This window comes from Frigoribacterium sp. CFBP 13707, from assembly GCF_014842245.1.
In the GTDB taxonomy this organism is placed as follows: domain Bacteria; phylum Actinomycetota; class Actinomycetes; order Actinomycetales; family Microbacteriaceae; genus Frigoribacterium; species Frigoribacterium endophyticum.
Window position 1 is genome coordinate 1 of record NZ_JACYVL010000002.1, and the last position, 111500, is coordinate 111500.

The following is a 111500-nucleotide window of genomic DNA, read 5'->3' on the forward strand; positions in this document are numbered from 1 at the left end:
CCGCGCTAGTACGCTCGTCGTCTCCGCCGCAGCCGGACCGGGCCGCGGCAGGTCGCCGAAGGAGAACCGTCGAAGTGCGTCACGTCGTGGGAGGCCTGCGCCTCCTGGCCGCCGCCGTGGGCCTCGTCGCGCTCGTGGGCAACTTCGTCTACGTGCTCGGCTTCTCGACCTTCACGTCGTTCAACTACTTCAGCTACTTCACGCAGCAGAGCAACATGTCGAACGTCGTGGTGCTCGTGGGCTCGGGGGTGGCCGCCCTCCGCGGCCGGTCGGAGTCGTCGCTCTTCGTCTCCGTCCACGCGTTGGTCACGACCTACGTCATCGTGTCGGGCATCGTCTACGGCATCATCGTCGCCGAGTCGCTGGCCAACGGCTACGCGATCGGCGTGCCCTGGTCGAGCCAGGTGCTGCACTTCTGGATCCCCAGCTACGTGCTCGTCGACTGGGTGCTGGCCCCGGGGCGCAGCCGGATCAGCTGGAAGGTGCTCGGCGTCGTCCTCGTCTACCCGGTCGTCTGGGGCGTGGCCACGATCGTCCGCGGCGCCGACGTCGGCTGGTACCCCTACTTCTTCCTCGACCCGGCGCAGGTCTCGTGGCCCGGCGAGTTCCTGATGTACAACGCCATCGCGCTCGGCACGATCGTCGGGGTGCTGACCGGGCTGATCGCGCTCAGCCACCTGCGGCCCCGCGGCCCGCTGGCGGGCACCGCGCCTCCGCCCGGGCACGCCGACCAGCCCGGGGGCGGGGCGGGCTCCGGGGCGGCAGGGGCGGCCGGGGCGGCTGGCGCGGCCGGGGCTCAGGAGGCGGGGGTCGAGTCGGGGGTCGTGGTCTCGCCCGGCTCGGTGCCGGCTCCGTCGTCGCCCTCGGCGTCGTCGTCGGCCGGGTCGTCGAGCAGGTCGAGGTAGGGCTGCAGGCTCGCCATCGCCTGGGCGACGGCGTCGTCGTCGTCGAGCTCGAGGGTCGCCAGGGCCGCGTCGCCGCCCGTGAGGGCGACGAGCACCGGTGCGCCCGTGACCGGCTCGAGGTTGAGGAAGACGCGCCAGCGGGCCGTGTCGTCGACGACGACCCAGACGGTGGCCGTCGTCGACCAGAACGCCCGCTCGAAGCGCAGCCAGAGCACCTCCTGGTGGCCGACGCCCAGGGCGTCGATCGCGTCGAGGTGCTGCTGCGGGAGCTCCGGCGAGAACTCGACCGACGCCTCCTTCAGCACCCCCAGCGGGACGGTGACGACGGCGCGGTCGGCGGAGAGCGACTCGCCGGTGGCCGTCCGCAGGCCGACGCCCTCGTCGCCGTGGCGGATGCGCACGACGTTGCTGTCGCGGAGCACGTCGAGGCCCCGCAGCTGGGCCGTGACGAACGACGAGAAGCCGCCCGTGACGAGGGCGGCGTCCGCGGGCAGGACGAGGTCGGAGACGCCGGAGGCGCTGCCGGCGTCGAGCTCGCGGGCGGCGAGGGCCGAGGCGCCCGCGCCGAAGCGGACCGGCAGCACCTCGTCGACCACGACGGCGAGCCGGTCGGCGTCGGAGACTCCCGAGGCGTCGGGCTCGGCCGACACCTGGTCGGCCCCGGAGCCGGCCAGCGCCTCCGCGAGGGTGGGGGAGCCGGCGCGGCCGACCGCCCACTCGGCGGCCCGGGCGAGGGCGGAGGCGGTCGTCGCGTCGAGCACGGGGCCGTCGGTGACGAGGGCGGCCCCGTCGGCGGCCCGGGCCTCGACGGTGGGCTCGAGCCGGGTCAGGGCCACCCCGCCGAGGGCCAGGGCCGCGCGGAGGGCGACGGCCGCGTCGCCGAGGGGGACGCCGGCGCCGAGCTCGACCGGGAAGGGCCAGTCGTCGCCGTCGACGCTGTGGACGCGGCCCCCGACGCGGTCCCTGGCCTCGATCACGACGACCTCGAAGCCGCGGTCGGCCAGGCTGCGCGCGGCGGTGGCCCCGGCGATGCCGGCGCCGACCACGGCGATGCGCTCGCCCGGCTGTGCGACGTCGGCCACGGCGTCGGCCACCTCGAACCCGCTCGCCCGCGCCCCGGAGACCGTGCCGGGTGAGACCGAGGCCGTGGCCTCGCCGGCGAGGAACACGCGGTCGCCGAGGGGCTCGCGGAGCGCCCGGCGGCTGTCGGGGCCGGCGTCGGGGGTGAGGTGGCTCGTGGCTCCGAGGGCGTAGGGGTCGCGGGCCCAGTCGCTGCGCCGGAAGGCCACCGGGGCGACGCCCTCGGGCAGCGGGGTCGGCGTGGGCGTCGGGGTCGCCGTGGGGGTGGGGGTCGCCGTCGGCGGAGGGGCGTCGGTCGTGCAGGCGGCCAGCAGGAGCACGGCCCCGGAGACCGAGCCCGTCAGGAACGCGCGACGACTGATGCCCATGGTGCGTCCATCATCGCAGCGACGGGCGGCCGTGTCGCGCTCCACGGGCGCGTCGCATCCGTCGAGCGCGTCGAGCGTTCAGGAGCGGCCGGCGCGAACGGCCCGTCGCGGGGCGCCCCGCGCGGCTGCCTCCTGAACCGTCGACGCCGGGGCGGCGCGCTGACGCGACGGGGCGCTCAGGCGTCGACGGCCTCGAGGAAGGTCCGCAGCAGGTCGGTCACCTGGTCGACCGGCTGCAGCGACGACGCGTGGTCCTGGCCGACGAGCTCGTAGAACGCGGCCTCGGGCATGCGGCGTGCGGCGTCCTGCGACTCGCGGTGCCGCTCGACGTCGCGGGTGCCCGCGAGCAGCAGCGTCGGCACCGTGACCGAGTCGAGCTGCTCGGCCGTGAGGCCGCCGCCCGTCTCGGCGGCGGTGAAGAACGCCGCGAGCGCCTGCGGGTCGTCCTGGCGGAAGGCGAGCCGCGTGCCGGGGTCGAGCGGGCGGCCCATCGCGAGCTCCCACCCGGCGATGAACGAGTCCATGCCCCCGGTCGTGAGCCGCTCGTGCCAGTCGGGCGTGAAGGTCGCGCCGATGTTGCCGTTCATGGGCGCCCAGCTGCCCCCGATCGTCGTCAGGGTGCGGAGCAGCTCGGGCTCGTGGGCCGCGATCGACAGGCCGACCCGGGCGCCGAACGAGTACCCGACGTAGTGCACCGGCGCGAGCCCGGTGGCGTCGAGCACGGCGGCGACGTCGGCGCGGTGGTGGGCCATCGAGTACGCGGCGGGGTCGTGGGGCCCGCCGCTCCGGCCGTGGCCCCGCAGGTCGAGGGCGACGACGGTGAAGTCGCGCTCGAGGTCGCGGAGGTAGCCGAGCCCGCGCCAGCTGCCCTTCGACAGGCCCGAGCCGTGCACGAGCAGCAGCGGGGCGCCGTCACCGGCCACCTCGTAGGCGATCGCGGTGCCGTCGACGGGGTTGTGGGCCTCAGAACGCATCCGGCCAGTCTGGCAGGGAGGCGCCTCCGCGTGCCCGGACCGGTCCGTTCGTGCCCGGATCGCCCCGGTCACGGTCTGCTTCCCTCGGAGCGAGCGCGGGGGGCGCGGGTCGGCCACGATGGACCCCATGGTCCACGGATGGTCGGCAGAGCAGGTCAGGGCGGCCGAGGCGCCGCACCTCGCGGCGGGCGAGCCGCTGATGCAGCGCGCGAGCGACGGCCTGGCGGAGGCGGTGCGCGGTCTGCTGCGCGCCTCCGGCCGGTGGCCCGCCCCCGTGGTGCTGCTCGTCGGCAGCGGGTCGAACGGGGGCGACGCGCTCTTCGCCGGGGCGGCGCTCGCGGCCGACGGCTGCCCGGTGACCGTGGTGCCGACCGGCTCCCGGGTGCACGAGGCCGGCCTCGCGGCGGCCACCGGGGCCGGGGCCGTCACGGACGACCCGGCCGCGTGGGCCACGCCCGAGGGCGCCGGTCGGCGACTGCAGGAGACGGGCGCCGCGGTGCTGCTCGACGGCCTCGTCGGCACGGGCACGAGCGCCGACCCCGCGCTGCGCGGCCGCGCGCGGGACGTCGTCGAGGCCTTGCTGCCCTCGCTGCGCGGGCCGGGCGCGCCCGCCGTGGTCGCGGTCGACGTGCCCAGCGGCATCGGCCCCGACGACGGCAGCGTGCCCGACCCCGCCGTGCTCCCGGCGACCCTGACGGTCATCTTCGGCGGCCACAAGGCCGGGCTGCTGCTCGAGCCCGCGGCCGGCCTCGCGGGGGAGGTCGTGCTGGTCGACATCGGCCTGCTGCCCGACCTCGCCCGGATGACGCCGCTCGTCACGCGCTGACGAGCGGCGCCGGCCTCACGACCCGGCCCGGCCTCTCAACCGGGGCTTGACCACCGACAGCGGGCTGGTGATCGCCTCGAGCGACTTCCGTTCGGCGGCCACGCCGAAGACGAACGCGATGACGCCGCCGACCAGCATGATGCCCGCGCCGAGGAAGTAGCCGAAGGTCAGCGGCCCCCGGTCGGTGCCGTCGCCGATCAGGGCGCCGTAGAGCGTCGGGGCGACCGCGCCCGCGATCTGGCCGAGCGCGAAGAAGTAGCCGATGACCTGGCCGCGCAGCTCGAGCGGGAAGATCTCGCTCACCGTGAGGTACGCCGAGGAGGCGCCCGCCGACGCGAAGAAGAACGACACGCACCAGAAGACCGTCTGGGTCGTCGCGCTCAGCACGTCCATGTGGAAGAGCACGGCCGACACGGCCAGCACCACGGCCGAGACGCCGTAGGTGAGGAAGATCATCTGCCGGCGGCCCCAGGTGTCGAAGAGGTGGCCGAGCAGCAACGGGCCGAGCAGGTTTCCGATCGCGAACGGGAAGAAGAAGTACTGCGTCGACGCCGGGTCGGTGCCGTAGAAGTTCTGCAGCACCAGGGCGTAGGTGAAGAAGATCGCGTTGTAGAGGAACGACTGCGTGATCATCATCGTCGCGGCGACGAGGGTGCGCTTCGGGTAGTCCTTCACCAGGGTGCGGACGATGACGCTGAACGAGATCCGGCCGTCGCCGGCGATCTCGAGCGCCTGGTCGTCGCTGACGGGCTCCAGGTGCCGGCCCTCCGCCTCCACCCTCTTCTCGATGTCGGTGACGGTGGCCTCGGCCTCCTCCTCGCGGCCGTGGGTCATCAGCCAGCGCGGGCTCTCGGGGATGTGCCGGCGCAGGTAGATGATGATCAGCCCGAGCACCGGGCCGATGAAGAAGCCGATGCGCCAGCCGACGTCCTCCGCGAAGTAGTCGGTGTTCAGCAGGAAGAGGTTGGCGGCCGAGCCGAGGGCCGCACCGCCCCAGTACGTGCCGTTGATCGCGATGTCGACGCGCCCGCGGTAGCGCGACGGGATGATCTCGTCGATGGCCGAGTTGATCGCGGCGTACTCGCCGCCGATGCCCATGCCGGCGATGAAGCGGAACACGGCCAGGAAGGCGAAGTTCGGCGAGAGCCCGGCGAGTCCGCTGGCGACGAGGTAGATCGCCAGCGTGAGGATGAAGAGCTTCTTGCGGCCGAGCGTGTCGCTCATGCGCCCGAAGATCAGGGCACCGGCGACCTGGCCGAGCAGGTAGATCGTGCCGAGGTAGCCGACCTGCGCAGCCGTGAGGCCGAGGTCGGCCTGGAAGCCGGCGGAGGCGACGATCTGGATCTCGAGGCCGTCGAGCACCCACGAGAAGCCGAGGCCGACGACGATCGTCCAGTGGAAGCGGGTCCACGGCAGCCGGTCCATCCGGGCCGGGACGAGGCTGCGCCGGGGAGCCCCGGTCGCCCCCTCGGCGGTGGTGGGCGTGTTCGACATGGGTGCCTCCCCGGGTGCTGCGCTCGACGTGCGGAGCGGCCGCGGCGCAGGTGCCGTCGGCCGGTCGGGGAGTGCAGGCGCTGCAGGAGTGCAGCCTCTGCACGGGCCGCGACCGGTCGAAGCTACTCCCCGCCCGGGGCCGGTGACCGGTGCCCCGGAGGGGCTCTCGGCGGAGGCGTCGAGCGTTCAGGGGCGACCGGCTCGGCGGGGCGCCGACGGCCCCCGGACGCCGATGACGCCTGAACGCTCGACACGGGGTCGGCGCGCAGGCGTCAGGGGGCGGAGCCGGGGAGGCGGCGCCGGCCGGGGGAGGCAGCGGGCCGGGCGTGGCCGCGGGCCGGGGAGGTGCGGTGTCCGCCCCGAGGAGGGTCGGCTAGTGCGCGACCACCTTCTCGGCACCCTCGACCACCGGCGGCCGGCGGACGAAGAACGAGCCGACCACGGCGAACACCGAGATGACCGCGCCGACGAGGAAGGCCGCCCGCACGCCGCTGCTGGCGGCGGCGACGTCGCCCGCGCCGCCGGAGGCGGCCGTGGTCGCGGCGAGGGTCATCACGGTGACGAACACGGCCGTGCCGGCGGCACCGGCGACCTGCTGCACCGTGCCGACGACCGCGCTGCCGTGCGAGTACAGACGCCCCGGCAGCGAGCCGAGGCCCGACGTGAAGAGCGGCGTGAACATGAGGGCGAGGCCGATGCTCAGCGCGACGTGCGCCCCGAGCACCATCGGGATCGGCGTCGACTCGGAGACCGTCGACAGGAACCACAGCACGGCGCTGACCAGGGCGGTGCCGGGCACGAGCAGGACGGTCGGGCCGTACTTGTCGAAGAGGCGGCCGACGATCGGCGACAGGAGGCCCTGGACGAGCCCGCCCGGCAGGAGCAGCAGGCCGGTCGCGAGGGGGTCGAGGCCGTGCACGTTCTGGAGGTAGATCGGCAGGACGATCAGCGTGCCGAACAGGGCGATCATGCCGATGCCGAGCACGAGGGTCGACATCGTGAAGGTGCGGGAGGCGAAGGTGCGGAGGTCGAGGAGCGCCGTGTCGGTGCGCTGCAGCGCGCGCTGGCGCAGCACGAACGCGACGAGGGCCACGACGCCGACCGCGAGCGGCACCCACGCCGGCACGGCGGCCTCGGCGCCCTCGCCGAAGGTGCTGAGCCCGTAGACGACGCCGCCGAAGGCGAACGCGGAGAGGATGACCGACAGCACGTCGAGGGGCACCTTGGTGGGCGTCGTCACGTTCTTGACGCGGACGGCCCCGAGGGCGAGCGCCGCGAGGGCGATCGGCAGCACCAGGATGAACATGAAGCGCCACTCGAGGACGCTGAGGATGAGGCCGGAGATGGTCGGGCCGATGGCCGGGGCCACCGAGATGACGATCGAGATGTTGCCCATCGTGCGGCCGCGGGTCGCCGGCGGCACGAGGGTCAGGACGGTCGTCATGAGCAGCGGCATCATGATCGCGGTGCCCGACGCCTGCACCACGCGGCCGATCAGCAGCACGCTGAAGCCGGGCGCGATCGCCGAGATGGCGGTGCCGAGGCTGAACAGGCTCATCGCGGTGATGAACACGGGGCGCGTGTCGAAGCGCTGGAGCAGGAAGCCCGTGATCGGGATGACGACGGCCATCGTCAGCATGAAGCCGGTGGTCAGCCACTGGCCGGCCGTGACCGTGATGTCGAGGTCGCGCGTGAGGCTGGGCAGCGCGACGCCCATGATCGTCTCGTTGAGGATGACGACGAAGGCCGAGACGAGCAGCAGGCCGATGACCAGCTTGTTGCGGGCGGCGGTCGCCGCGTCGGGGCCGTCGTCGGCGCCGGCCGCGCCGGCGGGGGCGGCGGTCGTGGGGCGGGCGGTGTCGCTCGTCATGGCGGTGCTCCTGGGGAACGAGGGCGGATGGCGGGAGGCGACCTCACCGTCGAGACGCTCCAGGGAGAAGGCCCCGCCCGCCTGGATCATTCCCGCGGATCGCCCCTGGATGTGCCGGGAGCCCGCGAGCCGCCCCGAGGGGCGGCCGGCGGGCTCCGAGGCCGAGCGGTGACGGCGGCGGCGTCAGACGTCGCGGCGCTTCACCGCGGCGACCGCGACGACGAACAGGGCGACGACCCAGCCGGCGAGCACGCCGAGGGCCTGCCACGGCGTCAGCACCACGGCGTCGTCGACCGTCGGCGGGGTCAGCATCGACGACCCCTCGACCTGGTACTCGAAGACCCGGGTCGCGGCCTGGGGCGGGGTGAACTCGTACAGCGTGTAGATCCACGGCTCGGAGATCACGGCCATGCCGATCGTGAAGATGATCGGCAGCACGAAGACCAGGCCGATCGACGCCGCGATGCCGCCGGCCCCGTTGCGGATGACCGCGCCCAGCCCGAACGAGATCATCGCGATCATCGCGACGCTGGCGGCGGCGCCGACCAGCGACCACCACAGGCCGGTGTCGCCGAGGTCGAGCTCGATGCCCGTCGACGACGAGAGCAGGGGCGTGCAGACGAGCGCGGCGACGACCAGGGCGAGGCCGGAGACGACGAAGGTGCTGACGCCGACGATCAGCACCTTGGCCACGAGCGCGGGCGTGCGCCGGGGCACGGCGGTGAAGGTCGAGCGGATCATGCCCGTGCCGTACTCGCCGGTGATGACGAGGGCGCCGAGCACCGCGGCGACGAGCTGGGCGAAGGCGACGCCGATCGTGATGACCTGCACGCCGAGCGCCTGCTGCTGCTCGGCCGTCGCCTCCATGCCCTCGAAGCCGCTGGCGACGGAGGCGAACAGCGCGCCGAACCCGACGACGATCACGACGATGACGGCGAAGCACCACGCGGTCGAGCGCAGGCTGCGGAGCTTGATCCACTCGGAGGCGACGACGTGGGCGAAGGTCACGCCGGGCCCGACCGAGTGGCCGTGGGCGGAGCGTCGGGTGGGGGCGGCGGCGGTCATCGCGATGCTCCGGGGGTCGTGGCGGTCTTCTCGGCCGCGGCGGGGGAGGCGGGGGTCGCGGCGGCGGCGCCGCCCGCGTGGTACTCGACGGAGTCCTGGGTGAGCGACATGTAGGCCTCCTCCAGCGAGCGCACCACCGGGGTCAGCTCGTGCAGGACGATGCCGCGCGAGGCGGCGAGCTCGCCGACCCGGGCCGCGGTGACGCCGGGCAGCTCGAGCGAGCCGTCGTCGGCCGTGACCGGCTCGACGCCGTGCTCGGCGCGGACGAGCTCGACGAGCTGGGGCAGGTGCGGGCTGCGCACGCGCACCCCGTCGCCCGAGGCCTGGGCGATCACCTCGCTGACGGGGGCGTCGGCGAGCACGCGGCCGCGGCCGAGCACGATCAGGTGGTCGGCGGTCTGGGCCATCTCGCTCATCAGGTGCGACGAGAGGAAGACCGTGCGCCCCTCGGCGGCGAGGTGGCGGGCCAGGGTGCGGACCCAGACGACGCCCTCGGGGTCGAGGCCGTTGACCGGCTCGTCGAAGATCAGGGTGGCCGGGTCGCCGAGCAGCGCCGCAGCGATGCCGAGACGCTGGCCCATGCCGAGCGAGAACCCGCCGACGCGCTTCTTCGCGACGGGCTCGAGCCCCGTGAGGGCGATGACCTCCGCGACGCGCGAGCGGCCGATGCCGTGGGTCGCCGCCATGGCGTGGAGGTGCTCGGAGGCGCTGCGCCCGCGGTGCACGGCCTTCGCGTCGAGCAGCACGCCCACCTCGCGGAGGGGAGCCCGGTGCTCGGCGTAGGGGCGGCCGTTCACCGTCACCGAGCCGGAGCTGGGGCGGTCGAGGCCGACCACCATGCGCATCGTCGTCGACTTGCCCGCGCCGTTCGGCCCGAGGAAGCCGGTCACGATGCCCGGCCTCACGGTGAACGACACGTCGTCGAGGGCGACCTTCTGGCCGTACCTCTTGGTCAGGTGCCGAGCTTCGATCATGTGGTGGGTTCCTCCCCGGGGCCGTCCGGCGCCGCAGCGCCGCCCCCGCGCGGTCGCACGGCGGTCCTCGACCGACGATAGGGCCGCGGGCGCCCCGGCGGCATCCGCCGACCGGACGAGGCGGAGCGGGCCCGGCTGCGCTGCGCGGGGGAGGACCGGTCGTGCCCGCCGACCTTGTTACAGTCCTCCGGTGACGACCGACGCGCTCCTCGCCTCCCTGCCCGCCGCCTCCGGGGGGTTCCTCCTCTTCGACCCCGAGGCGCTGCTGCCCGCCCTCGGGCCGTGGGCGCTCGCCGGCATCTCGCTGATGATCTTCATCGAGTCGGGCGTGCTCTTCCCCTTCCTGCCCGGCGACTCCCTCCTGTTCACGGCCGGCCTGCTGCACGAGCCGCTCGGCCTCGAGGTGTGGGTGATCGCGCTCTGCGCGTTCGTCGCGGCCTTCCTGGGCGACCAGGTCGGCTTCTTCCTCGGCCACACCTTCGGGCGCCGGTGGTTCCGCCCCGACGCACGCGTGCTGAAGACCGCGCACCTCGAGAAGGCCGAGGCGTTCTTCGCCAGGTACGGCGGCGTCTCGCTCATCCTCGGCCGGTTCGTGCCGATCGTCCGCACCTACGTGCCCCTGGCCGCCGGCACCGCGGGCTACACCTACCGCAAGTTCGTCGTCTTCAACGTCGTCGGCGCCTTCCTCTGGGCGGTCGGCATGGTCGTGCTCGGCTCGCTGCTCGGCGGGGTGCCGATCATCCGCGACCACGTCGACGTCTGGGCGATCGTCCTCGTGGTCGTGTCGGTGATGCCGATCGTCGTCACCGTGCTGCGCAAGGCCCTGGCCGGCCGACGCGACCGGGCCGCCGCCGCGAAGGGCCTCTGAGGCCGTGACGGCGGGCGCGACGCGGGCGAGCGAGGCCGCGGCCGGCCTCGTCGACCGGCACCGCGCCTCCGGCCGGCGCCGCACCGTCGTCGGGCTGGCGGGCGAGCCCGGCGCGGGCAAGAGCACCCTCGCGGCCCAGCTCGTCGTCGCGCTCGGGGCCGCGGGGCTGAGCGCCGTCGTCGTGCCGATGGACGGCTTCCACCTCGCGAACGTCGAGCTCGACCGCCTCGGGCGTCGCGACCGCAAGGGCGCCCCCGACACGTTCGACGCCGACGGATACGTCGCGCTGCTGCGGCGTCTCGCGGCGCCGGGGCCGCGCCCGGTCTGGGCGCCCGACTTCGATCGCGACCTCGAGGAGGCGGTGGCCGGCTCGATCGCCGTCGCGCCCGAGGTCGAGGTGGTCGTCACCGAGGGCAACTACCTCCTCGTGGACGCCGAGCCGTGGACGGCGGCCCGCGCGGCCCTGCACGAGACGTGGTTCGTCGAGGTCGACCCGGCGGAGCGCCTGCGGCGGCTCGTGGCCCGGCACGTGCGCTTCGGCAAGGACGAGGAGGCAGCGCTCGCGTGGGCGACCGGCCCCGACGAGGGCAACGCCCGGCTGGTGCGCGCCGGGCGGGCCTCGGCCGACCTGGTCGTCGTCGCGGACGCCGGTGCGGGCCCGGGCCCGGTGCCGCGCCCGGAGCCCGCCGTCGGGGGCCTCTCGTAGGCTGGGCGCATCATGCGACTGCTCCTGATCCGACACGGCCAGACCCCCGACAACGTCATTGGCGCCCTCGGCACCACCGCGCCCGGCGCCCGCCTGACCGACCTGGGCCTGCGCCAGGCGGAGGCCCTGCCGGCCGCGCTCGCGGCGGAGACGATCGGCGCGCTGTTCGTCAGCACGCTCGTCCGCACCCAGCTGACCGCGGCGCCCCTGGCCGCGGCGCGCGGCCTCGAGCCCGTCGTGCTCGACGGCCTCCGCGAGGTCGTCGCGGGCGACCTCGAGATGCGCGCCGACCCCGCTGCGGGCGCCGCCTACATGGGCACGGTCGCCCGGTGGGTCGTCGGCGACCGCGACGCGCGGATGCCCGGGGCCGAGAGCGGCCACGAGTTCCTGGCCCGCTACGACGCGGCGATCGAGCGAGCGACGGCCGACGGCCACGACACGGTGGCCGTGGTGAGCCACGGCGCGGCCGTGCGCGGCTGGGTCGGCTGCCGGGTGGCGGGGGCGGGCGGCACGTTCGTCCGTGACCACGACCTCTCGAACACGGGCGTGGTCGTCGTCGAGGGCAGCACGACCGACGGCTTCCGCCTCGTCTCGTGGGAGGGCACGCCCCTCGGCGGCGCCGACCTCGACGACCCGACGGCCGACGACCCGACGGGCGAGGCCCCGGCCGACGTCGTCGACGCCGCTGCCCGGTCGTAGGGCGGGGGTCGCCTAGGCGGCGACCACCTCGTCCTCCTCCGTCACGGGCGCGAGCTCGTCGGCCAGCCGCGTGCGGCGGACGCTGCCGAGGTGCACGAGCCCGGCGACGAGCAGGCCGGCGACCAGCCAGAGGGCGAGCACGAGCACGTCGCGGCCGACGCCCTGGTCGGCGAAGTAGACGACGGTCTGCGTCGCGTGCAGCCACGCGGCGCCGTTCCAGAAGCTGCTGAGCGCGGCGAAGAACGGCGGCACCAGGCCGGCGGCGAACACCCCGCCCGAGCTGGTGAAGTTGAGCATCACGAAGAGCATCGTGAGCACGGGCGTGGTCCAGTGCCGGAGGAGCGGGTGCAGGCCGACGCCGATGACGACGATCGTCGAGACGTAGAGCCAGCTGAGCAGCCACAGCTGGCCGAGGGCGTGGTCGACGATGCCGTAGACCGGCCCGACGACGAGGGTGCCGATCGCGGCCACGACGGCGGCGGTCGCGACCGCGACGCCGAGGCGCGCGGCCAGGCCCGTGCGGGCCGCTGCGACGACCGCCGAGATCGCGGCCGCGCTCGCGTACCCGCCGACGCTGAGGGCGACGAGCAGGAAGAAGAGGCCCTGCCCGGTGGGGTCGCCCTCGCCCGAGGGCACGACGTCCTCGACCTGCAGCGGCAGCTGCTGCTGGTACGCCACGGGCAGGAAGACCTTCTGCACGACGGACGCCGTCGTGTCGCTCGCGGCGCTCGAGACGAAGAGGGTGGCGTCGTCGGCGGTCGCCTCGTAGGCGGCGACGACCTCCCGGTCGGCGACGAGGCCCCGGGCGGCGCCCTCGTCGGCGACCGTGCGGACGTCGAGGGCGTCGGGCGCCCGGTCGTTGAGGGTCTGGGCGAAGACCTCGGCCTCGGCGCTGGTGCCCACGACGGCGACCGGCAGGTGGTGGGGCGCGGGGTGGCCGAACGCGCCGAGGTACGCCAGCGCCATCCCTGCGGCGAGGAAGAGGGGGATGAGGAGGTGCAGGCCGAGCCCTCGCCAGAACCGGGGGTCGAGCCGCGGGCGGCGGCCCGCCGTCGGGGCGGCGGTCGCGGTCGGAGCGGTCGTGGTCGAGGGGGAGTGTTTGTGTTGCACCATGCAACACACTCTAGCCCTCGAGCGCGCGCGGTGCCAGCTCGTCGTGCCCGGGCTCGCCCTCGTAGGCTCGGGGCGTGCAAGCCGACGACCAGACCACCGGCATCGACGCCGTCTACGCCGAGCTCGAGCGGGTCTCCCGCCGGGCGGTGGCGCGAGCCCGTGCCCGCAGCGCCCCCCTCTCGTTCGTCGAGCACTCGCTCGTGACCTTCATCGCCTCGCACCCGGGCTGTCGGGCGATCGACATCGCCGCCGACTTCTCGCTGAACCGGTCGACCGTGTCGCGTCAGCTCGCGGGCCTGGTCGAGCTCGGGCTCGTGACGACGGTGGGCGAGGAGGCGCCGGCCGGGTCGGCGGAGACGCGCCGCGGCCAGGTGCTCGCGCTCACCCCCCGCGGCGACGAGCTGCTCGCGCGGTCCGTCGACGCCAACCGCGCCGCCCTCGCGGAGCGCCTGGGCGACTGGCGGGCGGACGAGGTGGAGCAGCTCGCCGCGTCGCTGCACCGTCTCAACACCGCCTTCGGCGACGGCGCCCCCGGGGGACAAGACGCGGTGCCGGTGTGACTCCTGTGACTCGTGAGGCCCTGTGTGCACCCTCAACTGGGGACAGATCCATCCACAGGCATCGGGCCCGACGGGTTTACCCTCGCCGGTCGCGCACCTAGGGTGGAGGAGTTCCCCGGCCGGGAGGACGCGCCCACGAGGTGCGGAGACCGGCGTCCCTCCTGCAGTTAGGTACCGCCTCCGTGAGCCACGCCGTCTCCGTCCCGTCCGCCCGCAGCGCCCTCGTCGCTGTCACGACGCTCCTGGTGGCCCTCGCCATCGTCGTCGCGGGCGTGGTGGTCGGTGGCTCGCCCGCTCGGGCGGCGTCGTACCCCAGCTGGGACGACGTGACGGCGGCCCGCGCGAACGAGAGCACGAAGCAGGCGCAGATCACCGAGCTCCAGGGCCTGCTGAGCGGGCTCCAGACCGCTGCCGCCGACGCGCAGGCCGAGGCCGACCGCCTCGGCGCCGCCTTCCAGGCCGCGCAGGAGTCCGTCGACGCCGAGGCCGCCAAGCTCGCCGAGCTCGAGGCCCAGGTCGCCGAGAAGAAGGCCGTCGCCGACGAGAGCCAGAAGCGCGCCGGCCAGGTCGCCGCGCAGCTCGCCCGGACGGGCGGCGGAGACGTCTCGACCCAGCTCGCCGCCGACGCCCAGGGCGCCGACGACCTCCTGTACCGCCTCGGCGCCATGAGCAAGATCACCGAGCAGGCCGAGGGCATCCGTGCCCAGGCCGTCGCCGACCGCAACGTCGTCCAGTCGCTGACCGACCAGGCGGGCGTCGCCAAGAAGGCGCTCGACGGCCTGCGCGACGCCGCCGAGACCTCCATGTCGGAGGCCCAGGCCGCGTCCGACGCCGCCGCCGCGGCCGTCACCGCCCAGCAGGAGAACGAGGGTCGCCTCCAGGCCCAGCTCGCCGCGCTCCAGTCGGAGACCGCGGTCACCGAGCAGCAGTACCAGGCCGGGGTGGAGGCCGAGAAGGCCCGCCTGGCCGCCGAGGAGGCCGCACGTCAGGCCGAGGCCGCGCGTCAGGCCGAGGCCCTCCGCCAGCAGCGCGNTCCCGCCCGGGCACGTCCGCTCCCGCCCCCGCTCCGTCCCCGTCGGGCGGCGCCTGGGTCCGCCCGAGCGGCGGCGGCATCTCGAGCGGCTACGGCATGCGCGTCAACCCCGTCACCGGCATCTACACGAACCACGACGGCATCGACCTCGCCCCGGGCTGCGGATCGCCGATCTACGCGGCGTCGTCCGGCACCGTCGACTACGCCGGCTCGTACGGCGGCTACGGCAACTACGTGCGCATCGCCCACGGTGGCGGCCTCAGCACGGCGTACGGCCACATCGTCAACGGCGGCATCCGGGTCTCGAAGGGCCAGTCGGTCGTCGCCGGCCAGCTGATCGCCCTCGTCGGCTCGACCGGCAACTCGACCGGCTGCCACCTGCACTTCGAGACGCGCGTCTCGGGCGCCTCGACGAACCCGGTGCCCTTCATGGCGGCGCGGGGCGTCAGCCTCCGCTAGCGGGCCTCGGCTCCGATCGAGGGCCTCGGCACCGGCCTGGGGTGCAGAGCAGACCGCGGGCGCGGAGCAGACCCCGGGCGGAGTGGCAAGATCGACAGGTGTCGAACGCTGCCGCCCTGCCCCCCGTCCACCTCGAGCACGTCGACTGGCACGACCCCCGCGCCGTCGAGCTCCGCGCCCGGATGGACGCCGAGATGTCGGCGGTCTACAGCGCGGGCCGCGAGCCCGATCCCGACGACGTCGTGGCCGCGCGGGACGCCGCTCTCCTCGTGCACCCCGAGAAGGTCCGCGCCACCCTCCTCGTGGTGGACCCCGACGGCACGGCCCTCGGCCACGCCGCCCTCTACGACCGGGGCGGCGAGTGGGAGGTCAAGCGCGTCATCGTCGACCGTGAGCAGCGCGGCCGGGGCATCGGGCGCCTCCTGATGGCCGGCGTCGAGGCCGACGCCCGCGCGGCGGGCGCCCCGCGGATGATCCTGCAGACCGGCGACCGCCAGCCCGACGCGGTGGCGCTGTACGAGAAGACCGGCTGGACGGGCATCCCCACCTACGAGCCCTACGTCACGACCATCCCGCAGTCGATCTGCTTCGAGAAGGTGCTCGTCGGGGCGGAGCAGCACGCCGGTTAGGGTGGGCACCGTGATCACGCGACGCGACGCCGCCCTCCGCCTCGACATCCCGCTCGAGATGGCCGCCCGGCACGGCATCCCCGCCCGCCTCACGGTCGACGAGCTGCTCGAGCTCGAGAAGTCGCCGCCGGCCTGGCTGGTGCAGTCCCGCGCGAACCGCACGGGCAAGCCCGTCTGGGTCGACCTGTCGTGCGTCGTCTGCGGCTACCACGAGGCCGCGCGGCCGAAGAAGTGGTGGCCCGAGTGGACGCACCTCAGCTGTGACGACCACCACGCCGACGAGCTGCCGGCCCCGGCCGAGGGCGTCGTCCGCACCGAGGTCGACGGCGTCGGCAGCCGTTTCGTGGCGGTCGTCGACGTCGAGCTGAGCCGCTAGGCGCCGTAGCCGACCGACGCCGGCGGAGCGATGCCCGCGACGACGTGCACGGCCGCCTGCCGGGCGTCGTCGGCGAGGAGCAGTCGCTGCAGGTGCTGGTCGTGCCACCGGGCGAGCTCGCGCGGGGTCACGTCGTCGACGTCGTCGGCGACCGTGTAGCGGAAGGCCGCGACCTCGCCGTCGACGGCGACGGTCCGTCGCTCGCCGAGCTCGGTGCCGTCCGCCGCGTCGACGAAGACCTCACGGCCCGGGTCGTCGGAGGCGGGCAGCACGACGTCGACCCGGGGGTGCGCCGCCCCGGCGGCGGGACCCTCGACCCCCGTGCCGAGCCGCGCCTCGACGAGGCGGGCCGAGTCCCCGACGCGGGCCGACTCCGCGCGGCGGGCCGACTCCGCGGCGGCGGGGCGGGTCTCGTCGTGCCCCGCGGCGACGTCGTCGACGACCCGTCGCACGTCGTCGTCGATGCGGTCGCCCTGCTGCTGCAGCGCCGCGGCGGCGGCGCGCAGCCAGGCCTCGACGGCGCGGGTCTCGTCGGCGGACCACCCCGTGGGCTCGGCCGAGCTGACGGAGAAGTCCGCCGCGTCGATCGACCACTCCCAGGCGAGCAGAGCCCGCGTGAAGGCGGAGGGGGAGGGCAGCACGGCGAGGGTGCCCCGCCGGAGGCCGGGCGCCCAGTGCAGCTCGGGGTCGGTGAACAGGTGCTGCACGGCGGCGGCCTCGGGCAGGGCCGCCGTGGCGGGCACCGCGAACCAGGCCCGGATCGCCCGCCACGACGACGACCGCCGGGGGAGGGCGTCGTGGTCGCGCGGCACGAGCACGGTCAGCGGTCGCCCGCCCTCGTCGCGCCCCGCGGGGTCGCGCTCGGCGGGGTCGAGGTCTTCGGGGTCGAGGTCGGGCACGGAGGTCGATGATGCCACGCGGGGCCCGGAGGCGCGGGGCGGGTCAGAAGGTGAGCTGATCGACCGAGGTGAGCGGCACCCAGCCGGGGCGCAGCCCCTCCGGTGGCTGGACGGTCGGCACGGTCTGCAGGGAGTCGGCCTCGGCGAGCTGCGCGATCTCGAGCCCCGTGAGGGCGGCGATGTCGCGGACGGGCACCTGGAAGGTGCGGTACTCGCCCAGGGGCGGCGGGTCGCCGGCCTCGTGGGCCCGGGCGAAGGCGGCCTCGAGGTCGACGCCGTCGAGCTCGGGCCCCTGGTCGAGCAGGTAGCCCGCGGTGCGGAGCGCGGCACCGCCCCGGGTCGCCCAGGCCGCGATCTTGAAGAAGCTGCGGGGGATGCGCACCCCGCGGTAGGGCGCGTCGTCGTCGAGCAGCACCGGCCCGGTGAAGACGGTCAGGCGATGCCGGTGCACCTGGGCGTACTGCAGCACCTGGTCCTCCAGGCCGAGCCAGAGCTCGGCCGACTGGTTGAAGTCGGCGGCCTGGGGCGCGGCGTTCGTGTACGAGAACGTGTCGCGGTTCGCGCGGGAGGCGACGGCGGGCGAGCCCCAGACCGGGTCGCGTCGGCGGACGAGGTGGCCGCGGTCGAGGTCGTTGCGGGCGTAGACCTCGGGGCCGCACTGCTCGTCGGCGGGCACGCGCTCGTCGAGGTGCCAGTCGTCGCCCCGCTCGAGGTCGATCAGCGAGCCCCCGTCGACGTTGACTGCGGTCAGCGCCGCCAGGCGCCGCGCCGGGTCGAGCAGCACGGTGAAGTGCGCGTAGGGCAGCTCGCGGACGACGCGGCCGCCGGTGTCGGGCAGCGGGACGCCCACGGCGAGGAAGTCGGGGTCGTAGCCCGTGGCCGAGGCAGCCTCGGGCCCGTCCGGGTCGAGGCCGGCGAGGTCGGCGGGGCCGGAGTCGACGGGCCCTGCGGCGTCGCCGGTGCCGGTGCCGATGCCGCCTGCCCCGTCCAGCCCCTCACGTGCGTCCTGGTCGCCTCTGGTCGTCATCCGCGCCTCCTGCCGGTGGGGCCCTCGGCCCCTCGCGGGTCATGGTGCACCCGGCTGCCGACATCCGCCCGGGGGTCGCGGCGCCCGGGCGGACGACGGAGGGGGGGCGGCGCAGCGGCTGCTGCACCGCGCCTCCCCGGGGTGGCGCGTGCCCGGCACCGGCCGGGCCGCCGTCGCTAGTCGGCCAGGATGGCGTACAGGGCGCGACGGGTCTCGTCGAGCTTCGCCGTCGCGGCCGCCCGCTGGGCGTCGGTGACGCCGGTGCGGAACTGCTGGACCGCGCCGAAGAGCTTGCCGAGGCTCTCGCGGAACTCGTCCGAGCCCTCGGCGTCGCCGGCCGTGGCGGCCCAGGCGGCCTCGATGGCGTCGGCCTGCTCCGCGACGTACGCACGGCCGGACTCGGTCAGCGAGTACTCGCCCTTGGCGTCGGTGGCGGTCTCGACGCCGTCGACGATGAAGCCCTCGTCGACGAGCTGCTGCAGGGTCGGGTACACCGAGCCGGGGCTCGGCTTCCAGACGCCGTCGGTGCGCTCGGCGATGGCCTTGATCAGGCCGTAGCCGTTCGACGGGGCGTCGGCCAGGAGCGACAGGATCGCGAGGCGGACGTCGCCGCGGCGGGCGCGCCCCCGGCCGCCGCGGTGCGGGCCGCCGGGGCCGGGGAAGCCCGGACCGCCGAGGCCGGGGAACCCGAAGCCGGGGAAGCCCGGCCCGGGGCGGCCGGAGCGGCCGAAGGGGCGGCCGAAGCGCGCTCCGCCCGCGAGCGGGTCGTGCGAGCGGCGGTCGTGGTCGTGGTGCTGGTCGTTCTCGTGGTGCTGTGCCATGGGGCACGTCCTTCCGGTCAGGGGTCTCGACCGGGCGGAGGCCGCGGGCGGTGTCGCCGGGCGGATCGGGGTCGAGTGTCGCGGACCATTCCGCGATGTGTCGAAGATATGTCGCTGACAGTCGTTCGTCAACCCCTGACGACACATCCACAGCCCGGAGGGCGAGGGAGGCGCGCCCCCGGTGCGGGGACGCGCCTCCTCGGGTGCTGCGCCGGGCTCAGCTCGCGGGGGCGACGCCGAAGGCGGTGGCGAGCTTCTCGATCTTCTGCGCCCGGCCGAGGCGGGGCAGGTCGCTGCCGTCGCGGATGACCCGGCCACGGCCCTCGAAGTCGGCGAGGAAGTCCTGGGCCCAGGCGACGTCGGAGGGCGTCGGGCTGATGACCTCGTTGATCACCGGGAGCTGCTCGACGTCGAGGCAGAGCTTGCCGGTGAGGCCGAGCGCGACCGCGACGCCCGCCTGCTCGCGCAGCACCGGGTGGCTGCTGCCGACGGTCGGGCCGTCGATGGGGCCGGGCAGGCCGCCGATGCGGCTCGCGACCACGAGGCGCGAGCGCGGGTACGCCATGGCGAGGTCGTCGGCGCTGGTGCCGGTGTCGCGGCGGTAGTCCCCGCTGCCGAAGGCGAGGCGGAAGGCGCCGCGGGCCTTGGCGATCGACGGGCTCTCCTCGATGCCGAGGGCCGACTCGACCAGTGCGAGCACCCGCACCGCGCCTCCCAGCCGGTCGAAGGTCTCGGTGACGTGCTCGGGCGCCTCCGTCTTGGCGAGCATGACGCCCTGCAGGCCGGGCAGGCCGAGGAGGGCGTCGACGTCGTCCGACCAGAAGTCGGTGGAGCGGTCGTTGATGCGCACCCAGGCCTCGCCGCCGTCGCGGAGCCAGGCGACGACGTCGTCGCGGGCGGCGGGCTTGCGGGCGGGGTCGACGGCGTCCTCGATGTCGAGCACCATCTGGTCGGCCCGCGACGCCGCCGCGGGGGTGAACCGGTCGGGCGCCGTGCCGGGCACGAGCAGCCAGCTGCGGGCGATGTCGGCCGGGGGCTTCGGGCGACGTCGCCCGTCGGGGCGGGAGGACGGCTCGCCGCCGGGGGTCGGTGCTGCGGTCGCGGCGTCTGCGGGCGCGGTGTCTGCGGTCTCGGTCATGGGACGTCCTCGTCTCGGTCGGCGGCCGGTGGTCGCGTCAGGCGGTCGCCCCCACGGTACCGGTCCGCCCCCCGAGGGCGGGGCGTCCCGGCTTCTGGGAGGAGACGGGCGTACCGTTCAGCGAGATCACAGGCGTCCGACGCCCGCACCCCCGCGACGTCGTCGATGCCGGCACCTGAGCACGAGTCCCCGAACACGAGGAGCGCACCATGACCGACGAACGATCCCCCCGGGCCGACGGCACCGACGACCACGCCGAGGGACGCGTCGACGAGGGCCGCCCCGAGGCCGGGGCCCCCGCCGTCGACTTCGGCGGCCCGGCCGAGCCGGCCCGCGACCCCGCCGACGACCAGCACGGCGAGCAGCACGGCGAGCACGCGTCGGCCCCCGCCGTCGACTTCGGCGGCCCCGCCGAGCCCGCCCGCGACCCCGTCGACCACGAGCACGACGGCTCCGACTCCGCGACGCGCGCCCTGCCGGTCACCGGTGACGAGCCCGGCCGCCACGACGACGACGTCGAGCCGCGGGGCGAGCTCTTCCCGCCCGCCGCGTCGCTCGCCGACGACCAGGCGACCCCGACGACCGCCGACGGCTCCGTCGCGGCCGCCGAGGTGCCGGGAGGCGACCAGGGTCGCCGCGTCGACGCCGGCGACGGCCGCGGAACGACCATCGACGGCGACGCGAGCGTCGACCCCGAGCGGATCGAGGCCGAGCGCCGTGACGGTGTCGACCGCGACGGCGAGACGGAGGTCATCGCACCGCTGAGCAGCGACGATCGCGACCACGACGCTCGCCACGACGCCGACGGCGACGCCGACCGCCGCGACGACGCCGACCGCCGCGACGACGCGACCGTCCCCCCGGTCGTGGCCCCCGTCGCCCCCGGCGCGCGCGCCTGGTCGGCCGGGTCGTCCTCCGACGACGACGGCCCGCGTCGTCCGCTCCACGACGACGAGGCTCTCCGTGCCGCCGAGGCCGCCCGCGCCGAGCCCGTCCGCGACTCCTCCGAGCGCGACGGCGACCGCGACGCCGACCGCGACCGCGACTCCCGCGACGGCGCCGTGGCCGTGGGTGCCGGTGCCGCCGCGGCGGGCGCCGGTGCCGCCGCCGCCCACGCCCGCTCCGACGACGGCCGGATCGGCGACGCCCGCACGACCCCCGCCCCCGCGGCGGGCCGCACCCCGACCGGAGCGGTCGAGCGCGACCGCACCGGCGGCTACCCGACCACCGACGACGGCGACATCGACCGCGTCGGCCTCCGCCGCGACCTCCTCGCCGAGCAGAAGGAGGAGTTCGGCGGCATGCGCTTCGGCGCCGGCCTGCTGGGCTGGTTCGCCGCGACCGGCCTCGGCGTGGTGCTGTTCTCGATCCTCGCGTCCATCACGGCGGCCGTCGTCGTCGGCTCGTCGCCCAGCGCCTCGCCGCTGGCGCTGCAGCAGACGCTCGCCGACCAGGGCCCGGTGCTCTCGCTCGTCGTCGGCATCGGCGTGCTCGTCATCGTCTTCGTCGGCTACCTCGTCGGCGGCTACACGGCCTCTCGCGTGGCCCGCTTCTCGGGTCTCAAGCAGGGGCTCGCGACCTGGCTCTGGGGGCTCGTCATCACGATCGTCACCTCGGTCGTCGTCGGCGTCGTCGCCGTCCAGGCGGGCGACCAGAGCTCTCCGAACTCCATGGTGCCGACGGTCGACGACCTGACCTCGATGTCGGTCGAGAGCCTGATCTTCCTCGGCCTGGTGCTCGTCCTCAGCCTCCTGGGTGCGCTCCTCGGCGGCGTCCTCGGGCAGCGCTGGCACCGCCGCGTCGACCGCTTCATCCCCGAGCACCAGGTCTGACCGACCGGTGCCCCGCACGACCCCACCACAGAGACAAGGAACCACCATGCGCCACCTCGACCGCTCCTCCCTCGTCCGGACGACGCTCGGCGTCGTCGCCGCTGGCGCTCTGGCGTTCACGCTCGTCGCGTGCTCGTCGACCTCCGACTCGGAGAGCAACAACACGGCCCCGACCCACCCCGTCAACGAGCCCGACGAGCGCGAGGGCTCGTCGGTCGCCGAGACCCCGGCCGCGAGCGTGCCGAGCCTCGCGGGCGGCGTCGACACGCAGGTCGCCGTCGACGCGTCGTTCGTCGACGCGCTCGGCACGCTGGGCCTCACGCCCGGCGTCGTCGGCACGGCGACCTTCACCGGCGGCACGTTCTCGTTCCCGATCACGGGCGGCAACGTCGACTACTACGGCCCCGACAGCGAGGTGCGCCCGTACGTGCAGGGCTTCATCGAGCACGACGGCTCGGGCCTCAGCCTCACCGCGGCCGACGGCACCGTCGTCGAGCTGACGGACTTCGACATCGACCCCGGCGAGTCGAAGCTCTACGGCGACGTGACGGTAGACGGCACGGTCGCGGCCGAGCACGCGTACCTGTTCAACCTCTGGGGCGGCACGCTCGAGCCGCTCCGCACCGAGGGCTCGAACGCCGTGCTCGAGGGCACGACGGTGCACGTCAGCCCGGCCGCCGCCTCGCTGCTCAACGAGACCTTCGGCACCGAGGCCGTCGAGGACGAGATGCTCGTCGGCGTCGCCACGATCACGGTCGCCACGCAGTAGCCCCGACCCCTCTGCCACGCCGAGACCGCCCGCTCCCTCTTCGGGGGCGGGCGGTCTCGGTGTAGCGGTGGCCTGGTCCGCTCACCGTCGGTGACGGCGGCGACCGATCGTGACGACGGCGGTGACCAGCGCCGAGGCGAGGAGTGCACCCGTGGCTCCCCAGCCGAGGGGACCCCAGTGGAAGATGGTCGTGAGAGCGAGGGACAGTGCGGCCAGCCCTGACTGGATGCTCACGACGAACCTGGCTGGGACGCGGGCCCGCTGCCGCGTCGCCTCGGTCATCCGCGTGCCCACGCGATGCAGAAGCTGACGGTGCCGCTGAAGCCTGCCGCCGCGGCGCCGAGGCACACGGCGCATCCCACCCCGAGGGTGGCGGCACATGCCACCGAACAGGCGAGGCTGATGCCTGTGACGATCCATGCAGGAACGCCTGCGTTGTTCAGGCACTGCACGAAGCGGTCCCACTTGGCCCCCTTCGCCTGCTTGACAGGTGCCGATGAGTCGCTGACCACCTCGTCGACGATCTTGGTGCCGTTCACCCAAGTCTCGACACGACCTGACGTGTCCGACCGCTCCGTCAGCACCACCTCCATGACGACGGGGTCCTCGCCGGGAGCGAACTGTGCCGTCACTGCCGATTCTGGCCTCAGGCCGCCTGCGGGGGAGAAGGGAAGGCGGACGACGACGTTCCCCGCACCGAGATCCCATCCGATGGCTCCCGGCACGTCGGCTCCGACGCCGCTGCGGGCCGCCAGGACGTCCTGGTTCGCCTCGATGAGGGTCTCCACCGTTCCTGCCGGGAGGGCAGGAGCGTCGGCGAGGGCCGCCATCCCCGATGCGACATCGGCGACGGCCGGCGTTGTCTCTCGAGGGGGCGTAGCAGCGGCTGACGTGACGCTGACGGGAAGGATCAGGCTGCCGATGGTCGTGAGCGAGACCACCGCGATCTTCGTTGAACTCCTGATGTTCATGTCATCTCCGTTCTTGTCTGGTCAGACCGTTCTACATTGACATTCTGATGTTCTGCAACCCTCGCGCATCCACGAGGAGACCTGGTCTTGAGGGCTCGATCTTCGGTCTCGGCCCATCGGGTCGGGTGGCCGATGAATGGTCGCGCTCGACTTCTGTTCGCCTCATCGCGGACGGCCATAGTTCGCAGGGGTCGTATCCCGCAACCCCTGTGAACAAAGAAGTTCGGCTACCCGAAACCTGTGTAGGGTCGAGCGCATGCCGACGATCGACGCCCGCCGCCGTGACGACGACGCCCCCGGGGAGGCGCGGGTCGACCAGCCCGCCGCGGTCGCGCTCCCGAGGCCCCGCGGAACCCTGCTCGGCCCCGCGTTCGTCGCGGCCATCGCCTACGTCGACCCCGGCAACGTCGCCGCCAACCTCACCGCCGGCGCGCAGTACCAGTACCTGCTGCTCTGGGTGCTCGTCGCGGCGAACGCGATCGCCGTGCTCGTGCAGTACCTGTCGGCGAAGCTCGGCATCGTCACCGGCCGGTCGCTGCCCGAGGTGCTCGGCGACCGGCTCGGCCGGAAGCGACGGCTCGCCTTCTGGGGCCAGGCCGAGATCGTCGCGGCGGCGACCGACGTCGCCGAGATCATCGGCGGGGCGCTCGCGCTGCAGCTGCTCTTCGGCGTGCCGCTCGTCGTCGGCGGCCTGATCACCGGCGCCGTGTCGCTCGGCCTCCTGATGCTGACGCGCTACCGCCGCGGCCACGTCTTCCAGACGATCGTCATCGCGCTCCTGGCCGTCCTCACGATCGGGTTCTGCGCCGGCCTGCTCTTCTCGCCCCCGTCGGCGGGCGACATGCTCGCCGGCCTCGTGCCGCGGTTCGAGGGCAGCCAGTCGGTGCTGCTCGCCGCGTCGATGCTCGGGGCGACGGTCATGCCGCACGCGGTGTACCTGCACTCCGCGCTCGTGCGCGACCACCACGGCACGGTGACCGAGGGCGCCGACCGCCGTCGCGTGCTCCGGGCCACCCGGTGGGACGTCGTCTTCGCCCTCGTCATCGCCGGCGGCGTGAACATCGCCATGCTCGTGCTGGCCGCGTCGACCCTGCCCGGCCGCACCGGCACCGACACCATCCCCGGCGCCCACGACGCGATCGCCGACGCCCTCGGGCCGGTCGTCGGCGTCCTGTTCGCCGTCGGCCTGCTGGCCTCGGGCCTCGCGTCGACGTCGATCGGCGCGATGGCGGGCGCCGAGATCATGCGCGGCCTGCTGCACGTGCGCCTGCCGCTGTTCGTCCGCCGGGTGGTCACGCTGGTGCCGGCGCTCGTGCTGCTCGCCACGGGCATCAGCCCGACCTGGCTGCTCGTGCTCAGCCAGGTCGTGCTGAGCTTCGGCATCGCGTTCGCGCTGATCCCGCTCGTGATCGCCACGAGCGACGCCCGCCTCATGGGCACGGGCGTCAACGCGAGGGCCACGCGCGTCGCGGCCTGGGCCTGCGCGGTCGTCGTCGTGGCCCTCAACGTCGCGCTCATCTGGCTGACCGTCACGGGCTCGTAGGAGTCGCGCCGCGCCTCCCGCGGGCCGGTCAGCCCCGCTCGGTGCGGCCCTGCCGCGCGTCCCCGTCGTGCTCGGTGCTCCGGGGGTCGGCACCCGGGTCGCCGTCCCCGGCGTGCTCGGCGCCCGAGTCGTGGTCGTGGTCGTGGTCGTGCCGGCGGTCGTGGTCGCGCTCGGCCCGGTCGAAGGCGGCCTGCATCGCCTCGGCGTGGTCGGTCTTCGCCTCGGCGATGCCCGCGTCGTCGCCCCGGGCGATCGCGAGGCCCTCGCGGAGGCTCGCGCCGGCCGCGGCCAGCGACTCGCCGAGGGTGGGCCGGAAGTCACGGCGCTCGTCGCCGTCGCCCGCGTCCACGTACTCGTGCAGCACGCGGCCCTCGTCGCGGTGCACGGGCTTCTCGGCGTGCTCGACGCAGAGGCGGGCTACCTCCTGGGCGTGGGCGTGCATCACGGAGTGCGCGGCCCCCGGCATCTCCCAGAGGCGCGACGAGGGCAGCAGCTCGCCGACGCGCTCCACCCACGCGCGCGGCGCGACGGCGTCGTGCTCGCCGCGGATCACGAGGGTGTCGGCCTGCACGCGGGGCAGGACGTCCTCGATCGGGTAGGTCATCATCTTCGGCAGCACCTGCGAGAACCAGTGCACGCCGCAGGCGAGGTAGGCGCGCAGGGCGAGCACCTTGACCCGGCCGGGCTCGTGCCAGGCGGCCTGGGCGAAGCGCCGGCCCGCCGTCAGCACACGGCGCTCGGCGGGGTTGATCACCGGCCCGATCAGCACGAGGGTCGACAGCTCGGGGCGCCGCGCCGCGAGGTCGGTGACGATCTGCGTGCCCATCGAGTGCCCGACGACGATGGGGTCGGTCAGGCCGAGGTCGTCGATGACGGCGCCGACGAGGTCTGCGAACTGCGAGATCTCGAGGGCCTCGCCCGGGTGGGGCACACCGGCGAACCCGGGCAGGTCGAGGGCGTGCACCGGGCCGAAGCGGTTGAGGTCGGGCGCGAGGCGCTCGAAGTAGTCCGACGAGACGCCGATGCCGGGCACGAGCACGAACGGCCGCTCGCCCGTCGTGCCGATGGTGCTGACGCGGACGTAGAGGTCGCCGCGCTCGACGCGCTGCACGGTGACGTGCGTGCTCGACTCGTCACGGTCGCGCTCCTGGGTGCGGGCCACGCGCCTCCTCGGGGTCGTCACCGCGCCGAGGGCCGACGCGGAGGGACCAGTCTCGCACCGCCCCCGATGACGCCGCTGGGCGTGCTCCGGTCAGTCGACGAGCGTGTAGAGGCTGAGGTGGTTGCCGTCGGGGTCGGGGAAGTCGACCACGTCGAGCACGCCGGGCACGTGGACGACCTCGGGCAGCTCGAGGCCGAGCTCGACCAGCCGGGCCCGCTCGGCGTGGACGTCGTCGACGCCGAGTCGCAGCACCGCCGTCGCGGAGCCGGTCGGGGCCTCCTCGCCGAGCTGCAGCCAGCAGCCGCCGAGGTCGTACTCGACGATGCCCTCGACCGGGTCGAGCTGGGGGCCGTCGACGTCGAGCACCGACTCGTACCAGCACCGGGCCGCGACGAGGTCGCTGACCGAGAGTCCGACGGTGACGCTGCTGATGCGCATGCGGCGAGTCTGGCAGGGGCGGCGGCCGGGGCGCGACACCACGCCAGGCGCGTCCCGTCAGGGGCGTCGCGTCGGAGGCGTTGCGTCGAGGCGTCGCGTCGGGGGCGTCAGGCCGCGAGCACCGGGTCGAGCGCGCGCAGGTTGCGGTGCAGCACCGTGCCGAGCGCCAGCCGCGCGGCCGGCCCGGCCGCGCGCATGAACCAGGCCGCCGGGCGCCAGACGACCCGGATGTCGAGGGTGACGCGCCCGTCGTGGTGCTGGTGCACGAGGTAGCTCTCCCAGCCGCGCTGCGGGTGGCCGACGAGCGCCGCGTGGCCGAAGCCGGCGGTGCGCTCGTCGTCGACGACGGCGAAGACGCGGCACGCCACCCGCGACCGCAGCGGGCCGACCGGGATCGCCCAGACGTTCACGTCGCCGACCCTGGCGCGCTCGGGCACCTGCTCGGGCAGGAAGCCCGAGCCGCGGTGCACCTCGAACCGCAGTACCGCGTCGGCCGCCCGTCGGAAGTCGTCGTCGCCGTGGCCGATCACGCGGCTCGCCGTCGTGAGGCGGAACCCCGGAGGTGCGTGCCGGGTGAGCGTGGGCCGCCCGGTGAACGCGTAGTCGGGTCCGAAGCCGTGCGGGGCGGTCGATGACGTCATGCGACGAGCCTGGCACGCCCGCCTGCACGGTCGGGCAGGATCGTGGCGTGACCGCACCCTCGAGCTACCTCGTCCTGCACGGCTGGCAGAACCGGCGACCGGCCGACCACTGGCAGCACCGGCTCGCCGACGAGCTCGAGGGGCGGGGCCTCGTCGTCCGCTACCCGCAGCTGCCCGACACCGACGAGCCGCGGCTGGCCGAGTGGGAGGCGGTGGTGCGGGCCGAGCTCGCCGCCCTGCCGGAGGGACCGGTGACGGTGGTCTGCCACAGCCTCGCCTGCCTGACCTGGCTGCAGCTGCAGGCCGGCGACGCGCCTCCCCGGGTCGACCGCGTGGCGCTGGTGGCGCCTCCGTCGCCCGAGCTGATCGCGGGGCAGGAGGCCGTCCGGGAGTTCGCCGGGGGAGCCACGTTCGACGGGCGGCGCCTCTCGCTCGGCGCCCGCGGCCGGCCGGGCTCGGCGCCCGCCGACGACGCCGTGGTCGTGGCGGGCGACGACGACCCGTGGCTGCCCCTCGGCCTGGTCGACACGTGGGAGTCGCGGGTCGAGGCCGCCCTCCACGTCGTGCCCCGAGGCGGTCACCTCACCCCCGACTCCGGCTACGGCGACTGGCCCGCCGTGCTCGACTGGGCCCTCGGCGCGGGCGGCGCCGCCTTCGCAGGACGCTCTGCCGTCACGAGCGGCGGCTGAGGGAGCTGCCGATGAGCAGTGCGAGCAGGGCGACCCCGGAGCAGCAGAGGGTGAGGGGGTTCAGGACCACGGCCGTCCCGGTGCCGAGGCCCGACTCGGCCGCGGACAGGAGCGGGACGGCCGACACGGTGATGACAGCGACGGCGCCGAGTGTTCCGAGGCCCCAGATGAGGACTGCCTCGCACGCCGCGATCGCCCAGAGGGTCGTCGGAGTCGCCCCGGCCGCCAGCAGTGTCCGCCCGGTGTCCTGACGGACCGGGGCGGAGAGTCCGAAGAGCAGGGCGCCCGTGATCGCGGCGAGGACCGCGGGGGCCGTGGCGAGACCGATCACGGCAGGCCAGTTGACGGTGGCTCCGGACGGGGTCAGGGACCCGGCGGCGCGCAACGCCTCGTCCCCGGCGAGGAACACGGAGGTGAGTCCTCCAGGCACGGCGACGCCCACCATCGGCACGGAGATGCCCGCACCGTCTCGGCGGAGGGCGACCGCGACCGCGGTCAGCGCCAGGCGTGGAACGGTCCATCGTCCGGCACTCGTCGCGCGAACGACCCCACCGACGACGAGCCGGCCTGCCGACGGGGCGACCCTCGACGCGGCCACCGCCCCGAGGACGAGGACGAGCAGTGACCACGGAACGAGCTCGCCGATCTCGTCGTCCCCGGTCGGACCGGACGGCATCAGGGCGAGGACCAGCGCGACGCCCGACGCCGGGACGGCGGTCGTGACGGCGCGGGTGATGGTCGAACGTCGGGGGCGCGTCGGGAAGCGTCGGGTCGCGTCCATCAACGCGGGACCCGTGGCGAGGGCGACGACGACGGGTGTGCCGATGGTGACGAGCGGGCCCGTCGTGAGGACGAGAGCCCCCCAAGGCGTCGGGAGCGGGCTCCCGATCGCGGCCGCCAGGATCACCGCACCGAGCCCGGCACCGGTGGCCACGGCGGCGACAGCACCAGCCTCAGCCACGATGAGGGCGCGGCCCTGCCACGGGAGGACGCCGAGGCCCACCCAGGCGCGGCGCGTCGGATCGAACTGCGACTGGGTCAGCCGGGACACCGCGGAGAGGCAGGTCGAGCCAGCGACCACCGACATGAGGGCGGCAGGAGTCGTCCACGATCGGACGATGCCGCCGAGCGGAGCGGGCGCGACACCTGCCGACTCGACACCGGTCAAGGACAGCGCCGCGACGACGGCCGTGGCCAGGACGACGGCACCGTAGGCGTACCAGGCCCGCCGACCGGACCCGAGCGCGCGCGAGGAGGCCAGGGCGAGGTGCAGGACGCCGATCACCGGACGCCGTCGATCCGGTGGCTGATCTCGGCGGCCGTCGTCGGGCCCGGACGGGTAGTCACGTGCCCCCTGGTGATCGCCGCGACGGCGTCGAAGCTCGCGGCCAGCTCGAGATCGTGCGTGACCACCACCGTGCCGCAGCCGGCGGCCGAGAGCGCGCGGATGCCGTCGACGACATCGGCTCGGCTGTCGGCGTCGAGACTCGAGGTCGGTTCGTCCAGCACCGCGAACGGCGCTGCCTGGGCCAGCACCCGAGCGAAAGCGACTCTCTGGCGCTCACCGCCGGAGAGCTGATCGGGTCGTCGGTCGGCGAGACGGGCGAGGCCGAGATGGTCGAGGGTCGATCGAGCCGTGGCTCGCGACCTCGGGATGCGGCGGAGATCGAGGGCGACCTGCACGTTGTCGAGGGCGGACAGCGACGGAACGAGGCCGCCGTCCTGCAGGACGATGCCGAAGAGGTCGCGTCGGCGGCGGGCGAGCCGGGAAGGCGACAACGACGTGAGATCGAGGTCGTCGACGAGGACCCGACCCGAGGAGGGGCGCTGGAGGCCCGACAGGCAGCGGAGCAGCGAGCTCTTCCCGCTTCCCGAGGCGCCGACGAGGGCCGTCGTCGACGACCGGGTGACCTCGAGCGAGGGGGCGACCACCACGAGTCGACGTCCGTACCTGATCTCGACGTCCGCCAGCCTCAGCTGATCCACCTGTGTCATGTGCCGTAGGCTACATTCACAGCGAGACATTCTGATATTCCGAGAAAGGGGACGCGGTGGAGATCTTGCCATTCTGCTCACCAAACAGCCCTTTCTATGCAGAGCCGACCGCCTATCGTCCCGATCGCGACCTCGATGTCCCGCTTCCTGTCGATTGGTTAGTCGATGAGGGGACTCACTGGCGGTCTCTTTTTCCAATCGGGTTACCTCCACGGACCCACGGTTGGAAGATCCATCTCAGCTCGACGATCCAGGGTTATCCGAGCGTCCTCGGCGCTGCCGTCCGCATCTGCGTTGACAGCCGGACCCCGTTCAAGTACGTGTCCCGTTGGGATGAAGTACGAGGGGCGCTGTCGAAGAACGCGCAAAGGTCCTCGGCGGGCAAGCTCGTTGTCATCTACCCGCCTGACGACCGCTTGCTCAACCACATCGCCGAAGGGCTCGACGCTGCCCTGAATGGTTTTTCGTCGCCCTACGTCCTAGGTGACGTGCGATTCCGTTCTGGGCCCGTGTACTTCCGGTACGGCGGATTCATGCCGCTCGTCATCCCCGATGCAGACGGGGGAATCTTGGCTCATCCTGACGAATCGAGCACTCTCGTTCCCGACGTCAGGAGCCCTGTCTTCCGTCAGCCTGTCGGTCGCCATCCACCCGTGGTCGAGGAAGCTGTCTCTGCACTGGCAGTCGCAGACGGTCTAGGACCCCTCAACAGGTACGCGTCCATCGAGCCGATCCAGTTCTCAAACGCGGGAGGCGTCTACCTCGCAACCAGTCACGACGGGCTCAAATCCATCCTGAAGGAGGCGAGACCTCATGCGGGACTCGACGCCTCGGGCCTCCTCGCGCCGTCGCGTCTGCGTCAAGAGCACACGAATCTCCTTCGACTACAGAATTCCGGGATCGTACCTGGGGTCCTTGACTTCTTTCAGGTCTCGGGGCACGACTTTCTCGAGATGCAGTACGTCGAGGGTGTGTCTCTCCTCGAGCGGACTTCGCGACTCTGCCCCGGACTAGATCCGACGGGCAGCGCGGACGCTCGGATCTCCTATGCCGTTGAGACTCTCCATCTGCTGCGGCAACTCGTAGATTGCGTGGAGCATCTGCATTCCATGGGTGTCGTCTTCGGAGATCTTCATCCTGGAAATGTCATCGTCACGTCTGGGAACGACGTAGTCCTCATTGATCTCGAGGACGGAAGAGCGCCTGAATCTCGCACGCTGGGGCTGTTCAACGCGATCGGGTACGCCCCACCGGCGGGCTTCACGGCCGCTGAATCGGATTGGTTCTCTCTTTCCCGAGTGGCCATGTCAGCCTTCGAGCCGGCATTCGCGAGAGAGATCTTGTCGCCAGATGTCTGGCCTCAATTGATCGAGCGAGTGGCCGACCTGTACGGGCAAGACGTGGAGGCGTTCATTTCCGAACTCGAAAGCAGGTTTCGCGACCATTCGGCTGTGAGACTGCTTCGTCCTGAGTCACCTCCGAATCTTGCCCAAATCGACGCCACAACAACAGACCGCACGATCGCCCGTGTGATGGCCCGGAGCTTGGCCAGCTTGTCCCGAGAGCACTGCCTCGGCGATCCCCTCGACACGTCGACTCTCCGACGGTTTTCCTACGTCAACGGGACAGCGGGCCTGGCGACAGCTTTGCATCGCTCCCAGGTGGGCGTTCCCGCAGACATGGTCTCTGGTTTGACGACGGCGTACCTTACGTCGGGTGCGGAGCTCGGACTGTTCGACGGACTGGCTGGCATCGCGGCAACTCTGTCCGAGCTCGGACAGCACGAAGCGGCGGACCTGACATGCAAGACCGTCCAGCGCGCCGCGGGACGGGTGCGTTCGGTTGGTCTTGCCCGAGGTCTTGCAGGGATCGCCGTTCAACAAATCGACTACGACCTCGACTTCGCCGTCTACACAGCGCATCGTGCCACGAGACGAAGCCACACAGACCTCGCCCAGGACAGCCTTGGACGAGCTCCGGGCTTGTGGCGCGGTTCGGCCGGACTCGCCTTCGCCCAGGCCCTGGTAGGAAAGGCGGCAGAAGACGCTTACCTCATGGACTCCGCGCTCGAGTCGTTGGCGATGGACCGGCGCCGTCGGCGCGATTCTCGTCCAGGGGTCGCGGGGCTCGGGGAGTGTGATGGTCGGCGCACTTTTCCCTACCTCGAGAACGGCTCCGCGGGATACCTGATCGCCTATTCCGCGCTGCGGCTACACGATCTCATCGACGGTTCATCGGCGTACGAGGACGATGTAGAGGCCTTCATGACGGCTTGCACGTCAGATCTCTACGCTTTCGATGGCCTTCTCCGGGGTAGGGCCGGGATCTTGGCTGGATTACAGAGCGTGAGCCCATGGTTCGACGTGGCCACCTCCATGCGCGAGCAGGCCTCCCACCTGCGTCGAAGCCTCGTGAGCTGGAACGGCGGCACCTTCAGCGTCGGGGATCAGCTCCTCCGTCTTTCGACCGACGTCGGTACGGGCTCAGCTGGGGTTCTGCTGATGTTGCTTTCTCTTGATGAGGGAACCCCCTTGTGGCTTCCCGGCTTGATCAACAGCCGGGTACGACCCCGATATGAGGGGAGGTGAACTAAATGACATCGATCCTCGAATTGCAAGGCCTCGCCGAGCGCACCTCGAACGACACTCTGTCGAGCTCAGCGAGCTTCTTCGGATGTGCCGGGGGGCACCCCAGCAGCAGCATCAGTCTCTGGGCCTGCGCCTAGCGGACGAGCCGGTGGGCCCGGTGGCCCATCGGCTTCACCACGGGGACTGCAGGTCGACCCACGCTCGAGAGGGCGATCAAGCCGTTGAGAACTCTGGGGCACCGACGTGCCGTCCTCGGGGCTAGGCCGCGGCGACCGGGGCGAGGAAGGCCGCCGCGGCGCGGGCGAGGTAGCCCGGGTCGTCGACGCCGCACAGCTCACGGGCGGAGTGCATGCTCAGCAGCGGCACGCCCACGTCGATGGTGCGGACGCCGAGGCGGGTCGCGGTGATCGGCCCGATGGTGGAGCCGCAGGGCACCGCGTTGTTCGAGACGAACTCCTGATAGGGCACGCCGGCCTGCTCGCACGAGCGCGCCCACTCGGCCGCGCCGGGCCCGTCGGTGGCGTAGCGCTGCTTCGCGTTGATCTTCAGCAGGGGGCCGCGGTTGACCACGGGCTGGTTCACGGGGTCGTGGCGCTCGGGGTAGTTCGGGTGCACGGCGTGGCCCGCGTCGGCGGAGAGGCACCACGAGCCGGCGAGGGCGCGGAGCCGGTCGACCTCGGTGCCGCCGAGCCCGGCCGTGACGCGGGTCACGACGTCGGAGAGCATCGGGCCGGCCGCGCCCGAGGGCGTCTCGGAGCCCACCTCCTCGTGGTCGAACGCCGCGAACACGGCGACGTCGGCGAGCTCGACGCCCGACGCCGCGACGTCGAGCAGCGCGACGAGGCCGGCGTGCGTCGAGGTGAGGTTGTCCATGCGGCCCGCGGCGAAGAGGTCGCCCGTGAGGCCGATGACGGCGGGAGGCGCGGTGTCGGCCACCGAGATGTCGTACCCGGCGACGTCGTCGCCGGTCAGCCCGGCGAGCCCCGCGAGGTGACCGAGCACGTCGGCGTCGGCGAGCGGGCCGACCCCGACCACGGGGTCGAGGTGACGCTGCGGGTCGAGCGTGAGGCCGTCGTTGACGCCGCGGTCGAGGTGGACGGCCAGCTGCGGGAAGCGCAGCACCGGCCCGGTGCGGACGAGGTGCACCTCGCCGGTGCGCGTCACGAGCCGGCCCGCGAACTCGAGGTCACGGTCGAGCCACGAGTTGTAGAGCGGTCCGCCGTAGACCTCCACGCCGGCCTGCAGCCAGCCGCGGGTGCCGGTCGTGCTCCTCGGCTTCAGCTTGAAGCCGGGGGAGTCGGTGTGCGCGCCCACGATCCGGTACGGGGTGGTCGCGGTGGCGCCCTCGGGCTGGATCCAGGCGATCACGGCGCCGTCGCGCAGGACGTAGCGGCGGCCCGGCCCCGTCGGCCACTCGGCCCGCTCGTCGAGCCGGTCGAAGCCCGCCGCGTCGAGCCGACGGGCGGCCTCGGCCGCGGCGTGGAAGGAGGAGGGCGAGGCCTGGATGAAGGAGGCGAGGTCGTCGAGGTGCGCGCGCGAGGAGGTCATCCCCACCAGCATGCCACCCGGCCCCGCCCGGCGGGGGTCAGCGCCCGGCGGGGTCAGCGCCCGGCGCTGCCGCCGACCTGGGCGCCGGGCTCGGGGCCGCTCTCGCCGCGGCCGTCCTCGTCGTCGGCGACGAGGCCCGCGGTCGCCTCGCCCGAGTATCCGGCGGGGTCGACGGCGACGTAGTCCTCCTCGCCGGAGGTGGTGCCGCCGAGGGGCGAGACGAGGTCGTCGTCGGCCGTCGTGTCGTCGCCGCTCGCGGGGGAGCCCTGCGGGTCGTCCCGGAACGTCGCGAGGGCCGCCGCCTCGACGGCCTCCTGGTCGTGGTCGCTCTGGTCGCTCATGGGGCGTCCTCTCGTGGTCGTGACCCCCGACCCTAGGCGCGGCCCGCTCCGCCCGCCCGCCTCCCTCGGCGCCCCGCCCCCGTCGACGAGTCAGGAGGGACACGCGCCGCGGGCCGCGACCGACGCCTGCGGCGCGTCCTTCCCCTGAGTCCTCGACGGCGCGAGGCTGCCCGCGCGCCGGCCGACACCTGTCGTCACGAGCTGTTGACACCGGCTCACGCTCGTGTACAGTCACGAACACCTAGTGCAGCTAGGTTTTGACTCGAGGAGGCGTCAATGGCCCTGTCCGGCCCGCGCGGTGAGACCGTGCTCACCCAACCCGTCAGCACGATCCGAGTGGGCAGGGGCTACCTGGCCGCCCTCGGCTTCGCCCAGTTCGGCCTGTTCGTGGCCCTGCTCTCGCCGGTCTTCGTGAGCATGCAGCTCAAGGCCCAGCAGCTCGCGCCCGACAGCCCCGAGACCCTCGTCGGCCAGGTGCTGCCGATCGGCGCCCTCGGCGCCCTGATCGCCAACCCGCTGATCGGTGCCCTGAGCGACCGCACCCGCACCCGCTGGGGCCGTCGTCGCCCCTACCTGGTCGGCGGCGTGGTGCTGCTAACCGTCGCCCTCGGCCTCGTGGCGGCGGCGCCCGACCAGCTCACGCTGACTCTCGCCTGGCTGCTCGCGCAGATCGCCGCCAACGCCGTGCTCGCCACCCTCATCGCGAGCTTTGCCGACAACGTGCCCGAGGTGCAGCGCGGCCGGGCGTCGAGCATCATCGCCCTGGCGCAGAACGTCGCCATCCTCGCCGGCCTCTACCTGGCCGTGTACCTCGTCGGCAACCTCCCGGTGCTGTTCGTCCTGCCGGGCGTGCTGGCCGTCGTCCTGGTGCTCGTCTACGCCGTGGTGGCCCGCGACGAGCTGCCCGCCTACGAGCTCAAGAAGTTCACGGTCGTGAACCTGGTCAGCTCGTTCTGGACCAACCCGATCAAGAACCCCGACTTCGGCCTCGCCTGGTGGTCGCGCTTCCTGATCACGCTCGGCACGTTCATGTTCACGACGTACCGCCTGCTCTACATGGAGCGCCACCTCGGCATCGAGGACGTCGCCGAGGCCACGGCCGCCGTCGCCTTCGGCGTGCTGCTCTACACGATCGCCCTGCTCATCAGCGCGGCGGTCTCGGGCTGGCTGAGCGACCGCACCGGTCGTCGCAAGGTCTTCGTCGCCGGCTCGACCCTCGTCTTCGCGGTCGGCCTCGTGATGCTCGCGCACGCCGAGACGGTCACCGGGTTCTACGTCGCCGAGGTCGTGATGGGCTTCGCCTTCGGCATCTACGCCGCCGTCGACACCGCGCTGATCGTCGACGTGCTGCCCAACGCCGACCGCCCCGGCAAGGACCTCGGCGTCATCAACATCGCCAACGCCCTGCCGCAGTCGCTCGCCCCGGCCCTCGCCCTGGCCCTGCTCGGCATCGGCAGCGCCACGAACGACAACTACGTCGTCATGCTCTGGGGCGCCGGCATCGTGACCGTGATCGGCGCGCTCGTCATCATCCCGATCCGCCGCGTGCGCTGACGCCGCACCCGGGCCCCTGGTCCGCGAGGAGGCGGTGGTCGCCCGGTCAGGCCGGCGCGGCCACCGTCGCGGTGCGGAGGGCCAGCTCCCAGACGAGCCGCACGTGCTCGGCCATGTCGGTGCTCGGGTCGAGCATCCACTGCAGCTGCATGCCGTCGCTGACGGCGACCAGCACCCCGGCGAGCGTCACGGCGTCGACGTCGGGGGCGATCTGCCCGTCGACCTGTCGTCGCTCGATCGCCGTCGTGAAGTCGACGCGCAGCCGGGCGTAGCGCTCGACGAAGTAGTCGCGGGCGGCGTGCCCGGGGTCGCTCGTCGCGGCCGTCGACAGGCTCGCGAAGAGCTGCACGAGCCCGGGGGTCTCGGAGTTGTGCCGGATCACCGCGAGCAGCAGGTCGACGATGTCGTCGAGCTCGGCCCAGCGGGCCGAGTCGGCCTCGTCGCGGGCGCGGAGGATGGCGGTGAAGAGCCCCTCCTTGCTGTCGAAGTAGTGCAGCAGGCCGGCCTGCGTGAGCCCGACCGCGTCGGCCAGCTCCTTCACCGAGGTGGCACGGAACCCGTTGCGGGCCACCACCTCCAGCGCGACCCGCAGGATCTCCTCGCGCTTCGCGATCCCCTTCGCGTACGAACCCCGTTGTGCCATGTGCGCCAGGCTACCCACCCCCCGGCGGCTCGGCCGCCACCGACGCCACGAAAACCCACCGCTGTTCGGTTTTGTCGAGTAGCGTTCCCCCCACGCGGTGCTGCGCCGGCCGCGACCGATCTCCGACCACCACCGGAAGGCCCCTCGTGACCCCCTCCTCCGCCGGCGACGACGCCGTCACCGCCCGCCTCACCGAGCTGCTCGGGCAGCTGTCGCTCGAGCAGGAGGTCCAGCTGCTCACCGGCCGCGACTTCTGGACGAGCTGGCCGATCGAGCAGATCGGCCTCCGTCGCATGCTGTTCTCCGACGGCCCCTCCGGGGTGCGCGGCGAGTTCTGGGACGAGCGCGACCCGTCGCTCAACCTCCCGAGCGGAACGGCGCTCGCCGCCACGTGGGATCTCGAGGTTGCTCGCCGCTACGGCCACGCGTCCGCCGTCGAGGCCCGCCGCAAGGGCGTCGACGTCGTGCTCGGCCCGACCATCAACCTGCACCGCTCCCCGCTCGGCGGCCGCCACTTCGAGGCCTTCAGCGAAGACCCCGTGCTGACCGCCGACCTCGCGGCCGCCTACGTGACGGGCGTGCAGGAGAACGGCGTCGGGGCCACCCCCAAGCACTACGTCGCCAACGACTTCGAGACCGAGCGCTTCACCGCCGACGTCGTCGTCGGCGACCGGGCCCTCCGCGAGCTGTACCTGCTCGCCTTCGAGAAGAGCGTCGTGGAGGCGCGGGCCTGGCTGGTCATGAGCGCCTACAACTCGGTCAACGGCACCACCGCCACCGAGAACGACCTGCTCGAGACGCCGCTCAACAGCGAGTGGGGCTTCGACGGCGTCGTCATCAGCGACTGGACGGCGGTGCGCTCCGTCGACAGCGCCCGCGCCTCCCAGGACCTCGTCATGCCCGGCCCGGTCGGGCCCTGGGGCGACGCGCTGGTCGCCGCCGTGCGTGACGGCTCGGTCGACCGAGCCGACGTCGACCGCAAGGTGCTCCGCCTGCTCCGTCTCGCCGCCCGCGTCGGCGCCCTCGAGGGGTTCGAGGGCACCGACCCCGTGCACGTCGAGGACGGCGTCGCCTTCGCCCGCGAGGCCGAGGCCGCCGGCGCCGTGCTCGTGGCCAACGACGGGCTGCTGCCCGTCGCCCCCGGCAGCGTGCGCCGCATCGCGGTGATCGGCGACAACGCCGACCGGGCCCGCACCCAGGGCGGCGGCAGTGCGACCGTGGTGCCCGAGAGCGTGGTCAGCCCGGTCGAGGGCGTCCGGGCCGCCTTCCCCGACGCGGAGGTGACCTGGTCGGTCGGCGCGGTCGTGCAGGAGGGCGTCGCCGAGCTGCCGCTCGCCGAGCTGACGAACCCGGCGACGGGCGAGCCCGGCGTGCACGTGCGCTTCCTCGACGAGGCCGGCGACGAGATCTTCGCGGAGGAGCGACGGGCCACCGCCCTGGTCTACCTCGGCGGCGACGCACCCGTCGAGTGCCTGCACGAGCTGGAGGTCAGCACCACCTGGACCCCCGCCTCCTCGGGCCGGGTCCGGCTCGGCTTCGCCTCGATCGGCGAGGCCACCTTCGTGGTCGACGGCGAGGAGCTCTTCACCGCCCGCACCGAGGCCGACGGCGACGAGCTGGGCGCGGCGCTGCTCGCCCCGCCGAGCGAGTCGCACCCGCTCGACGTCGAGGCGGGTCGCCCGGTCGAGCTGGTCATCCGCTACCGCCGGGCCGAGACGAGCGGCGAGGCCTTCGCCGGCACCATGATGTTCACCGCCGGGCTCGACGCCGACGACACCGACCCGCAGCAGCTGATCGACGAGGCGGCCGCCGCCGCCGCCGACGCCGACCTGGTCGTGCTCGTGGTGGGCACCAACAGCAAGGTCGAGTCGGAGGGCTTCGACCGCTCGACGCTCGCGCTGCCCGGCCGGCAGGACGACCTCGCCCGCGCCGTGCTCGCCGCGAACCCGCGCACCGTCGCCGTCGTCAACGCCGGTTCGCCGGTCGAGCTGCCCTGGCGCGACGAGGCCGCCGCCGTGCTGCTCACCTGGTTCGGCGGGCAGGAGTACGGCCACGCCCTCGGCGACCTCCTGGTCGGCGACGCGGAGCCCGGCGGCCGCCTGCCCACGACCTGGCCCGCGGCCACGGCCGACGTGCCGGTGCTCGACGTCACGCCGGTCGACGGCACCGTCCGCTACGACGAGGGCATCCACGTCGGCTACCGGGCCTGGCTCCGCGCCGGCGTCGAGCCGGCCTGGCCGTTCGGCCACGGCCTCGGCTACACGAGCTGGCGCCAGTCGCGCCTCGAGGTCTCCGACGCGGTGGCCGAGGGAGGCGCGGTGACCGTCACCGTCCAGGTCGAGAACACGGGCGCCCGCGCGGGCAAGCACGTGGTGCAGGTCTACGCGTCGCGCCCCGACTCGGTCGTGGAGCGCCCCGCGCTCTGGCTGGTGGGCTTCCGGCCCGTCGAGCTCGCGGCGGGCGGGTCGGCCGCGGTGACGGTCGAGGTGCCGGCGCGGGCCTTCGCCGACTGGCGCGACGGCGCGTGGGCGCACGAGCCCGGCGAGTTCACGCTGCACGTCGGCACGTCGGTGGCCGAGCTGCCCCTGACGGCGACGATGGTGCTCACCGCCTGACGCCCGGAGCCCGCCGGGGCGCTGCGGCGCTCCCGGGTGCTGCCGGCCCCGCTCAGGGCGCGGTCGGCAGCACCGCGGCCCAGAGGTGGAACAGGGCGTAGGCGCGGAAGGGCGACCACGGGGCCGAGGCCGCCTCCGCCTCCTTCGTGGTCGCCCCGCCGAGCACCCGCCGCAGCACGAGGTCGCCGGCCGGCCACGCGTCGCGGTCGGCGAGGGCGCGCACGGCGAGGTACTCGACCGTCCACGGCCCGATGCCCGGCACGGCGAGCAGCCGTCGTCGGGCGTCGGCGAGGTCGACGTCGGGCGAGATCACGAGGCCGTCGGCGACGACCGTCGCCAGGGCCGAGAGCGTGCGCGCCCGGGCGTTGGTCACGCCGACCGCGGCGCGCAGCTCGTCGACGTCGACGGCGGCCAGCGCCTCCGCGCGCGGGAAGCGCCGGAGGCCCGTGCCGGGCACGTCGACGCCGTGCGCGGCGACGAGCCGTCCGGTGAAGGTCCGGGCCGCGGCGAGCGAGACCTGCTGCCCGAGCACGGTCATCACCGCCGTCTCGAAGCCATCGGGGCTGCCCGTGACGCGGATGCCCGGCCGGGCCCGCACCAGCGGGCCCAGCACCGGGTCGGCGCCGAGCGCGGCCTGCACCGCGCCGGTGTCGCCGTCGAGGTCGAGCCAGCGCCGGGTCAGCGCCGCGGCTCGGTCGAGGTCGGCCGGGCCCAGGTCGACGCCGTCGGCGGGCACGACGTCGACCTCGACGACGTCGGGGCCGAAGTGCACGTCGAGCCGACCGAGTCGAGCGGCCCGACCGACCCCGGCCCCGTCGACCCCGGCCCCGCCGAGGTCGACGACCCGGGAGTGGGTCGAGGCCGCCACGTCGGTCAGCTCGGCCCCGGGCACGCTGTGCGCGGCGAGCAGGCCGACGGCGTGGGCCGGGTCGTAGTCGCCGTCGACGGCGAGCGACAGGCGACGAGCGCGGGAGTCGCGGGTCGGCTCCGCCGCGGAGCCCCCCGGGGCCGTGCCCCCGGCCCTCACGGCGTCGCCGCCCACACCCCGGACGACCCGCGCCGGTGGCTGTCGACGAGGTGGGTGTCGACGATGCCCGTCGCCTCCATCAGGGCGTGCATGGTGGTCGGGCCCACGAACCGGAAGCCCACGGACTTCAGGGCGCGCGAGAGGGCGACGCTCTCGGGCGAGGTCGTCGGCACCTCGGCCGCCGTGGCCGGGCGGGGCGTCTCGGCGGGCCGGAACGACCAGACGAAGTCCACGAGCCCGCCTGCGTCGCGCAGGGCGACGGTGGCGCGGGCGTTGGCGACGGTCGCGTCGACCTTGAGCCGGTTGCGGACGATGCCCGCGTCGGCCATCAGCCGTGCCCGGTCGTCGTCGTCGAACGCGGCCACGACGTCGGGGTCGAAGTCGCGGAACGCCGCCCGGAAGGCGGGCCGCTTGCGCAGGATGGTCGCCCACGACAGCCCCGACTGGAACGCCTCGAGGCTCAGCCGCTCGAAGAGCCCCCGCTCGTCGCGGACGGGCATGCCCCACTCGGTGTCGTAGTACTCCCGCAGCAGGGGGTCGACGGCCGCCCAGGCGGGGCGGGCGAGCCCGTCGTCGCCGATCACCACGTCGCTCACGGTGTCGCCTCCAGGTCGATCAGCAGGGCCTTGGCCTCGGGGCCGCCACGGTAGCGGCCGGCCGTGCCGTCGCTCCGCACCACGCGGTGGCACGGCACGACGAGCGGCAGCGGGTTGGTCGCGCAGGCCGTGCCGACGGCCCGCACGGCGCGGGGGCTGCCCGCCGCCGCGGCGACGGCGGCGTAGCTCGCCGTCCGACCGTAGGGGATCTCGGGCAGGTGCTCGAGCACGGCGAGCTGGAACGCCCGCGAGAGCCGCCGGTCGAGCGGCAGGTCGAAGGCGCGACGGCGGCCGGCGAAGTACTCGTCGAGCTGGCGAGCGGCCGCGTCGAGCCGGGCCGGGGCCCGCAGCACGCGCGGGCTGACCGTCGTGGCGAGTCGGTCGAGCACGGCGTCGTGCCCCTCGACCTCGAAGGCGACCCGCACGAGGCCGACCTCCGTCGCGGCGAGCAGGAGGCGACCGACGGGGGAGTCGAGGGTGCTCCAGGCCACGTCGAGCACGCCGGCGTCGGCCGCGCCGGCGGCGAGCCGGGCCCGCAGCACGGCGAGGTCGACCTGCTCGGCGGTGGTCGGGTCGGTCACGAGGGTCCTCCGGGTCGACGACGGCGGGGTGCGGGCGGGAGCGCCCGGTGCGGGTCCGAGGGCGGCGCCGGGGGCGGGGGCGGGGGCACCAGCGCCGTCCGCAGCGCGGCGACCCCGTCGCTCGCCGCCCGGCGGGCGGCGTCGTGGCTGACCCCGGTGGCCTCCGCGACCTCGCGGTGGCTGAGCCCGGCGAGGTGGTGGCCGACGACGGCGACGCGCTGGCGGTGCGGCAGCCCGCGGACGGCGTCGAGCAGCTCGTCGTCACGGGCGAGCACCTCGTCGAAGGGCCGGGGCGCGGGCGGCTCGGGCAGCGTCTCGACCGGGAGCGCTCGGCGGGCCTGCCCGCGCAGCACGTCGAGGGCCTTGCGGCGCGCGACGGTCACGAGCCAGGCCTCGACGTTCGTCCCCGGCGGCAGCCCGGGCCAGGCGACGAGCGCGGTGAGGAAGGTCTCCGACCAGGCGTCGTCGGCGTCGGCCGGCGGCAGCAGGGCGCGGCAGACGCGCAGCACGGTGACCCCGTGCTGCTCGACGGCGCGGTCGAACGGGCCCACGTCAGAACAGCCGGCTCTCGCGCCGCTCGGCGGGCTCCTCGAGGGCCAGCAGGAACCTCTTGCGCTCCAGCCCGCCCGCGTAGCCGGTGAGGGCCCCGCCGGCGCCGACCACCCGGTGGCACGGCACGACGATGCTCAGCGGGTTCAGCGCGTTCGCGGCGCCGACGGCCCGGGCCAGCCCGACCCCGCCGAGGTTCGCGGCGAGCTGGCCGTAGGTGCGGGTCTCGCCGTGGGGGATCGTGCGGAGGGCCGCCCAGACCCGCTGGCGGAAGTCGTCGCCGCGCGGCGCGAGCGGCAGGTCGAAGGCCGTCCGCTCGCCGGTTAAGTACTGCCCGAGCTGCCGGGCCACCTCGCCGAAGTCGCTCGCGCCGGTGCCGACGTCGGAGCGCGGGCCCAGGGAGTCGCGGGTCGGCCCGCGCCGGTGGCCCTCGAACCACAGACCCACGAGCCCGTCGACGCCCCCCGCGACGGTCAGCAGGCCCACGGGCGTGCTCGTGGTGGTGTGCACGACCGCCGCGTCGGGGGCCGTGGTCGGGGCTGGGTCGTCCGTGCCCCAGCCCGTGCCCGTGGTGCCCGCTCCGCGCGCGCTGCCGGTCTCCGTCACGGTCGTCTCCTCGCCTCTGCCGATGCTACCCACGCTGCAGACGCGCGAGAGGGGGCGGATGTGAGGTGGCCGTCGCGAGTTCGTCCCCCGACCGGTGGGCGAGCGCACCGACCGACCTGGTAGACAAGCTGGTGCACCCTCGGGTGCAGCCCGGTCCGGGGACTCCACGCTGTCGGGTGCGTGCGAGCTCCCGGGCCGGGTCCCGGCACGCGGGCCCTCGCCGACGGTGCCGCCCGCCGCCCGCCGCTCGCCTACGCTGCCGCTGCCGTTCAGTGCCGCGTCTCGAAGCCGCCCTCGCCGAGCGGCGACAGCTCGCTCACGTCGACCCCGTCGACGCGGGAGCCCTGCGGGCCCTCCGTGAGCCACTCCAGCAGCTGGCCGACCGCCTCCGGCGTGCCCTCGGCCTCCGTCTCGACGGTGCCGTCGGGCAGGTTGCGCACGAACCCGGCGACGCCGAGGCGGTCGGCCTCGCCCTCGGTCGAGAAGCGGAAGCCCACGCCCTGCACCAGGCCGCGGACCACCGCGCGCCGTCTGATCACGTCGTCCATGCTGCGACCGTACCCGCGCCTCCCGCGCTCGGGCCCGCCCTGCCCCGGCCGCCCTGCTCAGGTCGCACTGCCCCGTCACGACGGCGGGCGGGTGCGACCCCGGCGGTCCGTCGTCGACGCCCGCCCGGCTCGCACCCGCCCGCCGTGGGCCGTCCGCGCTAGCGGTCGACCGTCGACATGTCGGCGTACCGGTCGCCCTGGGGCGCCGCGACCGCGTCGAGCTGCTCGACCTGCGCGGCCGTGAGCACGACGTCGTCGGCGGCGACGTTCTCGTCGAGGTACGTGCGGCGCTTCGTGCCGGGGATCGGCACGACGCCCTCGCCCTTGGCGAGCAGCCAGGCCAGCGCGACCTGGCCGGGCGTCGCCCCGACCTCGCGGGCCACGGCGTCGACCTGCTCGACGATGCGGACGTTCGCGGCGAGGTTGTCTCCGCTGAACCGCGGCGCGAAGCGGCGGAAGTCGTCGTCGGCGAGCTCGTCGACTGAGCGCAGGGCACCGGTGAGGAACCCGCGGCCGAGCGGCGAGTACGGCACGAAGCCGATGCCGAGCTCGCGCACGAGCGGTACGATCTCGGCCTCGGGGTCGCGGCTCCAGAGCGACCACTCGGTCTGCAGGGCGGTGATCGGGTGGGTGGCGTGGGCCCGGCGGATCGTCTCGGGAGCCGCCTCGGACAGGCCGAGGTGGCGGACCTTGCCCGCCGTGACGAGCTCGGCCATGGCGCCGACCGTCTCCTCGATCGGCACCTGCGGGTCGACGCGGTGCTGGTAGTAGAGGTCGACGTGGTCGAGCCCGAGCCGCTGCAGCGAGCCGTCGATCGAGCGGCGCACGTACTCGGGCCGACCGTCGACCGCGCGCTCCCCCCGCGCCTCGGGGTCGGTGACGTTGCCGAACTTGGTCGCGACGACGACGCCGTCGCGTCGGCCGCGCAGGGCGCGCCCCAGCAGCTGCTCGTTCGTGTGCGGGCCGTACATGTCGGCGGTGTCGAGCAGGGTCACGCCGTGGTCGAGCGCGGCGTGGATCACCCGCACCGACTCGTCGTCGTCGGTGCCGCTGCCGGTGTAGAACGCGGACATGCCCATCAGGCCGAGGCCGAGGCGGCCCACGTCGAGTCCGCCGTCGACGCTGCCGAGTGTCGTGTGCTTCATGCAGACCACGCAACACCCGCTGTCGGGGTGCCCGCTGGGAGGGGGACACCTCGCGCCGACGGGTCTTGACACGGTCGGCGGCGCCTCGCCATCATGCGGGAGACGACCGGCGGCGACGGGCCGCCGGCGCCCCGCAGAGAGGCGGCGCACCGATGCCCACCATGATCTTCGTCAATCTGGCCGTCGACGACGTCGCCCGGTCGCGCGCCTTCTTCGAGGCCCTGGGGTACTCGATCAACGAGGGGTTCAGCGACGAGAACGCCTTCAGCGTCGTGATCAGCGACACGATCACCGCGATGCTGCTCACGAGGCCGTTCTTCGCGGAGTTCACCCGCAAGAGGATCATCGACGCCACCACCTCGACCGAGGTGCAGCTCGCCCTCAGCGCCGAGAGCAAGGAGGAGGTCGACGCGACGTACGCCGCGGCGCTCGCCGTGGGGGCGACGCCGGCCGGCGAGCAGGACCACGGCTTCATGTACTCGAAGAGCTTCGACGACCTCGACGGCCACCACTGGGACTTCGTCTGGATGGACCCGGCCGCGGCGGCGGGCGGTGCCCCGGAGCTCAGCGTCGACGAGATGCGGGAGGGCACGACGGTCGCCTGACCACCTGGGGGAGGCGCGGTGCCGGCCCCGCCCGCACCGCGCCTCCCGCAGGCCCCGCGTCGCGGCCCGGCTACGAGCCCGTCGTCAGCTCGACCTTGAGCCACCCCGGCTCGCGCCGGTCGAACGCCTCGTACGCCGCGATCGCGTCGGTCACCGGCTCGCGCTCGGTGATCAGCGCGGTCGGGTCGAACAGCCCCGCAGCGACGCGCTCGATGAGCGGCGGCGTGACGGAGTGGTGGTCGCAGTTGCCCATCCGCACCGTGAGGTTCTTGAGCATCGCGGCACCGATCGGGTACGTCTCGACCGTGGGCGCGTAGACGCCGATGATGCCGATGCGGCCGTACTTGGCGACCATCTCGACGGCCCAGCGGGCAGCCTGCGACGGCGCGTTGCCCGGCACCCACTGGTCGCCCTGCGGGGCGGCGTCGGGCGCGACCTGCGCGACCTCCGCCTCGAAGGCGGCGGCCTGCTCGGCGTCGGGGGCGGCCGGGCCGTGCGCGGCGTGCTGCGCGTCGACGCCGACCGCGTCGATGACGGCGTCGACGCCGATGCCGTTCGTGAGCTCCTTGACGACCGCGACCGGGTCCTCCCGGCTGAAGTCGACGACCTCCGCGTTCTGGGCGAGGGCCTGGGCGAGGCGGTCCTCGAGGTGGTCGACCGCGATCACGCGGGCGGCGCCCTGCTGGAACGCCGACGCGATCGCGAACTGGCCGACGACGCCGGCGCCGAGCACGGCCACGGTGTCGCCGCGGCGGACGCCGGCGAGCTCGGCCCCGAACCAGCCGGTGGGGTAGATGTCGCTGAGCAGGATCGCCTGGTCGTCGCTGACCGTGTCGGGCAGCGGGTGCAGGGTGTTGCGCGCCCACGGCACCCGCACGTACTCGGCCTGCAGCCCGTCCACCGGGCCGGTCGAGGCGGGCCCGCCGAAGAAGCTCGTGCCCGCGTCGGGGCCGTTCGGGTTCGCGACGTCGCACTGGGCGGTGTGGCCCTCGCGGCAGTACCGGCAGGCGCCGCACGAGACCGTGCTGTCGATGATCACCCGGTCGCCCGGGCTGAAGCCGCGCACGGCATCGCCGACCTCGGTGACGACGCCGACGGCCTCGTGGCCGAGGATCGTTCCCTCGACCATCGGCGCCATCGTGCCGCGCACGAAGTGCAGGTCGGTGCCGCAGATCGCGCTGCGGGTGACGCGCACGATGGCGTCGTTCGGGTCGGTGATGGTGGGCTGCTCGACGTCGTCGAGACGGATGTCTCCGACGCCGTGCCAGACGACTGCCTTCACGGGGTTCCTCCTGGTGTCTGCGGTTCTGCGGGTCCGCGGGCGGGCTGGCCCGCGGGCGCGCACGGCCGAGCCGCGCGCCCGCCCGACGGTAGGCCGGGCGTCGCCCCGCCACCCGCCGAGTCCGCTCCGTGAACGGGGTACGGCCCGGTCAGCACGGCGGCCCCGTCGCCGGTCAGGTGACCGGCGGCGGGGCCGAGGGCCGCGGGAGGCGCGGTGTCAGTCCTCCGAACCGCTCACGACGGCCTGCTGCCGGCGCCGCAGCACGGCTCGGCCCGTCACGAGGCCGAGGCCCGCGACCAGCAGCGCGGCCCCGAGGCCGAGCGGCCAGGCCGCGTCGGCACCGGTGAAGGCGAGGCCGCCGGGCCGCCCGGCGGGACGGACCGTCGGGGTCGTGCCGGGGGCCACGGGGGCCGCGCTCGCCGTCGGCGCCGGTCCGGCCGGGGGGCCGGGGGAGGGCTCGGGCGTCGGGCCGGGAGTGGGGCCGGGCGTCGGGTCGGGCACGACGACGGTCACGGCGACCGTGCCGAGCCCGGCGTCTGCGAACCCGGTCGTGAAGGGCACCGCTCCGGCGACGTCGCCGTCGACGACGAGGCGGTAGTCGGTGCCGGGGTCGAGGCCGTCGAGCACGAAGCGCCCGTCGGCGTCGGTCGTGGTCTCGGCCACCGGGGCGTCGCCGGTGGCGGGCAGCACCGCGACCGGCGCGTCGGCGACGGGCTCGCCGTCCTGGTCGACGACCGTGCCGTCGACGCTGACCGACTCGGGCGCGGGCACCTCGAGCACGAGCGGCGTCGCGGGGGCGCCGGCGGCCGGGGTCGTGAACGGGACCGCCGCCTCCGCCTGCTCGTCGACGACGATGACGTAGTCGGTCTCGGGCAGCAGCCCGTCGACCTCGAAGCCGCCCGCGGCGTCGGTCTCCACGGTCGCGACCGTCTCGGTGGGCTCGCCGCCGTCGGCCGGCACGAGCACCACGTCGAGCGTGGCGCCCGCGGCGGGCGCTCCGTCGGGGCCGGCGATCGTGCCGCTCACGTCGACGGTGGGCTCGGGGGCCGGCGCGGGCACCGGCCGGAAGAAGTCGACCGGCAGCACGCCGCCGCTGTTGGGCACGAGCGTGCCGAGCGACTCGCCCGTGTCGGCGCGGAAGAGCTCGTACGACGTCGTCGGGGCGAGGTCGGCGACGGTCGCCGTGCCGTCGTCGGCCGTGGTCACCTCGGCCACCGTGGCGCCCGAGGCGCGCTCGACGAGCCTCAGCGGCAGGTCGGGCACGGGCGTTTCCTCGGTGTCGACGATCGTGGCGGTGACCGCGACCGATGTCGGCGCGGGCGCGGGCGCGGTCGGGAAGGCGACGTCGGCGACCCCGTCGGCGGCCGTCAGGTCGACGACGACGTCCTCCGCGGCGGGGGTCCCCGCCGGCGGCTCGACGGTGACGCGCCAGCCCGGCGCGGCGGTGAGGGCCGGCACGACGTACTCGCCGCGGGCGTTCGTGGTGGTCTCCGCGACGACGGTGCCGGAGGCGTCGCGGACGGTGACGGCCGCTGCCGGGAAGGCCGCGCCTCCCTCGGTCACGGTGCCGGTCAGCGACTGGGTGCGCGTCGCGAACCAGGTCTGGAAGACCGGGAAGCCCGAGCGCTGCTGGAAGGTCAGCGTCAGGGAGCCGAGCGGCACGGTCGGGCTGAACCAGGCCGCGGCGCCCTCGGTGTCGAGGGCGTCGGCGTTGCCGAGCAGCACCCCGGTCGAGGAGTCCCAGCGGGGCACGTCGCCGAGGCCGGCCGTGTCGCACGAGGGGCCGCCGGCGACGCGGCAGTAGTTGTAGGCCGAGCCGAAGCCCAGGGCCGAGGCGGGCACGGCCGCTCCCGCCGGGTCGGTCGCGGTCACGGTGACCTGGTCGGCGTCGACGTCGCCGAGGACGAACGACCAGCCGGCCGACGGGGTGGCGGAGCCGAACGTGTAGGTGGTGACCGAGGCGGCGGAGGCGACGGGCCGGTCGAGCTGCGGCCGCAGGTTGAGGTAGGGCAGGCCCCGGCTCGACCCGTAGCGCTCGCCGGGCGCGGTGGAGGCGGCCTGCCAGGTGCTCGAGCCGCTCGGCACCGTGGCCTGGCGCGAGGTCGAGGTGAAGGTCGTCTCGGGGAAGCCGCCGGGCAGCGACATCGTGCCGGACCACTCGCGAGCGCTCCCGCTGAGCGTGAAGCTGCCCCAGGCGCCGGCCTGGGCGGCGGAGGCGGTGGTCGCCCCCGCGAGGGCGAGCCCCAGCGCGACGACGGCGACGGTGCCGGCCGCGGCGCCGCGGCGGAGCGCGGCCCTCACGCGGCGGCCGCGGTGGTCGGAGCGGGCGCCGTGGTCGCCGCGGCCGAGGCTGCCGGGACGGGCCGCGGGCCGGGCCCGGGCTTCGGGGCGGGCGTGGGAGCGGGCGTGGCGTCGGACGTGGTCATGGTGGTCCCCTCGACCGGGCCCCCTGGTGGGCCCGTCCCCCGAGGCTAGCCGCGAGCTGAGCGTCTGTCACCGACGGAGGGGCGACCGGGGACGAGAACGGCACCGCCGCCTCCCGGGGTGACGGGGGCTGACGGTGCCGTGACGCTGCCGCTGCCGCTGACGCGGCGCTCGGAGGGAGCTAGCGCTTCTTGACGTTCGAGACGGCGTCCTCGGAGTGGGAGGCGGTGCCGCGCTTGTCCTTCTTGTCGGCCCGCTTTTCCTTGAGCGACCGCGTCGCGGTCGTCTTGGTGGACTTCTTCGCCGATTTCTCTGCCATGGTGGTGCCTCCGTCGCCCGTCCACGATGGACCGGTGCGCCGGAGCCTACGGTGCGGCGCCCCGAGACTCGCTACCCTCGTCGATGTTCACGGCTGGCGCACGGCAGGGCGTGTCGGGGACGCCCCACCCGACAGCGCCCGAGAGGCACCATGACCGACGACGTCGCCACGCAGGCACCGCCCACGCGCACCGAGCGCCTGGACGAGCTGCCCTTCACCCGCAAGCACGGCCGGCTGCTCGTCGGCAGCGGCGTCGGCTGGGCCCTCGACGCCCTCGACGTCGGCCTCGTCTCGTTCGTGATCGCCCAGCTGGCCGTCGTCTGGAGCTCCGACCGCGGCGCCCTGGCGTTCGTCGCCTCGGCCGGCTTCGCCGGCATGGCGATCGGCGCGGCCCTCGGCGGCACGCTCTCCGACCGCCTCGGGCGCAAGACCGTCTTCGCCCTCACCCTCCTCGTCTACGGCCTGGCGACCGGCGTCTCCGCGCTCAGCTGGTCGGTCGGGGCGCTGCTCGTGCTGCGCTTCGTCGTGGGGCTGGGCCTCGGCTCCGAGCTGCCGGTGGCCTCGACGCTCGTCTCCGAGTTCTCGCCGCGTCGCATCCGCGGCCGCGTCGTCGTGCTGCTCGAGGCGTTCTGGGCGGTCGGCTCGATCGCGGCGGCGCTGGTCGGCTACCTGGTGGTGCCGACCAGCGACGACGGCTGGCGCTGGGCGCTGCTGATCGGGGCCCTCCCGGCGGCCTACGCCGTGTTCGTGCGGCTGCGCATGCCCGAGTCGGTGCGGTACCTCGAGTCCCGGGGGCGGCACGACGAGGCCGAGCGCACCGTCCGGGCCTTCGAGCGGGCCGCCGGGGTGCCCGCCCCCGACCCGGCCGACGTGGCGGCCGCGGCGACCAGGGCGACGGCCCTCGAGGAGGCGCGGGTCGCGTCGGGCGCTCGCCGCGCCTCCCTCTCCGCCCTCCTGCGCGACGGGCTCCGCCGGCGGACGGTCGCCCTGTGGCTCGTCTGGGCGGCGACGAACTTCTCGTACTACGGCGCCTTCGTCTGGCTGCCGACCCTGCTCGTCGAGGCGGGCTTCCCGCTCGTCAAGTCGTTCGAGTACACGCTGCTCATCACGCTGGCCCAGCTGCCCGGCTACGCCGTCTCGGCCTGGCTGATCGAGCGCTGGGGCCGTCGGGCCACCCTGGCGACCTTCCTGCTCGGCTCCGCGGTGGCCGCCGCCGCCTTCGGGGCGGGCGTCGTCAGCGGGAGCGCGACGCACATCGTGGTCTCGGGCGCGGCCCTGTCGTTCGCGAACCTCGGGGCGTGGGGCGCCCTGTACGCGGTCACCCCCGAGCTCTACCCGACGCGGCTGCGCGGCACGGGGTCGGGCTGGGCCGCCGGGGTCGGGCGCATCGCCTCGATCGTCGCGCCCCTGTCGGTGCCGCCGCTGCTCGTGCTCGGCGGGGCGCCCCTGCTCTTCGTCGTCTTCGGTGCGGTGTTCCTCGTCGCGGCCGCCGCGGCCCTCGCCCTGCCCGAGCTGCGCGGCACGAGGCTCGCCGAGTGAGCGGCGGTCGCGCGCGGGGGCGCCGTCGTCGGTCGTCGCTGCTCGGCGTCGTGGTCGTCGTCGTGGCCGCCGTGGTCGTGGTGGCGTTCCCGCAGCTCCTCGACGGCTCGCGCGACGGGTCGGGCCCGGGCGCCGGCTCGGGCCCGGGCGCCGGCTCGGGCCCGGGCGCCGGCTCGTCCCCCTCGGTCGCGGTGCCCGCCGCCGTCCCCGAGGGCGCCGCCCAGGCCACCGTCGAGCGCGTGGTCGACGGCGACACCGTGATCGTCGTGCTCGCCGACGGCGGTGCCCGGGAGCGGGTCCGCCTCATCGGCGTCGACACCCCCGAGACCGTGCAGCCCGACGCCTCGGTCGACTGCTTCGGCCCCGAGGCGAGCGCCTTCACGACCACGAGCCTGCCGGCGGGGTCGGCCGTCTGGCTCGAGGCCGACCCCTCGCAGGGCGACGCCGACCGGTACGACCGCCTGCTGCGCTACGTCTGGACGCCCGCCGGGGTCATGCTCAACCACGACCTCGTCGCCCAGGGGTACGGCCGTGAGGACACCTACGACGACCCGTACCGCTACCGCGACGCCTTCGTCGCCGCCGAGGCCACGGCCGAGGGCTCGGGCGTCGGCCTCTGGTCCGCCTGCGGCTGACCGCGGCGGCGGCTCGGCCACCAGAACGCGTCGCCGGTGAGGAAGACCAGGGCCGGCACCAGCACGGTCCGCACGACGAGGGTGTCGAGCAGCACGCCGATGCAGACGACGACGCCGACCTGCGTGAGGGCGACGACCGGCAGCACGCCGAGCACGGCGAACACGGCCGCGAGCAGCACGCCGGCGCTGGTGATGACGGCGCCCGTCGAGGCCAACGCGCGCACCATGCCCTCGCGGGTGCCGTGCCGCTCCCGTTCCTCCCTCGCCCGGGTGGTGAGGAAGATGTTGTAGTCCACCCCGAGCGCCACGAGGAAGAGGAAGGCGTACAGGGTCACCGCCGTGTCGAGGGCCGGGAACCCGAGCACGTGCTGGAACAGCCAAGTCGACGCGCCCAGGCTCGCCGCGAAGGTGGCGAGCACCGACGCGATGAGCAGCACCGGGGCGACCAGCGACCGGAGCAGCAGCGCGAGGACGGCGAAGACGACGGCGAGGATGATCGGGGCGATCAGGCGGAGGTCGGCCTGCGCGGCGGTGCGCTCGTCGTAGGCCGTCGCGTCGCTGCCGCCGACGAGGGCGTCCGACACCGCGCCTCCGGCCCCGGCGTAGGCGTCGCGGAGCGCCTGGACGACGACGAACGCGTCGTCGCTCTCCGGCTCGGCCGCGAGCTGGACGTCGACGCGGGTCAGCCCGGAGGCCGCCTCGCCGACGGTCGCGGAGTCGACGCCGTCGACGCCCTCCGCCACGGACACGGCGTCGGCGGCCGCCGCGGACGGCACGAGCACCGTCGTCTGGCTGGTGAGTCCGGCCGAGAACGAGTCATCGACGATGCGCTGGGCGGTGACCGAGTCGGGGTCGCCGAGCAGCTGGTCGGTCTGCGAGAGGCCGACCGCGTAGCCGCCGAGGCCCAGGCAGAGCACTCCGAGCCCGGCGACCGCGGCGACGCTCACGACCACCGGTCGGCGCTGCACGCCCCGGCCGAGGCGCTCCCAGGCGCCCTGCTTCCGTGCCGCGTGGTGGTGCGGTTCGTCGGCGCCGGGGGAGCCGGGGGCGGAGGCGCGGGGCACGAAGGGCCAGAACAGCCCGCGACCGCAGACCACGAGGGCGGCCGGCAGCACGACGAGGGCGAAGACGACCGCGACGACGACGCCCAGGGCACAGGCCACGCCGAGGGCGCGGTTGCCCGCGAGGGAGGCGAGCACGAGGGTGGCGAGGCTGAGCGCGACCGTGCCGCCGCTCGCCGCGATCGCGGGCCCGGCGCTCGTCACGGCGGTGCGCATCGCCCGGTGCCGGTCGTCGTCGCGCAGCAGCTCCTCGCGGTAGCGGGCGACCAGCAGGAGCGCGTAGTTCGTGCCCGCGCCGAAGACGAGCACCGAGAGGATCCCCGAGATCGAGGCGTCGACGGTCACCCCGAGCGGCTCGGCCAGGGCCGCCACGACCCGACCCGCGAGGCCGTCGGCGACGCCGACGACGGCGAGCGGCACGATCCACAGCACGGGGCTGCGGTAGGTGACGATCAGCAGCACGGCGACGACGACCACGGTGACGAGCAGGAGGCGGAAGTCCGCCCCCGCGAACGAGTTCGAGACGTCGTCCTGGAAGCCGACGGGCCCGGTCAGGTACGCCGAGAGGTCGTCGGGCAGCCCCTCCGAGGCGGCGGCGCGCAGCTCTCCGGCCACGCCCGACAGGTCGGCGTCGACGTCGTCGGCGGCGAGCAGCACGGCGACGAGCGCCGCGGCGCCGTCGTCGCTGACCTGCGGGCGGACGGCCTGCGGGGTGGTCGACAGGGCCGCGAGGGCCTCGGCGCGGGCGGAGACCGACGCGACGTCCGCGTCGGAGAGGGCGGCGCCTCCTCGGCTCCAGACCACGATGCCGACGGTCGTGTCGGACGACGGGAACTCGTCGAGCAGGGCGGTCACCTCCGCCGCCTGGCTGTCGTCGGGGAGCCCGGAGGGCGGGAACGCGTCGTCGCCGCCGGAGGGCAGGAGGGCGAAGAGCAGGGCGACGGCGACGAGGGTGCCGCCGAGGACGGCCCAGGCCGACCGGTGGCCGCTGACGAGGCGGGCGAGTGCGCGCACGAGTGTCCTTCAGTTGGTGGATGTCTTAGTTGCTGAGAGTATTGCACGGCGGCGACCCGACGTCGGCGAGAATCAGTGCACAGGAGGCGCGATGACCGACCCAGACCCGGCTCACCCCGACGTGCGAGACGCGCCGGGCGCGCCCGCCCGCGCCGGGGCCCGCCGCGACGTCGTCACGGCCATGCAGCGGCTCACCACCGAGTCGCAGCGGGTCGCCCAGGCGTTCGCGGCGCAGCAGGGGCTCGGCCACATCGACCTGGAGGCGCTGCTGCACGTCATGCAGGCGGAGCAGCGGGGCGACCCGGTCACGTCGGGCCGCCTCGGCGACGTCCTCGGCGTGACGTCCGGCGCCGCCACGGGCGTCATCGACCGCCTCGAGCGCGCGGGCCACGTGCACCGCACGCGCGACGAGGTCGACCGGCGCCGGGTCATCGTGCGCTACGACGAGGCGGCCCGCGCCGTCGCCGGCCGTTTCTTCGGGCCCCTCGGCGCGCTGAGCGACCGCGTGATGGCGGGCTACGACGACGCCGAGCTGCAGACCGTCCGGAGGTTCCTCGGCGAGATGGCGGCGGCGATGGGCGAGCACGCCCGCACCGTCGGGCGGCCCGACCCCGATCCGACCTCGACCCCCGCCCCGGAGGCACCATGACCGACCACGTCTCGGCCCTCGACCTGTTCTCGGTCGGCATCGGGCCCTCGAGCTCGCACACCGTCGGGCCGATGCGGGCCGCCCGCCTCTTCCTCGACGGGGTCGACGCCGCGGGCCTGCTCGACGACGTCGCCCGGGTGGAGGTCGTCCTCTACGGCTCGCTCGCCGCGACCGGCCTCGGGCACGGCACCCCCTCGGCGGTGCTCGCGGGCCTCGCGGGCATGGAGCCCGAGACCTGCGACCCGCTGGTGGTCTCGTCGATGCAGCGCTCCGTCGAGCAGGGGGGCGGCCTCCGGCTGCTCGGCCGGCACCAGGTCGCCTTCGCGCCGAACGACCTCCGCATGGCGCCCCTGACCCGCATGCCGCGGCACCCCAACGCGATGAGCCTCGAGGCCCGCGACGCCGACGGCGCGACCCTCGCGCGGGAGGTCTGGTTCTCGACCGGCGGCGGGTTCGTCGTCCGCGACGGCGACGACGAGCACGTCGTGCCCGCCGCCGAGGCCCCGTTCGCCTTCGTCGACGCCGACGACCTGCTCCGGCTCTGCGACGCCGAGGGCGTCGGCATCGCCGAGCTGGCCTGGCGCAACGAGGTCGCGGTGCACGGCGAGGCCGCGGCCGCCGCGGGCCTCGCCGCCCGCTGGGCCGCGATGGAGGCCTGCGTCGACGCCGGCCTCGCCGCCTCCGGGGTGCTGCCGGGCTGGATGAAGGTGCCGCGACGGGCCCGCCAGATCGCCGAGATGCTGCGGGCGCAGGAGGAGCGGGCGACCGCGTTCGCGATCGGGGGCTCCGCGGTCGACCAGGGCCGCGCCTCCTCGTTGCTCACCTCCGACCTGCCGGCGCAGTGGCTGCAGGCCTACGCGATGGCCGTGAACGAGGAGAACGCCGGGGGCGGCCGCGTCGTCACCGCGCCGACCAACGGGGCCGCGGGCATCATCCCCGCCGTCGGGTACTACGCGATGCGGTTCCACGGGGTGACGCGCGACGAGCTCGAGCGCGGCTACCTGCTCACGGCCGCCGCGATCGGGTCGCTCTACAAGCGCAACGCCTCGATCTCCGGTGCCGAGGCCGGCTGCCAGGGCGAGGTCGGCTCGGCCGCCTCGATGGCGGCGGGGGCGCTCACCGCCGTGCTCGGCGGCACGCCCCGTCAGGTCGAGAACGCGGCCGAGATCGCGATGGAGCACCACCTCGGCCTCACCTGCGACCCCGTGGGGGGCTTCGTGCAGGTGCCGTGCATCGAGCGCAACGCCATCGCGGCGGGCACGGCGGTCGCCGCGACGCGGATGGCGCTGCTGGGCGACGGCAGCCACGTCGTCAGCCTCGACACCGTGATCGAGACGATGCGCCAGACCGGGCGCGACATGGCCGACAGCTACAAGGAGACCAGCCGCGCCGGGCTCGCCGTCAACGTCGTCGAGTGCTGAACGGGCGGGCGGGCCGCCGGGCGCGGCCGGGCGGGCACGGAGCCCGTCCGGCCGACCCGGCCGCCCCGCCGGTCAGCGCACGCGCAGCGTGACGCCCGCCGAGGTGCTGCCGAGCACGTCGGGCGTGCCCGAGTAGCGCACCGAGACCACCGGGCTGCCGGCCGTGGCGTACCGCGGCAGCGTCACCGTCGCGGTGCCCTGGCCGGTCGAGGTCAGGGCGACCGTCTGCACGGCGCGCCCGTCCGAGAGCACGGTGACCGAGCCGGCCGGCGAGGCGACGCCGGCGACGCGCACGGTGACGGTGGCCGTCGTGGCGGTGTTCCGTGCGGGGCTCGTCGTGGCGGGCGTGATCGCCACCGTCGAGCTCGCGGGCACGACCGTGACCGTCTGGGGCGCGCTGACCGACTTCACGAGCGACGTCGAGGAGGGCGCGAACGAGGCCGTGAACGACCACCGGCCGGCCGACGTGCTCGCGGGCACGACCCACGACGCGGTGCCCGAGGCCAGCGGCACGACCGCCACCGGCACGCCCGAGCGCGTGAAGGTCACGCTGCCGGCGGGCCAGCTGCCGGCCACCTGCGGCACGGTCGCGGTGAGGGTCGTCGTCGTCGACCCGAAGGTCTGCTGCGGGCCGCTGACCCGGAGCGACGTGGTCGTCGCGCCGGCCGTGACCGCGAGCGTCTGCGGTGCCGAGCCCGACGCCGTGACGGCGGGGTCGGAGGGCGTGAAGGAGGCGCGCAGCGCGTGGCTCCCCGCGGCCAGCGTCGTCGGCACGGCGATCGCCGTGCGACCGCTCGTGCCCACGGGAACGGTCGCCAGCACGGTCGAGCCGTCGACGAGGCTCACGGTGCCCGCGGGCGCCGTGCCGTCGGCGCGGGTCACGACGGCGGTCGCCGTCGCGCCGGCTCCGCCGTAGGTCTGCGAGGCGGTGGAGAGGGTCAGCGCGGTGGAGGTCGACACGGCGCCGCGGGGCCCGCGGAGGGAGACGTCGAGCACGGCTCCGCCCTGGGGCGAGAGGCTCGCCACGGCGACGGTGAAGCCGCCGCCGGCGCTCGTGAACGACTCGCCGGCGTCGAGGTGGGTGTCGCGGCGGGCGGGGTCGGCCGCTGCGTCGGTGCCGACCGCGAGGGCCACCGTCGTGGCGAAGCCGCCGGGCTGGGGGAGGGCGCGCAGCACGCGCACGCTGCCCGTGGCGGCCGAGCTGTCGAGCGCACACTTCGTGAAGCCGGTCGCGACGACCGTGCAGCGGGGCGCACCGCCGGCGAACTCGGCGCTCGACCGGTCGCGGCCCGTGGCCGTGCGGTACTCCAGCACGTAGTGCANGAGGGCAGCACGACGCGCTTCGTGGTCGCCGGGGTGCTGAGCGCGACGGTGCTCGGCAGCCAGCCGAGACGCATCCGCTGCGGGGACGACAGGTGCGGGCGGGCGCCCGACACCGAGTAGCCCATGATGTCGAGGTGGTCGCCGTACTCCTCGGTGGGGCAGGCGGCGTCGGCCGTGCTGCGGAAGTCGCCGGGGGCGCCGTCGAACGAGGTCGTGCTGCGGCAGAGCGCCGAGCCGGCGTGGCCGAGCCCGAGGTTGTGGCCGAACTCGTGCAGCAGCACGGGCACGCCGAGCTGCTGGCCGAGGCCGTACGAGCTGACGATCTCGCCGCCGTCGCCGCCGATGGTGCCGAACGCCTGCGTGCCGCACGCCTCGCGGGGCAGCACGAGCAGGTGCTTCTCGGTGCCGGCCCAGCCGTACGAGGCGAAGGAGCCGCCGAAGGCCGAGGCCTTGACCTTGCTCAGCGTCGTGGACGCGTCGCAGCTCGTGCCGCCGAGGGAGCGCTCCTCGACGCCGCCGAGGCGGACGTCGACACGGCCGCCCGACTCCTCCCACCAGTAGTCGTGCAGCGCGGTGACGGCGGCGTCGATCGACGCGCGGTCGAGCGAGGTGACCGTGTCGTCGGTCGTGGCGGCGGTGGCCGACACGGTGCTCACCCAGAGGGTGTGGACGACCGGGCCGGTCGTGGGCGCGTCGTCGAGGGCGTCGGCCCGGGCGAGCGCCGAGGGCGGCACGACGAGCTGGTCCTTCGGCAGGGAGGCGGTGGTCGGGGCGGGCGCCGGCGCGGCGCTCGCGGGCGCGGCGGGCGCGGCGACCGGGCCGGCGAGCAGCAGGCCGGTCGCGAGGAGGCCGGCGGCGAGGGCCGACGGCAGACGGGCAGGGAGGGATGACGGCACGGGGGTTCTCCGGTCGGGGCGGGGGAGGGGCGCGGCCCGACCGTCGGGTGGTCAGGGCAGCGGCGCGCAGCGTTCATGCATGCGCATGGAACTGATCGTGCCCCCCTCCTGCCGGGGCGGCACTCCCCAGAACGAGTCCGTCCGGTGTCGGCGGCCATCGGTAGCCTCGTCCGCATGGCCGCTCCCCGTCGTTCCTCCTCCCGCGCCGGGCGCTCGGGCGCCGCCCCGGGCGGCGGCACCGACGCGCCCCGCATCGACCACGTCGACCCGACCGGTCTCGTCGACGTGACGGGCGACTCCCTCGCCGCGCACGACGACCGCGAGCGGGAGCGCCTCGTCGACGCCGACCTCGCCGACCGCGACCTCGAGGGCGTCGTCCTCCGCGAGTGCGTGCTCGAGGCGCCCCGGCTCGGCGGGGCGCGCCTCCGGGGCGCGCGGTTCGTCGAGACGGTCGTCGCCGACTCGTTCGCCCCCGAGCTCGCCGCCGGGCGCAGCACCTGGCACGACGTCCGCGTCGAGCGCCCGCGCTGGGGCTCGGCCGAGCTGTTCGACGCCGACTGGCGCTCCGTCCGTGTCGTCGGCGGCAAGATCGACTACCTTAACCTGCGGGGGGCCCGCCTCACCGACGTCGTCCTCGAGGGCTGCAGCGTCGGCGAGCTCGACCTCGGCGGTGCGGAGGCCCTGCGGGTGGCCCTCGTCGACTGCCGCGTCGGCACGCTCGACGTGACCCGCGCCTCCCTCGCCCACGTCGACCTGCGCACGACCTCGTTCGAGCGCGTCGACGGGCTCGACGGGCTCCGGGGGGCGACCGTCGACGCCGTGCAGCTGCAGGTGCTGGCCCCTGCGCTCGCGGCGCACCTGGGGCTCGTCGTCGACTGAGCCTCGTCGCTGCGCCGCGCCGCGCCGTGTCGCGGGTCGGCGGCGGCGTAGCCTCGACCGCATGATCGACGTCGACTGGAGCACCGGCAGCTGGACGACCGCGCCCGCGCGCGTGGAGGTGGGCGACGACGGGATGCGCGTGACCGCCGTCGAGGGCAGCGACGCCTGGCGCGTCACCTCGTACGGGTTCGTGCACGACACGGAGCACGCCCTCCTCGCGCCGTTCGAGCAGGGCACCGCGGTCGAGGTCTCGTTCCGTCTCGACTTCTCGGCCCAGTTCGACCAGGCCGGCGTCTTCGTCAGGGTCGACGACGAGACGTGGACGAAGGCGGGCGTCGAGCGCAGCGACGGCGAGGACGGCCTCGGCGCCGTCGTCACGCGGGGCGTCTCGGACTGGTCGCTCGCCCCCGTCCCCGGCTGGCGCGACCGCGAGGTCATCGTCCGGGCCAGCCGCTCCGGCGACGCCCTGACCGTCCGTGCCCGCGTGGACGACGAGCCGTGGCGCCTGGTCCGGGTGTCGCCGCTCGACGCGGACGCGGCGGCGACGGCGGGGCCGATGTGCTGCGCCCCCTCGCGCGACGGCCTCACCGTGCACTTCACCGCCTGGCGGACCGGGCCGGCCGACGAGGGCCTGCACCCTCCGACCTGACCCGGCGGGGCGACGTGACGGGGCGTGACGGCGGCCGAGGCCGCTGTCGGGGCCCGGTGCTATCGTCGCCGGTGAGCAACGCGCTCCGGGGTCAGCGAAAATCTGAACCGGCGGTCACAGTCCGCGACCCGGTGCGGCCCCCAGACGGTGGTCGCCCCGGTTGAACCGGTGGAACTCCGGTACCGACGGTCACAGTCCGGAAGGGAGGCAGCGCGGGCCAGGGCTCGTCGACGACGGCGCCCGGGCTGGCCGCGACCTCGCGTCGTCCCCGGAGAGCCCCAGCAGGCTCACCGACGGAGACATGATGACCACCACCCTCGCCCCGCGGCGCCGGCCGACGCCGGTGCCCGCCCTCCCGTCTCTCCTGCCGACGGCGGTGATCTGACGTGTTCACGGGTCTTGTCGAGGAGAAGGGCCGTGTCGTGCGGCTCGCCGACGTGGGCGACAGCGTCCGCCTCACCGTGCACGGGCCGCTCGCGGTCGACGGCGCCGAGCACGGCGACTCCATCTCGGTCAGCGGCGTCTGCCTCACCGTGGTCGAGCGCGACGGGGAGTCGTTCACGGCCGACGTCATGAAGCAGACGCTGGTCACGAGCACCCTGGGCGACCTCGAGCCCGGCCTGCCCGTCAACCTCGAGCGGGCGGCCCGCGTGGGCGACCGCCTCGGCGGCCACATCGTGCAGGGCCACGTCGACGGCACGGCGTCCGTGCTCGAGACGGAGGAGGGCGACGCCTGGCGGCGCGTGCGCCTGAGCCTCGCCGACGACCTCTCCCCCCTCCTCGTCGACAAGGGCTCCGTCACGCTCGACGGCGTGAGCCTCACCGTCAGCGGCATCAGCGAGCCGGGGGTCGAGGAGGGGTGGTTCGAGGTCAGCCTCATCCCCGAGACCCTCGCCGCCACGACGCTCGGCGACAAGGCCCCGGGCGACCGCGTCAACGTCGAGACCGACGTCCTGGCGCGCCACGTGCGCCGCATGCTCGCCCTCGACGCCACCGCCTGCGCGCACCGCTCCGGCCGGGCGTCGTGACCGAGGCGTCGGGCGCCCGCGCGGGTGCCCCCGAGGCGCCTCGGCGCACGGGTGCCGAGCCCCTCGACGACGTCGCGACCGTCCTCGACCACCTCCGTCGTGGCCGGCCGGTCATCGTCGTCGACGACGAGTCGCGCGAGAACGAGGGCGACGTGGTGCTGAGCGCCGAGCTGGCGAGCCAGGAGTGGCTGGCCTGGACGGTGCGGGTCTCGTCCGGGTTCGTCTGCGCCCCGATGTCGGCAGAGATCGCCGACCTCCTCGACCTGCCGCCCATGGTCGCCCGCAACGAGGACGCCCGCGGCACCGCGTACACGGTCAGCGTCGACGCGGCCGAGGGCGTGACCACGGGCATCAGCGCCTCCGACCGCGCCCGCACCCTGCGGGTCCTGGCCGACCCGGCCTCCGTCCGCGACGACCTGCACCGCCCCGGCCACGTCATCCCGCTCCGGGCCCGGCCCGGCGGGGTGCTCGAGCGCGACGGCCACACCGAGGCGGCCGTCGACCTGATGGTCGCCGCCGGCCTCCGCCCCGTCGCGGCGATCAGCGAGATCGTCGCCGACGACGGCGAGATGATGCGGCTGCCCGGCCTCATCGAGCTGGGGCGCCGCGAGGGCGTCCCCGTCGTGACCATCGCCCAGGTCGTCGCCCACCGCCTCGCGACCGGCCCGGCCGCCCCCACCACCCCCGGCGACCTCCCCGGTCGCCCCGCCCCCACCGAGAGGACCACCGCATGAGCGGCGCAGGAGCACCCACCGAGCAGGAGCCCGTCGACGGCCGCGGCCTGCGCGTCACCGTCGTCGCCGGCACCTGGCACACCGCGATCAGCGACGGCCTGCTCGCCGGCGCGCTCGCCACGATCGCCGAGCTCGGCGCCGAGGCGACCGTCGTCCGCGTGCCCGGCAGCTTCGAGCTGCCGGTCGTCGCGAAGGCCGCCCTCGAGGCGGGGGCCGACGCCGTGGTGGCGCTCGGCGTGATCATCCGCGGCGGCACCCCGCACTTCGAGTACGTCTCCGACGCCGCGACGTCGGGCCTGCTCCGCGTGACGCTCGACACCGGCAAGCCGGTCGGCTTCGGTGTGCTCACCCTCGACGACGAGCAGCAGGGCCTCGACCGGGCCGGGCTGCCGGGCTCGAAGGAGGACAAGGGGCGGGAGGCCGCCCACGCGGCCGTCTCGACCGCCGTCCAGCTGCGCGACCTCGCGCGCCGCGCCTCCTCGGGGCGTGTCGTCGGGTTCTGACCCCTCCGGCGTCCTGACGACCGAGACGACGACGGCCGGCCCCCCGAGGGGGCCGGCCGTCGTCGCGGAGGGGGCTAGTGCTCGCCGAGGACCTCGTCGAGGAAGCCGCGCATCTGCAGCCACGAGCGGCGGTTCGCCGTCTCCTGGAACTGCGCGCCGTGCTCGGGGCTGTCGGTGCCCGGCACCGCGAAGGCGTGCATCGCCCCGCTGTAGCTGACGACCTGCCAGTCGCCGACCTCGGCGTCGCGCAGCTCGTCCTCGAAGCCGACGACCGCGTCGTCCGGCACGACCGGGTCGGCCGCGCCCGTCAGCACGAGCAGGGGGGCCTTGACGGCTCCCTTCTCGGCGGGCGCCCCGGTGCCGAGGCCGCCGTGGAACGACACGACCCCCGCCACGTCGGCGCCCGAGCGGGCGAGCTCGAGGGCCCCGGAGCCGCCGAAGCAGTAGCCCATCACGGCGATGCGCTCGGGGTCGACTCCGGGCTCGGAGCGGAGGCGCTCCAGGTTGGCGGTGAGGCGGGCGCGGAACGCCGCGACGTCGCCGTACCAGGCGCCGGCCTCGGCCGCCGCCTCGCCGGGGCCGGGGCGGACGCCCTGGCCGTAGACGTCGCCGGCCAGCGCCACGTAGCCGAGGCGCGCCAGCATCTGGGCGCGCACCTTGACGTGGTCGACGACGCCGAACCAGTCGTGCAGCACGAGCACCGCGGGCCGGAGGGCGCCGTCGGCGTCGCCGGGCGTGGCGAGGAAGCCCTCGAGGGGCGTGCCGTCGTGGTCGTAGACCACGTCGCCCGCCTCGACGGTGCCGGTGTCGGGCACGCTGTCGAGCAGGTCGCGGAGGTCGGGGGAGAGGTCGGGGGCAGGGGTCGTCGTGGTCACCCCGTGACGGTACTCCCGCTCAGCCGACGAGTCGCCGGACCGCCTGCTCGACGACGTCGCACCGCCGCTGGTGCGGGCCCTGGTGCAGGTTCGTCGCGGTCGGCGTGACGAACCAGGCCAGCACGCTGCCGAACACCATCGTCAGCAGCTCGTCGGCGTCCCAGTCGGAGGGGATGTCGCCCGAGGCCTGCGCCGCCCGGACGGCCTCGCGGCGCCGGTCGAGCTGCTCGTGGTCGACGACCCCGGGGCTCGGCAGCGTGACGCCCTCGATCTGCCCCCAGAGCAGCAGGCGTGCGTCGTCGGCGTGCGTCGCGAGGTGGTCGTAGAGCCTGCTCGCCCACTGCGGCAGGTCGTGGGCGTCGAACGGGACGGCCTCGAGCCAGCGGTCGATGCTCTCGCCCAGGGCGGCGTCGAACAGGTCGCGCTTCGTCGAGAAGTGGGCGTAGAGCCGCTCCTTGCTCGCCTCGGCCTCGCGGGCGATGGAGTCGACGCGGGCACCGGCGAGGCCGCGGGCGGCGAACTCGGCGTGCGCCGCCTCGAGGATGCGGTCCCGCGGAGGGGTGGCTCGACGTGGCATGGCCCGAGCTTAGGGCGCGGGCGGACCGGACGGAACGGTCCGGACGACCCCCGTCCAGGTCCGGCCAGGACGGGGGACGGGGGCCGGGCGCGGGCGGGGCGTGGGCGGCGGGCGGGGCGGCCCAGCGGGAGGCGCTGGTCAGGCGGCCGGGACGACCCGCGACATCGGCACGTGCGGGATGCCGTCCTCCAGGAAGGGCTCGCCGTCCACGACGAAGCCGAAGCGCGCGTACCAGCCCTCGAGGTGCGCCTGGGCGTCGAGCCGCACGAGGCGGCCGGGGCAGTCAGCGAGGGCCCGCTCCATCAGCTGGGCGGCGAGCCCGCGGCCGCGGGCCGACGCGGCGGTCGCGACGCGGCCGATCCGCCGGTCGTCGCCGTCGCAGAGCAGCCGGACCGTGGCCAGCACCTCGCCGTCCTCCTCGACCCAGAGCATCTGCGCGTCGGGCTCGACGTCGCGCCCGTCGAGCTCGGGGTAGGGGCACTCCTGCTCGACGACGAAGACGTCGACCCGCAGCTTCAGCAGCCCGTAGAGCGCGAGGGGGTCGATGTCACGGACGGCGGAGTCGCGGTGCAGGAGGGTCACGGAGCCACGGTAGCGTCCGGTCGCCCCGAGCACGTCACCGGCGCCCGCCCCGGCGCCGCGTCGGCGCCGCTCACATGGGCTCCCCGAGCGGGTGGTCGACGAAGCTGCCGCCGATCGGCGTCGAGCCCCCCACCGGCGGCTCGTCGACCTCGTCGGCGTACGCCTCGGCGTCGTCGACCGGGTGGTAGCCGACGGCCTCGCCGGCCGCGAGGGAGACCGGTCGACGCGTGTTGCGCGAGACGCCCCAGACGACGTGGTGGCCGGTGGCCGTGGTGGTCAGGGCGGCCTCGACGAGGCGGGCCGCGTCGCCGGCCGACAGCCAGGTGCCGAGGCTCCGGGCGTCGAAGGGCCGCTCGACCGCCGTCATGATCCGGGCCGAGACGACGAGCTGGCCCGCGCGGTCGGCGTAGAGGCTGCCCATGGCCTCGAGCACGACCTTGCTCAGGCCGTAGAACGTGTCGGGCCGCGCGGCCGGCACCGCGTGCTCGGCCGCGGCGTCCCAGGGCAGGTAGCCCGCGGCGTGCACCGAGCTCGCGGCGAGGACGCGCCGCACGCCGGCCCGCACGGCGGCCTCGTGCACCGCGTGTGCCCCCTCGACGTTGACGTCGCGGATGTCCTCCCACGACCGCTCGTCGGCGTGCGCGGCGAGGTGCACGACGAGGTCGGCGCCGCGGAGCGCCTCCGTCAGGGCCTCGAGGTCGGTCACCCCGACGACCGCGGCGGACTCGGTCGGCGCGAGCGGGCCGGCCGGGGCGACCAGGTCGAGCAGGCGCACCTCGTGCCCCGCGGCGGCGAGGTGCGGCCGGATCATGGCCGCGACCTTGCCGGCGCCCCCGGTGACGGCGATGACCGACACGGCGTCAGCGCCCGGTGTCGGCGCGCACCGACAGGGTCTGCACGCGGGGAGGGTCCTCCGGGGTCAGCCGGACCTCGAGCCGCAGGGCCCCGCGTCGCCCGGGCAGCCACCACACGCGGTGCGACGGGGTCGCCGACTCGGCGGCGGGCACCTCGCCCGCGCCCTCGTCGTCGTGGTCGAGCAGTCCGCCGACCGCCTCGAGCTCGCGGGCCCACAGGGCTCGGCGGCGCACGAGCGGCACGTCGAGCTCGACGTTCTCGCTGAGGAAGCCCGCCGGCACCTCGCGCCCGCGCACGACGGCCTCGACCAGGGGCATCGCGGCGAGGGTCTCGGGCCACGGAGCGACGACGACCCGCGCCTCCGCCGTGTCGGCCATCATGCCGTCGAGGGCCCGGCTGACGGGCACGGCGACCTGGGCGTAGGTGGCGTTCTCGAGGCCCACGGCGCCGAGGCCGGTGGCGGTCTGCCAGCGCATGTGGGCGGAGAAGCCGGGGTAGCCGCCGGAGTGCGACACGACGGTGCCGAAGTCGGGGTACTCCTCGACGAAGAGGCCGAAGCCGTAGCCCGAGGGGTGCGCACCCCGGCCGGGCACGAGCCGGTGGAGCTGCTGCATCTCGCGGCGGGAGGCGCGGCTCAGCACCCCGTCGACGTCGCCGCGGCCCTCGGGGTCGAACGCCGACGACAGCCACCGGGCCCAGCGGGCGAGGTCGGTCGTGGTGCTGAACAGCCCCCCGATGGGCGAGAACGCGCCGGGGCCCGAGAAGGGCAGGGGCTCCCACCCGTCGTCGACCGGCCGGTGCCCGACGGCGACGCCTCCGGTGGCGGGCACGTCGGCCTCGAAGCCGGTCGACGGCAGCCCGAGAGGGCCGAGGAGCGTCTGCTCGACGACCTCGCGGTAGGGCCGGCCGGCCGCGCTCGCGACGACGCGCCCGAGCAGGGCCCAGCCCAGGTTCGAGTACGCGAAGGTCGTGCCGGGCACGCTGTCGAAGCGCAGACCGCGCCGCAGCAGGGCGTCGAGCTCGTCGTCGGTGATCGACTCCTGGCGGTCGCCCCAGGGGTCGTCGGTCGGCAGGCCGCCCGACATCGTCATCAGCATCCGCACCGTCGGCACGGGCGAGTCGCCCGTGGGCAGCGCGACGTCGGCGAAGGCGGGCACGAAGTCGGTGACGGGCGCGTCGAGCACGAGCTGCCCCGCGTCGCGGAGCGCCAGCAGCGCCGCCGCGGTGAAGCTCTTCGTGCAGGAGGCGATCCGGTAGGCGGTGTGCGGCCCCGGCAGGGCGCCCGCGACCTCGCCGCGGGCGCCGTGGTGCGTGACGCCGTCGTGGTCGAAGGTGGCGAACACGACGCTGGGCGCTCGACGTTCGGCCTGGCGCGCGTCGAAGACGGCGTCGATGCCGGAGGGGCGGGCTGGGTCGGTCATGGTGCCTCTCGGTGCTCGGTGCTCGGTGCTCGGTGCTCGGTGCTCGGTGCTCGGGCGGTGCGGCGGTCAGGGCGACGCGGGGGAGGCGCGGCGCATCGTCTCGTAGGCGTCGAGGGCGCGGCGCCGCGACTCCTTCAGGTCGACCATCGGCTCGGGGTAGTCGTCGGTGTCGATCTCGGGCACCCATGCCCGGACGTAGTTGCGCTCCTTGTCGAACTTCTCGCCCTGCAGCACGGGGTTGAAGACCCGGAAGTAGGGGGCGGCATCGGCGCCGGAGCCCGCCGTCCACTGCCAGTTGGCGGGGTTGTTCGCCTCGTCGGCGTCGACGAGGGTGTCCCAGAACCACTGCTCGCCGACCCGCCAGTCGACCAGGAGGTTCTTGATCAGGAAGCTCGCCGTCACCATCCGCACCCGGTTGTGCATCCACCCGGTGGTCCAGAGCTGGCGCATGCCGGCGTCGACGAGCGGCACGCCCGTGCGGCCCTGACGCCAGGCGTCGATCTCGGACTCGGGGACGTCGGCCCACGGGAAGGCCTCGAACTCGGGGCGGTAGCTGACCGTCGCCAGGTCGGGCGACGAGAAGAGGATGGTGTGGTTGAACTCGCGCCAGACCACCTCGCGGAGGAACGACTGCGCCCGCTCCCGCGAGGCGGGCGGGAGGTCGCCCCGCATGCGGTGCCAGATCTGGAACGGGCTGACCTCGCCGAAGCGCAGCCGGGGCGACATGCGGCTCGTCGCCTCCTGGGCGGGGAAGTCGCGCTCGCCGTAGTCGGCGAGGTGGCCCGTGGCGAACTCCTCCAGGGCGTCCAGTGCGGCGGCCTCGCCCGGGGTCCACGTCTCTCGGAGCCCGGCGGCCCAGTCGGGGCTCGTCGGCAGCAGCTGCCACGCGTCGAGGTCGTCGCTGGCGGGCGGGGCCTCCGGGGGCCGCACGGCGTCGGGAGCGTCGAGTGGGTGCCGGGGCTCGGGCCGGTCGAGGCAGGCCCGCCAGAACGGCGTGAAGACCTTGAACGGCTGGCCCTGGCCGGTCTGCACCGTCCACGGCTCGAAGAGGAGGTTCGCCTGGAAGCTCTCGGCCACGAGGCCCTCGTCGCGGAGCGCGGTCTTCAGGGCCGCGTCGGTGTCGCGGGGCACCTTGCCGTAGCGGCGGTTCCAGTAGACGGCGCCGGCGCCGACCTCGGCTACGACGGCCGGGAGCACCTCGGCGGCGGGGCCGCGGCGGAGCGTCAGGCCGGCCCCGAGCTCGCGGAGCGCGCCGTCGAGCGCCACCAGGCTGTGGTGGAGCCACCAGCGCGCGGCCCCGCCGAGAGGGCGGATGCCCGGGGTCTCGTCGTCGAGCACGACGAGCACGACCACGGGCTCGCCGCGGTCGACCGCGGCGACGAGGGCGGGGTTGTCGGCGACGCGGAGGTCGTCGCGCAGCCAGACGACGGAGGGGGACGAGGTCACGAGGCGGCACCGACCTCGGCGTCGGCCCTGGTCGTCGCGCCCGGGTCGCCGGGGCTGCCCGTCGTCTCGCCCAGGCGGAGGCGCGTGCAGAGGTCGGTCAGCGCGACGAGCTCGTCGTGGTCGAGGCTGCCGCCCACGCGGCGCCTGATGGCGGCTGCGTGGTCGACGGCGGTGCGCCGGTAGAGGTCGTAGCCGTGGTCGGTGAGGGCGACGATGATGCCGCGCCCGTCGCCGGGGTCGGTCTGCTTCTCGACGACCCCCTTGCTCGCCAGGCGGTCGACGAGGCGGCTGATGCTCGGCTGGGTGAGCAGGAGGTGCCGGGTGAGGTCGCGGATGCGGGCCCGCCGCTCGGGCTGGCTCGACAGGTTGAAGAGGACGTCGTACTCGTTGAACGAGATGTCGTCGGTGGGGAAGGCGGCGTTCAGCTCGCGCATGATGCTCACCTGTGCTCGGAACAGGGCCTCCCAGGCCCCGACGGCCACGGCTGTCTCGCTCATGTCGCCACCTCGTCTCGTGTCGACGTCGAGTCTACGAAGAACGGCCGACAGGGGGACGCCGTGCGGCGGTCACGAGACAGGCGAGCCGGCCCACGCGCCGGCGAGCGAGCGTCGGGGTCGAGTCGGGCCCGGACGTGACAGAGGGCCGGTCGCGAGGCGACCGGCCCTCTTCCCTTGCACCAAGAGTGTCCTGCAATCACATTCCGTGTCGGCTGCCACAGCAAACAACCTCAACGCGGTCAATCTATAACGGTGCGGTAACGGAGGTCTAGTTACCGAACCGTTATCTTGCTGGGAACTTCCCCTGAGGGGGACCCCCGGCCCTCAGAAGACGTCGGGCGACGGGGTCGACGCGTGGCGGATCGACACGTCAGCGTGGCGGTCGAAGCGGTATCCGACCCCGCGCACGGTGCGCACGATGTCCTCGAAGGCCCCGAGCTTCGACCGCAGCCGACGCACGTGCACGTCGATCGTGCGCTCGTTGGGGGCCTCGCCGTCGTCGTCCGACCAGAGGCCGGAGATCAGCTCGGCGCGCTCGATCGTGCGGCCCTCGCGCAGCACGAGGTACTGCAGCAGCTCGAACTCCTTGTAGGTCAGGGGGGCGGTCTCGCCGTCGAGCAGGAGGCGCTTCCGCGAGATGTCGACGACGACGCCCCCGCGGGCGCCGGGCTCCTCGTCCTCCACGGTCGGCCGGCGGGCCGCCAGGGCGGAGGGGTCGTGCAGGGCGAGCCGGACGACGTCGACGTCGCGGCCGCCGGCGCCGGTCGGGGCGAGCGCCACGGCGGCGTGGGTCTCGGCGCCGGGGGCGATCCGTGCGACGAGGGCCTTGATCTGCGCGACGATCTCGCCGAGGTCGGTGTCGGCCTCCGCGGCCTTGAGCTCGTCGATGCCGACGTAGAGGGCGAAGCCGCGGGCCTCGGTGCCCTCGGGCACCGTGCGGGGCCGGGGGGCGGCGGGCCGGGCGGGGGCGCTCGCCTCGGGAGCCGGAGCGATGACCGGGGCGGCGCTCAGGGGGCGGCCGCTCGGCGCGACGCCGACGGGGGCGGCGCCGACGGGGCTGGTGACGACGGGGCTGGTGGCGACGGCGGGGGCGGTGACGGGGCGGTCGAGGATGAGGGACATGGGTACGCGGGGTCCTTGCGTGAGGTGAGTCGCGCCCCCGGGCGTCGTCGGCCGGGGGAGTGCTCGGTGTGTGTCGGTGCCCGGGGCCTCGATGACGAGGCCTCTGCCGGGGGGCAGCGGTGCCGGGGCGGACGGCCCGTCAAGCGGGAGCTCAGGGCCGAGGGGATGCGCGTCGGAGGTGGTGACGCGTGTGCATCCGGGAGTCGCGGTTCAGCAGCAGGGTCGTGCGGCGAACTCGGCAGCGCGCTCGGCGCGGCACGGCGACTCGGCGAGGTGCGACCTGATCAGGCACACATTCGACACAGGACGACGGCGCTCGGCATCATCATGCCGGTGCTCCCGGAGGCCTCGGGGGAGGTCGGGATGAACACGCTGTCAGTCATGGGGTCGATCTTCTGTCACTCGTGCACGGCCTGTCAAGGCAGCACGACGAAGCGCCCGATCCGTGCGCCACGTCGGGTGACGTGGCCGGATCGGGCGCTGCGGGGAGGGAGCGGGGGAGGCGCCGGTGCGGCGCCGGGGTCAGGCCAGGCCGTAGAGGCGGTCGCCCGCGTCGCCCAGCCCGGGCACGATGTAGCCGTTCTCGTCGAGCTTCTCGTCGACGGCGCCGAGCACGATGCTGACGTCGCGGCCCTGCATCGCGGCCTCGACGGCGGCGAGGCCCTCGGGGGCCGCGATCAGGCAGACCGCCGTCACGTCGACGGCGCCGCGCTCGAGCAGGTAGTCGATGGCGGCGATCAGCGAGCCGCCGGTCGCCAGCATCGGGTCGAGCACGAAGCACTGGCGGTTCGACAGGTCGTCGGGCAGGCGCTCGGCGTACGTCGTCGGCTGCAGGGTCTCCTCGTCGCGGACCATGCCGAGGAACCCGACCTCGGCGGTCGGCACCAGCGTCGTCATGCCCTCGAGCATGCCGAGGCCGGCGCGGAGGATGGGGACGACGAGCGGCCGCGGCTGGCTGATGGCCAGCCCGGTGGTCGGGCCGACGGGGGTCTGGATCTCGATCGGGGTGGTGCGGACCCCGCGGGTGGCCTCGTAGGCCAGCAGCGTCACGAGCTCTTCGGTGAGGGCCCGGAAGGTCGGTGACGGCGTGCTCGCGTCGCGGAGCACGGTCAGCTTGTGGGTGATCAGGGGATGGTCCGCTACGTGCACTCGCATAGGCTCCACGGTAGCGGAGTCGTCCGCCCCCGACGCCCGTCGACCCGAGGAGCCCCGTGACCGCCGTGCCCCCCGAGCTCGCCCGGTGGATGGGGGCCGCGCTCGCCGAGGCGGAGGGCTGCGCCGTCTCCGGCGACGTGCCCGTCGGGGCCGTGGTGCTCGACGCCGACGGCGTCGTGATCGCGACCGGGCGCAACGAGCGCGAGCTCTCGCAGGACCCGACGGCCCACGCCGAGGTCCTGGCGCTCCGGGCCGCCGCCCGCCACACGGGTGACTGGCACCTCACGGGCACGACCCTCGTCGTCACCCTCGAGCCGTGCCCCATGTGCGCGGGCGCCATCCTCGCGGCCCGGGTGCCGCGGGTGGTCTTCGGGGCCTGGGACGAGAAGGCGGGAGGCGCGGGCAGCGTCTACGACATCCTCCGCGACCGCCGGCTGCCGCACCGCGCCGAGGTCGTGGCGGGCGTCCGCGAGCCCGAGTGCCGGGCCCAGCTGGACGACTTCTTCGCCGCCCGCCGTGCCGACGACGGCACCGGCACCGGCACCGGCACGACGGCCGCAGCCGGGGCCGGGGCCGACGGCTAGTCGGCCGCGCGGATCACGATCGCGTCGGTCGCCGGAGCCACGTGGCCCGGCTCCACCCACACGTCGGGCTCGACGTAGATCACGCGGGCGATCGGCACGGCCTCGCGCACGCGCGACTCGACCGTGTTGATCGCGGCGGCGACGTCGCTGAGCAGCGTGCGGCCGGGCATGGCCACCTTCGCGGCGACGAGCAGCTCCTCCGGGCCGAGGTACAGGGTCTTCATGTGGATGATCGACTCGACCTCCGGGCCGTCGGTCACGGCGGCGCGGATGGCGGCGACGTCGGCGGCCGAGGCGCCCTCGCCGATCAGCAGGCTCTTCGTCTCGATGCCGAGCACGACCGCCACCGCGACGAGCAGCACGCCGATGAGGAGCGTCCCGATCGCGTCGAAGACCCCGTCGCCCGTGATCCAGGTCAGCACGACGCCGACCATGGCGAAGGTGAGGCCCAGGAGGGCCGCGGCGTCCTCCAGCAGCACGACCGGCAGCTCGGGGGCCTTGGCGCGGCGGATGAACGAGACCCAGCTCTGGCTGCCCTTCGACGGCCGTGCCTCGCGGATCGCGGTGCGGAGCGAGAAGCCCTCGAGGCCCAGCGAGATCGCGAGGACGAGCACGGGCAGCCAGGGCACCTCGAGCGGGTGCGGCTCGCGGAGCTTCTCGACGCCCTCGTAGAGCGAGAAGACCCCGCCCACGCTGAACAGGATGATCGAGACGACGAAGGCGAAGACGAAGCGCTCGCGCCCGTAGCCGAAGGGGTGTTCCTCGTCGGCGGCCTTCTTCGCGCGTCGCCCGCCGAGCAGCAGGAGCAGCTGGTTGCCGGAGTCGGCCAGCGAGTGCACGCCCTCGGCGAGCATCGACGACGACCCGGAGAAGGCCCAGGCGATGAACTTGGTCACCGCGATGCCGAGGTTCGCGGCCAGTGCCGCGAAGATCGCCTTGTTGCCGCCGGAAGTGCTCATGGTGTCCGATCCCCTCGTGGTGCTCAGCTCGATCTTAGGATGGCCTGATGGTCACCACTCTCCCCACCACGGCGATCCTCGGCGCCGGCTCGATGGGCGGCGCGATCCTCGCGGGTCTGCTCTCGCCCGACGTCGTCGTCGAGGGCGGCGTCCGCGTCACGAACCGCACCGAGGCCAAGGCCGTCGCGCTCCGCCGCGGCCCGGTCACCTCGCTCGCCACCGAGACCGACCCGACCGCCAACGCCTCGGCGGTCGTCGGGGCGTCGGTCGTGCTGATCGGCGTCAAGCCCGGGATGGTCGTCGACCTCCTCCGCGAGATCGGCCCGGCCCTCGAGCCCGGCACGGTCGTCGTCAGCCTCGCCGCGGGCGTCACGACGGCCACGATGGAGGCGGCGCTGCCCGAGCACGTTCCCGTGCTCCGGTCGATGCCGAACACGCCCGCCGTGGTCGGCCTCGCCGTCACGGGCCTGGCCCCCGGCTCCCGCTCCTCCGAGTCCGACCTCGCGCTGGCGCGGCGCGTCTTCGAGGTGGTCGGCGACGTCGTCGTCGTGCCCGAGGAGCAGATCGACGCCCTCAGCACGATCTCCGGCTCCGGCCCGGCCTACGTCTTCTACCTGATCGAGCAGCTGCAGGAGGCGGCGGTCGCGCAGGGCTTCACGCCCGCGCAGGCGGCCACGCTCGTCCAGGGCACGTTCCGCGGGGCGAGCGAGCTGCTCGCCGCGAGCGACCTGCTGCCGGCCGCCGAGGCCCCAGCGGAGCTGCGTCGTCGCGTGACGAGCCCGGGCGGCACGACCGAGCGGGCCGTCGCCGAGCTCGCCGAGGGCGGCCTCCGCGAGCTGTTCGAGCGTGCGACGCAGGCCGCGCTGGCCCGCAACCGGGAGATCGCGGCCGGCAGCTGAGTCCGGCCGTCACCTAGGCCCGGCCGGCCCCTCGGCGGGGGCGGCGTCGAGCCGCCCCGATCGCCCTCCGCGACGCGCCTCAGCTGTCGAGGGCGGCGAACCGCTCGATCGCCCGGCTGTCGCCGGAGACGATGATGAGGTCGTGGTCGCTGATGACCGTCTCGGGCGTCGCCTCCTCGAACGCGCCTCCCGGGCTCTTCACGCCGACGATGGTGATGCCGTACTTCTTGCGGATGTTCGAGCTCGCGAGCGAGGCGCCCCGCACCGGCTTCGGCGGGTACATCTTGACGATCGCGAAGGCGTCGTCGAACTCGATGTAGTCGAGCATGCGGCCCGAGACGAGGTGCGCGACGCGCTCGCCGGCCTCGCGCTCCGGGTAGATGACGTGGTTGGCGCCGATGCGGGCCAGGATCTTGCCGTGCGACTGGCTGATCGCCTTCGCCCAGATCTGCGGCACCTTCAGGTCGACGAGGTTCGCGGTGATCAGCACGCTCGCCTCGATCGACGAGCCGACGGCGACGACCGCGATCGAGAAGTCCTGGGCGCCGATCTGCTTGAGGGCGTCGATGCTGCGGGCGTCGGCCTGCACCGCGTGGGTGACCCGGTCGGCCCACTTCTGCACGAGGCCCGCGTCGGTGTCGACGGCGAGCACGTCCCTGTCTTGTCGCTCGAGCTGGCCGGCGGTGGCGGCGCCGAACCGGCCGAGGCCGATGACGAGCACCGGGGCGTCGTGCTTGATCTTGTCAACCAACGATCGGTCGCTCCTCGGCTCGCGTGAACAGCTGGCGTCGCTGGCTGGCGGCCAGGGCGACGGAGAGTGTCACTGTACCAACGCGGCCCATCCACATCGTGACCGCGAGGATGTACTTGCCGGAGTCGGGGAGGCGGTCGGTCAGCCCCGTCGACAGGCCCGAGGTGGCGAAGGCCGAGATCGACTCGAACAGCACGTGGTCGAGGGGCTCCTTGGTGATGTGCATGATCAGGATGCTCGACACGGCGACGATCGTCGCGCCCCAGAGCACCACGCTGACCGACAGGCGGAGGACGTCGCTCGGGATCCGGCGGCCGAACGCCTCCATCGAGCGGTTGCCCCGGGCCTCGGCGAACGCGGCGAGGAAGAGGACGGCCAGGGTCGTCACCTTGATGCCGCCGGCCGTCGACGCCGACCCGCCGCCGATGAACATGAGCATGTCGGTGACCAGCAGCGACGACCCGTTGAGCTCGGAGATGTCGATGGTCGCGAACCCGCCCGACCTCGTCATCGTGCTGAGGAAGAGCGACTGGAAGATCGTCGGGCCCGCCGCGATGTCGCCGAAGGTCTCCGGGTTGTCGAACTCGAGCACGATGTAGAGGACGGTGCCCGCCAGGAGCAGGACTCCGCTGGTGACCAGCGTGAGCTTGACGTGGACCGACCAGCGTCGCGGGTTGCGGGGGTTGCGGGCCAGCGCGTAGATGACGGGGAACCCGATGCTGCCGAGGAAGACGCCGACCATGATCAGCGACAAGAACCAGTAGTCGTCGGCGAACGGGGCGAGCCCGTCGGCGTTCGGCGTGAAGCCCGTGTTCGTGAAGGCCATCGCCGAGTAGTAGAAGCTGTCGAGCACCGCGTCGCCGAGGGGGATGCCGTCGAGCAGCACGCGGGGGATGAGCAGCAGTGCGATGACGGTCTGGATCACGGCCGAGCTGAGCGCCACGGTGGCGAGCAGCCCGCCCACCTCGCCGAGCCGCACGGCCTGGCCCTCGGGCACCGGGCCCGCGTGCACGCGGAGCGGGTTGCTGTCGGAGGCGGCCATCAGCCGGGCGCGCAGGCCCAGCTTCCGCGAGACCACCAGCCCCATGATCGACGCGAGCGTCAGCACGCCGATGGCGCCGATCTGCACCCCGACGAAGATGACGACGTGCCCGAACAGCGACCAGTGCGTGGCCATGTCGACGGTCGCGAGCCCGGTGACGCAGATGACCGAGACGGCGGTGAAGAGGGAGTCGGCCAACGGCGTCCTGCTGCCCTCGGCCGACGAGACCGGCAGCGAGAAGACGAGCGTGAAGACCACGATGAGGCCGGTGAAGATCATGATGGCGAACCGCGCCGGCGAGTGCCGCCCGATGTCGTCGATCCACTCGGAGAGCCGCGCGAAGGGGCTGCGGGGGTCTCGACGGGGCAGGCGCCGATCGGCGACGGAGGGGCGCGACACGGTCGTCATGGTACTCGGGGGCCGTGGTCGTTACTGTGGCTGCATGCCCGACATCTTCAGCGTAATCGCCGACGGGACGCGCCGCGACCTCCTGAAGGTGCTGCTCGACGCGCACGTCTCGGCCGACTCGGCCACCGGCGACGTCAGCGTCGGCGAGATGGTCACGGCCCTCGGCCTCAGTCAGCCGACGGTGTCGAAGCACCTCCGCGTGCTCCGCGACGCCGGGCTCGTGCACGTCCGCGAGGTCGGCCAGCACCGCTACTACGGCATCGAGACCGTCCCGCTCGAGACCGTCGAGGACTGGCTCATCCCCTTCCTCGGCGCGGGCGCCGCGGACGAGCTCGACGGCGTCGCCTCCGGCGCGTTCGCCGCGTGGGCGGGGGTGGCCATGCCGGCGCCCATCCGCCGGGCGGCCGAGAACCTCCCCGACGCGGGCGACGTCGGGAGCACGCTGGGCCGTGCCGTCGCGGACGCGCAGCACCGCGCCTCCTCGGCCCTGCACGACGCCCAGAGCGCCCTCGACGAGCGGGTCATCGAGCCGGTCCGCAAGCGCCTCGGCCGCTGACGACCGATCCGTTGCACGGGGTCGGCCACGCCCCTAGAGTGGCCACGACCCGGGAGCTGCCGCTGCCGGTGCCCGACGACGAAGGTGGACCCGTGGCGCACGACCTGTCAGACGTGAGGTTCCTCACGGTGGCCGAGGTGGCCGACATGATGCGCGTGTCGCGGATGACCGTGTACCGCATGGTCCACTCCGGCGAGCTGCCCGCGATCCGCTTCGGCCGCTCGTTCCGGGTGCCCGAGTCGGCCGTCGCGGCCGTCCTGCAGATCGGCGTCGCCGACGTCGGCTGACGCCACTTCGACATTCGGGTCCGGCCCTTGTAGACTGCCCCGAGGTATTTTTCCGCGGTTCTGTTTCGGACCCGGTTGTTCCGATCCAGTCCAATCAGCGAGGTCCACATGGGTTCTGTCATCAAGAAGCGTCGCAAGCGCATGGCGAAGAAGAAGCACCGCAAGCTGCTCCGCAAGACGCGCCACCAGCGTCGCAACAAGAAGTAGCCGCCAGGCTCCGCGTGCCCCTGACCGTTCCGGTCAGGGGCCGCTTTCTTTTGTCGGCTCCTTCGGTGCCCATGGCGCCCTGCCGGGCGCGGCGCCCTGCCGGGCGCGGCGCCCTGCGGGGCGCGGCGCCCTGCCGGGCGCGGCGCTGTGGGCCAGCCGCCGACGCGGTGGCTTCCTGCTTCCCCTCCTTGCTGCCGCAGCGGCTCGTCGTCGGTGACAGCAAATGCCGACCGATCTGCAGCCTGGACGTGTCTGAGGCGTGGATTCTCCTGTATCAGGAGGCCGTGGGTCGGCATTTGCGGCAGCGGGCAGGAAGCGGGATGCGGGGGAGCGGGGCGGGACGTCACGCCGCGGGATGCGCGGAGGCGGGGGCCGGTAGGGTCGGGGCGTGAGTGCTCCCCGCCTGTCCCTGCTGACGAAGCCCGGCTGCCACCTGTGCGACGACGCCCGGACAGCCCTCGACGCCGTGCTCGCTGAGCCGGAGTTCGCGGCCCACGGCCTCGGCTACGACGAGACGAACATCCTCGACGACGCCGCCCTCCGCGACGAGTACGCGGAGGAGATCCCCGTCGTACTCATCGACGACCGGGTGCACACCATCTGGCGCGTCGAGCCCGACCGACTCCGCACCGCGCTGCGCAAGGCCGTCCTCTGAGGGGCTGACGCCTCGGCGCTCCGCCGCTGCTGTTCCGGCCGCACCGCACCGCTCGGCGAGCCCCTACGACGACGGGCCCGACGAGATCGCTCTCGTCGGGCCCGTCGCGATGTCGCGCTCCGCCCCGCGGGGCGGTGTCGACTACGGCGTGAGGCGCGTCGGCCCGCGGAACAGGTACGTCACCTCGCGGAGGTTCGGCTGGTGCAGCATCAGCATCAGCACGCGGGCCAGGCCCATGCCGAAGCCGCCGTGCGACGGGGCGCCGTAGCGGAAGAAGTCGAGGTAGCCGCCGAGCTCCTCCGGCTTCATGCCCTTCTCGCGGATCTGCGCCTCGAGCACCTCGACGCGGTGCTCGCGCTGCGCGCCCGTGGTGATCTCCGTGCCGTTGTAGATGAGGTCGTAGCTCTTCGTGAGCTGCGGGTCGTCGTCGTGGCGCATGTGGTAGAACGGCCGGATCGACGCGTCGTAGTCGGTGAGGAAGACGAAGTCGTGGTCGAACGTCTCCTTCACGTAGGCGGCGATCTGGCGCTCGCCCTCCGGGTCCATGTCGGCGTCGGCGCGGGGCACGACGTAGCCGCGGTCGGCGACGATCTGCTTCGCCTCGGCCAGGGGGATGCGCGGGAAGGGCGTCGTGGGCACGGTCAGCTCGACGTCGAAGAGCTCCGCGATCTCGGCGCCGTGCTTCTCGACGACGGCCGTGAACGCGGCGACCAGGAGCTCCTCCTGCATCTGCATGACGTCCTCGTGGGAGTCGACGTAGCTGATCTCGGCGTCGACGCTGGTGTACTCGGTCGCGTGCCGCGAGGTGAACGACGGGTCGGCACGGAAGACCGGGGCGATCTCGAAGATCTTGCCGAAGCCCGCCGACTGCGCCATCTGCTTGAAGAACTGGGGGCTCTGCGCGAGGAAGGCGCTGCCCTCGAAGTAGTCGACCTTGAAGAGCTCGGCGTTCGACTCGCTGGCCGACGCCATGATCTTGGGGGTGTGGATCTCGATGTACCCGCGCTCGACCCAGTAGGTGCGCATGGCGTGCTCGAAGGTCGTCTGCACGCGGAAGATGAGGGCGTTCCGCGGCACGCGCAGGTCGAGGAAGCGCCAGTCCATGCGCTTGTCGATGCCGCTGTCGGCGGCGATCGGGGTCTCGGGGTCGGCGAGGCTGTCGACGACGAGGGTGTCGATCTTCACCTCGATGCCGCCGAGCTTGACCCGCTCGTCGTGCTTGAGCTGGCCCGTCACGGTGACGAAGCTGCCCTGCGAGAGGCCGGAGATCGCGTCGGCGACCTCGTCGGTCTCGCCCGCCTCGGCGAGGACGTCGGCCGCGGTGCGCGGGCGGACGAGCTGGACGGCGCCGGACTCGTCGCGGAGGACGACGAACTGCACCTTCTTCTGGTCACGGACCGTGTCGACCCAGCCCGCCACCGTGACGGTGCCGTCGGGGAGGGGAGCGAGGTCGTTGATGAGGGTGCGTTCGATCACGAGGCCCGAGTTTACCGTGCGCGGGCGTCCCTGCGGGCCCCGCACCGCGCCTCCTGTGGGTCTCCCCGGTGGGAGGTGTGCGCCGGGCCCCGACCTAGACTGGGGCGCATGCCCGCCCAGCAGATCCACCTCGTGCGCCACGGTGAGGTGCAGAACCCCGACCACGTCCTCTACGGCCGACTCGAGGGCTTCGGGCTCAGCGAGCTCGGCCACCGCATGGCGGCCTCGTCGGCCGCGATGCTGCAGGCGCAGGGCGCCCCGGTCGCCGCGATCGTCGCCAGCCCGCTGCAGCGCACGCGCGAGAGCGCGGCTCCGTGGGCCGAGGCCTTCGAGCTGCCGGTGCAGGTCGACGAGCGCCTCATCGAGCCGACCAACAAGTACGAGGGGCGCCGCAGCGACTTCACGGTCGCGAAGCAGCTGGCCGTGCCCGCCGAGTGGCCGTGGATCGTCAACCCGCTCAAGCCGAGCTGGGGCGAGGCCTACGTCAGCATCGCCGCCCGCATGCTCGCCGCGGTCGACGAGGCCTGGTCGAGCGTCGACGGCGGCGACGTCGTCCTCGTCAGCCACCAGCTGCCGATCTGGATGGTGCACCGCAGCGTCACCGGCGCGCGCCTCTTCCACGACCCGCGTCGCCGCCGCTGCTCGCTGTCGAGCGTGACGACCCTCGAGCGCCGCGGCGACCGCTTCGTCGAGGTGGGCTATCAGGATCCCGCGGCAGACTTGCTCGCGAACGCCGTCGACCTGGGAGCAGTGTGACCACCCGAGCACCGTCCGACGGGGCCTCCGCGGCTCCGTCCACCACCCGTCCGTCCCTGCGTCGGCGCACCGTCCGCGGCCTCGCCGCCGCGGCCGTGCTCGCCCTCGCCCTCGCCGGCTGCACGTCGGCGAACGACGGCCTCGCGCAGCAGTACGCCGACGGCGGCACCGAGAACTACATCTCCGGCGAGGGCACCGTGACGGAGGTCCCCGTCGACGAGCGACGCGACCCGGTCGAGTTCACGGCGACGACCGACGCGGGCGACGAGGTCTCGCGCTCCGACCTCGACGGCCAGGTCGTCGTTCTCAACTTCTGGTACGCCAGCTGCCCGCCCTGCCGGCAGGAGGCGCCCGACCTGCAGCAGCTCAGCCAGGCCCACGAGGGCGACGGCGTGCAGTTCCTCGGCGTGAACGTGCGCGACCAGGCCAAGACGTCCCTCGCCTTCGCCGAGAAGTTCGGCGTCACCTACCCCTCGGTCGTCGACACCAACGACGGCACCGTGCAGCTCGCGCTGGCGGGCACCATCGCCCCGAACTCCGTGCCGACGACGATCGTGCTCGACAAGCAGGGCCGCATCGCCGCGCGCATCCTGGGCGGGCTGCAGGGCCCCAGCATCCTCGACCAGCTGATCAAAGACGCCGTCGCCGAGCAGGCCTAGGTGTACCAGGGCAACCCCTTCTTCGACGCGGTCGCCGGCGGGCAGCTGGCCGTCGCGCTGCCCGTGGCCGTGCTGGCGGGCCTGATCTCGTTCCTGTCGCCCTGCGTCCTCCCGCTCGTGCCCGGCTACCTCGGCTACGTCGGCGGCCTGACCGGCGGCGCCCGCGACGACGCCGGCCGTGCCCGTGACCGCCGCCGGGTGGTCATCGGCGTGCTCCTCTTCATCGCCGGCTTCTCGGTCGTCTTCGTCGGGGCGAACCTCGCCTTCGGCGCCGTCGGCTTCTGGCTGATCCAGTGGCGCGAGCTGATCGTGCGCGTGATGGGGCTCGTCGTGATCGCGCTCGGCCTCGTCTTCATCGGCCAGTTCACGGTGCTGCAGCGCACCCTCAAGCCGGGCTTCACCCCGGCGACCGGCCTCGCCGGCGCCCCGCTGCTCGGCATCGTCTTCGGCCTCGGCTGGACCCCGTGCGTCGGGCCGACGCTCGCCGCCATCACGGCCATGTCGCTGAACACCGGGTCGGTCGGCCAGAGCGTGCTGCTCGGCGTGGCCTACTGCATCGGCCTCGGCGTGCCCTTCCTGCTCGTCGCCCTCGGCCTCGGCTGGGCGTCGCGCTCCATCTCGTTCGTCAAGCGGCACATCCGCGTCGTCAACATCGTCGGAGGTTCCGTCCTGGTGGTCATCGGTCTTCTCATGGTCACCGGGCTCTGGTCCGCGCTGATGTCCGAGGTCGGGGCGGTGATCGCGGGCTATGGCACGATCGTCTGACCGCGCGCCCGGCGCGACCGGCACCCCCGACGCCGTCGACAGCACCGAGGTCACCGACGGCTCCGACGCCGTCGGCGACCCGCTGAGGCCGAGCGACCACTACGACTCGGTCGCCCCCGCCGAGCCCGCCGTCGGCGACGCGGCCGCGTCCGCCGGTGGCGACCGCGACGGCGGGGTCACGAACCCGCGCCTCGGCCTGGTCGGCTACCTGCGCTTCTTCTGGCGCCAGCTGACGAGCATGAAGACGGCGCTCTTCCTCCTCATGCTGCTCGCGGTGGCGGCGATCCCCGGCTCGCTCGTGCCGCAGCGCACCTCCGACCCGAACGGCGTGGTCCAGTACCGGGCCGACCACCCCGACCTCTTCCCCGTGCTCGACAAGCTGGGCGTCTTCGACACCTACTCGTCGCCGTGGTTCTCCGCCGTCTACCTGCTGCTCTTCATCTCGCTGATCGGCTGCATCATCCCGCGCACGAAGCACCACTTCGAGGCGCTCCGGGCCCGCCCGCCGAGGACGCCCGCGCGGCTCTCCCGCCTGGCCGGCTACCGCTCGGTCACGCTGGAGGCCGGTGAGGGAGGCGCGTCGGGCGTCGACCTCGACCCCGCCGCCGCCGTCACGGCGGCCCGCGCCCAGCTGAAGCGCGCCGGCTACCGCACCGAGGTCTTCGGCGACTCGGTCAGCGCCGAGCGCGGCTACCTCCGCGAGACCGGCAACCTCGTCTTCCACTCGGCGCTCGTCGGGGTGCTGCTCACCGTCGGCGTCGGCGGGGGGTTCGGCTACACCGGCCAGCGCGTGATCGTCGAGGGCCAGACCTTCACGAACGCGCTCGTGTCGTACGACTCGTTCAACCCCGGCCGGTGGTTCAGCGACTCGCAGCTGTCGCCGTACAACATCACGCTCGACAAGTTCCGCACGACGTACGAGGAGACCAACACCGACGCGCTGGGGCAGCCGACCGACTACACGGCCGACGTCACGACCCGGACGCAGGGCGGCGACCCGCGGTCGACGCAGATCAAGGTCAACAGCCCGCTCGCCATCGGCGGCTCGACCGTGTACCTGCTCGGCAACGGCTACGCGGTCGACGTGACCGTCACCGCGCCCGACGGCAGCGAGCCGTTCACCGACACGATCCCCTTCCTCCCGCAGGACGCGAACCTCACGTCGCAGGGGGTCGTCAAGGTGCCCGACGGGCTCTCCGAGCAGGTCGGCATGATCGGCTTCTTCTACCCGTCGGCGGTCGAGACCGGGGACGGCTCGGGGATCCTCGCCTCCAGCTACCCCGACCTCCTCAACCCGGTGCTGAGCCTCAACGTCTACGACGGCGACCTCGCGCTCGACGACGGCGTGCCGCAGTCGGTCTACTCGCTGAAGACCGACGACATGACCGAGATCGCCGGCGCGGGGGCGGAGAACGGCCAGAAGGCCCTCCAGCTCAGCCCGGGCGAGACGGTCGACCTGCCGAACGGCCTCGGCACGATCACGTTCAACGACGTGAAGCGCTTCGCGTCGCTCGACGTGCACCACGACCCCTCGCAGGTGTGGGTGCTGCTCTTCGCCGTGCTCACCTTCGGCGGCCTGCTCACGGCCCTCTTCGTGCCCCGTCGCCGCGTCTGGGTCAAGGCCACGGCCACCGGCACCGGCCTCCGGCTCGAGTACGCCGGCCTCGCGCGCGGGGAGGACCCGACGCTCGACCGGGCCGTCGGCGAGGTCGCCCGCACGCACCTCACGACCCTCGGCGTGCCCGCCGAGGCGGCGAAGGCGGCGTCGCGCCCCGGCTCGACGTCGAACGACACGGGGCCCTCCGCGTCGCGCGGCGGACGTAGGATCACTCCGTGACCGCCGACCTCGCCTACTACTCGCTCGTCGCCGTCTACTCGGCGATGGCGATCTACACGATCTCCTTCGTGACCTTCGCCCTCGACCTGGCGAAGCGCTCCGGCGACGCCCAGCAGGCCGCCTCGGCCGTCGCCGTCCCGGCCGCCCCGGTGGGGTCGTCGGGCGGCACGCTCCGGAAGGGCGCCGGCGGGGGCAGCACCATCGTGCTCGACCGTGCCGACACCGTCACCGGCGGGGGCGACGTGCCCGGCGCCTCCGGCGGTCGTCGCGCCTCGAAGTTCGAGCGCGTCGCCACGTCGCTGCTCGTGCTCGGCCTGCTCGTGCACGTCGCCTCGGTCGTCATGCGCGGGATCGCCGCGGGCCGTGTGCCGTGGGCCAACATGTTCGAGTTCTCGCTGACCGGCACGGCGATCATCGTCGGCGTCTACCTCGTGGTGAAGCTCTTCGTCGACATCTCGTACCTCGGCGCCTACGTCACCGGGCTCAACCTCATCCTGCTGGCGATCGGCACGGTCAACTACTACGTCGCCGTCTCGCCGCTGCAGCCTGCGCTGCAGTCGGCCTGGCTGGTCATCCACGTGCTCGTGGCCATCCTCGGCACCGGGTTCTTCGCGATCGCGGCCGGCCTCTCCGTCGCGCAGCTGATCCAGACCAAGCGCGAGCAGGCGAAGCTGGCGAACCTCCGCTTCATGGACACCCTGCCCGCGGCCGACCGCCTGGAGGACCTGGCGTACCGCGTGGCCCTCGTCGGCTTCGTGCTCTGGACCTTCACCCTCATCGCCGGCGCCGTCTGGGCTGAGCGCGCCTGGGGCCGCTACTGGGGCTGGGACACCAAGGAGGTCTGGACCTTCATCATCTGGGTGCTCTACGCCGGCTACATCCACGCCCGCGCGACGCGCGGCTGGCGCGGCGCCCGCTCGTCGTGGCTGTCGATCATCGGCTTCGCGGCCGTCATGTTCAACTTCTCGATCGTCAACGTGTTCTTCAAGGGCCTGCACGCCTACTCGGGCCTCTGATCCGACCGCCGGCCCGTGCGGGCCGGTGCCCGGGACCCTCAGGAGTCGCGGGTCGCGGAGAGCACGTCGTGGCAGGCCCGCAGCCGGTCACGCCACCAGCGCACCCTCTCGTCGGGGGCGGCGTGCTCGCGCAGCAGGTCGTGGTCGACCTCGACCCGGCGCACGTCGATCGCCCCGTCGACCGGGAGCAGCGGCTGCCGGGTGACGTCCGCCGCCAGCAGCGCGGCCGTGCCGAGCCCGCAGTCGTGCTCGAGGCCGGGCAGCGCCGCCGCGAGGTGGGCGCCCGTGCTGAGGCCGACGGAGGTGTCGAGGGCGCTCGAGACGACGACGGGCAGGCCCGCCGCCTCGACGACCTCGAGCGCTGCACGGATCCCGCCGAGCGGCTGGGCCTTGATCACGAGCAGGTCGGCGGCGCCCGCCCGGGCGACCGCCAGGGGGTCGTCGGCTCGACGCACGCTCTCGTCGGCCGCGACCATGACCCCGAGGCCGGCCGTGCGGCGTCGCAGCTCGGCGAGCTCGGGCACCGTGGCGCACGGCTGCTCCGCGTACTCCAGGGCGTACGGGGCCAGCGCGAGCAGCGCCTCCTCGGCCTCGTCGACCGACCAGCCGCCGTTGGCGTCGACCCGGACGCGGCCCTCGGGGCCGACGTGCCGGCGGGCGGCGGCGACGCGGGCGACGTCGTCGGCGAGCGTCTGGGTGCGGTCGGCGACCTTGACCTTCACGGTGCGGCAGCCGGGGAAGCGTGCGAGGACGCCGGGGACCTCGGCAGGGCCGACGGCGGGCAGGGTCGCGTTCACGCGCACGGTGTCGGCCCGGACGACGTGCGGGGCGCCCCAGCCGAAGTCGACGGAGGCGGCGAGCCAGGTGGCGGCCTCGGCCGGGAGGTACTCGACGAACGGGCTGAACTCGGTCCAGCCCCGCGGCCCCTCGACCAGCAGGGCCTCGCGCACGACGATGCCGCGGAACCGTGTGCGCAGCGGGAGGGCCACCACGTGGGCGCCGTCGAGCAGCTCGCCGACGGGCGGGAGGACGGCAGGTACGACGCTCGGCACGTCTCCAGTCTGTCACCGGGTCGGCCGCTAGGGTCGGTCACCATGGCCGTTCCCGAGACCGACCCGACCGAGCCCCGTGACGCCCGGCAGCGCTCCGGGCAGCCCGGCTCCGCCGCCGACGACGGCCTCACCGTCTTCGACGAGGCCACCCACGACGAGGCCGCCCAGCCGGCCCGCAGCCGGCGGCTCGGCGTCGTGACCCTCGGCCTCGGCCTCCTCCTCCTCGCGCTCGACGGCCTGGCCGTCGGCCTCCTCGCCGCCGACCTCGTCGCCGCGGCCGCCTCGATCGCGCTCGTCACGATGCTCGCCTCGGTCGTCGTCGGGGTCGTCGCGCTGGTCGCCGTGGCCCTCCGCCGCGGCCGCTGGCAGGGCGTCGCCGCCGTGCTGGTCTGCGTGCTGGCGAACCCGTTCGTCTTCGTCTACCTGCTGGGCCGCGCGCTGCCGCAGTTCTAGGGCCGTCGAGCCGGGGACGCGGCCGTCGCGGAGGGCCCGCTCCCGGCCGGGCCCTGCTCCGAGCGCAGGCCCCGCGCGAGGCCCCGTCCCCGCCGCCGGTCGTAGGCTGGCGGGCATGCGCGACACCGTCTCCGACCTCTTCGACCCGACCGAGTGGCGCGAGGTGCCCGGCTTCGCCGACCTCACCGACGTCACGTACCACCTCGACGTCGAGGGCCGCGTGGCTCGCGTCGCCATCGACCGCCCCGAGGTCCGCAACGCCTTCCGGCCGCGCACGGTCGACGAGCTGTACCGCACGCTCGACCACGCCCGGCAGCAGAGCCGGGTCGGCGTCGTGCTGCTGACCGGCAACGGCCCCAGCGCGAAGGACGGCGGCTGGGCCTTCTGCAGCGGCGGGGACCAGCGCATCCGCGGCCGCGACGGCTACAAGGCCGAGGGCGACGAGGCGAACGTGGCCGACCCCGCCTCGGCCGGCCGCCTCCACATCCTCGAGGTGCAGCGGCTGATCCGCTTCATGCCCAAGGTCGTCGTCGCCGTGGTGCCCGGGTGGGCCGCGGGCGGCGGCCACTCGCTGCACGTCGTGTGCGACCTCACGATCGCCAGCCGCGAGCACGGCAGGTTCAAGCAGACCGACGCCGACGTCGGGTCGTTCGACGCCGGGTACGGCAGCGCCTACTTCGCGAAGCAGATCGGCCAGAAGCTCGCCCGCGAGGTGTTCTTCCTCGCCGAGGAGTACAGCGCCGACCGTGCCCACGAGATGGGCGCGGTCAACCGCGTCGTGCCCCACGCCGACCTGGAGAAGGAGGCGCTGGCGATGGCGCGCGTCGTGCTCACGAAGTCGCCCACCGCGATCCGCATGCTCAAGTTCGCGTTCAACGCGACCGACGACGGCATCGTGGGCCAGCAGGTCTTCGCGGGCGAGGCGACGCGCCTGGCGTACGGCACCGACGAGGCCGTCGAGGGCCGGGACTCCTTCCTCGAGAAGCGCGAGCCCGACTGGTCGCCGTTCCCGTGGCAGTACTGAGGGCGGCGGGGCCGGAGAGGCGCGGGGCATGACCCGGCCCCTGGTCGCGGTCGACGCCCGCTCGCCCGAGCGCGTGCTGCTCGCGCTCCGGGCAGCGCTCGCGGGCGGCCCCGCCGTCGCCCCGCGGACGGACGACGTCGTGCCGGCCGACCTGCCGACGGCCGTGCCGCTGCCGGTCGCCCTCGTGATCGAGACGAGCGGCTCGAGCGGCCGGCCCAAGCGGGTCGCGCTCGGCACCGACGCGCTCCTGGCCGGCGCGGCCGCCGCCGACGGGGCGCTGGGCGGGCCGGGGCAGTGGCTCCTCGCCCTGCCCGCGCACTACGTGGCCGGCACGAACGTGCTCGTGCGCTCGATCGCCGCCGGCACCGAGCCGGAGCTGCTCGCGCCCGGCCACTTCGACGCCGCGGCGTTCGCGCGGGCGGCCGCCCGTCTGACGCACCCGGTGCGGTACACCTCGCTCGTCCCGGCGCAGCTGGTGACCGCGCTCGACGCCGCCGAGCACGACGAGGGCGTCGCCGCGGCGCTCCGCGGCTTCACGGCCGTGCTGGTGGGCGGGCAGGCGACGCCGGCCTCCGTCGTCGACCGGGCCTGCGCCTCCGGCGTCCCCCTGGTGCGCACCTACGGGTCGAGCGAGACGGGCGGCGGCTGCGTGTACGACGGCCGTCCGGTCGGGCAGGCCCGGGTGGCCGTGGTGGGCGGCCAGGTCGAGCTCTCCGGCCCGTCGCTCGCCGAGGGCTACCTCGACGACGAGGCCCGGACGGCCGCCGCGTTCGTCGAGCGGGACGGGCGGCGCTGGTACCGCACGGGCGACGCGGGCACGGTGAGCGACGAGGGCCTCCTCACCGTGACCGGGCGCCTCGACGACGTCGTGGTCTCGGGCGGCGAGAAGGTGTCGCTCGGGGCCGTCGAGCGGGTCGTCCGCGAGCTGCCGGGCTGGGCCGGGGCCGTCGTCGTCCGGTCGACGCACGAGCGCTGGGGCGAGGTCCCCGTCGTCGTGCGCGCGGGGGAGGGCCCGGACGGCGGGACGCTGGCCGAGCTCCGCGCCGCCGTGGTGGCCGAGGCGGGCCGCGCCGCCGCGCCCGACCGGGTGGTGGTCGTCGAGCGGCTGCCCCTGCTGCCGAGCGGCAAGCCCGACCGGCTCGCGCTGGAGCGCCTCGTCGCGCCCTGACCGCGATCGGGGCGGGAACTACACTCGTCGGGTGGCCAAGACGACGACATCCAGGACGAAGCGCAGCGGACGACCGGGCGGCCGCCCGGGGAAGCAGCCCGCACGTCGGGTCACGGCCCGCGACTGGATCGGCGGGGCCCGGCTCCGCACCCTGCCGCTCGCCGTCGCGCCGGTCGCCCTCGGCACCGGCGTCGCCCGCGCGAACGGCGACTGGGACCTGCTGCTCGCCCTGCTCTGCCTCGCCGTCGCGGTGTTCCTGCAGGTCGGCGTCAACTACTCGAACGACTACTCCGACGGCATCCGCGGCACCGACGAGTTCCGGGTAGGGCCCGCCCGCCTGACGGGCTCGGGCGCCGTCCGGCCCCGCACGGTGCTGCGCGTCGCCCTCGTCTCGTTCGCCGTCGCCGCGGTCGCCGGCGTCGCGGTCGTCGTGCTCACGCAGCAGTGGTGGATGCTGGCGGTCGGCGCCGCCGCCGTGGTCGCCGCCTGGTTCTACACCGGGGGCAAGCGGCCCTACGGCTACAACGCGCTCGGCGAGGTCTTCGTCTTCGTCTTCTTCGGCCTCGTGGCGACGGTCGGCACGACCTTCGTGCAGCTCGGGCGCTTCCCCGCCGACGCCTGGGTCGCGGGCGTCTCGGCCGGGCTGTTCGCCTGCGCGGTGCTGATGGTCAACAACATCCGCGACATCCCCCAGGACCGCGCGGCCGGCAAGCGCACCCTGGCGGTCGTCGTCGGCGACCCGGTGGCCCGCGCGCTCTACGCGTCGTTCCTGCTGCTGCCGTTCCTCATCCTCGTGTACTTCGGCTTCCTGTACTTCCACGCGCCGTACGTGTACTTCACGCTGCTGACGGCCGTGCCCGCGGCCGTCATCGGAGTCACGGGCAAGACCCCGAAGGAGCTGATCCTCGCCCTGCAGCTGGCGTCGCTCACGGCGCTCCTGTACGGGCTCGCCCTCGCCGCCGTGCTGTTCGCCTAGGCGCCGCGGGCGGGGCCCTCGGGACGGTCGTCGGCGGGGCGCGACCCGGCGTCGTCCGGGGCAGCGGGGGCGGCGTCGGCCTCGGCCTCGGCCAGACGGGCGTCCTGCTCGGCGAGGTCGTCGTCCTCTGCCAGGGTGTCGCGGTCGAGCGGCTCGGGCCGCGAGCGACGGTCGGCCAGCTCGAGCGCGACCTCGCGCCGCAGGCCGGCGAAGAAGATGTACGAGACGCAGAACGCCACCACCGCGGCGAGCAGGGTCGCGAGGTAGGGGTTCGGCAGCAGCAGCACGAACAGGACCAGCGCCACGAGGAAGATGCCGAGGCGCAGGACCGTGTACTTGACCCAGGGTTTCACGCGCTGATCCTAGCCGCGGCCGCCGGTGCGCCCGCCGTGGGCCGCTCTCCGGCACCGGGCGTCGCGTGCCCAGCCCACCCCCGGGAGCGACGCCTATGATCGTCGCCATGGTCAAGTTCTGGGTGGTGGCTGTCGTCGCGGCGTCGGCGTTCGTGATCTACGCCCTCGTCGACTGCCTCTTCGCGGAGTCGAGCCGGTTCCGGGCGCTGAACAAGCCCCTCTGGGCCGCGATCATCGTCCTGCTGCCCGTCGTCGGCGCCGTGCTGTGGTTCCTGCTCGGCCGGGCCCGCAAGGCGGGCCGCGGCCCGCAGCGTCGCTTCATCGCCCCCGACGACGACCCCGACTTCTCCGGCCGCTCGGCCGCGACGGTGACCGACCTCGACCGGGAGACCACCGACGAGCGCATCCGGCGCCTCGAGCAGGAGCTCTCCGAGCTCGACAACGACGACAAGACCGGCACGGCCTGAGGCCGTGAGCACCGACTCCTCGGGCTCCGTGCTGCCCGACGACCACGACGCCGTCCAGGGCGAGGCCGAGGCCGACACCGACGGGGTCGCCGCTGGTCCCGTCGAGACCGGCACCGCTCACGGCCTCCCGGCGGAACGCTCCGGCAGCGTCGCCACCGACTACGCCGTCGCGCTGCTCGCCGCGCTCGTCGACGCGGGCGTGCACGAGCTCGTCCTCAGCCCCGGATCGCGCTCGCAGGCCCTGGCGCTCGCCGCCGCCGAGTTCGAGCGGGCGGGCCGGCTCCGGCTCCGCGTGCGCATCGACGAGCGGAGCGCTGGCTTCACCGCCCTGGGCCTCGCCGTCGAGACCGGCCGCCCGACCGCGGTCGTGACGACCTCCGGCACGGCCGTGGCCAACCTCCACCCGGCCGTCCTGGAGGCCCACCACTCCGGCGTGCCGCTCGTCCTCCTCACCGCCGACCGGCCGGTCGAGCTGCGGGGCGTCGGCAGCAACCAGACGACCGTGCAGCCCGGGCTCTTCGGCCCGGCCGTCCCGTGGGTGCGCGACGTCGAGGCCCCCTCCGAGGGCGACGTCGACGTCGAGGCCGTCCGTCGGCTCGCCCGGGCGGCGGTCGCGGCCTCGCTCGGGGTCGGCGGCGACGACGGCCGTGACACTCCCGGCCCGGTCCAGCTCAATGTCGCCCTGCGTGAGCCGCTCTCGGCGGCCGTGACGACGCTGCCCGCGGCCCGCCCGGGCGAGGTGACCCGCCCCTCCGCGGGGCCCGCCCACCTGCTCTCCGTCGACGACGACCCGGCCACGCTGGTCGTGGCGGGCCACGACGCCGGTCCCGACGCCGAACGCCTCGCCCGCGAGCTCGGCGCCCCCCTCGTGGCCGAGGTCTCGAGCGGCGCGCACTTCGGGCCGAACCTCGCCCTCGGCTGGCGCACGCTGCTCGCCGACGCGGAGTTCGGCGGGCTCGTCCGCCGCGTGGTGGTCGTCGGCCACCCGACCCTGACCCGCCAGGTGCCCGCCCTGCTGGCGCGCCCCGACGTCGAGGTCGTCGTCGTCCGCGGGCGCACCGCCGACGCCTACGACCCGAGCCGCCGCGCGACCGTGGTCGCCGCCGTCGAGGTCGTCCCCGGTGGGGGAGGCGCCCCCGACGACCGCGCCCACCGGGCCTGGGTGGGCCGCTGGGTCCACGCCGGCCGCGCGCTCGTCGGCGACCCGGAGCAGGCGCCCGACCTCGACGCCGCGACGAGCGACGACGCCTCGGTGCGGGCGGAGTTCCTCCGCGGCGAGGTGCAGCTGCTGCGCCGCGGGGTCACGCGGCGCGCCCTGGCCGAGACGCTCTGGCGCGTCACGTGGCCGCACGACCGGCTCGTGCTCGGCGCCTCGCGGCTGATCCGCGAGGTCGACGAGGTGGTGCCCGGCAAGAAGGTGCCCGTCCACGCGAACCGCGGCCTCGCCGGCATCGACGGCACGGTCGCGACCGCGACCGGGATCGCCCTCGCCAGCCAGCTCGACGAGGCGCGCCCGGGCGTCACGCGCGTGCTGCTCGGCGACCTCACCCTGCTGCACGACGTCGGCTCGCTGCTCCTCGGCGACGGCGAGGTGCGGCCCCGGCTGCAGGTCGTCGTCGGCAACGACGGCGGCGGCACGATCTTCGACGGCCTCGAGGTGGCCGCGACGGCCCCCGCCGACGCGATGACCCGGGTGCAGTTCACCCCGCAGAGCGTCGAGCTCGCCCCGCTGGCCGCCGCCTACGGCTGGCACCACGTGCGGGCCGCGACGCGGGCCGAGCTCGACCAGGCCCTCGCCCGCCGCTGGGACGGCCCGGTGCTCATCGAGGTCCCGCTGGCGCGCTGAGGCCCCGCGGCCGACGGGCGTGCCCGGCCTCGGCGGCCGCACCGCGACTCCGCCCGGCCCACGCCCGCCCGCCGCACGTAGGCTCGGCCGCATGGCCACCACCTGGACGTCCGAGCCCGCCGAGATCCTCCGTGCGGGCACCGACTTCGCCCTCGCCGACGTCGACCCCCGGTCGACGCCGGGCTTCGCCGGCGACAAGGGCTACGCGCGGCAGGTGCTCGAGTCCGGCCGGGAGGCGCTGAGCGACCTCCAGGAGCGGCTCTTCGCCAGCAGCCGGACGGGCGGCGACCAGGGCTCCGTCCTCCTCGTGCTGCAGGGCACCGACACCTCGGGCAAGGGCGGCGTCGTCCGTCACGTCGTGGGGTCCGTCGACCCGCAGGGCGTCGCCCACCACGCGTTCAAGCAGCCCACCGAGGAGGAGCTCGCGCACGACTTCCTCTGGCGCGTGCGCCGCGAGCTGCCCGGCCCCGGCATGATCGGCGTCTTCGACCGCTCGCACTACGAGGACGTGCTGATCGGCAAGGTGCGCCGCCTCGCGTCGCCCGAGGAGGTCGAGCAGCGCTACGACGACATCGTCGCCTTCGAGCGCGAGCTGGTGGAGTCGGGCACGACCATCGTCAAGGTCATGCTGCACATCTCGCGCGACGAGCAGGGCGAGCGGCTGCGCGCCCGTCTCGACGACCCGGAGAAGCACTGGAAGTACGTGCCCGGCGACCTCGACGACCGCCTGCTCTGGTCCGACTACCAGGAGGCGTACGAGACGGCGGTCCGGCGCACGAGCACGGAGGCGGCGCCGTGGTTCGTCGTGCCCGCCGACCGCAAGTGGTACGCCCGCGTCGCCGTGCAGCGCCTGCTGACGGCCGCGCTGAGGGCGCGGGACCCGCAGTGGCCGGCCGCGCCGTACGACGTCGAGCTGGAGAAGGTCCGGCTCGCCTCCACCTGATCCGCCGGCGGAGCGCCCTCGGGGGGCACCCCGTCAGGAGGCGCGGCTCCGGAGGGCGTCGCCGGTGCCCCGCGGCAGACGGAGGCCCTCCGGCAGGCTGACCAGGGCGAGTGCCGCGAGCACGACGAGGGCCACCTGGTAGCCGGTCGCCGGGTCGGAGCCGCCGTCGGCGGAGGCCGCCAGGTCGGCGAGGCGGACGGCGAGGGCCGTCACGGCGACCCCGAGGCCCACGGCGAGCTGGCTCGTGATCGACGCGATGGCGTTCGCCGGGCCGATCATCGGCGCGGGCACGTCGGCGAACTGCAGGGTGTTGTAGGCCGTGAAGCCCACCGAGCGGAACACGCCGCTCAGCAGCAGCACCGCCGCGACCAGCACCGGCGAGTCGTCGGGCCGCACGAGCGCCGTCGCGACGAAGGTCGCGGCGAGCCCGACGGTCGCGACGACGATGATCGGCACGACCCGGAAGCGGTGCAGCAGGGGAGTCGTGAGCGGCTTGACCGCCAGGTTGCCGACGAAGACCCACATCAGCATCACGCCGGCCTCGACCGGCGACCAGCCGAAGCCGTCCTGCAGCAGCAGGGGCACGACGAACGGCACGCCGTTGACGACCGCGCGGTAGAGCGAGCCGCTCAGGTTCGTCACGCGGAACGAGCCGATGCGGAACGCCGCGAGGTCGAGCAGCGGGTGACGCGCACGTCGGAACCACCGCACCGCCGCCACGCCGGCGACCAGCGCGACGGCCACGAGGGCCACGCCGACGGCGACCGTCGACGGGGCGCCGAGCAGGTCGAAGGCGACCACCAGCGAGACGATCGACGTCACGACGAGCAGCAGGCCGACGACGTCGAGAGGCTGGGGGTCGCCCGGCTCCGGGCTCGGCACGACCCGCCACGCGACGACGAGGAGGGCGACGCCGACCGGCACGTTGACCAGGAAGACCCACTGCCAGCCGAGGTGCTCCGTCAGCAGCCCGCCGATCAGCGGTGCGACGACCGGGGCGACGAGCGCCGGCCAGGTCAGGTAGGCGATGGCGCGGATGAGCTCGGACTTCTCCGTGCTGCGGAGCACGATCAGCCGCCCGATCGGCACCATCATGCTGCCGGCGATGCCCTGCACCACCCGCGACGCCGTCAGCGAGACGAGGTCGCCGCTCAGCGCGCAGGCCACCGACGCGAGCGTGAAGAGCACCACGGCGGCGAGGAACACGCGTCGGGCGCCCCACCGCTCCGCGAGCCACGCGCCGAGCGGGATGAACGCGGCGACGGCGACGAGGTAGCCGGTGACGGCGATGCCGAGCTGCGCGGGCTGCACCCGGAAGTCGGCCGCGACGGAGGCGGTGGCCGTCGACAGGATCGTGGCGTCGAGGTTCTCCATGAAGAAGGCGGCGGCGACCACGAGCGCGACCGGTCGCGACCAGCCCTGGCCGGCCTGCGCCTCCCCGGCTCCGGCCCCCTGCGGAGCGTCCTGCCCCGCGCCCCCTCGTGCCCCCGGCGACGTCACTGCGAGAACGCCTGCACGACGGGCTGGAACTTCATGGTGGTCTCGGCGACCTCGCGCTCGGGGACGGACTCGGCCACGACGCCGGCCCCGGCGAACGCGCGCACCTCGCCCTCGGGCGAGACCTGCGCGCAGCGCAGGGCGATCGCCCACTCGCCGTCGCCGTCGGCGCCGACCCAGCCGACCGGCCCGGCGTAGCGTCCGCGGTCGAACGGCTCGAGCTCGCGGATCAGCGCGAGCGCCTCGCGGGTCGGCGTGCCGGCCACGGCGGCCGTGGGGTGCAGCGAGTCGATCAGGTCGAGCGAGCTCGACCCGTCGGTCAGGCGCCCGCGCACGTCGCTCGCCAGGTGCCAGAGGTTGGGCAGCTTGAGGGTGAAGGGCTGCTCGCCCGTCACGACGTCGGTGGCGTGCGGGCCGAGCGAGAGCAGCAGGCTGCGGAGCGCGAAGGCGTGCTCGTCGAGGTCCTTCGGCGAGGTGGCCAGGGCGTGGGCGGCGCGCTCGTCGCTCACGGCGTCGACGCCCCGCGCGGCGCTGCCCGCGAGCACGCGCGCGGAGACCTCGCCGCGCTCGGAGCGCACGAGGGTCTCGGGGCTCGCGCCGATCAGCCCGTCGACCGCGAACGCGTAGCAGTCCGGGTAGGCGGTGAGCAGCGTGGCCGCGACGAGGCGCAGGTCGGCCTCGGGCGGCAGCTGGCCGACGAGGTCGCGGGCGAGCACCACCTTGCTGACGTCGCCGGCGCCGATGGCGTCGACGGCCCGGGCGACGGCGTCGGCGTAGCCCGCGGCCGACAGCTCGCCCTCCCGGAGGCGGAGGCGCACCGAGGCCCCCACGGGAGTGCCCGCGGGCAGCTCGGCCCCGTCGACGCGGGTGATCCACGCCACGCCGTCGCGGCGGCCGATGACGATGCTCGGCACGATCAGCACGCTCGTGTCGGCGGACTCGTCGTCGAAGGCGAACGAGCCGAAGGCGATCAGGCCGGTGCCCGGCACGCGGACCTCGTCGTCGACGGTCGCCCGGCCGGCCAGCTCGCGCCAGGCGGCCGCCGCGTCGCGCATGCGCGAGGGGCCGGAGAACTCGAGCCGGACGGCCTCGCCGATGCCGGCCATGCCGGCGCCGCCGCGCACGAAGACGAGCGGGGAGCTGCGGTCGACGACGTCGAGCAGGGGGCTGATGTGGTCGATCCGGGTGGTGCGGACGGAGAGGGAGGGGACGCGCGGCGACGGGAGATCCACCGCGTCAGCCTACTCGGGCAGCGCCCAGTGCATGCCGGTAGGATCGACCATCGTGACCAAGGCCGATATGAACAAGCAGCCCAGCGAGGTCGCGTCCATGTTCGACGGCGTCGCCCAGCACTACGACCGCACGAACGACGTGCTCTCCGCGGGCAACGCCGTCCTGTGGCGCGTCGCGACCGTGAAGGCCATCGGCGCGGGCCCGGCCGACAAGGTCCTCGACATCGCCGCCGGCACCGGGACGAGCTCCGTCGCCATCGCGCGCCGCGGGGCCGAGGTGATCGCGCTCGACTTCTCGCACGGCATGGTCGAGGTCGGTCGCCAGCGCCACCCCGAGATCGAGTTCGTCGAGGGCGACGCCGAGTCGCTGCCCTTCGACGACGACACCTTCGACGCCGTCACCATCTCGTTCGGCCTCCGCAACGTCAACCGGCCGAAGGTCGCGCTCGCCGAGATGCACCGCGTGCTCAAGCCCGGCGGCCGCCTCGTCGTGTGCGAGTTCTCCACGCCGCCGTTCGGCCTGCTCCGCGCGGCGTACCACGCGTACCTCCGCGTCGGGCTGCCCCTGATCTCCAAGGTCACCAGCAGCAACAGCCCCGCCTACTCCTACCTCGCCGAGTCGATCGAGAAATGGCCCGAGCAGCAGGTGCTCAGCCAGTGGCTGCGCGGCGCTGGCTTCACCCGGGTGGCGCACCGGAACCTGAGCGCGGGCATCGTGGCCCTGCACCGGGGTCGCAAGCCCTCCTCGACGCCCTCGCGCGCCTCCTCGTCCTCGACGGCGAAGTAACCGACCCACGCCGGTCCTCCCGACCAGACGACAAGGTGACCCCATGAACCCGAGCGTGCCGCTGACCCGCAACTCCCTGAGCGCGAGCCTGGGCCTCGGCGAGAAGCTCTTCGCCTCGCCCGCCGAGCGCCGCTTCGTCGCGGCCGTCGACGACGGCCTCGAGCTGGTCGAGTCCGGCCTGCTGCGCGAGATCGCCTTCGCCGACGAGATCGCCGACGCGACGACCCGCTACCTGCTCGCCGCCGGCGGCAAGCGCGTGCGGCCCACGCTGACGCTGCTCATCGCCCAGCTCGGCGAGGGGGCGACCCCCGGCATCGTCGCCTCGGCGCAGGCGACCGAGATCACCCACCTGGCATCGCTGTACCACGACGACGTCATGGACGAGGCGCAGATGCGCCGGGGCGTGCCGAGCGCGCAGACGGTCTGGGGCAACAACGTCGCCATCCTCAGCGGCGACCTGCTCTTCGCCCGCGCCAGCACGATCGTCTCGGGCCTCGGCCAGGAGGCGATCCTGCTGCAGGCCGAGACGTTCGAGCGCCTCTGCCTCGGCCAGCTGCACGAGACGATCGGGCCCAAGGCCGACGACGACCCGATCGCGCACTACATCGACGTCCTGGCCGACAAGACCGGCTCGCTCATCTCGACGGCCGCCCGCGCCGGCGTGATGTTCTCCGGCGCTCCCCGCGAGTACCTCGAGCCCGTCGCGACGTTCGGCGAGAAGATCGGCATCGCGTTCCAGCTGATCGACGACGTCATCGACCTCTCCGACCCCGCCGACCACACCGGCAAGGCCGCCGGCACCGACCTCCGGGCCGGCGTCGTCACCCTGCCGCTCCTGTACCTCCGCAAGGAGGCGCAGACCGACATGGAGGCCGCGGCCCTGCTCGGCCTCATCGAGCGCGTCGTCGAGGTCACCCAGGCCGACGACGACGAGGCGCCCCGCGTCGACGAGGAGGCGTTCGCCGACATCGTGCGCCAGCTCCGCGAGCACGAGGTCACCGAGCGCACCCGGGTCGAGGCGCACCGCTGGGCCAACGAGGCCCTCGAGGCGCTGGCGCCCCTGCCGTCCGGGCCGGTCAAGAAGGCCCTGACCCGGTTCGCCGACCGGGTGGTCGAGCGCTCCGCCTGACCGGCACCGCGCCTCCCGGGGCCTCGGCTCCGAACCACGACAGCACCACCACGACCTGCGGTGCCCCGCACCGACCACCGGCCGGCACCCCCGCGCCACCCACCAGAGGGAGAACCCCCGTGACCACCTTGCGTCTGGCCATCGTCGGCGCCGGCCCCGCCGGCATCTACGCCGCCGACATCCTGCTCAAGGCCGAGAAGGCCTTCGACGTGTCGATCGACCTCTTCGAGCAGCTGCCCGCGCCCTACGGCCTCGTCCGCTACGGCGTCGCCCCCGACCACCCGCGCATCAAGGGCATCGTCAACGCGCTGCGCGACGTGCTCGACAGCGGCGACATCCGCGTCTTCGGCAACGTCCGCTACGGCGTCGACATCACCCTCGACGACCTGAAGGCGCACTACAACGCCGTGATCTTCTCGACCGGCGCCATCAAGGACGCCGACCTCGACGTGCCCGGCATCGACCTCGAGGGCAGCTACGGCGCCGCCGACTTCGTGAGCTGGTTCGACGGCCACCCCGACTTCCCGCGCACGTGGCCGCTCGACGCGCAGTCGGTCGCCGTGGTGGGCGTCGGCAACGTCGCGCTCGACGTGTCGCGCATCCTCGCGAAGCACGCCGACGACCTGCTGCCGACCGAGATCCCCGACAACGTCTACGAGGGGCTCAAGCAGTCGTCGATCACCGACGTGCACGTCTTCGGGCGCCGCGGGCCCGCGCAGGTGAAGTTCACCCCGCTCGAGCTCCGTGAGCTCGGCGAGGTGCGCGACGTCGACATGATCGTCCACGACGAGGACTTCGACCACGACGAGGCGTCGAAGACCGCCATCGCGACGAACAAGCAGGTCTTCGTCATCGACAAGGTGCTCAACCAGTGGCGCCAGCGCGAGGTCGGCACGGCGTCGCGCCGCCTGCACCTGCACTTCTACGCCAAGCCCGTCGAGGTCGTCGGCGACGAGCAGGGCCGTGTGGCCGCCTTCCGGTACGAGCGCACCCGGCCCGACGGCCAGGGCGGCGTCGAGGGCACCGGCGAGATCCGCGACGTGCCCGTGCAGGCGATCTACCGCGCCGTCGGCTACTTCGGCTCGCCGCTCGACGGCATCCCGTTCGACGAGCGTCGCGGCGTGATCCCGAACCACGAGGGCCAGGTGATGGACGATGAGAACCAGATCGTCCCCGGCGTCTACGCCACCGGCTGGATCAAGCGCGGGCCGGTCGGCCTCATCGGGCACACGAAGTCCGACGCGATGGAGACCGTCGCGCACGTCATCAACGACCAGGCGAGCTGGTGGCAGCCCGCCGACCCGTCGGAGGACGCGATGCCGGCCCTGCTCGCGCAGCGCGGCGTGGCCTACACCGACCTCGAGGGCTGGCACCGCCTCGACGAGCACGAGCAGGCGCTCGGGTCGGCGCACGAGCACGAGCGGGCTCGCGTCAAGGTCGTCGAGCGCGACGAGATGGTGCGCGTCTCGCGGGCCGTGGAGTCCGCCGACGCGTAGGCGCCCCGCCCTGTCGACCTCGACCGCGCCTCCGGCGTCCTCCCCTCGCGGGGCGGGCCGGGGGCGCGTCGTCGTGGTGGGGGAGGCGCGTGGCGGCCGCCGCGGTCGACGTCCCGACCGCGGCGGGCCGTGACCGCCCGTCGCCGCTAAGCTGGCCGGCATGGCAGACAGCTCCTTCGACGTGGTCAGCAAGGTCGACAAGATGGAGGCGGACAACGCCCTCCACCAGGCACAGAAGGAGATCGAGCAGCGCTACGACTTCAAGAACGTCGGCGCCTCGGTCGACTGGAGCGGTGAGAAGCTCCTGCTCAAGGCCTCGACGGAGGAGCGCGTCAAGGCCGTGCTCGACGTCCTCGAGTCGAAGTTCATCAAGCGCAGCATCAGCCTCAAGCACCTCGACGTGGGCGAGCCCTTCGCGAGCGGCAAGGAGTACCGCATCGAGGCCGCCCTCAAGGAGGGCATCGAGCAGGAGCACGCGAAGAAGATCGGCAAGATCATCCGCGACGAGGCCCCCAAGAGCGTCAAGAGCCAGATCCAGGGCGACGAGCTGCGCGTCACGTCGAAGAGCCGTGACGACCTCCAGGCCACGATGGCGCTGCTGAAGAAGGCCGACCTCGACGTCGACCTGCAGTTCGTCAACTTCCGCTAGCCCTCCGTGACCGAGCCCGCGTGGCTGCCCGCCACCATCGCGGTGCTCGGTGTCGTCTTCGACATCGCCATCCGCGTCTTCGCGATCGTCTACGTGCCGATCAACCGTCGGCCCACGACCGCGACGGCCTGGCTGCTGGCGATCTTCCTCATCCCGTACGTGGGGTTCCTCCTCTTCCTGCTCTTCGGCAGCACGAAGCTGCCGCGCCGTCGACGCGAGAAGCAGCAGGAGATCAACACCTACATCGTCGAGACGACCGAGGGCATGGAGCGCGTCACCCGCGACCACCCCTGGCCCCTCTGGCTCGACTCGGTGATCGCGCTGAACCGCACGCTCGGCGCCATGCCCCTCGTGGGCGGCAACACGGCCGAGCTGCACTCCGACTACGCGAGGTCGATGGAGGCGATGGTCGAGGCCGTCGACGGAGCCCACCGCTGGGTGCACGCCGAGTTCTACATCACCAGCCTCGACGCGACGACGGAGCCGTTCTTCGTCGCCCTCGAGAACGCCCGGCGCCGTGGCGTCACGGTGCGGGTGCTGATGGACCACATCGCGAGCCGGGGCTACCCCGGCTACCGGCGGACGCGTCGCCGCCTCACGCGCATGGGCGTCGAGTGGCAGCTCATGCTGCCGGTCCAGCCGCTGCGGGGGCGCTACCAGCGGCCCGACCTGCGCAACCACCGCAAGCTGCTGGTGATCGACGGGCAGGTCGCCTTCACCGGCTCGCAGAACATGATCGAGCGGGGCTACCAGCGGCGCGGCAACCACCGGCGCGGGCTGCAGTGGAAGGACTTCATGGTCCGCTTCGAGGGGCCGATCGTCGCGGGCGTCAACGCGCTCTTCGTCACGGACTGGTACTCGGAGACCGACGAGCTGCTGCTCCGCGAGGCCGACCCCGTGGTCGTCGCCGACGACGCGCCGACGGTCGACTGCCAGGTCGTGCCCAGCGGGCCGGGCTTCGACGGCGAGAACAACCTGCGGCTCTTCAACACGCTCCTCTACAACGCGCAGGAGCGCATCATCATCACGAGCCCGTACTTCGTGCCCGACGAGTCGATGCTCTACGCGGTCACGACCGCGGCGCAGCGGGGCATCGAGGTGCAGCTCTTCGTCAGCGAGATCGGTGACCAGGCCGTCGTTTACCACGCGCAGCGGTCGTACTACGAGGCGCTGCTGCGGGCCGGCGTGCGCATCTTCCTGTACCGGTCGCCCACGGTGCTGCACGCGAAGCACCTCACCGTCGACGACGAGGTGGCCGTCATCGGCTCGAGCAACATGGACATGCGGTCCTTCAGCCTCAACCTCGAGATCTCGGTCATGATCCGCGGCCGGAGCTTCGTGCGGCAGCTGCGCGAGGTCGAGCAGTCGTACCGCGACGCCAGCCGCGAGCTGCTGCTCGACGAGTGGCTCGTCCGCCCCTTCCGCTCGAAGGTGCTCGACAACGTCGCCCGGCTCACCTCCGCGGTGCAGTAGCCGGGCGCCGGCGGCTGCCCGCCTCCGCCCGCCCCGCACCTCCGCCCGCCCTCGACGGCAGCAAATGCCGACCTTTTGCCAGATCGAGGTCGCGCAATACCTGGATATCCGGTCACCAGGGAGGCGTCGGTCGGGTTCTGCAGGCCTGGCGACGCCGGCGGATGGCATCCCCGGGTGCCCACGGTCCTCACCGGGGCATCCGCCGGGGACGAGCAGTGGCGAGGAGGTGTCGAACGGCAGCGAGGACCGTCTCCCACTCCTCGAACACCTGCCGGTAGGTCACCTCGAGGACCACGTAGCCCGCGGTCGTGAGGGCGACCGTTCGCCGTCTGTCGTCGGCGTACTGCTGGGGCGAAGCGTGGAACTCCCAGCTCGTGCACTCGATGACGAGCCAGCCGTCGACCAGGAGGTCCACCCGGTACCTGCCGGAGACCCACACCTGGACGTCAGCGCGGACCCCCGCCTCCCGGAGTCGGACGCGGACGACGGATTCGGTGCCCGACTCCGCTCGAGCGTCGACCAGACGGAGGAGTTCGCGGGCCCGGCCCGGTCGGAGGAGGCGGGCGACGTCAGTGAGCCGCGGACGGTTCTCGGGGCGAAGCCGCAGCGCGGAGTCGACGACGGCGATCGAGAGCGCGAGATCCCCGGGCGGGTGCAGGAGGGACTGGGCCGCCGCCGTGGACGGGGTCACCATCACGCGGTCGCACCCGCCCAGACGGCTCCGGTCACGGAGCACCTGGACGTCGGGGTGGTCATCGCCCAGGCGTCGGCCGGCGTCGTCCGGGTCACGGAGGTCCCGGGCGTTGTGGTCGACCGACACGACGAGGGGCTGTCGGGGTGCTCGCCACGCGCCTCGGGCCACCAGTGCCGACGACCCCGCCAGCACGCCCCCGACCCTCGCTGCTCGCACGACGGGCTCAGGGAGATCTGGTCGGCCGTAGAGGCCGTGCCGGATGCGCTGGAGCGTTCCGCTCCGCCAGGCGTCGTCGACGTCGTGCCTCGAGCAGCCCGCTGCGAGCAGCTCCCGACGATGGACGACGCCGCCCAGACGATCCGTGGTCACGTGCAGCAGCTCGTTCATGGCATGACTCTGGCGCGGACGAGAGCGCTGCAGCCGCTCGCCGTCGCCCTGCCGGTGGACGGATGACTGTTCGTTCAACAGCGGAGGGGATGAGGGGCGCCCTAGCTGTGGACAGCACGCCTGCTCTTGCCCTTCTAGGGCAAATGCCGACTCGTCTCCTCCGAGGCGCGGACTGATGGAGGGAAATCCCGGTATTGCATCGGATCCGGTCGGCATTTGCCACGGAGGGGGGCGGGGGAGGCGGGGTGGTCGTGAGGGGGCTCCGGAGGCTGTATATTTGTCTGGCGCCTCCGGTCGGTGAACACATGGGCCGGGCGTGCATGGCAAGTTACCCAAGTGGCCAAAGGGATCTGACTGTAAATCAGCCGGCGTAGCCTTCGGGGGTTCGAATCCCTCACTTGCCACCCCCGCTCGACGTGATCACCCACGTCGGCACCACGGAACGGACTCGAGACATCGGGTCCGTTCCGTCGTTCCGGGCACGTCCCGGGCCGGGTCCGGCACCGACCGACGGAGCACCATGACCGACCAGCCCGCGACCCCGCCCGCCACCGCCACCGCCGCCGCCGCGACCACGCCCGCCGCCCTCCTCGACGTCGCCCGCACGGTAGCCGTCGAGGCGGCGGCGCTCGCGGCCCGCCGCCGCTCCGAGGGCGTCGCCGTCGCCGCGACGAAGAGCAGCCTCGTCGACGTCGTCACCCACACCGACCGCGAGGTCGAGGAGCACCTCCGTGCCCGCCTGGCCGAGCTGCGCCCCGGCGACGGCTTCCTCGGCGAGGAGGGCGCCGAGCACGGCTCGACGACGGGCCTCACCTGGGTCGTCGACCCCATCGACGGCACCGTCAACTTCCTCTACGGCATCCCGCAGTGGGCCGTCAGCGTCGCCGTCGTCGAGGGCGACCCGGTGCCGGGCGCCTGGCGGGCGCTCGCCGGCTGCGTCGTGAACCCGCTGTCGGGCGAGACCTGGACGGCGTCCCGAGGGGGAGGCGCGTGGCTGGGCGACCAGCGCCTCCGTCCGTCCTCCCCGGCCACGCTGGCGGAGTCGCTCGTGGCGACGGGCTTCTCGTACGAGGCCGAGCGCCGCGTCGAGCAGGTCGCGGCCGTCGGGCGGCTGATCGGGAAGGTGCGCGACATCCGGCGCCAGGGGGCCGCCTCGCTCGACCTCTGCGCGGTCGCGACCGGACGGCTCGACGCCTACGTCGAGCGCGGGCTCAAGCCGTGGGACCACGCCGCGGGAGCCCTCGTCGCCGAGGAGGCGGGCGCCGTCGTCCGGGCCTCGGACGATTCCGCCGAGGGCGGACGCCTGACCTCCGCCGCCGCTCCGAGCATCGCCGACGAGCTCTGGCGGGCGGTGGCCGAGGCCCGGATCTGAGCCGATCGGGCGGGGTCGACGGCCCTGTTCCTCGGCGACGGGACACCGCATCTGACATGCCACGGTGGCCGTGACCCCCTGACTCGGGTAGCCATCCGTGGCCTGAGCGGCTACCCTTGACTGGTTCGTTACTTTTCCGTGACCTGAGTCACCGGTGTAGCGGCCGAGAAGAAGAGGGTGCATCCGCCTCTCCGTCCCGACGACCCCGAGGACCATCACGACGTGTCGAACCCCCAGACCTTCGCCGAGCACGACCGCGACGAGACTCCGTCGCCCCGAGCCGACGATGCTCTGACGACACCGACCGCCGAGGCCGCCTCGCCCGTCTTCCTCACCCGCCGCGAAGCCCGCGAGGCCGAGCGCCGCGCCGCAGCAGCAGCAGCAGCTCCCCGTGCCGTCGCCGCCCCCGAGGCAGCCGCCCCCGAGGCCGCAGCCACCCTGGCCGCGGAGCCCGTGGTCGTCGAGACCGCGGTCCCGACCATCGCGGCCCCCGAGGTCGCCACGGCGCAGGCCCTGCCGACCCGCGCCTCCCTGCGTGCCGCCGAGGCCGCCTCCCGTCGCGGCCGCACCGCTCCCCAGCGTCGCGCGACCGCGCCCCGCGCGGCGTCCGCTGCGCGTCCCGCCGCGGCCGCCCGTCCCGCCGCCGGCCCTCGCCGCACCCGGTCCGCGAGCCCCGTCGTCGCGACCACCGCCTCGGCCCGGTCGACCCCGGCGGCCCGCACGGCTCCCTCTGCGTTCCAGCGCACCTCGAAGCGCGTGACCGTCGTCGGCGCGATGATGTTCGCGGGCGCGATGCTCGTGGCGACCTCGGTGCCCGCCAACGCCTTCTTCGTCGACACCCCCGAGGCCACCGTCGCCAAGAAGAGCGCCGCGGCCGCGCAGAGCTTCGTCGCCGGCGGAGCGACCGACGACGACGTGAGCCGAGACGGCTACTCGGTCACCGAGATGAAGGTCGCCTCCGAGTACGCCTCCACCAGCTCGAGCACGTTCTCGAACGACATGGCCGGCACCGTCCAGTGGCCCTTCCAGACCGGCGTGCCGATCAGCAGCGGCTTCGGCGCCCGTCAGGTCTCGAACTGCAGCTTCTGCTCCACCTTCCACGAGGGCCTCGACTTCGTGCCCGGCGCGGGCTCGCCCATCCAGGCCATCGCCGACGGCACCGTCAGCGTCGTCACCGGCCCGTCGGGCGCCTTCGGCAACCACGTCGAGATCGAGCACGTCATCGACGGCCAGAAGGTCACGTCGACCTACTCGCACATGCAGACCGGCTCGGTCGAGGTGAAGGTGGGCGACACTGTCACCGTCGGGCAGCTCGTCGGCAAGGTCGGCAGCACCGGCAACAGCACCGGCGCGCACCTGCACTTCGAGATCCACCTCGCCGGCGTCCCCGTCGACCCGTACCCGTGGCTCCAGGCCAACACGAACTGACGCACCTCGTGCACGACGAAGCCCCCCGGCACCGGCCGGGGGGCTTCGTCGTCGGCGGGCGGCGTCAGTCGGTGACGCCCTCCGCCCGCAGCCAGACAGCGGCGTTGGCGGGCAGCGCCGGGCCGTCGAGCGCCATCGTCGAGAGCAGCACGTCGGCGACGGGCAGCTCGACCGGCACCTCGCCGGTGTTCGCGAGCACCACGACGTCGCCGCTGCGGAAGGCCACCACGTCGTCCGACCAGCCGCTCAGCCACTCGAGACGCCCCGCGCCGAGCTCGTGCTCCGAGCGGAGGGCCAGGGCCGAACGGTAGAGCTCGAGGGTCGACCCGGGCACCCCGCGCTGCTCGTCGCGCGCGTAGGTGCTCCAGTCGTCGGGCTGCGGCAGCCAGGAGGCGCCGGTCTCGCTGAACCCGAAGGCGGGCGACCCCGACTCCCAGGGCAGCGGAACACGGCAGCCGTCGCGGCCGTAGCGCTCACCGTCCGTGCGGAACCACGTCGGGTCCTGACGCGCCTCGTCGGGCAGGTCCACCGCCTCCGGCAGCCCCAGCTCCTCGCCCTGGTAGAGGTAAGCGCTCCCGGGGAGGGCGAGCATGACGGCCGTCGCGGCCCGGGCCCGCGCCAGGCCGAGCTCGGGGATCGGCAGGCCGGGGCTGCGCGGGCCGATGCCGTGACCCTGCGGGTTCTCGGCGGTGAGGGCGAGCCGGCTCGCGTGGCGCACGACGTCGTGGTTGCTCAGCACCCAGGTGCTCGGGGCTCCGACGCTCGCGAAGACCTCGATCGACGCGTCCACCACGCGGCGGATCTCGGCGGCCGACCAGCCCGTCTCGAGGTACGCGAAGTTGAAGGCCTGGTGCATCTCGTCGGGGCGCACCCAGTTCGCCAGCTTCGAGAGCGGCTCGACCCAGGCCTCGGCGACGAGCACGCGGTCGCCCTCGTACTCGTCGAGCACGCGACGCCACTCGCGCCAGATCTCGTGCACGCCGTCCTGACCCCAGTAGGGCGGGGTGCGGTCCTCGCCGAGGCCGCCGCCCATGCTGCCCGCGTCGGCGGGCGGGGTGTAGTCGGGCAGGCCCTCGGCCTTGACCAGGCCGTGGGCGACGTCGACCCGGAACCCGTCGACGCCGCGGTCGAGCCAGAAGCGGAGCACGTCGAGGAAGGCGGAGCGCACCCACGGGTTCGTCCAGTCGAGGTCCGGCTGCGACGAGTCGAAGAGGTGGAGGTACCACTGGCCGGGGCTGCCGTCGGCCTCGGTGACCCGGCTCCACGCCGGGCCGCCGAAGATCGACTCCCAGTTGTTCGGCGGCAGCTCGCCCGCGGCCCCGCGGCCCTCGCGGAACATGTAGCGGGCACGCTCGGGCGACCCGGGCGCCGCCGCCAGCGCTTCTCGGAACCAGACGTGGGCCGACGACGAGTGGTTGGGCACGAGGTCGACGATGAGGCGCAGGCCGAGCTCGGTCGCGCGGGCACGGAGGGCGTCGAAGTCGGCCAGCGTGCCGAAGAGCGGGTCGACGTCGGTGTAGTCGGCGACGTCGTAGCCGGCGTCGGCCTGGGGCGACGTGAAGAAGGGCGACAGCCAGACAGCGTCGACGCCGAGCTCGACGAGCGCGTCGAGCCGGGCCGTGATGCCGGGCAGGTCGCCGACGCCGTCGCCGTCGCCGTCGGCGAAGGAGCGCGGGTAGACCTGGTAGATGACGGCGGTGCGCCACCACTCGAGGTCGTCGGCGGACGTGGCGAGGCCTTCCGTCTCGGGATCGGCGGGTGCCTGGACGTCGGTCTCGGAGGGGGAGTCGAGCGTGTCGCCCGTGGTCTCGGTAGAGGACATGCGCCCACGATACGGCAGGCTCGGAGGCCCCCATCCAGTACCGTTGACCACACCTCACGACCCCGAACGGAGCGCTCCTGGACGCCTCGACCACCCCCGTCGCCGACGCCGTGTTCCCCGACGGCGACGGCTTCCCCCTCGCCCTCGGCACCAACGTGTTCGGCTGGACGGTCGGGGCCCCCACCGCGCTCGAGGTGCTCGACGTCTTCGCGGGCGACGGCGGGCGCGTGATCGACACGGCCGACGTCTACTCGGCCTGGCTGCCCGGCAACTCCGGCGGCGAGTCGGAGGCCATCATCGGCCGCTGGCTGGCGCGCCCCGGCAACCGCGAGAAGGTCGTCATCAGCACCAAGTGCGGCCAGCACCCCGACGCTCCCGGGCTCGGCCGGGCGAGCATCCGCCGGGCCGTCGAGGCGTCGCTCCTCCGGCTGCGCACGGACCACATCGACCTCTACGCGACGCACTTCGACGACGACGAGACCCCCCTGGAGGAGACCGTCGGGGCGCTCAGCGAGCTCGTCGACGAGGGCAAGATCCGCTGGCCCGCCGCCTCGAACTACACCGGCGCCCGGCTGCGCCAGGCGCTCGCCATCGCCGACCGCGACGGGCTCCACCCGTTCGCCGCCGTCCAGGCCGCCTACAACCTCGTCCGCCGCGGCGACTACGAGTCGGACGTCGCCCCGATCGTCGACCACTTCGGCCTGGCCGTCCTGCCGCACTCGTCGCTCGCGAGCGGGTTCCTCACCGGCAAGTACCGCGGCGACGCGGGCCGCGGCGACTCGCCCCGGGGCGGCCGGGCGATGAGCTACGTCACCCCGCAGAACCAGGGCACCGTCGAGGTGCTCGTCGAGATCGCCGAGCGCCAGGGCGTCCAGCCCGGAGCCGTGGCCATCGCGTGGCTCGCCAGCCGCCAGAACGTCATCGGCGCGCTCGCCAGCGCCCGCACGGTGATCCAGCTGGAGGGCCTGCTCGAGTCCGCCGACGTCGAGCTCACGGCCGACGACCTCGCGAGCCTCGAGCTCGTCTCCACCCCGCTCGACTAGCGGGCGGGGCCCAGCGCGACCACGGCCCTGCGGTCGCTGTCCCAGCGGCGCATCGCGGCCAGCAAGGTCGTCGAGGAGTCGCGGGCGGGGTCGCCGCCGACCCGCGCCTCCTCGACGGTGGCCGTCTCGCGTGCCGACGCAGCGTCGGCCAGCGCCTCCAGCGCGGTCGCCACCCCGGCCGGGGTGAGGCGTCGGGCCAGGGCGACGTGCGGCGTCCACGCGTCGGGCCGGGTGTGCTCGACGGTCTCGTCGCTGCCCCGGCCGCGCCCCACCAGGTCGTGGACGGCGCGGTGCAGCCCGAGGAGGCGGTCGGTCGGCACGACGGACCGCACCAGGACGAGCCCCCGCCGCCCGGTGCCGAAGACAAGGGGAGCGCCCAGCTCGACGGGCAACGGGAGGGTCGCGGCCGCCAGCTCGCGGAGCGCGGCGTCGGCCTCGTCGTCGAGGGCGGGCCGGGCGAGCAGCGTCACGTGGGGGGCATTGGTCTCGCCCGTGTGCTCGCCGAGCGACGGCAGTCCCGCCGCGGAGAGCAGGGCCCACTCGGCGCGCACGGCGTCGTCGGCGGCGGGATCGAGCAGGACCTCGAGGCTGTGCATGACCCGATCCTGGCCTCGACCGCCGACACCCGGACGGCGTCGTCACGGTGTGCACGAGAGCTCCCGTGTTCTGCTAAAGTCGTCAGGTGCCGATCGGCAGCAGCTCGTCTGCGGCCCGGTCTCACGCCCCGATAGCTCAGTGGTAGAGCACTTCCATGGTAAGGAAGGGGTCGTCAGTTCAAACCTGACTCGGGGCTCCAGCTGGTCACGCCCACCGTGGCGACAGCTTGCGGCGGGGTAGCTCAGTTGGTTAGAGCACACGGCTCATAATCGTGGTGTCGCGGGTTCGAGTCCCGCCCTCGCTACCGCAGTTCTTCTCGAGAGGTCATCCTCCGCCGCCCCACCTCGGCGGCGTCACCTCGACACCGTCTCCTCGTGTCGGCAGGTGCCGCGAGCTCCGTCCGCCCTCTGCACAGTCGCGCCTCCGACGGCAAGCCCTGCGCCCGCCCGGGCCGACGCTCGGGGCCCCGGGCATACCATGACGCATGCCCGTGAGCATCCGAAGCATCGGAACAGCCCTGCCCCCGACCGTCATCGACCAGCCCCACATCCGCGACGTCTTCCGGTCGCAGCCCGGCCTCGGCAGGCTCGCTCCGCGGCTCATCGGGGCCGTCTTCGACGGTGCCGCCATCGACACCCGGCACACCGTCATCGCCGAGCTCGGCGCCGAGCCCACCGGCGCGGGCGGGGCGCCCGACGCGGCCCCGCTCTCGGCCGACGGCGGTACCGACGACGAGGCCGCGACTCCCACGTTCTACGACCGGGCCGAGGGCCGCATCCTCCGCCCGACGACGGGGACGCGCAACGACGTGTACGTGGCCGAGAGCCCCGACCTCTTCGCCCGGGCCGCCGAGGAGGCGCTGGCCAGCGCCGCGGGGATCACCGCGGCCGACGTCACCCACGTCGTGACCGTCTCGTGCACCGGCTTCTTCGCGCCCGGGCCCGACTACCTGCTGGTGCGCCGCCTCGGCCTGCCGGCGACGACGCGGCGGCTGCACATCGGCTTCATGGGCTGCTACGGAGCGTTCCCGGCCCTGCGGTCGGCCCGCGACACGTGCCTCGCCGACCCGGACGCCGTCGTCCTCGTCGTCTGCGCCGAGCTCTGCACCCTCCACCTCCGCAGCAGCGACGACCCCGACGCGATCATCGCCTCCTCCGTCTTCGCCGACGGCGCGGCGGCGGCGGTCGTGACGGCGCGCCCGGCTCCGGCCGGCGAGACGGTGCTCGACCTCGACGTGCTCGAGACGGTGCTGACGCCGGTGGGGGAGGACGACATGGCCTGGAGCATCGGCGACCAGGGCTTCGACATGGTCCTCAGCAGCTACGTGCCGCACATCGTGGAGGAGAACATCGACGACGCCCTCGTGCCGTTGCTCGCCGCGGAGGGAGTCGGCGTCGGCGACGTGACGCGCTGGGCCGTGCACCCGGGCGGGCGGAGCATCCTCGACCGCGTGCAGCAGCGGCTCGGCCTCAGCGACCCGCAGATGGCGCCCTCGCGCGAGGTGCTGCGCACGCGGGGCAACATGTCGAGCGCGACGGTGCTGTTCATCCTGCGCGAGCACCTGGTGCCCGACGCCGTGCCCGTCGCCGCTGCCGTCGACGTGGGCCTCGCCGGGGGCGCTGCCGCTCCGACCGGCGCTGCGGACGTCGCGCCTGCCCGGGAACGCGTCTGCGCCATGGCGTTCGGCCCCGGCCTCACCGTCGAGACGAGCCTGCTCACGCGTCGGGTCGCGGCGTGACGTCGCTCCTGCCCGACCTGCGCGGGCGGGCGGAGCACCTCGCCGAGCTGATGGACGACCCCGACTGCGACCCCGAGGCCCTTCGGCGCACCTACGCGGTCTTCCCTCTCGTCAACGGGCTCGTGGCCGGCTGGCGGCGGGCCTGGACGGAGCGCCTCCGGCCCCTCGTGGCCTCGTCCGACGCCCCGACCACCCTCCTCGACCTCGGCTCGGGCGGCGGCGACCTCGCGAGGGCGCTGGCGCGGTGGGCCGAGCGTGACGGGCTCGCGCTGCACGTCACGGCGGTCGACCCCGACGAGCGGGCCCACGACTTCGCGTCGGCCCGGCCCCGACGCGGGGTCGACTACCGACGGGCCTCGAGCGCCGACCTGGTGGCGGCGGGCGAGACCTTCGACGTCGTCGTGTCGAACCACGTCCTGCACCACCTCGACGACGCCGCCCGCACGGCCGTCCTCTCCGACAGCGAGCGGCTGGCCCGGCGGCTCGCCCTGCACAGCGACATCCGACGCTCGCGGGCGGCCTACGCCGCCTACGCGGTCGGGACCCTGCCGCTGGCGGGGTCGTCGTTCGTCCGGGTCGACGGCCTCCGCTCGATCCGCCGCAGCTGGCGCGTCGACGAGCTCCGCGCCGTGGCGCCGCCGCGCTGGCGCGTGCTGGCCCGGCCGCCGATGCGGGTCTGGCTGACCTGGGAGCCGCTCCGCGCCTCCTCGGAGCCGGGGGGAGTCGCGGGTCGGGCGGCCGCGGAGATCGCCTCGTGATCACGCACGACGTCGTGGTCGTCGGCGGCGGGCCCGTCGGGGTGCACGCCGCGGCCCTCTTCGCGCACCTCGGCCTCGACGTCGCCGTCTGGGAGCGCCGCACCGACGAGCCGCAGCTCTCGCGCGCGATCGGCGTCCACCCGCCGTCGCTCGACGCCCTGGCCGCCGTCGGCGCCGCCGAGGAGCTCGTGGAGTCGGCCGTGCGCATCCGCCGCGGCGTCGCCCGGAGCGCCGGCCGAACGCTCGGCACCGTCGACTTCGACCGCCGGCCGGGAGCGCGCTGGCCCTTCGTCGCCGCCGTGCCCCAGCACCGCACCGAGGCCGTGCTGCGCGCCCGTCTCGAGGCGCTGGCCCCCGGGGCGCTGCGCCGGGGCGTGAGCCTCACCGGCCTCGTCGAGGAGGGCGAACGGGTCGTGCTGACCGGCGAGGGCCCGTCGGGGCCGGTCGAGCTCGCCGCGCGCTTCGTCGTCGCCGCGGACGGCTCGCGGAGCGGCGTCCGTGACCTGCTGCACGTCGACGCGCCCGTCCGCCGCTACCGCGACCGCTTCGTGATGGGCGACTTCGCCGACGAGACCGGTGACGGTGCCGACGCCGTCGTGAACGTCGAGGGCGACGGCGTGGTCGAGTCGTTCCCGTTGCCGGGCGGCGTGCGCCGCTTCGTGGTGTCGCTGCCCGAGGGCGGGCCCGCCGGCCCCGACGTCGACGAGGTCGCCGGCCTCGTCCGGCGCCGCACGGGCCTCCGCGTCGACGCCGCCTCGTCGACCATGCTGAGCGCGTTCTCGGTGCAGCGGCGGCTGGCCGCGCGCACCGCGGTCGGGCGCGTCCTGCTGATCGGCGACGCCGCCCACGAGATCAGCCCCATCGGCGGGCAGGGCATGAACCTCGGCTGGCTCGACGCCGTGGCCTGGGCCCCCGTGCTCTCGCGGGCGCTCCGGACCGCGGGCGGTCGTCGACACGACCCGGGCGCGTTCGGCGCCGTCGAGGCGTCCCGGCGACGCGCCGCCCTCCGGGCCGCCCGCCAGGCCGAGCTCAACATGTCGCTCGGCCGACCGGCGGGCCCCGCCGCCCTGGCCGTGCGTCGCGCGGGCCTGACGGTCGCCCTCCGGTCGCCGGCCTCGCGCCTCCTCGCCGACACCTACGCGATGCGCTTCGCCTGATCGGTCACAGGCGCCCGTCCGGCGCCGAGGCCGGGCCGGGGCCGGGGCCGTGGCCGTGCCGGGTCGGGGGCCGGAGCTGCGGCGCGGCTCAGGCGACGATCGCCGCGCCGCTCAGGGCGAGCTGCCCGACGAGCACGAGGGCGGCCACGATGATCAGCCGGAAGAGCAGGCGCGTGTCGCCGCCCCGCACGACGACGACCGTGCCCGCGGCGGCGATGCCGAGCACGACGACGAAGCCGAGCACGGCCACGACGGGGCCGGCGGCCGTGGCCCCGCTGCCGAGCTGGCCCGCGAGGGTGAGGCAGGCCGCGACCGCGAGGGCGGCGAAGGCGACCACCCCGGCGGGCAGGCGGCCGAGGCGGTGCGGCAGGCCCGCCACCCCGGTGGCCGCGTCGTCGCCGAGGTCGGGCAGCACGTTGGTGAAGTGGATGGCGACGCCGAAGACGGCCCCGACCCCGAGGGCCCAGGCCGCGGGAGGCGCGGGAGGCGTGAGCGCGAGGGTCACCACCGCGGGCAGCAGCCCGAAGCTCACCACGAACGGGACGACGGAGGCGGCGGTGCGCTTCAGCCCGAGGTTGTAGGCCCAGCCGGAGGCGACGAGCACGAGGTGGGCGAGGCCAGCGGGCACCGAGAGGAGGAACGGGGCGGCGACGCCGACGACGAGTGACGCGACCGCGGCCGCGCCGACCACGCCGGGGGAGACCTGGCCCAGGGCGACGGGCTTGTCGGCCCGGCCGACGCTGCGGTCACGGTCGAGGTCGACGAGGTCGTTCGAGAGCCCGATCGAGACCTGGCCCGCGAGCACGGCGACGGTGACCACGACGAGGGGAGCCGCCTCGAGCGAGACGGCCAGGCCGAGCACGAGGCTGAGGAGCGCGACGGTCGCCGTGGGGCCGGGGTGGGTGCTGCGCACCAGCGCGGAGACTGTCGACATCGGACCCAGCCTGGCAGAGGTCGGGCCGGTCGGCCCGACGGGCGGGGCCGGGGGCCCCGATGGCGGAACGAGGTGACCCCTGGCCCCACGGGCCCGGGGTCACCCGGTGGGGATCAGGCCCCGCGACCGGTCTTCTGCTGCAGGCGATCGATGTTCTCGCTGGCCTCGGCCTTGGTCATGTCGGCAGGGAGCTCCTCGCCGGCCTCGCGGGCCAGCGTGTCGAGGTAGCTCGCCTGCGGGCCGGTGATCGGCTCGTCGCCGGTCACCCACTGCTCAGGGTCCTTCGAGGCGGTGTTGGAGGAGTCGGGGCGCTCGCCGCCCAGGGTGGCGCCGGCGGGCGGGGTGCCCTGCGACTGGTCGGAGCCCTCGGCGGGGCCGGGGGCAGCGTTCTCGTCGGCCTCGGGGGCCGCGG

General features: G+C 74.2%; 110 protein-coding genes, 3 tRNA genes and 1 pseudogene. 58 read left to right on the forward strand and 56 right to left on the reverse strand.

The features are described 5' to 3' along the window. Positions 1–74: 74 nt before the first annotated feature. Positions 75–905 (forward strand): Pr6Pr family membrane protein, encoded by an 831-nt coding sequence (locus IFT45_RS17435; RefSeq protein WP_192126804.1) that lies wholly within the window; start codon positions 75–77, stop codon positions 903–905. On the opposite strand, the gene IFT45_RS03750 is transcribed toward IFT45_RS17435, so the two are convergent. Then, positions 797–2353: an NAD(P)/FAD-dependent oxidoreductase gene (locus tag IFT45_RS03750; RefSeq protein ID WP_192126806.1), complete on the reverse strand. Its 1557-nt coding sequence runs from the start codon at positions 2351–2353 to the stop codon at positions 797–799. The genes IFT45_RS17435 and IFT45_RS03750 overlap by 109 nt on opposite strands. A 176-nt stretch (positions 2354–2529) precedes the next feature. After that, a complete protein-coding gene (locus IFT45_RS03755) occupies positions 2530–3327 on the reverse strand; it encodes an alpha/beta fold hydrolase (RefSeq protein ID WP_192126808.1) in 798 nt (265 codons plus the stop codon). Positions 3328–3454: 127 nt separating this feature from the next. Between IFT45_RS03755 and IFT45_RS03760 the strand changes: the two genes are divergently transcribed. Continuing rightward, positions 3455–4153: an NAD(P)H-hydrate epimerase gene (locus IFT45_RS03760; RefSeq protein ID WP_244637698.1), complete on the forward strand. Its 699-nt coding sequence runs from the start codon at positions 3455–3457 to the stop codon at positions 4151–4153. 15 nt (positions 4154–4168) lie between these two features. Here the strand turns inward: IFT45_RS03760 and IFT45_RS03765 are convergent, their stop codons facing one another. From IFT45_RS03765 to IFT45_RS03780, 4 genes are all read right to left on the reverse strand, one after another. Then, entirely contained in the window at positions 4169–5578 is a 1410-nt protein-coding gene (locus IFT45_RS03765) for an MFS transporter (protein WP_192127353.1), read from the reverse strand. A gap of 442 nt (positions 5579–6020) precedes the next feature. Continuing rightward, a complete protein-coding gene (locus tag IFT45_RS03770) occupies positions 6021–7517 on the reverse strand; it encodes a DHA2 family efflux MFS transporter permease subunit (protein WP_056052796.1) in 1497 nt (498 codons plus the stop codon). A 183-nt stretch (positions 7518–7700) separates the two neighbouring features. After that, complete coding sequence (locus IFT45_RS03775) at positions 7701–8582, reverse strand: ABC transporter permease subunit (RefSeq protein WP_056052801.1); 882 nt, start codon at positions 8580–8582, stop codon at positions 7701–7703. Beyond that, positions 8579–9556, reverse strand: coding sequence for an ABC transporter ATP-binding protein (locus IFT45_RS03780; protein ID WP_192126812.1), 978 nt, complete (start codon positions 9554–9556; stop codon positions 8579–8581). The genes IFT45_RS03775 and IFT45_RS03780 overlap by 4 nt, the downstream gene beginning before the upstream one ends. Before the next feature lie 190 nt (positions 9557–9746). Between IFT45_RS03780 and IFT45_RS16955 the strand changes: the two genes are divergently transcribed. The 3 genes from IFT45_RS16955 to IFT45_RS03795 are packed head-to-tail and all read left to right on the forward strand — an operon-like array spanning position 9747 to position 11829. Continuing rightward, the gene (locus IFT45_RS16955) at positions 9747–10424 is read left to right on the forward strand and encodes a DedA family protein (protein ID WP_235491139.1); all 678 of its coding nucleotides are present in this window, start codon (positions 9747–9749) and stop codon (positions 10422–10424) included. 4 nt (positions 10425–10428) lie between these two features. Continuing rightward, positions 10429–11130 (forward strand): nucleoside/nucleotide kinase family protein, encoded by a 702-nt coding sequence (locus IFT45_RS03790; RefSeq protein WP_192126817.1) that lies wholly within the window; start codon positions 10429–10431, stop codon positions 11128–11130. Positions 11131–11142: 12 nt separating this feature from the next. Beyond that, positions 11143–11829: a histidine phosphatase family protein gene (locus IFT45_RS03795; protein ID WP_192126819.1), complete on the forward strand. Its 687-nt coding sequence runs from the start codon at positions 11143–11145 to the stop codon at positions 11827–11829. 12 nt (positions 11830–11841) lie between these two features. Here the strand turns inward: IFT45_RS03795 and IFT45_RS03800 are convergent, their stop codons facing one another. Next, the gene (locus IFT45_RS03800; RefSeq protein WP_192126821.1) at positions 11842–12942 is read right to left on the reverse strand and encodes a hypothetical protein; all 1101 of its coding nucleotides are present in this window, start codon (positions 12940–12942) and stop codon (positions 11842–11844) included. 74 nt (positions 12943–13016) lie between these two features. On the opposite strand from IFT45_RS03800, the gene IFT45_RS16965 reads away from it, so the two are divergent. The 4 genes from IFT45_RS16965 (at position 13017) to IFT45_RS03820 (ending at position 15999) form a co-directional block, all read left to right on the forward strand. Continuing rightward, complete coding sequence (locus tag IFT45_RS16965; protein ID WP_192126823.1) at positions 13017–13502, forward strand: MarR family winged helix-turn-helix transcriptional regulator; 486 nt, start codon at positions 13017–13019, stop codon at positions 13500–13502. Between the two features lie 1129 nt (positions 13503–14631). Next, on the forward strand, positions 14632–14994 hold the full coding sequence (locus IFT45_RS03810; protein ID WP_056052816.1) for a M23 family metallopeptidase: 363 nt from the start codon (positions 14632–14634) through the stop codon (positions 14992–14994). A 98-nt stretch (positions 14995–15092) separates the two neighbouring features. Beyond that, positions 15093–15623, forward strand: coding sequence for a GNAT family N-acetyltransferase (locus tag IFT45_RS03815; RefSeq protein ID WP_056052819.1), 531 nt, complete (start codon positions 15093–15095; stop codon positions 15621–15623). Between the two features lie 10 nt (positions 15624–15633). After that, positions 15634–15999: a hypothetical protein gene (locus IFT45_RS03820; protein WP_185231666.1), complete on the forward strand. Its 366-nt coding sequence runs from the start codon at positions 15634–15636 to the stop codon at positions 15997–15999. Here IFT45_RS03820 and IFT45_RS03825 read toward each other — a convergent pair. The 4 genes from IFT45_RS03825 to IFT45_RS03840 all read right to left on the reverse strand — a co-directional run bounded on the left by IFT45_RS03825 (position 15996) and on the right by IFT45_RS03840 (position 19884). Continuing rightward, positions 15996–16898: a hypothetical protein gene (locus IFT45_RS03825; RefSeq protein WP_206759060.1), complete on the reverse strand. Its 903-nt coding sequence runs from the start codon at positions 16896–16898 to the stop codon at positions 15996–15998. The two genes, IFT45_RS03820 and IFT45_RS03825, sit on opposite strands and share 4 nt — an antisense overlap. A 43-nt stretch (positions 16899–16941) precedes the next feature. Beyond that, positions 16942–17925, reverse strand: a complete 984-nt coding sequence (locus IFT45_RS03830; protein ID WP_192126828.1) for a DNA/RNA non-specific endonuclease — start codon at positions 17923–17925, stop codon at positions 16942–16944. A 176-nt stretch (positions 17926–18101) separates the two neighbouring features. Then, positions 18102–18746: a PadR family transcriptional regulator gene (locus tag IFT45_RS03835; RefSeq protein ID WP_192126830.1), complete on the reverse strand. Its 645-nt coding sequence runs from the start codon at positions 18744–18746 to the stop codon at positions 18102–18104. Between the two features lie 217 nt (positions 18747–18963). Further along, positions 18964–19884 carry a CoA ester lyase gene (locus tag IFT45_RS03840; RefSeq protein ID WP_167258361.1) on the reverse strand — a complete coding sequence of 307 codons (921 nt, stop codon included), beginning with the start codon at positions 19882–19884 and terminating at the stop codon, positions 18964–18966. Between the two features lie 209 nt (positions 19885–20093). Here IFT45_RS03840 and IFT45_RS03845 point away from each other — a divergent pair, with 209 nt between their 5' ends. Together IFT45_RS03845 and IFT45_RS03850 are read left to right on the forward strand one after the other, a co-directional pair. Next, on the forward strand, positions 20094–21716 hold the full coding sequence (locus IFT45_RS03845; protein WP_192126832.1) for a hypothetical protein: 1623 nt from the start codon (positions 20094–20096) through the stop codon (positions 21714–21716). Between the two features lie 46 nt (positions 21717–21762). Beyond that, positions 21763–22485: a hypothetical protein gene (locus IFT45_RS03850; protein WP_167258365.1), complete on the forward strand. Its 723-nt coding sequence runs from the start codon at positions 21763–21765 to the stop codon at positions 22483–22485. Positions 22486–22566: 81 nt separating this feature from the next. Here IFT45_RS03850 and IFT45_RS03855 read toward each other — a convergent pair whose 3' ends face one another. Both IFT45_RS03855 and IFT45_RS03860 read right to left on the reverse strand, forming a co-directional pair. Next, positions 22567–22719 carry a hypothetical protein gene (locus IFT45_RS03855; protein WP_192126834.1) on the reverse strand — a complete coding sequence of 51 codons (153 nt, stop codon included), beginning with the start codon at positions 22717–22719 and terminating at the stop codon, positions 22567–22569. Between the two features lie 44 nt (positions 22720–22763). Further along, positions 22764–23456, reverse strand: coding sequence for a hypothetical protein (locus IFT45_RS03860; protein WP_185231680.1), 693 nt, complete (start codon positions 23454–23456; stop codon positions 22764–22766). 256 nt (positions 23457–23712) lie between these two features. Between IFT45_RS03860 and IFT45_RS03865 the strand changes: the two genes are divergently transcribed. Beyond that, a complete protein-coding gene (locus IFT45_RS03865) occupies positions 23713–24999 on the forward strand; it encodes an Nramp family divalent metal transporter (protein ID WP_192045336.1) in 1287 nt (428 codons plus the stop codon). A gap of 28 nt (positions 25000–25027) precedes the next feature. Here the strand turns inward: IFT45_RS03865 and IFT45_RS03870 are convergent, their stop codons facing one another. From IFT45_RS03870 to IFT45_RS03880, 3 genes are all read right to left on the reverse strand, one after another. Beyond that, entirely contained in the window at positions 25028–26161 is a 1134-nt protein-coding gene (locus IFT45_RS03870) for an alpha/beta fold hydrolase (protein ID WP_371810868.1), read from the reverse strand. Between the two features lie 90 nt (positions 26162–26251). Continuing rightward, complete coding sequence (locus IFT45_RS03875; RefSeq protein WP_056052831.1) at positions 26252–26599, reverse strand: VOC family protein; 348 nt, start codon at positions 26597–26599, stop codon at positions 26252–26254. 107 nt (positions 26600–26706) lie between these two features. Beyond that, a complete protein-coding gene (locus tag IFT45_RS03880; RefSeq protein WP_192126836.1) occupies positions 26707–27240 on the reverse strand; it encodes a DUF1990 family protein in 534 nt (177 codons plus the stop codon). Between the two features lie 47 nt (positions 27241–27287). Between IFT45_RS03880 and IFT45_RS03885 the strand changes: the two genes are divergently transcribed. After that, positions 27288–27929, forward strand: a complete 642-nt coding sequence (locus IFT45_RS03885; protein ID WP_192045338.1) for an alpha/beta hydrolase — start codon at positions 27288–27290, stop codon at positions 27927–27929. Here the strand turns inward: IFT45_RS03885 and IFT45_RS03890 are convergent. Then, the gene (locus IFT45_RS03890; protein ID WP_185231687.1) at positions 27913–29214 is read right to left on the reverse strand and encodes a hypothetical protein; all 1302 of its coding nucleotides are present in this window, start codon (positions 29212–29214) and stop codon (positions 27913–27915) included. The genes IFT45_RS03885 and IFT45_RS03890 overlap by 17 nt on opposite strands. After that, positions 29211–29996, reverse strand: a complete 786-nt coding sequence (locus tag IFT45_RS03895) for an ABC transporter ATP-binding protein (RefSeq protein ID WP_244637710.1) — start codon at positions 29994–29996, stop codon at positions 29211–29213. The genes IFT45_RS03890 and IFT45_RS03895 overlap by 4 nt, the downstream gene beginning before the upstream one ends. 437 nt (positions 29997–30433) lie before the next feature. Between IFT45_RS03895 and IFT45_RS03900 the strand changes: the two genes are divergently transcribed. Further along, positions 30434–32512 (forward strand): hypothetical protein, encoded by a 2079-nt coding sequence (locus tag IFT45_RS03900; protein WP_206759061.1) that lies wholly within the window; start codon positions 30434–30436, stop codon positions 32510–32512. A 258-nt stretch (positions 32513–32770) separates the two neighbouring features. On the opposite strand, the gene IFT45_RS03905 is transcribed toward IFT45_RS03900, so the two are convergent. Both IFT45_RS03905 and IFT45_RS03910 read right to left on the reverse strand, forming a co-directional pair. Beyond that, the gene (locus IFT45_RS03905; RefSeq protein ID WP_185231693.1) at positions 32771–34060 is read right to left on the reverse strand and encodes a M18 family aminopeptidase; all 1290 of its coding nucleotides are present in this window, start codon (positions 34058–34060) and stop codon (positions 32771–32773) included. A 53-nt stretch (positions 34061–34113) separates the two neighbouring features. After that, positions 34114–34401 carry a hypothetical protein gene (locus tag IFT45_RS03910; protein WP_192126840.1) on the reverse strand — a complete coding sequence of 96 codons (288 nt, stop codon included), beginning with the start codon at positions 34399–34401 and terminating at the stop codon, positions 34114–34116. A 276-nt stretch (positions 34402–34677) separates the two neighbouring features. Here IFT45_RS03910 and IFT45_RS03915 point away from each other — a divergent pair, with 276 nt between their 5' ends. Continuing rightward, positions 34678–35955 (forward strand): MFS transporter, encoded by a 1278-nt coding sequence (locus tag IFT45_RS03915; RefSeq protein WP_192126842.1) that lies wholly within the window; start codon positions 34678–34680, stop codon positions 35953–35955. Between the two features lie 46 nt (positions 35956–36001). Here IFT45_RS03915 and IFT45_RS03920 read toward each other — a convergent pair whose 3' ends face one another. After that, the gene (locus tag IFT45_RS03920; protein WP_185231697.1) at positions 36002–36598 is read right to left on the reverse strand and encodes a TetR/AcrR family transcriptional regulator; all 597 of its coding nucleotides are present in this window, start codon (positions 36596–36598) and stop codon (positions 36002–36004) included. A gap of 293 nt (positions 36599–36891) precedes the next feature. On the opposite strand from IFT45_RS03920, the gene IFT45_RS03925 reads away from it, so the two are divergent. Beyond that, entirely contained in the window at positions 36892–39213 is a 2322-nt protein-coding gene (locus tag IFT45_RS03925) for a beta-glucosidase (RefSeq protein ID WP_244637712.1), read from the forward strand. Between the two features lie 52 nt (positions 39214–39265). Here IFT45_RS03925 and IFT45_RS03930 read toward each other — a convergent pair whose 3' ends face one another. The 7 genes from IFT45_RS03930 to IFT45_RS03960 form a co-directional block, all read right to left on the reverse strand. Then, entirely contained in the window at positions 39266–40240 is a 975-nt protein-coding gene (locus IFT45_RS03930; RefSeq protein WP_371810869.1) for a DNA-3-methyladenine glycosylase 2, read from the reverse strand. Then, entirely contained in the window at positions 40237–40836 is a 600-nt protein-coding gene (locus IFT45_RS03935) for a DNA-3-methyladenine glycosylase I (RefSeq protein WP_192126846.1), read from the reverse strand. The genes IFT45_RS03930 and IFT45_RS03935 overlap by 4 nt, the downstream gene beginning before the upstream one ends. Then, the gene (locus tag IFT45_RS03940; RefSeq protein WP_056052864.1) at positions 40833–41417 is read right to left on the reverse strand and encodes a methylated-DNA--[protein]-cysteine S-methyltransferase; all 585 of its coding nucleotides are present in this window, start codon (positions 41415–41417) and stop codon (positions 40833–40835) included. The genes IFT45_RS03935 and IFT45_RS03940 overlap by 4 nt, the downstream gene beginning before the upstream one ends. Then, on the reverse strand, positions 41414–41968 hold the full coding sequence (locus IFT45_RS03945) for a sigma-70 family RNA polymerase sigma factor (RefSeq protein ID WP_192126848.1): 555 nt from the start codon (positions 41966–41968) through the stop codon (positions 41414–41416). Before IFT45_RS03945 ends, IFT45_RS03940 begins: the two co-directional genes overlap by 4 nt. Before the next feature lies 1 nt (position 41969). Beyond that, positions 41970–42572, reverse strand: a complete 603-nt coding sequence (locus IFT45_RS03950; protein ID WP_371810870.1) for a methylated-DNA--[protein]-cysteine S-methyltransferase — start codon at positions 42570–42572, stop codon at positions 41970–41972. A gap of 269 nt (positions 42573–42841) precedes the next feature. Then, a complete protein-coding gene (locus IFT45_RS03955; RefSeq protein WP_056052869.1) occupies positions 42842–43120 on the reverse strand; it encodes an acylphosphatase in 279 nt (92 codons plus the stop codon). 158 nt (positions 43121–43278) lie between these two features. Beyond that, complete coding sequence (locus IFT45_RS03960) at positions 43279–44265, reverse strand: aldo/keto reductase (RefSeq protein ID WP_192126850.1); 987 nt, start codon at positions 44263–44265, stop codon at positions 43279–43281. Between the two features lie 152 nt (positions 44266–44417). On the opposite strand from IFT45_RS03960, the gene IFT45_RS03965 reads away from it, so the two are divergent. After that, complete coding sequence (locus IFT45_RS03965) at positions 44418–44870, forward strand: VOC family protein (protein WP_192126853.1); 453 nt, start codon at positions 44418–44420, stop codon at positions 44868–44870. Positions 44871–44940: 70 nt separating this feature from the next. Here the strand turns inward: IFT45_RS03965 and IFT45_RS03970 are convergent, their stop codons facing one another. From IFT45_RS03970 to IFT45_RS03980, 4 genes are all read right to left on the reverse strand, one after another. Beyond that, the gene (locus IFT45_RS03970) at positions 44941–46152 is read right to left on the reverse strand and encodes an alcohol dehydrogenase catalytic domain-containing protein (RefSeq protein WP_056052874.1); all 1212 of its coding nucleotides are present in this window, start codon (positions 46150–46152) and stop codon (positions 44941–44943) included. A 216-nt stretch (positions 46153–46368) separates the two neighbouring features. After that, the gene (locus IFT45_RS03975) at positions 46369–48453 is read right to left on the reverse strand and encodes a carboxypeptidase-like regulatory domain-containing protein (RefSeq protein ID WP_192126855.1); all 2085 of its coding nucleotides are present in this window, start codon (positions 48451–48453) and stop codon (positions 46369–46371) included. After that, positions 48450–48578 carry a hypothetical protein gene (locus tag IFT45_RS17445; RefSeq protein ID WP_255354133.1) on the reverse strand — a complete coding sequence of 43 codons (129 nt, stop codon included), beginning with the start codon at positions 48576–48578 and terminating at the stop codon, positions 48450–48452. Before IFT45_RS17445 ends, IFT45_RS03975 begins: the two co-directional genes overlap by 4 nt. A 179-nt stretch (positions 48579–48757) precedes the next feature. Next, the gene (locus tag IFT45_RS03980) at positions 48758–48895 is read right to left on the reverse strand and encodes a hypothetical protein (RefSeq protein WP_185231714.1); all 138 of its coding nucleotides are present in this window, start codon (positions 48893–48895) and stop codon (positions 48758–48760) included. Between the two features lie 150 nt (positions 48896–49045). Here IFT45_RS03980 and IFT45_RS03985 point away from each other — a divergent pair, with 150 nt between their 5' ends. Both IFT45_RS03985 and IFT45_RS03990 read left to right on the forward strand, forming a co-directional pair. Continuing rightward, entirely contained in the window at positions 49046–50434 is a 1389-nt protein-coding gene (locus IFT45_RS03985) for an MFS transporter (RefSeq protein ID WP_192126857.1), read from the forward strand. After that, on the forward strand, positions 50431–51069 hold the full coding sequence (locus IFT45_RS03990; protein WP_192126859.1) for a thermonuclease family protein: 639 nt from the start codon (positions 50431–50433) through the stop codon (positions 51067–51069). Before IFT45_RS03985 ends, IFT45_RS03990 begins: the two co-directional genes overlap by 4 nt. Here the strand turns inward: IFT45_RS03990 and IFT45_RS03995 are convergent. Next, the gene (locus tag IFT45_RS03995; RefSeq protein ID WP_192126861.1) at positions 50994–53144 is read right to left on the reverse strand and encodes an MMPL family transporter; all 2151 of its coding nucleotides are present in this window, start codon (positions 53142–53144) and stop codon (positions 50994–50996) included. The genes IFT45_RS03990 and IFT45_RS03995 overlap by 76 nt on opposite strands. A 91-nt stretch (positions 53145–53235) precedes the next feature. On the opposite strand from IFT45_RS03995, the gene IFT45_RS04000 reads away from it, so the two are divergent. Then, positions 53236–53793, forward strand: coding sequence for a MarR family winged helix-turn-helix transcriptional regulator (locus tag IFT45_RS04000; protein ID WP_185231721.1), 558 nt, complete (start codon positions 53236–53238; stop codon positions 53791–53793). Then, positions 53790–55214, forward strand: coding sequence for an L-serine ammonia-lyase (locus IFT45_RS04005; protein WP_056052892.1), 1425 nt, complete (start codon positions 53790–53792; stop codon positions 55212–55214). Before IFT45_RS04000 ends, IFT45_RS04005 begins: the two co-directional genes overlap by 4 nt. Positions 55215–55286: 72 nt before the next feature. Here IFT45_RS04005 and IFT45_RS17725 read toward each other — a convergent pair whose 3' ends face one another. Continuing rightward, entirely contained in the window at positions 55287–56528 is a 1242-nt protein-coding gene (locus IFT45_RS17725) for an Ig-like domain repeat protein (RefSeq protein WP_371810896.1), read from the reverse strand. A gap of 1079 nt (positions 56529–57607) precedes the next feature. Between IFT45_RS17725 and IFT45_RS04020 the strand changes: the two genes are divergently transcribed. The 5 genes and pseudogenes from IFT45_RS04020 to ribH all read left to right on the forward strand — a co-directional run bounded on the left by IFT45_RS04020 (position 57608) and on the right by ribH (position 61226). After that, on the forward strand, positions 57608–58312 hold the full coding sequence (locus IFT45_RS04020; protein WP_192126867.1) for a pentapeptide repeat-containing protein: 705 nt from the start codon (positions 57608–57610) through the stop codon (positions 58310–58312). 61 nt (positions 58313–58373) lie between these two features. Continuing rightward, entirely contained in the window at positions 58374–58961 is a 588-nt protein-coding gene (locus tag IFT45_RS04025) for a DUF1349 domain-containing protein (RefSeq protein WP_192126868.1), read from the forward strand. Positions 58962–59347: 386 nt separating this feature from the next. Then, the gene (locus IFT45_RS04030; protein ID WP_192126869.1) at positions 59348–59989 is read left to right on the forward strand and encodes a riboflavin synthase; all 642 of its coding nucleotides are present in this window, start codon (positions 59348–59350) and stop codon (positions 59987–59989) included. A gap of 113 nt (positions 59990–60102) precedes the next feature. Beyond that, positions 60103–60639: pseudogene (gene ribB / locus IFT45_RS04035) on the forward strand (3,4-dihydroxy-2-butanone-4-phosphate synthase); the annotation flags it as partial. An 80-nt stretch (positions 60640–60719) separates the two neighbouring features. After that, positions 60720–61226, forward strand: coding sequence for a 6,7-dimethyl-8-ribityllumazine synthase (ribH, locus tag IFT45_RS04040; RefSeq protein WP_185231731.1), 507 nt, complete (start codon positions 60720–60722; stop codon positions 61224–61226). Between the two features lie 74 nt (positions 61227–61300). On the opposite strand, the gene IFT45_RS04045 is transcribed toward ribH, so the two are convergent. From IFT45_RS04045 to upp, 9 genes are all read right to left on the reverse strand, one after another. After that, positions 61301–62101, reverse strand: coding sequence for a dienelactone hydrolase family protein (locus IFT45_RS04045; protein ID WP_185231732.1), 801 nt, complete (start codon positions 62099–62101; stop codon positions 61301–61303). A gap of 19 nt (positions 62102–62120) precedes the next feature. Beyond that, positions 62121–62678, reverse strand: a complete 558-nt coding sequence (locus tag IFT45_RS04050) for a TetR family transcriptional regulator (protein WP_056052909.1) — start codon at positions 62676–62678, stop codon at positions 62121–62123. 138 nt (positions 62679–62816) lie between these two features. Continuing rightward, complete coding sequence (locus tag IFT45_RS04055) at positions 62817–63260, reverse strand: GNAT family N-acetyltransferase (protein ID WP_219731548.1); 444 nt, start codon at positions 63258–63260, stop codon at positions 62817–62819. A 70-nt stretch (positions 63261–63330) separates the two neighbouring features. Then, positions 63331–64116, reverse strand: coding sequence for an NAD-dependent epimerase/dehydratase family protein (locus tag IFT45_RS04060; protein ID WP_192126870.1), 786 nt, complete (start codon positions 64114–64116; stop codon positions 63331–63333). 4 nt (positions 64117–64120) lie between these two features. Further along, positions 64121–65536 carry a serine hydrolase gene (locus tag IFT45_RS04065; RefSeq protein ID WP_192126871.1) on the reverse strand — a complete coding sequence of 472 codons (1416 nt, stop codon included), beginning with the start codon at positions 65534–65536 and terminating at the stop codon, positions 64121–64123. A 66-nt stretch (positions 65537–65602) separates the two neighbouring features. Continuing rightward, positions 65603–66982, reverse strand: a complete 1380-nt coding sequence (locus IFT45_RS04070; protein ID WP_192126872.1) for an FAD-binding domain-containing protein — start codon at positions 66980–66982, stop codon at positions 65603–65605. Next, entirely contained in the window at positions 66979–67479 is a 501-nt protein-coding gene (locus IFT45_RS04075; RefSeq protein ID WP_192045359.1) for a MarR family winged helix-turn-helix transcriptional regulator, read from the reverse strand. The genes IFT45_RS04070 and IFT45_RS04075 overlap by 4 nt, the downstream gene beginning before the upstream one ends. A 324-nt stretch (positions 67480–67803) precedes the next feature. Then, positions 67804–68601: a winged helix-turn-helix domain-containing protein gene (locus IFT45_RS04080; RefSeq protein ID WP_082514249.1), complete on the reverse strand. Its 798-nt coding sequence runs from the start codon at positions 68599–68601 to the stop codon at positions 67804–67806. A gap of 522 nt (positions 68602–69123) precedes the next feature. After that, complete coding sequence (gene upp / locus IFT45_RS04085) at positions 69124–69756, reverse strand: uracil phosphoribosyltransferase (protein ID WP_056052921.1); 633 nt, start codon at positions 69754–69756, stop codon at positions 69124–69126. 89 nt (positions 69757–69845) lie between these two features. On the opposite strand from upp, the gene IFT45_RS04090 reads away from it, so the two are divergent. Beyond that, a complete protein-coding gene (locus tag IFT45_RS04090) occupies positions 69846–70340 on the forward strand; it encodes a nucleoside deaminase (protein ID WP_192127360.1) in 495 nt (164 codons plus the stop codon). Here IFT45_RS04090 and IFT45_RS04095 read toward each other — a convergent pair. After that, the gene (locus IFT45_RS04095; RefSeq protein WP_192126873.1) at positions 70337–71299 is read right to left on the reverse strand and encodes a cation diffusion facilitator family transporter; all 963 of its coding nucleotides are present in this window, start codon (positions 71297–71299) and stop codon (positions 70337–70339) included. The two genes, IFT45_RS04090 and IFT45_RS04095, sit on opposite strands and share 4 nt — an antisense overlap. Before the next feature lie 47 nt (positions 71300–71346). On the opposite strand from IFT45_RS04095, the gene proC reads away from it, so the two are divergent. Beyond that, a complete protein-coding gene (proC, locus tag IFT45_RS04100) occupies positions 71347–72198 on the forward strand; it encodes a pyrroline-5-carboxylate reductase (protein ID WP_192126874.1) in 852 nt (283 codons plus the stop codon). 79 nt (positions 72199–72277) lie between these two features. Here the strand turns inward: proC and IFT45_RS04105 are convergent, their stop codons facing one another. Together IFT45_RS04105 and IFT45_RS04110 are read right to left on the reverse strand one after the other, a co-directional pair. Continuing rightward, positions 72278–72949, reverse strand: a complete 672-nt coding sequence (locus tag IFT45_RS04105; protein WP_056052929.1) for a TrkA family potassium uptake protein — start codon at positions 72947–72949, stop codon at positions 72278–72280. Then, positions 72942–74390 carry a TrkH family potassium uptake protein gene (locus IFT45_RS04110; protein ID WP_369814244.1) on the reverse strand — a complete coding sequence of 483 codons (1449 nt, stop codon included), beginning with the start codon at positions 74388–74390 and terminating at the stop codon, positions 72942–72944. Before IFT45_RS04110 ends, IFT45_RS04105 begins: the two co-directional genes overlap by 8 nt. A 43-nt stretch (positions 74391–74433) precedes the next feature. Here IFT45_RS04110 and IFT45_RS04115 point away from each other — a divergent pair, with 43 nt between their 5' ends. The 4 genes from IFT45_RS04115 (at position 74434) to IFT45_RS04130 (ending at position 76104) form a co-directional block, all read left to right on the forward strand. Then, the gene (locus tag IFT45_RS04115) at positions 74434–74955 is read left to right on the forward strand and encodes a helix-turn-helix transcriptional regulator (RefSeq protein WP_056052936.1); all 522 of its coding nucleotides are present in this window, start codon (positions 74434–74436) and stop codon (positions 74953–74955) included. 92 nt (positions 74956–75047) lie between these two features. Then, positions 75048–75242 carry a helix-turn-helix domain-containing protein gene (locus IFT45_RS17450; RefSeq protein ID WP_082514421.1) on the forward strand — a complete coding sequence of 65 codons (195 nt, stop codon included), beginning with the start codon at positions 75048–75050 and terminating at the stop codon, positions 75240–75242. 108 nt (positions 75243–75350) lie between these two features. Further along, positions 75351–75449 (forward strand): 30S ribosomal protein bS22, encoded by a 99-nt coding sequence (locus tag IFT45_RS04125; RefSeq protein ID WP_003792170.1) that lies wholly within the window; start codon positions 75351–75353, stop codon positions 75447–75449. A 388-nt stretch (positions 75450–75837) separates the two neighbouring features. Beyond that, entirely contained in the window at positions 75838–76104 is a 267-nt protein-coding gene (locus IFT45_RS04130; protein ID WP_192045362.1) for a glutaredoxin family protein, read from the forward strand. A gap of 141 nt (positions 76105–76245) precedes the next feature. On the opposite strand, the gene aspS is transcribed toward IFT45_RS04130, so the two are convergent. Then, a complete protein-coding gene (aspS, locus tag IFT45_RS04135; RefSeq protein WP_185231744.1) occupies positions 76246–77580 on the reverse strand; it encodes an aspartate--tRNA(Asn) ligase in 1335 nt (444 codons plus the stop codon). Between the two features lie 108 nt (positions 77581–77688). Here aspS and IFT45_RS04140 point away from each other — a divergent pair, with 108 nt between their 5' ends. From IFT45_RS04140 to ccsB, 5 genes are read left to right on the forward strand one after another with little or no spacing between them, the layout of a single operon-like run. Beyond that, positions 77689–78336: a histidine phosphatase family protein gene (locus tag IFT45_RS04140; RefSeq protein WP_056052943.1), complete on the forward strand. Its 648-nt coding sequence runs from the start codon at positions 77689–77691 to the stop codon at positions 78334–78336. Beyond that, positions 78333–78995, forward strand: a complete 663-nt coding sequence (locus IFT45_RS04145) for a TlpA family protein disulfide reductase (RefSeq protein WP_371810871.1) — start codon at positions 78333–78335, stop codon at positions 78993–78995. The genes IFT45_RS04140 and IFT45_RS04145 overlap by 4 nt, the downstream gene beginning before the upstream one ends. Beyond that, entirely contained in the window at positions 78996–79760 is a 765-nt protein-coding gene (locus IFT45_RS04150) for a cytochrome c biogenesis protein CcdA (RefSeq protein WP_167258444.1), read from the forward strand. Then, positions 79744–81597: a cytochrome c biogenesis protein ResB gene (locus IFT45_RS04155; RefSeq protein WP_192126875.1), complete on the forward strand. Its 1854-nt coding sequence runs from the start codon at positions 79744–79746 to the stop codon at positions 81595–81597. The genes IFT45_RS04150 and IFT45_RS04155 overlap by 17 nt, the downstream gene beginning before the upstream one ends. Further along, positions 81594–82613 carry a c-type cytochrome biogenesis protein CcsB gene (gene ccsB / locus IFT45_RS04160; protein ID WP_369814245.1) on the forward strand — a complete coding sequence of 340 codons (1020 nt, stop codon included), beginning with the start codon at positions 81594–81596 and terminating at the stop codon, positions 82611–82613. The genes IFT45_RS04155 and ccsB overlap by 4 nt, the downstream gene beginning before the upstream one ends. Before the next feature lie 38 nt (positions 82614–82651). Here ccsB and IFT45_RS04165 read toward each other — a convergent pair whose 3' ends face one another. Next, positions 82652–83665 (reverse strand): o-succinylbenzoate synthase, encoded by a 1014-nt coding sequence (locus tag IFT45_RS04165; RefSeq protein WP_192126876.1) that lies wholly within the window; start codon positions 83663–83665, stop codon positions 82652–82654. Between the two features lie 42 nt (positions 83666–83707). Here IFT45_RS04165 and IFT45_RS04170 point away from each other — a divergent pair, with 42 nt between their 5' ends. The 4 genes from IFT45_RS04170 to IFT45_RS04185 all read left to right on the forward strand — a co-directional run bounded on the left by IFT45_RS04170 (position 83708) and on the right by IFT45_RS04185 (position 87286). Continuing rightward, the gene (locus IFT45_RS04170; RefSeq protein ID WP_056052955.1) at positions 83708–84118 is read left to right on the forward strand and encodes a hypothetical protein; all 411 of its coding nucleotides are present in this window, start codon (positions 83708–83710) and stop codon (positions 84116–84118) included. Between the two features lie 115 nt (positions 84119–84233). Continuing rightward, a complete protein-coding gene (locus tag IFT45_RS04175; RefSeq protein WP_056052957.1) occupies positions 84234–85142 on the forward strand; it encodes a 1,4-dihydroxy-2-naphthoyl-CoA synthase in 909 nt (302 codons plus the stop codon). Positions 85143–85170: 28 nt separating this feature from the next. Then, entirely contained in the window at positions 85171–86310 is a 1140-nt protein-coding gene (locus tag IFT45_RS04180; protein WP_192126877.1) for an AMP-binding protein, read from the forward strand. A 31-nt stretch (positions 86311–86341) separates the two neighbouring features. Further along, a complete protein-coding gene (locus IFT45_RS04185) occupies positions 86342–87286 on the forward strand; it encodes a 1,4-dihydroxy-2-naphthoate polyprenyltransferase (RefSeq protein ID WP_056052963.1) in 945 nt (314 codons plus the stop codon). Here IFT45_RS04185 and IFT45_RS16710 read toward each other — a convergent pair. Then, a complete protein-coding gene (locus IFT45_RS16710; protein ID WP_197982202.1) occupies positions 87283–87639 on the reverse strand; it encodes a DUF4229 domain-containing protein in 357 nt (118 codons plus the stop codon). The genes IFT45_RS04185 and IFT45_RS16710 overlap by 4 nt on opposite strands. A gap of 107 nt (positions 87640–87746) precedes the next feature. On the opposite strand from IFT45_RS16710, the gene IFT45_RS04195 reads away from it, so the two are divergent. The 3 genes from IFT45_RS04195 (at position 87747) to IFT45_RS04205 (ending at position 90895) form a co-directional block, all read left to right on the forward strand. After that, a complete protein-coding gene (locus tag IFT45_RS04195) occupies positions 87747–88106 on the forward strand; it encodes a PLD nuclease N-terminal domain-containing protein (RefSeq protein ID WP_056055651.1) in 360 nt (119 codons plus the stop codon). A 172-nt stretch (positions 88107–88278) separates the two neighbouring features. Further along, entirely contained in the window at positions 88279–89952 is a 1674-nt protein-coding gene (menD, locus tag IFT45_RS04200) for a 2-succinyl-5-enolpyruvyl-6-hydroxy-3-cyclohexene-1-carboxylic-acid synthase (protein WP_244637723.1), read from the forward strand. A 91-nt stretch (positions 89953–90043) separates the two neighbouring features. Then, a complete protein-coding gene (locus IFT45_RS04205) occupies positions 90044–90895 on the forward strand; it encodes a PPK2 family polyphosphate kinase (RefSeq protein ID WP_185231756.1) in 852 nt (283 codons plus the stop codon). A 33-nt stretch (positions 90896–90928) separates the two neighbouring features. Here the strand turns inward: IFT45_RS04205 and IFT45_RS04210 are convergent, their stop codons facing one another. Both IFT45_RS04210 and IFT45_RS04215 read right to left on the reverse strand, forming a co-directional pair. Then, on the reverse strand, positions 90929–92395 hold the full coding sequence (locus tag IFT45_RS04210) for an MFS transporter (RefSeq protein ID WP_192126878.1): 1467 nt from the start codon (positions 92393–92395) through the stop codon (positions 90929–90931). Continuing rightward, positions 92392–93624, reverse strand: a complete 1233-nt coding sequence (locus IFT45_RS04215; RefSeq protein ID WP_185231760.1) for an isochorismate synthase MenF — start codon at positions 93622–93624, stop codon at positions 92392–92394. Before IFT45_RS04215 ends, IFT45_RS04210 begins: the two co-directional genes overlap by 4 nt. Positions 93625–93676: 52 nt before the next feature. On the opposite strand from IFT45_RS04215, the gene ubiE reads away from it, so the two are divergent. From ubiE to cls, 5 genes are all read left to right on the forward strand, one after another. Next, complete coding sequence (ubiE, locus tag IFT45_RS04220; RefSeq protein WP_056052980.1) at positions 93677–94411, forward strand: bifunctional demethylmenaquinone methyltransferase/2-methoxy-6-polyprenyl-1,4-benzoquinol methylase UbiE; 735 nt, start codon at positions 93677–93679, stop codon at positions 94409–94411. A gap of 43 nt (positions 94412–94454) precedes the next feature. Then, positions 94455–95540, forward strand: coding sequence for a polyprenyl synthetase family protein (locus IFT45_RS04225; RefSeq protein ID WP_192045370.1), 1086 nt, complete (start codon positions 94455–94457; stop codon positions 95538–95540). A gap of 119 nt (positions 95541–95659) precedes the next feature. After that, positions 95660–97036, forward strand: coding sequence for an FAD-dependent oxidoreductase (locus tag IFT45_RS04230; RefSeq protein ID WP_056052984.1), 1377 nt, complete (start codon positions 95660–95662; stop codon positions 97034–97036). A gap of 160 nt (positions 97037–97196) precedes the next feature. Next, entirely contained in the window at positions 97197–97685 is a 489-nt protein-coding gene (locus tag IFT45_RS04235; protein ID WP_056052987.1) for a YajQ family cyclic di-GMP-binding protein, read from the forward strand. Positions 97686–97691: 6 nt separating this feature from the next. Further along, positions 97692–99158, forward strand: coding sequence for a cardiolipin synthase (gene cls / locus IFT45_RS04240; RefSeq protein WP_235491142.1), 1467 nt, complete (start codon positions 97692–97694; stop codon positions 99156–99158). Between the two features lie 187 nt (positions 99159–99345). Here cls and IFT45_RS04245 read toward each other — a convergent pair whose 3' ends face one another. Beyond that, positions 99346–100239, reverse strand: coding sequence for a type IV toxin-antitoxin system AbiEi family antitoxin domain-containing protein (locus IFT45_RS04245; RefSeq protein ID WP_192126879.1), 894 nt, complete (start codon positions 100237–100239; stop codon positions 99346–99348). Positions 100240–100561: 322 nt separating this feature from the next. Between IFT45_RS04245 and IFT45_RS04250 the strand changes: the two genes are divergently transcribed. The 3 genes from IFT45_RS04250 (at position 100562) to IFT45_RS17730 (ending at position 103039) form a co-directional block, all read left to right on the forward strand. Next, positions 100562–100643: transfer RNA gene (locus IFT45_RS04250), tRNA-Tyr, on the forward strand. A gap of 116 nt (positions 100644–100759) precedes the next feature. Then, positions 100760–101611 (forward strand): inositol monophosphatase family protein, encoded by an 852-nt coding sequence (locus IFT45_RS04255; protein WP_192126881.1) that lies wholly within the window; start codon positions 100760–100762, stop codon positions 101609–101611. 222 nt (positions 101612–101833) lie between these two features. Beyond that, entirely contained in the window at positions 101834–103039 is a 1206-nt protein-coding gene (locus IFT45_RS17730; protein ID WP_192126884.1) for a M23 family metallopeptidase, read from the forward strand. A gap of 64 nt (positions 103040–103103) precedes the next feature. Here IFT45_RS17730 and IFT45_RS04265 read toward each other — a convergent pair whose 3' ends face one another. Then, positions 103104–104861 (reverse strand): alpha-amylase family glycosyl hydrolase, encoded by a 1758-nt coding sequence (locus IFT45_RS04265; RefSeq protein WP_192126886.1) that lies wholly within the window; start codon positions 104859–104861, stop codon positions 103104–103106. Positions 104862–104971: 110 nt separating this feature from the next. Here IFT45_RS04265 and IFT45_RS04270 point away from each other — a divergent pair, with 110 nt between their 5' ends. Further along, the gene (locus IFT45_RS04270; protein ID WP_167258476.1) at positions 104972–105904 is read left to right on the forward strand and encodes an aldo/keto reductase; all 933 of its coding nucleotides are present in this window, start codon (positions 104972–104974) and stop codon (positions 105902–105904) included. Here IFT45_RS04270 and IFT45_RS04275 read toward each other — a convergent pair. Next, on the reverse strand, positions 105901–106500 hold the full coding sequence (locus tag IFT45_RS04275; RefSeq protein ID WP_192045374.1) for a 2'-5' RNA ligase family protein: 600 nt from the start codon (positions 106498–106500) through the stop codon (positions 105901–105903). The genes IFT45_RS04270 and IFT45_RS04275 overlap by 4 nt on opposite strands. A 125-nt stretch (positions 106501–106625) precedes the next feature. Between IFT45_RS04275 and IFT45_RS04280 the strand changes: the two genes are divergently transcribed. From IFT45_RS04280 to IFT45_RS04300, 5 genes are all read left to right on the forward strand, one after another. Next, positions 106626–106700 (forward strand) — tRNA-Thr (locus IFT45_RS04280). Between the two features lie 31 nt (positions 106701–106731). Next, positions 106732–106805: transfer RNA gene (locus IFT45_RS04285), tRNA-Met, on the forward strand. Positions 106806–106985: 180 nt separating this feature from the next. Next, entirely contained in the window at positions 106986–108239 is a 1254-nt protein-coding gene (locus IFT45_RS04290) for a type III polyketide synthase (protein ID WP_192126888.1), read from the forward strand. Then, on the forward strand, positions 108236–108997 hold the full coding sequence (locus IFT45_RS04295; protein WP_371810872.1) for a methyltransferase domain-containing protein: 762 nt from the start codon (positions 108236–108238) through the stop codon (positions 108995–108997). Before IFT45_RS04290 ends, IFT45_RS04295 begins: the two co-directional genes overlap by 4 nt. Further along, entirely contained in the window at positions 108994–110154 is a 1161-nt protein-coding gene (locus IFT45_RS04300; RefSeq protein WP_185231774.1) for an NAD(P)/FAD-dependent oxidoreductase, read from the forward strand. The genes IFT45_RS04295 and IFT45_RS04300 overlap by 4 nt, the downstream gene beginning before the upstream one ends. 88 nt (positions 110155–110242) lie before the next feature. Here IFT45_RS04300 and IFT45_RS04305 read toward each other — a convergent pair whose 3' ends face one another. Then, positions 110243–111088, reverse strand: a complete 846-nt coding sequence (locus tag IFT45_RS04305; RefSeq protein WP_192126889.1) for a UbiA family prenyltransferase — start codon at positions 111086–111088, stop codon at positions 110243–110245. A 113-nt stretch (positions 111089–111201) separates the two neighbouring features. Next, positions 111202–111411, reverse strand: coding sequence for a DUF3072 domain-containing protein (locus IFT45_RS16980; protein ID WP_056055668.1), 210 nt, complete (start codon positions 111409–111411; stop codon positions 111202–111204). Positions 111412–111500: the final 89 nt, after the last annotated feature.

Coding starts and splice junctions, on each gene's coding strand:
- IFT45_RS03750 (WP_192126806.1), bottom strand. CDS start 2,353: ATGGGCATCAGTCGTCGCGCGTTCCTGACGGGCTCGGTCTCCGGGGCC.
- IFT45_RS03755 (WP_192126808.1), bottom strand. CDS start 3,327: ATGCGTTCTGAGGCCCACAACCCCGTCGACGGCACCGCGATCGCCTAC.
- IFT45_RS03760 (WP_244637698.1), top strand. CDS start 3,455: ATGGTCCACGGATGGTCGGCAGAGCAGGTCAGGGCGGCCGAGGCGCCG.
- IFT45_RS03765 (WP_192127353.1), bottom strand. CDS start 5,578: ATGGACCGGCTGCCGTGGACCCGCTTCCACTGGACGATCGTCGTCGGC.
- IFT45_RS03770 (WP_056052796.1), bottom strand. CDS start 7,517: ATGACGAGCGACACCGCCCGCCCCACGACCGCCGCCCCCGCCGGCGCG.
- IFT45_RS03775 (WP_056052801.1), bottom strand. CDS start 8,582: ATGACCGCCGCCGCCCCCACCCGACGCTCCGCCCACGGCCACTCGGTC.
- IFT45_RS03780 (WP_192126812.1), bottom strand. CDS start 9,556: ATGATCGAAGCTCGGCACCTGACCAAGAGGTACGGCCAGAAGGTCGCC.
- IFT45_RS03795 (WP_192126819.1), top strand. CDS start 11,143: ATGCGACTGCTCCTGATCCGACACGGCCAGACCCCCGACAACGTCATT.
- IFT45_RS03800 (WP_192126821.1), bottom strand. CDS start 12,942: ATGGTGCAACACAAACACTCCCCCTCGACCACGACCGCTCCGACCGCG.
- IFT45_RS03810 (WP_056052816.1), top strand. CDS start 14,632: ATGCGCGTCAACCCCGTCACCGGCATCTACACGAACCACGACGGCATC.
- IFT45_RS03830 (WP_192126828.1), bottom strand. CDS start 17,925: ATGACGACCAGAGGCGACCAGGACGCACGTGAGGGGCTGGACGGGGCA.
- IFT45_RS03835 (WP_192126830.1), bottom strand. CDS start 18,746: ATGGCACAGCACCACGAGAACGACCAGCACCACGACCACGACCGCCGC.
- IFT45_RS03840 (WP_167258361.1), bottom strand. CDS start 19,884: ATGACCGAGACCGCAGACACCGCGCCCGCAGACGCCGCGACCGCAGCA.
- IFT45_RS03845 (WP_192126832.1), top strand. CDS start 20,094: ATGACCGACGAACGATCCCCCCGGGCCGACGGCACCGACGACCACGCC.
- IFT45_RS03850 (WP_167258365.1), top strand. CDS start 21,763: ATGCGCCACCTCGACCGCTCCTCCCTCGTCCGGACGACGCTCGGCGTC.
- IFT45_RS03860 (WP_185231680.1), bottom strand. CDS start 23,456: ATGAACATCAGGAGTTCAACGAAGATCGCGGTGGTCTCGCTCACGACC.
- IFT45_RS03865 (WP_192045336.1), top strand. CDS start 23,713: ATGCCGACGATCGACGCCCGCCGCCGTGACGACGACGCCCCCGGGGAG.
- IFT45_RS03875 (WP_056052831.1), bottom strand. CDS start 26,599: ATGCGCATCAGCAGCGTCACCGTCGGACTCTCGGTCAGCGACCTCGTC.
- IFT45_RS03880 (WP_192126836.1), bottom strand. CDS start 27,240: ATGACGTCATCGACCGCCCCGCACGGCTTCGGACCCGACTACGCGTTC.
- IFT45_RS03895 (WP_244637710.1), bottom strand. CDS start 29,996: ATGGCAAGATCTCCACCGCGTCCCCTTTCTCGGAATATCAGAATGTCT.
- IFT45_RS03905 (WP_185231693.1), bottom strand. CDS start 34,060: ATGACCTCCTCGCGCGCGCACCTCGACGACCTCGCCTCCTTCATCCAG.
- IFT45_RS03910 (WP_192126840.1), bottom strand. CDS start 34,401: ATGAGCGACCAGAGCGACCACGACCAGGAGGCCGTCGAGGCGGCGGCC.
- IFT45_RS03915 (WP_192126842.1), top strand. CDS start 34,678: ATGGCCCTGTCCGGCCCGCGCGGTGAGACCGTGCTCACCCAACCCGTC.
- IFT45_RS03920 (WP_185231697.1), bottom strand. CDS start 36,598: ATGGCACAACGGGGTTCGTACGCGAAGGGGATCGCGAAGCGCGAGGAG.
- IFT45_RS03925 (WP_244637712.1), top strand. CDS start 36,892: ATGCTGTTCTCCGACGGCCCCTCCGGGGTGCGCGGCGAGTTCTGGGAC.
- IFT45_RS03955 (WP_056052869.1), bottom strand. CDS start 43,120: ATGGACGACGTGATCAGACGGCGCGCGGTGGTCCGCGGCCTGGTGCAG.
- IFT45_RS03960 (WP_192126850.1), bottom strand. CDS start 44,265: ATGAAGCACACGACACTCGGCAGCGTCGACGGCGGACTCGACGTGGGC.
- IFT45_RS03965 (WP_192126853.1), top strand. CDS start 44,418: ATGCCCACCATGATCTTCGTCAATCTGGCCGTCGACGACGTCGCCCGG.
- IFT45_RS17445 (WP_255354133.1), bottom strand. CDS start 48,578: ATGACCACGTCCGACGCCACGCCCGCTCCCACGCCCGCCCCGAAGCCC.
- IFT45_RS03980 (WP_185231714.1), bottom strand. CDS start 48,895: ATGGCAGAGAAATCGGCGAAGAAGTCCACCAAGACGACCGCGACGCGG.
- IFT45_RS03985 (WP_192126857.1), top strand. CDS start 49,046: ATGACCGACGACGTCGCCACGCAGGCACCGCCCACGCGCACCGAGCGC.
- IFT45_RS04000 (WP_185231721.1), top strand. CDS start 53,236: ATGACCGACCCAGACCCGGCTCACCCCGACGTGCGAGACGCGCCGGGC.
- IFT45_RS04005 (WP_056052892.1), top strand. CDS start 53,790: ATGACCGACCACGTCTCGGCCCTCGACCTGTTCTCGGTCGGCATCGGG.
- IFT45_RS04020 (WP_192126867.1), top strand. CDS start 57,608: ATGGCCGCTCCCCGTCGTTCCTCCTCCCGCGCCGGGCGCTCGGGCGCC.
- IFT45_RS04025 (WP_192126868.1), top strand. CDS start 58,374: ATGATCGACGTCGACTGGAGCACCGGCAGCTGGACGACCGCGCCCGCG.
- ribH (WP_185231731.1), top strand. CDS start 60,720: ATGAGCGGCGCAGGAGCACCCACCGAGCAGGAGCCCGTCGACGGCCGC.
- IFT45_RS04050 (WP_056052909.1), bottom strand. CDS start 62,678: ATGCCACGTCGAGCCACCCCTCCGCGGGACCGCATCCTCGAGGCGGCG.
- IFT45_RS04065 (WP_192126871.1), bottom strand. CDS start 65,536: ATGACCGACCCAGCCCGCCCCTCCGGCATCGACGCCGTCTTCGACGCG.
- IFT45_RS04075 (WP_192045359.1), bottom strand. CDS start 67,479: ATGAGCGAGACAGCCGTGGCCGTCGGGGCCTGGGAGGCCCTGTTCCGA.
- IFT45_RS04080 (WP_082514249.1), bottom strand. CDS start 68,601: ATGTCCCTCATCCTCGACCGCCCCGTCACCGCCCCCGCCGTCGCCACC.
- upp (WP_056052921.1), bottom strand. CDS start 69,756: ATGCGAGTGCACGTAGCGGACCATCCCCTGATCACCCACAAGCTGACC.
- IFT45_RS04090 (WP_192127360.1), top strand. CDS start 69,846: ATGGGGGCCGCGCTCGCCGAGGCGGAGGGCTGCGCCGTCTCCGGCGAC.
- IFT45_RS04095 (WP_192126873.1), bottom strand. CDS start 71,299: ATGAGCACTTCCGGCGGCAACAAGGCGATCTTCGCGGCACTGGCCGCG.
- proC (WP_192126874.1), top strand. CDS start 71,347: ATGGTCACCACTCTCCCCACCACGGCGATCCTCGGCGCCGGCTCGATG.
- IFT45_RS04115 (WP_056052936.1), top strand. CDS start 74,434: ATGCCCGACATCTTCAGCGTAATCGCCGACGGGACGCGCCGCGACCTC.
- IFT45_RS04125 (WP_003792170.1), top strand. CDS start 75,351: ATGGGTTCTGTCATCAAGAAGCGTCGCAAGCGCATGGCGAAGAAGAAG.
- IFT45_RS04140 (WP_056052943.1), top strand. CDS start 77,689: ATGCCCGCCCAGCAGATCCACCTCGTGCGCCACGGTGAGGTGCAGAAC.
- IFT45_RS04155 (WP_192126875.1), top strand. CDS start 79,744: ATGGCACGATCGTCTGACCGCGCGCCCGGCGCGACCGGCACCCCCGAC.
- IFT45_RS04170 (WP_056052955.1), top strand. CDS start 83,708: ATGGCCGTTCCCGAGACCGACCCGACCGAGCCCCGTGACGCCCGGCAG.
- IFT45_RS04175 (WP_056052957.1), top strand. CDS start 84,234: ATGCGCGACACCGTCTCCGACCTCTTCGACCCGACCGAGTGGCGCGAG.
- IFT45_RS04180 (WP_192126877.1), top strand. CDS start 85,171: ATGACCCGGCCCCTGGTCGCGGTCGACGCCCGCTCGCCCGAGCGCGTG.
- IFT45_RS04195 (WP_056055651.1), top strand. CDS start 87,747: ATGGTCAAGTTCTGGGTGGTGGCTGTCGTCGCGGCGTCGGCGTTCGTG.
- IFT45_RS04205 (WP_185231756.1), top strand. CDS start 90,044: ATGGCCACCACCTGGACGTCCGAGCCCGCCGAGATCCTCCGTGCGGGC.
- IFT45_RS04225 (WP_192045370.1), top strand. CDS start 94,455: ATGAACCCGAGCGTGCCGCTGACCCGCAACTCCCTGAGCGCGAGCCTG.
- IFT45_RS04235 (WP_056052987.1), top strand. CDS start 97,197: ATGGCAGACAGCTCCTTCGACGTGGTCAGCAAGGTCGACAAGATGGAG.
- IFT45_RS04245 (WP_192126879.1), bottom strand. CDS start 100,239: ATGAACGAGCTGCTGCACGTGACCACGGATCGTCTGGGCGGCGTCGTC.
- IFT45_RS04255 (WP_192126881.1), top strand. CDS start 100,760: ATGACCGACCAGCCCGCGACCCCGCCCGCCACCGCCACCGCCGCCGCC.
- IFT45_RS04265 (WP_192126886.1), bottom strand. CDS start 104,861: ATGTCCTCTACCGAGACCACGGGCGACACGCTCGACTCCCCCTCCGAG.
- IFT45_RS04275 (WP_192045374.1), bottom strand. CDS start 106,500: ATGCACAGCCTCGAGGTCCTGCTCGATCCCGCCGCCGACGACGCCGTG.
- IFT45_RS04290 (WP_192126888.1), top strand. CDS start 106,986: ATGCCCGTGAGCATCCGAAGCATCGGAACAGCCCTGCCCCCGACCGTC.
- IFT45_RS04305 (WP_192126889.1), bottom strand. CDS start 111,088: ATGTCGACAGTCTCCGCGCTGGTGCGCAGCACCCACCCCGGCCCCACG.